We start from the raw sequence: 115,343 nt of genomic DNA, 5'->3' as shown, positions 1-115,343 counted from the left end.
CACTCATGCTTGTGCGCATGGAAAGGTTGACCTGTGTTTGATACAGGGCTACAATATCAAGGTATTTTTCATAAGTAGTCAGCGAACTGTCGTGTGCTATCTCTCTTGCGTTAAGGATTATTGCCAGTTCAGTAAATTCTTTCACCAAGTTTTTATTGGCAATACCGAAGCTTTTGGCAATGCTTTCAATAGTGGTTTTAGAGTGCTTACGTTCCGCCTTTAAATCCTTACGTATCCTTGATATGTAGCCCTTTTTATTAATCATCCCTACCAATTCTTAATGTTGAGCCATCCGGGTCAATATCAAAACGGGTTACACCTTCTTCTCCTAATTTCTGAATGAACTTTACAAGTAACTCTGGGATATTCTGCAAGTTGATATCCCAGTCAGCACCGACAGTTGCGTTTTCTTCAATGCCTGAAAGCTTGTCTTCATCAACTTGAGGAAAGCTTCTTTTTTGAGTATTTTCTTCAATAGCTGCTGCTTGTTCAGGGGAAATCGTAACAGGTTTATTCTGTACATTCATTTCCCAATCCGCTCCAACAGTAGCATTTTCTTCAATCCCTGCTAACTTATCAGCATCTACTTGTGGATAGCTTACCTTTTGGGTATTGGCTTCAATGGCTGCTGCTTGTTCAGGAGAAATTGTTACAGGTTTATTCTGTACATTCATTTCCCAGTCAGCCCCAACAGTCGCATTTTCTTCAATTCCTGCAAGCTTATCAGCATCTACTTGCGGGTAGCTATTCTTTTGGCTATTGGTTTCAATAGCTGCTGCCTGTTCAGGAGATATGGTAACAGGTTTATTTTCAATATTCGATTCCCAGTCTGCTCCAGCGGTAGCATTCTCTTCAATCCCTGCCAACTTATCTGCATCAGCTTGTGGATAGCTTACCTTTTGAGTATTGGCTTCAATAGCTTCTGCTTGTTCGGGAGAAATGGTTACAGGTTTATTCTGCACATTTTGTTCCCAATCTGCTCCAACGGTGGCGTTTTCTTCAATACCTGATAGCTTGTCTTCATCTTCTTGTGGGTAGCTTCGCTTTTCGATATTTGCTTCAATGGCTGCTGCCTGTTCTGCTGAAATGGTAACAGGTTTGTTCTGCACATTTGATTCCCAATCCGCCCCAACAGTTGCATTTTCCTCAATGCCCGATAGTTTATCTTCATCGACTTGCGGATAGCTACGTTTTTCAGTATTGGCCTCTATTGCTTCTGCCTGTTCTGGCGAGATTGTTATGGGTTTGTTCTGTACATTTTGCTCCCAGTCTGCTCCAACAGTAGCGTTTTCTTCAATCCCGGCAAGTTTATCTTCATCAGCCTGTGGATAGCTACGTTTATTGTTATTGGATTCAATATCGGCTGCTTGTTGTGGAGAAATCGTTACAGGTTTATTCTGCACATTTTGCTCCCAGTCAGCACCAACTGTTGCATTCGCCTCAATTCCAGAAAGCTTTTCTTCATCGGTTTGAGGATAGCTTCGTTTTTGGATATTCGCCTCAATTGCTGCTGCCTGTTCCTGGCTAATCGTTACAGGTTTGTTTTGTAAGTTGCTATTCCAATCAGCCCCAGCAGTTGCATTTTCTTCAATCCCTGCCAACTTCTCTGCATCAGCTTGCGGATAGCTACTTTTTTTGTTATTGTTTTCAATGGCTGTAGCCTGTTCCGGAGAAATGGTATTGGGTTTGTTTTCCAATTCCTCAAAATTTGAGGTCAGGTTCATATCATTCTCCAATTGTGATAGCTTTGTTGGAATGGCGATATTAAGATTGCCATCAGGGTCGGTAACAAAACCACCATGTACCTCTATACCTCCATTGGGCATGTACACCGGGCTTTTCTCTGAAATTAACAAGTCTTCAACGTTCCCTGCAATTATCAGACCTCCTGAAATCTGCTGAACAATGGTTTTGGGTCTAAAGTCCGGAGCTGATTTTGAACGAGCGATATTAATAAATGAGCCAACCGAAGCCCTATCCAGGATTGTGTCCTGAACATCACGGTTCATCTTGAAGTAAGTATCAGAAAATACAATCTTATTATAACCTCGGTCGAACACACATGATTGATTGACTTTAGCCTCAAAACAGCAATCGTCAATGTTGGTGGTACTGTTCAGGAATGCCAATGCGCCACTTCCTTCATCACTGTACTCGAAACGAATATCCCTAAAGTTGATGGCACTATTGTAAATTTCAATGGCTTTGTCGCTTTGAAAAACAACAGGCTTCACGTAAGTACCGACCATACTATCTACCTTGTTACTTAATGAGCAGATGTTGATTTGATAGGAAAAATCACGAAGTACCAGGAATGTTCCCAAATCGTTAATAAAAGTACCATCCTCGAACATGATGCTGATATTCGCATTTTCGTTGGTATGGTATTTTAATGCCTTGGGTAATGAGTCAAATAAAAGCTGGAGCTTTGAAAACGGTGTTCCCGTTGGAATGATAATTGCTTTTTGGTCAAGGTCGTATTCAAATCCTGCAATCTGCTGGTCTTTACTCATATCAAACACGCCCTGAAATACCTTGTATTGTTCGTGTTCCATTCCCAAATAAGCGTACTGGCCATCGGAAGCCCATTCGCCCTTTTTCAGTAACGGTGGGGTTGTTCCCCTAAACATCTTGATTGTTCCCATATATTATTTTTTTAGTATCAAGTATTGAGTATCAAGATTCAAGATGATTTACATGATGCTTAGTCTTGTGTCTTATATCTTGATACTTGTGTCTTTAAATCAAATCATTGAATAAGCCCTGTCGAACAGTTCATTACTGACGTAACTGCCACCATTCTCAACCCTGGCTATTGAAAGCACCAAAAGGCGAAGTGTATTCTTGGTAGGTAGAAGCTTAGCTGTTTTGCTAACTTTTAAATCCTTACACACGGTTTTGATATAAGCTGCCGTATTGTTCTCAAACTTGGGCGCATATTCCTCGATAAGAGCCGGAACTGTATTCTTGCCCTTTTCAATGTCATGCTTGAGGTCTTTAATCATGGCACGAACTCCGTACACAGGAGCTTTAAACATTTCAAAACGTCTGTCTTTGTTTTGCTCTTTAGGAAGTTTGCCGTTCCATTTAATGTTAGTAAAAATCAGGTTTCCCGGATTGTTGTTGCGGATACCCTTGGGTGCATTGGATAGATAAGTATTGCCACCATTCCAATTTTGAAAATCCGAAGGCAACTCATTGCTGTTCGTAGTTAAAATGTTTGAACCACGATGGGGCAATAGCCCTTGCCGTCTTTTCTTATTACGTCTGCGAATAAGTAATACGGTGGTAACTATCGCCCCTGTGGTTACTAACCCTCCCGAAATAAACAATATCTTCTTTTGTTTCTTGTCCATAGCTGTAATCGTGTTTTAGAGAGGGATTCCCCAACTGTCGAACTTGGGTTTTATTTTAGCAATCTCTTTGTTACTTAGCTCAAAGCGTAGCCAACCAATCAAATTGTAGTCCTGACCAAGAAATGCTGCACGAGTTCCCCATAGGTACATCTTCATACCGAAAGCTTTTATCACCAGAAGCATATCATCTTTGGTCTGTAGCTTATCTATAGTGCTGTAAATCGTTTTTTCGTCTGTTCCGAAATCAAGCATTGCACCGTACAGAGTATTAGCATACAAGGCTGCATCGGATGGAGAAATGGTCAAATTTTCCTTTTGCAGAACCATATCGCTCAATGCAGGAGCAACCCTTGATGAAGTGCCATCAGGATTACGCTTGAACAATAGTTTTTTAACGGCATAAATACCTATGCCTACGCCTAATATGGGTAAGCCGTATTTAATTCCATTAGCGACTAATGTTGCCTTATTTACTGGTGGTAACTTTTGCACGGTACTTGATTTTTAGATGTATCTCAATGCGGTCTTTACAATCTTTGGGTTCTTAACCACTTTGGTGAGTAGCTTGATGATGTCTTCCTGGTCAACCTTGTTCACCGCATTTTGTATCAGGTTTCCCATTTGCTGAACCGTCTCCGGTGCTTCAGCTTCAATCGTGATTCCTACTTTAAATTTTCGCATAATCGTTTGTTTTAAATGTTTATTCTTCGCTATCCGTTTGCTCTATTCCTTGTAAAGTTTGGTTCAAGAATGCGAGAGTTTTATTGATGAGTTCCGCTTTGTCAAGGCATAGTCCAACAATGTTGGCAATCTTGGCTACATCTTGCAGTTTCCATGTCATTAGGGCATCAGAAAGGTTCTTGATAATCTCTGCTTTCTTCTTGTCTTCTGGAGAACTTGCCGAACCCATGTCGGTAATCTCAACATTGGCATCTGGAATTGGAGCTGATTCTTCAGAGCTATCATCTACCATCCCCAAAGCACCTTTCAATTCTTCTGCTGTAAGCCCTAATAATTCTGCTGTTTTAGGACTATTTGTAAGTATGCGTGAGCCTAAACCTACTAAAGCACCTGTGGCAACCCTTTTCATCACTTCATTGGGAGCATATCCGGCAAGACGGTTTTCAAGGTCGGTTTTGTCTGTTTTGAGTTCCTTGTTCTCGCTTTGATAGCGGTCTTTTTCGGCACGCAGCTCGGCATTCTCGTTGCGTAAACGTTCGTACCTTTCTTCCAGGTTGGTGTAGCGAGTCTCAAACTTAAAATCATCCAGTTGCTTTTGGTAGTTAATTCGCTCTACTTCCTTGTTATTGCCCGATAGTGCATTGAACAGCCCAAACAAGCCCTCGACCTTGCTTTTAGCTTGTTCGTTTTCTCCTGTTATCAAACCCAATAATCCGTTGATTTCCCCCAATCCATCAGTACTGTTCTGAATTTGGTGTTGCTTCATTTCCTCCTTGATGATAGTATGGATTTCAGCCCTTTCGATGGGTTCTTTGGGAGGGTTCAACAAACCACTAACATTTACTGTGTAATCGTTGATGTGTTTTGCGTTATGGCTTTTACCTCCATATACTACAACACGCAAAGTGCCGTGTGCCTGTTTAGCTTTTTCAATAGCCTTTTCTATATCGCTGTTGAACATCTCTGTTCCGGCGGTTCTTGATGTGAGTGCCGTTTCATCAACTCCTGTCAATAGATATATCTCATAAGCGTAAGGGTATTTTTGCTCAACCTCTGAACGCTTGATAAACTCATATATGCTTTGTATTTGCTCTCTGTAATCTAGCATGGCTGTATTAATTTCGGTGGGGAATAATCTTTACAAACTCCAATCGGTAAGGCTTGAAACTTTCCGCTTGGGTTTTGATGTCTATGTAATCGGTGAATACCTGGTAGCGGTACTCATCCATAAAGTCGTATTCTTCGGGTGTAGCACTAAACACGTTATCGCTGCTTATCATTTCCAATTCATCAATGGAACCGGGAAGACCTTTAGTGTTCAGAATCCACATGTCGTTTTTCAGGTCAAGGGACATATCGGGACTTGTAACTCGAATCACGGTTGGTTTCAACTGGTAACTGTCAATGGTTCGCAGTCCTGCAATGCGGTCTTTGGCAATGGTATGTAATAACTCACTCGTGTTCATTGGTTACTTCCTCCGGATTAATGTTCGACAATTGCAGTTCTTTCTTCGATGGGGCTTCGTACTCGATGTAAATCCTGATGGTAAGGATATTTTCCTCGCTATTCTTGTTGCTCTTGAATACCGTGTAGATGTTGCTGTTCACCTCCAAAGGCTCATGGAAAGGGATAATCTCTTTGCTGAGATACTTGATTTTTCTGTTTGCCGTAACCATGTAGTCACGAAGCAAGAAGCTGTTACCGTTTACCAATAAACTGATGTTGCCACACTCGTATGGTTCCGGCTGCTTGTAAGCCTTGATGGTTCTTTTGAACAACTCATCTTTGTGCTGGTAGGTAAACACCAATGTTTGTTGGGCGATAAAATCAGAAAACTCAAGGTTGGTCATTCCCTGACCTCTAACAAACAGATTGGATTCGTTGTAAATGTAATCGGTAAATTGTTCATTGAATACATGGGCAATATGGTGACTTAGTTCCTGTTGCTCATCTTTATCCAGACACGAATAAACAATACCATTGGTCAGTACCCTAATAATTTCAGGTAAGATGTCGCTTTCAAAGAATGCACGACTATCATATTCATCTGCTCGTGTGCGTAAATAGGAGTAGAACAAGTCCGTAATCTGCTCATCGTTTAAAAGGTCTGTAATCAATGCTTGTGGGAAAGCAAGGCTCTCCACTACATCAATCAACTCTGTTTGCTTTTTAACGGTGGCGATAACAGCCAAACCAGTTATCAACTTGCAGGAAGCCGGGAGCAAATCCTGTGCGTTGATGTGGTTATTGTCCTCGGACTTATGCGTAATTACAAAATATCGTTTCATATCGGGAGTATTGGGAAATTATGAATTATCCACTTCGGCAAGCAGATACACACGCACATGGTAACTGTCATTAACAGCCAGGTTCTCGCTATCATCTTTGTATATGATTCTGATAGGGCTGTTCTTGGCTTTTTCATTCACAGGAAACGTCACGTCTTTGATACTCATATCATCATTGTGATGAAGAAGAGCTACCTCGGTATCATCGGGGATTATTTCAGTATCATCTATCCACGCTCGAAGTGTTGAACCCGGTAGGGCTTGTTGATTGGACAAGCGGAGGAACATACCCTTGATGCGGTCATGCTCTGTTTTGGTATTGCCGTTGAACTCAAAGGTTTCTCCTTTTTTAACCTCGAATTTTACAACCTGTAGTTTCTTTATTTTATTGTCGTGTACTTCCATTAGTATAAGTGATTAAGAGAAAAGGGACGGAAGCAAGTATTGCGACCGCCCCCTCTAACGATTATGGCATACCCAAAAAACTATGCTTTCTCAGTGATTGTACCCAATAAGGTTATTTTAACAGCCGGGTTAAAAACCTTGTCGCTGTTGTTGATAGCTTTTGGCATGTTCAGCTTTGGCGTGATGTCCATTGATGGCTTTAACCACTTTGGATTAGCCAATTTGTACTGGAATTTACGCTTGGTTGTATCGGTATCATCGAATACCGCACATGAGATTTCAGGAAGAATCACCTTAGTTCCCAAAGTCATCTCGAATGTTCCGTTAAGGATTTGTGCAGGAAGCGCAAACTGACCGAATGCGAAATCTGCCGGGTCGTTATCTTCTTCCGATGCACCGTGAGCATACTCAAGAACAATGTCAGTCAGCAAGAAATACTTTCCTGAATCCAACTGCGCACGGTTCAGGTTGGTGCGACCAGCCTTCTTATCATCCGATGCTTCCATCAAATCAATATCGGACTTGTCCTTAACCGACTTAATGGTATAGATTGCCGTATCAACGGTCTGCATACGTGCATCTTTCAACGCTTTTTGAATCTCTGCCGGAAGCTGCTGTCTGCGCAATTCAAACTGACCTTTTGAAGTCAATTGAGTTGTTAAACCTGTTTTTACAGCGGTACTTCTGCGACCTGCATTGTACGACCTGCGAACAGCACGTTTGCGGTAACTGCGTCTGCGACCTCTACGGCTTCTGCGTCTTCTTCTACGTCTCGAACGTCCGAGTTCTCCGATGCCTTCCGTAGCATCATCCTGGTCGTCTTCTTTGTCCAGGGAATCCTCTTCCTTATCGAGAATCGCTTCTTCTAAACCTTCTATATCTTCCATTGAAGGGTACAAATCATTTTGCTCATTAATCTCTGCCATGATAATTTGTTTTTGTGGCTCAATAGCCTGTTATAAATTGAATTGATTAGTTGTGAATGAATCAGGATGCCATCATATCGCCCGAAAAGATGTCATAGTCCATACTGTCTGGGTCGATGTCTTTAATCTTACCGATTTGAGGTTCTTCATCCTCCGGATAGTCTGTTTTGCCGATAGGTTCATCGCTCATTGCATAGTCGGCTGCTGCACTTCCCATAGGCTCGTCACTCATAGAGTAATCTTCTGCTGCGCCTGAAACAGAGGCTTCTATTTCACGTTCAATGTCGATATCCGCTGCCGGAAGAGCTTGTGTGATTGGATTCAGGGCTTGTAACCCGGTTACATCTTCGTATTCCACATCTTCAATGTCATCTCCCATCAATCCGGATAAGCCTTGAAGAATAGTTTTTCCTGTTGCCTTCTTGATAATAGCTTCAACACCTGCTCCAGCTGCACCATATAAGCCCATTTTGACATACTCATTTTTAGTGAACTGTTGTCCGACAAGTGCCCCTAACGCCAATGCAGCGGGGGCAGCATAGCCTTTCATGTCGTTGCCCAAAAGACCGCTTACAGTCGAGCTTTTTATTACTTTATTTAAAATGTACTTTCCACCACCAAAGCCCATGACGGCAGCAATGGGCTTGCCTATGTCGTTGGTAGCTTTCATAAAGTCAATCTTGGTAGCTGTAGACCTACCACCTGACGTTGTTTTCTTAACTGCCATGTTTACTAATTTTTAGTTATTGATTATGAGGTAAGGCGCACCTTGCCTTACTGTAATTCTATGCTTCCTAATGCCTTTTTGGAAGAAGGTTTCTTTGATTGGGATTGACGCTTTGGCTCTTCATCGTCCTTTTTGCGGAAAGCAAAGTATGCACCAGTACCAATCAATGCCAATGCTCCTATACCGATACCTATTTTTGTTCCTTTACTCATGCCTTTTTTAGTTTGAGTAGCTCTTTGTGGAACTGATGGTGAAACAAATGGTGTAACAGATGTTGTGTGGGGTAGAGCCTGTGGCAAATAACTACTTGAATTGACCATTAGTTGTGGGGTATAACTGCTGGTCTGCGGAGCTACGTAATGACTTGCTTCCTGAACCTGTGTGTCTGAATTTGATGGCACATACTGTGATACCGTATTTTTGACTTTTTTAGCCTTGGAAAACTTGCTCTTGATTTTTGTGAAGATGTTTTTTACAGGTTTTAGCCAACTTTTGATTTTTGCCAATACACCTGTTGCTGCACCAACCGATGCTGCGGTAGCCACTGCACCCATCTGTCCTAATTCACCAAATTCTCCGATTGCTTCCAATCCTTGCAAATCAGCCAATAAACCATCAACGCCCTTCAATGAGAAGTCTCGGCTTTTTTGTTTAGCTCCTTTCAGGATTGCTTTTCTCAGGTTCTTTTCCCTGCCTTGCAATCCTTTAAATAGCTTGCGTACACGTCTGTGGCGTTTCTTTAAGTCCTTTAATTTTTTTGCATCAATGTTATATTTTGATGCCATCTGGTCTGGTAAGTATGCGTATTGAAGTTTCTTGGCAATGCCGAACATGTTCAATCGTAATGCTGCTAACAGTCCGTTACGTATAGCAATTGATAACGGATTAAATCGGACGATGGCTTTAGCTACTTTCTTGGCGACTTTACCAACTTTTTTAGCAGCCTTCCTTATGCCTTTACCAATCTTTCTACCGATTCGCTTTAGTGACTTAAAGAATCCACCTAAACCTCTGTCTCCGTTTAAGCCATCAATGGATTCATCTAAATCATCCAATTCTGCTAACCCTTCAACGGCATCTATATCGTACTTTATCAGTCCTTTTTGTGCAAGTCTGGCTTCGATGCTTTCCAATTTGGCCAGTACTTTATCTCGCTGTGGTGTATTCCAAAACTTAATAGCCTGGTCCAACATGGAAATAAATTGGTCAGGGTTTTGGATATGCGCCATTTTATCCTTGTTCTCCTTATTCTTTAAAAGGAAATTCCGAGTGCGGACTAAATAGCGATAAGTAGCATCGTCTGCATCACCCAATCCGTTAATGGCATCGTCAAAGTCAACGCCTGATACTATAGCGATAAGTTCTTCATGGTCGGCTTGTGCCTGATGACCTCCTGCTAAATCAATACCTGATAGAATAGAAATTGGTAAGCCTAAAGAACTTGAACCTGTCAAACCATCAATTCCTTTTAGTCCAGCTATCTGAACAGGGGACATATCAAAGTTGGATTGCTCAAAGCTGTATGGCTTCTGATAATCGAATTTTGATAGTACCGGGTCAATCACAATTTCATCCTCTGAATCACCCAAGGCAGGAACAATAACATAGATATGCTGAAAGTTCTTTTTACCGTCATACTTAGTAATACGAAGCTTGAACGGAATACCCAGGTTCTTTAAAAGCGAACCCACAAAAATGCTGTAATCGTCACAGTCAATCCCTGCTGATTTTATGCCTTTTTGTTTGAACCTCATTTGTCCGTCCAACCATGAACGTGCAGGGGTACGAAGTTGCTCTGTGCCGTCTTTGTCTTTATGATATTGGAGATACTTGTATGAAAAATCAAAGATGTTTTTACAGGATGCTTTCATGTTATCACCTTGCAACATGGAGGCTAGTTCCTCTACTTCACGGAAGTGTTCGGCTATAATTTCAATACAACTTTCAACGGTTTCCAGGACATTGCCGTTTTTTACAAATACATCTGTGCCGGATGCCTTTTTTATCAGGTGGTTGAACTTACGACCGTCCTGTGTATTACGTGGGCCAGACACAATGCCTAATTCGCCCAATGCTAATCCGTTCATATTATCGTCTGTTAAATTTTGCGTGGTGGTGATGGTTTCGCCATTAATGCTTAGCGAAAGAGTAAAGCTCATGTCTGCTTTTAGCTGTGCGGTGTTTTGAAGCAATGCTGTGGATAAACCTTTTCCTACAAGGTTGAGATATGGCACTTGAAACAGGATTTCAGGCTCTTGTGTAGAGCCAGCTCCAACGGTAAGACCTTTAATGTCGGGAGTGGAATAAGCAATTGCCGAACCTTTATAGTTTGCAACTACCTGGTTAACGGCTAATGTGATGGGAGCATTAGTGGGGTTATAACAGCGAAGTTTTACAGCAAATTGGACTTCCTGCAAGTTCATTTTGTGTATGCGGAATCCTAATAGGGCAAAGTTCATCTTTGCACCGGAGAGAATCTTTTTACCTTTCTTTATCAGGTAAAAGCCACCGCCAACGGCTGCAACAACTGCTAATGTGCCTAGAATTTTCTTCGTGCTTGCTTCCATAATGGAAACAAACATATAGTGGGCTTTAGGTGGAGAGCTGGCTGTATTTGGTTAGAATAAAGTAGATGTGCTTAGAATTGGTTATTTTTGTTCACAATTATATCTAAATCTTCAAGTTTTCATTCAGTGTCTCAGGTAGCTTCGATAGTATACTTAAATGATTCCAAAGAGGACCAGCTAAATCATATAACTTGTTACTATATCCAGTTTGCTTGTAAAGATTTAAACCACTATGAAATGTATTGGTCTGCAATTCTTCGATTAAAGTTTTTACCTCAATAGGAACATCTTCCCAATAGTTATAAAGCATCCTTTTATTACTGTCTTCAATAGCGATATAATATTCAAAGTACTCAAACCAGTTTTTAGGTTGGTAAGATGGATTTGCATGAATAATCGGTGGTTTTGAAGTCAAAAGAATACCATCACATACTGTTCTGAAATCCTCCCAATTTTCCGGTAACATTTTCGGTACTTCTAATCCTTTGTAATTATAAATATCCTGTACAATCAAAATATTATCAAGCTTAAACCTACTAATTCGTTTCTCTATATACGGTTTTACTTTGTGAAATCTATCATTAGCTGGTCTATAAACAACGATGTAGTAAAAAATAGAAGAAGCAACTATTGATGCTGTCAAACCATACATAATTTCTCCAACTTCATAGGCTTTTGGGAAGAATTCTTCAATATCTATCAGAATCATTTTATAAATAACTATCCAAATCAAACTTAGTAAAGACACAATAAGTACTTGTCTGGAAAGTGGTAGTTTTGTATTTATCTTCATCTATATTTAATCTTTATTTACTTGTAATCCTAAGTTATATAGTGGAAAGATGCTTTTTTGTCATTCCAAAAATCTGCCGATACTTCTGCATGGCTTAATACTTTTCTATTGCCATTTTTTGTAAATCTTGTGGTTAGCTATATTGATGAAGAGTTTGTTTGAAAAATTCATTCGATTTTCAATTTACAAACAGATATTTTCTCTAAATAGATTGAATATTTTATACATTAACTCCAAACTTTTTAATTTTATCCAAAGATTCATTAACAATACCGAGGCGCTTTAAATCAATATTTTCTTGTTTTTTGACTTTTGTAATTACAGTTTTAATAACGCTAACTTCATTAAAAGATAGCTTACCCGTTTGTTCGCCAATATCAATCACCTTCTTCCATGTATCTTTATCAATCAATTTCAATCTATTGTAGACTAAAGATGGGTCCAGTGTCTCTTTTTCAGATAATTTACTAATCGAACTTATTTCATTAAAGTCAATATGAAGTTCTTTCAATTTGGAAATAATTTCACCCCCTTTTTTTATTTCTGCGTCAGTAAAATTCCCATTCCGTTTAAGTTTGCTTCTTATTCCAGAAACGTAATTTTGCTCAACTTGGCTTAGGTAGTCAGTTCGTAACATATAAAGACACATGCCATCCCAGAACTTCAAACCAAGTGAAGTAATCTCTTCAAGAGTATTATATTTTTCAGTTTCTGCAACTTCATCTGATTTAGATTCATAACGTTGCTTGAATTCCGTATCTGACACCAAATATTTATTAACAACGTCTAAATCAATTTTTTCAAATGATTTTAGTTTTAGTTGTTCCCAAACTTTTTCACTCTTAACAGCTTCACTAATTAATGCGACATCAAGATTCGTAAAGAAGTTATATACAAATACAAGTAGCTTCTTCACTTCCCTTTGCAAATCTTCCTCAATAATTTGGTCATTCCATATCTTACCCAGATTAAGCTTATTTTTAGTTATATAGTGAAAATAGGATAATGTATATGCTACCGTATGTGCTTTGATGTTTGTGTCACCAATCGGGTTCTGATTCTTTCTTCCAAAAAGCTTATCTGCTGTCTGAAATAGTATTGCATTAGCCACAAGGTCTTCCCAATAAACCCTTCCTGGCTTCTTCTTTGAAAACTCCTTATCTACATCTCGCATGAAAGCGTTATAGTTCTTTTGAGAACCTTTAGCAACGTGAAAAGGTTTCAAATGCCAAATATTCATATGCTTTGAAACATCAGATTTTATTATCATCTGATTTCTAGGATATTTTAACTTAAAAGCATTCTGTTTACTTTTCGTTGGTTCCTTGTTAAGAGCTTCTTTATATTGTCCTTTAACACGTTCAAAAAACCATATAGTTTGTTTATTTTTGTCTTCTGAATCTATTGCATACGTTGTTCTTGATAACTCCTCTAGGCGTTGCAAGAATGGGCTATTGGATGTTAAATCCAGTTCAGATACTTTATTCTGACTATTTGCATATCGAGAGATATAGGGTACTGTTTCATTTTTCTTTTCTTCGTCCTTGATTACAGTCAATTTCATTTGAACGAATACATCTGAAATATCAGCTTCCTTATATTTTTTTGCAGTATGAAATAATGAAGCTGTAGTTTGACCTCCATTAACAATTTGAAAGTCCTTAATTGAAGTAATTACTTTATGCCCATCATTATTAAGCTTTGTCTTTACTTCCTGAGCTGTGGTAGCAAGCCCATTATTATAAGGTAAAAACATATGTGGCTCAAACCTAATAGTATCACGAATTCCTCTGTTAACTTTTCCTGTCTGTTGCAGGAAAGCCCGGACGTTACTTTCAAGAAGTCTTGTTCCGTAATTTCTGTAAAGGTTCGCAAGTATACTTCCAGGTACAATTGCTAAATAACATTCATATAATTCATTTTGAGATGGCATTTCCAGACAGGGAATAACTTCTCCCATTAATTCCTCAAAATCTATCTCGATAGGTTCTCTATTCCCACTGGACTGAGCTAGACGATGCAGTCTTTCAATATCCCAAATTTTAAAAGATACCAGAATATCTTCAAGGCTTTTTAATTTAAAATTATTGGGCGGGTCGTGAGGTATATCCCCATTGGAAAGTATGAAAACATTAACCCTAATTATTTCCTTCCGGTTTTTATGTAATATGGATGCCAAACCATAAGCTTCCGAAGATGGTTCAATATCTTCCAAATACCCTTTCAGAGCAGCATTAACGAATCCTGTTGACCACTTCATTAATTTTTCAAAGTCAGCTTTCCCCAGACGGTATATCTCATTAGTATCTTTGTACGAAGAAATAAAGATGTCAATGTTTTCGTAACCTTCTTCAAGTGCATATCCATTGATTTTAAATTGGATATTTTCGTTTTTATTCTCTTTAATATAGTTGCAAAGTCTAATACCTTCTGTCTCTCCTGCATCAGCAAGAGTTTCCATTACAAATTCAGTAAATTTATTTTCTTTAGAATCTCCATTTTCATCTGCATACACTAAAGATTGAATCTCATAATAGAGATTTTGAATAAACGTATCTAATTCAAAATCAATGTTGTTATTCTTCATTTAGAATTCCTTTTAATACTGTTTCGGATGAAACTTCAAACTCATCACATTCGTTTGGCGATACCTCATAAGAAATATGAGTTACAGCTTTATCAACCATTGATGAGATTATCTTAGGAAATTCATCTGTCACCTTATAAAAAGTGGTTTTTCGTATCTTGTAGGATGTTTTGTTGTATTCACTTTCTACATCAGAATTTATTCCCAAGAATGATAGCTTCAGGTTAAAATCATCAACTAAAATAGGAGATAATCTTAATATATTTCTGATTTCGTTAATTTTATTTAGTAGGGTATTTTCTCCTTCTGGCAATTCTGACAGCTTTATGAATGCCACATAAAGATGTTCAAAAGAAGTGCAATCAAGTTGAAATTCATTCGCAATCTTAATACTTGGATGGTTCGACTTTGAAGTTTTAACTTCTATTGCAGATGTATTGAAATAAAAATCCTGATTTGTTGCTGTAGGTGCTTGCCAAGAATCCATAACCATTGTATGATTCTTACATTCATTCAGCAAATGTTCTAGAATAAGTAATTCTCCATATAACCCTCTTTGTTGTTGTGGAGTTAAAAGGCCTCCTGTGAACTTCCCGAATAATCTTTTCCAGTAGGATACTCTTTGAGATATACGTATCAAAGCTTCTTCATGCACATGAGTAATAGAAATTGACTTTATAATGTCCTCTACAAACATTACAAATACATCAAAGAGTTCGTTTTCCTGGAGAATAATAATTAGCTCTTTGGTTGGTAAAAACTGAATTTCAACTCCTGTAAATCTTTTTAGATAATTTTGGTTAACTTTTATATTTTCAGGTAATTCAATAGAAAACAATTTTGCTTTAGATGCTAAAATAGTCCCAATATAGCAATTGAATTGAGGAATGCTCTTTACCTTTTCTTTTACTACGCCAACTTCAGAGCCTGATACCTGTTTAGACCATAGTTCCTTGAGGTTACTTATCTCCATTTTCTAAATCGTTATCATCATCGGTTTGACCTTCTTCTGAATCTGAGACCATTGGGCGGGCAGCAAATTCAACTTTCTCTTCATTCTCAATTTCCGGGAATACAATACCCCATCCAACCAGTGGGATATCATCAACCAGACCGTCATCTGCTGTCCAGTCTAGTGGGTAAATAACAAGTAGTGATTTCCCAGATATGGCTCTTGCTTGTTTTACTTCCTTTTCTTTTGGATTAGGATTCTCAATATCAAGGTCAAGTCGTCTGTCTTTTCTGTCTAGGATGTTATTCTTTGGTAAAGTAAAATATTCCTTGCAATTAGGCGGAACACTATTCCTCAAAGGCAAGCCTCCTTCTATTATTTGTCCGTTACAATCGAATTTTATTTTGTTATCTGATTCAGAATTTAAAATTACAGCAACAGTCCAATCCTTTAGAGTACCTTTTGAGTTTTGCTTATTAATGTAATTTATTAAAACTTCAGGCCTGATATCCGGTAAATCAGTATTAAAACCTGATATAAAATCAGTAATCAGTTCTGGAGCTACATTCTTCCAGATAATACCATTAACTTTTTGTGCTTTTGTCGTATGTCTTAATGTTGGATTATCCATCCTATTAAGAAGTGACTCAAACGTTTTAAAGTTACCTTTAATTGCATCCTCATTCTTAATTAATTGATATGTCTGTTTAATTTTACCTGAAAACCCTATTTGTATCCGTTCATGCTCCCGCATTTTACCCGCTCCAGTAATATTTAACAATCCTGAATGAGTTCTGACTTTAAGTCTATAGTCAACAGGTCTTTTATTTTGAGCGGACATTACATCAAAATCAGCACGCATTTCTTCAGTAGCTAATGTAACGTGCCTGTACCAGTTAACTAACTGCTCTGTTGTGTACAGACGACACAAATCCGCATAACCGGGTCTGTAACCAAACCATCTGCCCATTTGCATTAAAGAATCATACAAACGAGTAGTTCTAAGGTAATAGCTGACTGATAAACCTTCTAAGGTAATTCCCCTTGCAAGCCTATTACCTCCAACTGCAATAACAGATAACCCATTTTCGTAATCATCATAGTTGATATCTTCTATCTTATGGTATTCAAGATGTCTTGTGTTTTTAGTGCCGTGAACCGCTCTAACTTCTATTTTTGTAACCGCTTCGACCAAAACTGAGCGAACTTCATCCCATGAATGTTCTTTAATTTTGGGGTCTTTATATGGTATATTTATACTTACTTCATTTGTAGTAGGCACAAAATCAGTCTCAAAGAGTTCTTTTAATTCATCAAGAAGATAACCTTGACCAGACCTGATTTGGAGTGCATAATCTCTTAATATTTCATTAACCAACAAAGAAACTCTATCAATCCAAGCTACATATAGGGCAACATGAATTAGCATGGAATTATGCTTGTTTTTTTGACCTCGTAATCTTCTAATCGCACATGTCAAAATGAAAGCTTTAATAGCCTCTTTGAGGCTAGCAGGAACATCCTCAGGTAGCTCGTCTTTATTTGTTTTATTTAACTTTTTGGGAAAGTATGGTTCCTGGTCTTCTGTTGGTCTGATAATATCCAAACCCTCATAATCTTCACCTGTATCTGCATTCTCAAATCCAAAAACTTGAGTCGCACCTATGTAATTTGATGGCGGTGGAATATTAATTATGAAATCACGAGGAAATAAGTCTTCTCCAACTTTTAGCTTTACATCCTTAACCATCGTTTCCAAATCTTCACTCCAAGAAGAAGGTATAAAGATATTGGCATAAGGTGTTGCAGTATATCCAATAAAGGTATTCTGATTAAACAGATTTAATAAAGTTCTTATTAATCGGTTAATTGTCTTAACATCAAGCTCTGTTCCCGAGTTAACAGAAGCGTTATCTGCTTCATCATCAATTAATAGTAATGGAACATTAAATATTTTACTTTCTCCACTTTCATCCTTATCTGCAAACCCTAATAGCCAAAGAATAAGGTTCTCAAGAATGCTTTTATTTTTCTTAATGACAAGTACAGTTGGGCTTTTTCCGCCAATTGGAACATTTATTCGTGTAGCTATACTTTTTTTGAAATCACCATCAGGGTCAGAATTAGTGAATGAATAAATCTCTGTATCTGCATTTATATAGCCTACACCTGTTTTATTATTTTTCTGTCTTTTAATAAAGTCAGAACTATCTCTACCAATAAAACCATTGTCAATTCTTCCTTGAGTTTGCCCTCTAAGTGTATTATGAATACCTGCTATAACAATAATAAGTTTGTATCCCGCATCTGTGGCTTTGTTTATAAGCCCGGTATAGTTTGCTGTTTTTCCAGATTGGACATTACCTACCACCATACCACGTCTGTCCCAACGGCCAACAACTTTAGGATTGACACACTTATCCAGAATTTTATCTGTGATATCATCCAACGTATCGATTGGGAAGGATGCATCCTTTTGATTCATGTAAATTTTATACCTATTCCATAAGTCAAAATTAATATTTGACTTCTCGTCATATAGCCAAGGCTTTACATCTTCTGCAACTAATAATGTTGCCTCTTTTGAATACACTTCAAAATCAGCTTCTAATTGCGAAATAAGTTCATCTTTATCAATGCCATTAAAATCAGGCATCAAAGATAGATTATTAACTTCTTTTACAATCAATTCATTAGTTACTTCCTTTCGGCTGTATTTTTGTAATAAAACGTGTGCTATATTTCTTGCGCTTGAAAATTCAGTCATATTAATTTAAGTATTCTATAATTTGAGGAAATTCGTTAAAAGGTTCGATATTTAAAATTTGTTTTACAGCTATATCATTTGAAACTCCTGATTTCTTTAATGATTCAAACATTAACCTGGCAAGTTGAATTGTACCTTGTTCCAATTCTTTTTCTTCCTTTCTTCTCTCAACACTTTCCGGGTTTTCACTGTAATTTTGAATTATTGCCTCAACAGGGGTTGTTTCTCCGATTAATTTTAAAATCGTTCTGATATCTTTTCTTTCTACAACATCCTTTGTCATTATTCTTTCTAACACAGGATGGTCTTCGTTAATGTAATAGTCAAAAGCGCCATCTCTCTTTTTGGTAGCTTTCCAAATTGGTTGAAAACTAAAACTCTTTATGGAATCATCAAGCATTATCTGGTTTCCTCTGAATCGGTAAACTTTCCCTGCTGCCAATCTTGTCATTTTTCCAAGTCGAATTAAATCTTTTCTAACCTTTACAGATGGAGATGCCGTAGCCTTTTTTATATCAATTTTCCATTCATGGTCAAGCTTATTCGAAATATCAATTAGGATTCTTGCATTTTTGTAATGCTCATTTTTATTAAATAATCCTAGCCAATCCCCAAATAGTAAAAGTCTCTCGTTCCGATAGATATAAAATCCTTGTAACCCATACCACTTTTCAGTTTTAGCATCACCAAGTTTATCTTTCGATATTTTCGATATATGGGGGAGTACATAGCATTTTACATTGACACTATCATTATCTAAATACTCATTACATATTAATTGACCTCCTTCGGAATCTTTCATGAAAGGATCCCATGGTTTTATTTGCAAGCCATTTATCCAGATTTTAACTTTTTTCTTTTCAAGGTACCTATGAAAGACAAGACTTAGGTGTTCCTCTACCGCAAAAAATTCCTCAAGAAACACTTTTCTGGCAGCTTCATTTTCAATGTGAGAATTTCCAACCAACCTGTCAAGATTTTCCCATAAAACCACAGTGCCATTATCCAATACGTTTAGTTTCTCTAGGTAAGTTTCATTTGAAATATAATCTAGAAGTGACCATCTCCCAGTATCATTTACAAAATCTAAATCCCAACAACGCTTTAATACTGAATAATCCTTTCTTTTGGTAGCTACTGTTAATGTTTTACATTGAGAGAAAGATGAAGTTTTTAATCCTAAACCAAATCTTCCAAGGTCACTTAGTTCCCTATCTTCATTCGGGTCTTTACTCCCAGGAGTCATAGCCGAAACTAATGTACCTTTATCCATACCAGTTCCGTCATCAGTAATTGACACCCATGATTCAGAACCTCTCCACTCATAGTCAACCCAAATATTCGATGATTTTGCAGAAATACTATTGTCAATAATATCTGCAATTGCTGTTTGAAGATTGTATCCAAATGCTCTGAAAGTATTAATCATTGCACTTGCCTTCGGAGGGGTTTCTTCTGAAATAAAATCACTTAGCTTGTTCATACATGTCCTTTAACTTAATGGCAATTTTTTCAGCCATAAGCGGAGGTACAGCATTGCCTATTTGTTTATAAGCCGCAGTTCTACTTTGTTTTTCTGATACTCCTTCAAAAAAGAAATCATCTGGAAAAGTTTGAAGTCTTGCAGCTTCTCTTGGTGTTAATGAGCGATTTTGAGTTTTATCAGGATGTATATAATAGTGTCCATCCTTACAGATATGAGCAACAACCGTCTGAGAATATGGTAAATCCTGAGCTACTACTTTAAACCTGTCAACAAATGATTTTTTATTATTATGAGTTTGCCATTCTTTTGGTATATCATTATAATTCAATCTTTGTTGACCATCTTCCCATTTATCAACTGCAAGTCTGTAAATACCTTTATCTTGTTCTGTATGAGGCCTTGCAATATGTTGAGTTGTAAATTCCAAACCGTTTTTGATGTGACTATCGTACAAATACTTGCCATCATATGGGGCATATTTTGTTTCATAATACTCTCCAGTTCCGGCTTGTAGTGGAGGTAAATCCTTAAATATTTCCGAAACAGTTACTTTGGTTTCTGTTTTCTCAAATTCAGGATAAAAACCTTCTTCGCCGTTTTTCTTACCAATTAAGATAATTCTTCGTCGGTTTTGAAGAACACCAAAATCTTTGGCTTCCAACACTTTGTATTCTGCATGATACCCCTTTTCTTTAAACAAATCCAACATCATTTGAAGATAGGATTTTCCATCTTCTGTTTTGGCTGATTTTAAACCAATTACATTTTCAAAAACAAAAAACTTTGGCTGATAATATTCAAGAAATTTGGCATATTCTTTAAATAAATAATTTCTGGAATCTCCTTTCATTCGATTTTCATCTCTGGATCTTCCAACAATAGAATACGCTTGACAAGGAGGCCCTCCAATAATAAAATCAATAGTTTTATCTCCTTTTAAAGAATCAATCTTATCGAAGATGATTTTATTATTTTCATCTCCAATTGGCAAATTTATGACTGATTCCCTTTCTTCTTTAGGAAGTAAAGAATAAAGTTCTGTTCGAGTTATCTTATTTTGTAGATAATCTATATAAGTCTGGAAATTATTGTTTTTTTTCAAATAATGGTAAGCAGCTCTAGTAATCATAGTATTACAGGCCGCCTTATCTATTTCCACATGAGCTATTGGACTAAAACCTGCCCGAATAAAACCTTCCGACAATCCACCTGCTCCAGAAAATAAATCAATAAAGTTCATATACTATTTTTTCATCAAAAATACAATTAAATCTTTAAAAACCTGGCTTCTGTTTGCTGTTTTTAGTTCACATTCCCAAATCACTTTCACTTTCCACCCAAGTAACTGAAGCTCATTAGTTTTATCTAAATCTCGACTCCTGGTTGCATTAATTTTATCCGACCACCACTTTGTTCTGGTTTTAGGCAGAACGAAGTACTTACAATTCTCATGACCATGCCAAAAACAACCGTTAATGAAAATCACCGTTTTATATTTTGACAAAACAATATCAGGTTTACCAGGTAATTCCGAATAATTTACTCTATATCGAAAACCCTTACTATACAAGAATTTTCTAACAAGAATCTCAGGCTTTGTATTTTTACCCTTAATTTTTGACATATTATAACTCCTAGTTTCTTTATCATGAACGTCACTCATAATTAACTAACTAATTCTTTTTAAGTTTTTGCAAGTAAAGATCTACATAACCATTCTTTATAAGAAATTTCAATTGAATTAATTCACTTAAATAACCTTACAATTTATAATTTGTCAAACTCGTCAAGAGTAATGCAAAAATGTTCAAGAATTAACATTAGCTGTTGCTTGTTGTAGTAATGCCGTTTTGTATGGCCTGCCTGTTCAATCTGTTGTTTTAACTCAGGACAAACTTCAATTTCATTCCTGAGTTGCTGCATGGCTGACTTTACTGAAATGCTATCGGGGTATAATTTCTTAACCAACTCTTGTTTTAATATGGTTCTACGAATGGTCATAACGCTGGATTTTGGTTAAGAATTAAGCCTGATAGGTCGCAAAACATAAGATAAAGCAAGTCCAATGACCATATTTTTATAGCCTGAGACTGCTTTGTTAAGCTTTTTTGAATATTTAGATAGCCTGAGTATATATTCAGACCATGTTTAGACAGCTTTACTGAATATTGACTCAGAAAGAGGCTTGCTTGTAGAATACATTGAGATATTTTGGGCATAACTTGTTCAATTATACCCTTGACGGCTAATGTTGTAAAGATAACTTTTTCAATCCTGCCAAAAAGAATTAAACTAACGCAAAGAACCTACATTTCCCTTACTTAAGTTACTTAGGTTACTTAGGTGAATTAACCATCACAATTACAAGTGTTTATATTTTTCGATACAATAATATTTCCTAAGTAACTAAGTAACCAATGGTGAAAATATCAAAATCCTAAGTAACTCTAAGTAACCCCAAGCAACCTGATTGAATAAAGTAAATAGATATAACACTCTTGTTTTCTATTATTTACATCTTTCTAAGTAATCTAAGTAACCTAAGTAACCAGTTTTGTAAGAATAATTCATGTTTTGAATAAAAATTGCTGTTTGTTTCTGTTTTTTCCACTCTCACATAAAAAATGGCAACAAAAAACCCGATACCTATATTGATACCGGGCAGTTATTACAAAAACATGATGTACTTTAAATTCTTTCTCTTATTTCTTCAATCGTGGAATGACGACCAGCCTTAATCCATTCTTGTATTTCTGATAGCTTAAACATTAGTGTCTTTCCACCAGGCTTATAGTAGGGAATTTGTCTGTTATACACCCTGCCATAAACAGTCTTTATGCTAATGCCTAGCATCTCAGCTAATTCTTTAGTATTAATGTAATCATAACCAGTAATAGCTTTTCGTTGTAACTGAATTAGTTCCGACATCTGCCTGTTTAATTCTTCAAGGTTCTTAAGTACCTTTTCATTACTTTTTTTTATTCATAATCATATTTTTAAATTAATAATAATGAACATGAAAGGTATAAAACAGACTTCCTTTCCCTGCTATAACTCAACAAAAAACCCGATACCAAAACTGATACCGGGCTGTTCATTATCTTATCTGAAACCTTCATTCGCTATCCCTGTTTTCAATATGCTTTTTAGCCGTAATTGTAAACTGATGTAGTTTCTTAGCCAAAAGCTCTTTAGGCAAATACTGCGTTATGTATTCGCCTACTTTTATGTTTGTTTTATCCAACTGCAAAAGTTCAACCTGTTCCTGATTCCCTTCGGCACAAAGTATCAAACCTATTGGTTGTTCCTCATGAGGTTCGGTGTCGTATTTTTCCAGATAACGCAGATACAATTCCATTTGCCCTTTATATGCTGCTTTAAACCGTCCAATCTTTAATTCAATGGCAATTAAACGCTTCAGCTTTCGATGATAAAACAACAAGTCGAGGTTATGGTCGATATTATCAATAATCATTCGTTTTTGACGAGCTACAAACGTAAAACCTGCTCCAAGCTCAATCAAGAAGTTCTCTATCTCCTTAAGTATAGCAGCTTCAAGGTCTTTCTCTGCATAAGTATCTTTCAGATTTAAGAAATCAAGCACATAATGGTCTTTAAAAACCAAGTCAGGAGAAATTTTGTCACTTTCTTTTAACTCTTGAAGTTCAAGCTTTGCAAGCTCTTCTGGCTTTTTACTGATAGCCGTACGCTCAAACAACATTGAGTCAATTTTATCCTTTAATGTTCGGGTACTCCAACTTTCAATACGGCACATCTGAGCATAAAACTCACGTTCCAAATCAGCTTTTAGTGATATTATATGAATAAAATGTGACCAACTCAATTGTCTCCACAATGCGGAGACATTTTCTGCATCAGGAAAAGCCCCATAAAAGTCAATCATTCTTTTCAAATTCCTTGCAGAATAGCCTTTACCGTATTCATTTACCAATTTTGCCGACAGTGTTGGCAAAATTTGTTTTCCGTAATCAGCTCGCTTATTTTCAAGTATATCTTCTTTTATCCGTTTGCCTACATTCCAGTACGTAGCAGTAATACCAACATTCACGGCTTGTGAAACTTGCTGTCTTCCTTGCTCAATTATCTGCTTTACATCTGTTAACAGGCGATTGTTAATATCTAACTTATCCATAGTAGTCAAAAGTAAAAATTATAAATCTATTTCTTCGGTAATATTCATTCCTCCTTAATTATTGAAGCTTTGCATCGGCTCTGATTTTGTATCAAGGTTAAGGTTCAGCTTATCGAGATAGAACACAAAAGCCGTTGTACTGGTGTATTTTTTATTGCCCCTTTCATCTATCTCCTGGTATCCCGATTTTGCATCCATCTTTTTAAAACTGACTTTCTTGGTATCACAGATAAATGCAGGGCTGTTCTTCAAATAATACTCCACTGTTGCTTCAGGCAGAGGCTTGTCGCCTTCTCGCAAAGCCTGAGACTTATACAAAGCAAACACACGGCTTACGGATAGATAAAATAGCTTAAGCGGTTCCTGGAATACTATATCAGATTTTTGCCACTTACCATCTTCTTTAAAAGTGCGCTCAATTTTTTCTGCATAAACCACACGGTAATCACCTTCTTCAAACAAAACATTGGAGCTGATAAGATATTGAACAGTCTTCCAAAAGATACCCAAATCATCATTTCTGGCTGTTTCTTTGTTTTGTTCAATCATCATTTTCACGAACAACTCCATGATTTCTTCATATAAAAATGGCATTTCCACTATATTGGAAATGGTTACATAAGCAGATGCAACAGTTAACCAATTGTTGTAAATTCTCGTTTCAACAGCTATTGTTCCTAATAATTCCCTAAACTTATCACTAACTGCATCAACCGTCTTGTTATAGTTTCGGGCAAAAGTTTCCCTGTGCTTTAATAACTGATGGGTTATTTGTGTCAATCCTTGTTTGTTAATTTGCTCCAGCTCTTCAAACAAACGCTTTTCCTCATATGAGAATACTGTTTTTGAGAATCCAAGTGCAATGAATCGGCTAAATAAGGCAATATCAGCCGTAGCTATTTGCTGCCCACAGACAATGATTCCCTGGTTCACTTTTGAGGTTTCCTTTTTCTTGTCCTTATCCATGTTCATGCGTGTTCGCCCGGTCTTATCCCAAAACCCTTTGAGCAGCTCACGCTTTTCCATTTCCAAATCATTACGGTATTCATCAAGAACACAAACGGCATTGGAACTTGTAGCCACATGGTCGGCAATGGATGGCTTACTGGAGTTATGAAGATTGGGAACTTTGCCTTTTCTGCCAAACATGTACAAGATGCTTTCTGCACATGTATTCTTTCCTGAACCCTTCTGACCATACATGTTCAGGATTGGGAATTTATCAAACCGCTTTGATATGATGTCCATGAACAAACAGGCAAAGTAAAAGGATAAGGTTATAATACCATTTAACCCAAATACACCATAATACTTTGTTGCATATTCATACAAGGTAATATTGCCCTCATTATGGATAAAGTGGCGTTCAAACTCAAACAAAGTATCGTCACCTGAATAAATTTCAGAACAGGCAGGAATATAGAAATACTTATCCTGGTGTTTGACTATTCCATACTTGTCAGCTTTTATAAATTCATCGCCATTGAAAATACCGTTACCCCAACAAAAAAAGCCTTCTCGTTGCCATCCCATCTGGACTATCTCTTTGCAGCTTTTCGTTTTTTCATAAAGCCAGGCTTTGAGTTTATTCAATTCGCTTTCCCCTCCGGTCCATAAAAAATTTCCTAATGATTCTATCTGGAGCTTGAAAGCTGTAATGCTAACCATATCACGTTGGGGAAGTTCGATTATTTTAACCAGATTGTGACGGTTCTTGATTTCGTACAAGCGTTTGGCATTAATTGGACTTTCAATATGAAAGAGTGGGGTCATCACAAAATTAGAATGATGAACAAAGTCATCGCCTTTCTTATTGCGGAACACGTAGCAATTATTCTCCACATAGAAACCCCAACGGTCAAATTTATTCAGACTAACATGTTCAGGGATATTATAACGGTGGCTTCGCTTTGGCTCATCTTTGATAAACTCTTTAATGGCATCCTGCCATGCTTTCTTAGGCTTGATATGTTCTGCCACAAAGTCAATATAAACCTCTTGCTTTGTCTTATCGTAGTTCGCAATTAGCATAGAGATTCGTTTTATAGCCTCCGATTTTTTAACCGGGTCGGAAGCAAATCTTTCTGCATACTGTGAAGTTTTATAAACGATGTAATCGGCTTGCTGGTTATTATACTGAAGAAATTGTTCTTTGGTGGTAAAAAGCGAATCAGGGTCTTGCTTATCGGGCAAGGCTATGACCGAAACATGGAACTGGTTTTTAATCAATATCTCAGCATTTCTATCTGTGGCGTTTTGTCCTGCTTTATCTCCATCAAAGATTAAAGTTACCTTATTGGTATAGTGTCTCAGTAGTTTAACCTGTGCTATGGTCAGGGCAGTTCCACCTGTAGCAACCGAATTTACAATCTCTATCGAATGTAATCTTAAAACATCGGTATAACCTTCTGTGATATATGCCCTATCTTCCTTTTTAATGGCAAACCTCCCTTCATTTAAGGCATACAGCTCATTACCTTTTGTATAGATGCAGCTTTCCGGTGTATTTAGGTATTTTATCTTGGGGTCTTTACTTAAGTCTCGCCCTGCAAAAGCGATTGTTTGCCCTCGTGAATTAGAGATAGGAAATATCAATCTGTTTCTGAAGAAATCATAGATACCTTTATCATTGCTTTTTAGCACTCCTATTTCCTCAAGTATTTCAGTTTTAAGGCCACTTTTTCTTGCATGGGCCAGGAGTGCATTCCCATTTGGAGCATAACCGATGTTAAAGCTACTTTCTTTGGGAATAGCAAGTTTGCGTTCTTCAATGTACAGTTGCGCTTCCTTTTGGCTGACCTGTTCCAGAAAGAACTTCTCAATCACGGTACACGCTATTTTCAAACTCTCTTCATGCTTATACTTTATTTCATCAAAATTAGAACTATGCTTCCATTGAAAGTCCATTCTCAGCTTCTTCGCACCAATCTCGACTGCCTCTTTAAAATCAACGCCTTCATGCTCTTTAATAAATTCAATGGCATTACCACCTTTGCCACAGCCAAAACATTTAAAAATACCCTTTGCCGGGTTTACACTCAACGATGGTGTTTTTTCGTTATGAAAAGGGCAGCAACCCATAAAGTTACTGCCCCTTTGTTTTAACTCTATAAAATTTTCGACAACACTTAGAATATGGTCGTTTATTTGCTCAATAACCTTGTTTGCATCCATGTATGCTGCCAGTTTAATTTTTAAAATCTAAAGTCAATTGTCGTTTGTTTAATTGCCATTCCTCAAAGGTCATTTCCTTAACTTCATTGAGCGCTTTTCTGGCTTCATTAAACTGGTTCTTTGTTTTAGTGTAATCATTTCGAATGCGTTCAACTTCTTCCATTTGTTTTTCCAGTACTTTTTGCTTTTGCTCCAGAAATTCCGATTGGTCGGAAAAGTGATTAAATAAAGCTGTATAACATTCCATTTTGTATTTAAGAATGGTTTCCTTGGCTTCTGCTTTGACGTTCTTTGGGTTAATGGTAAAAAGCCAGCCCAAAGCATACATATAGGGCAAACAAAACATCTCGTACTTTTTTCCATCACTTCCAGTTGTAGTGCTGAGCACTCCAACTGAACCCAATATTTCATCCTTTTGGACTTTTACTATCTGGTTACTGTGATTAATACCCAACGCTTCGCAAATCGGTTTTATTGGTACAAGTTTATCTGCACCATCAATCAGCATAATGCTTACATTATTAATCTTTGCTACTATCTTTTGCTTTTTTGTCATAATTGTTTCTTCGATATGTTTCTAAAAAATGGCAGGGCTGCCCTTGTTCAACCCTGCCCAAACCATATTAGCCGTCAAGGGTGGTTAATAATCCTCTAATATCTTCTGGTGAAAAACAAAGAGGCATCTTATCATCCATCGCTGCTGTCAACTCAATTCGTGCCATCAAGCTCTCTTTCCAGTCGGGTAGCATATAAATCGTGCTACTACTTTGAATAAAGCTTAACCTTAGTCTGATATTCTCTGACCAATTAAGTTTATCAAGCTCTTTATCTTCCGGGCTGATAACAGTACAACCCAAATTCAACAAATAGATTTTTAACCCATGAATTTCCTTAATGTCGGTTTCCTTATTTATTCCGGAGAGGTAAACTATCATTACTTTGTCGTATTTCCTGGTATACAATACATTTATAAATCATACTTTGTCTTACCCTGTAGGCTATCGATGCGTTCTTTATAAACATCACAAAGCTCATCTACCGACTCCACAGCACTGCGTACTTTTCGGCTTTCAAGCAGCTTCTTTAATTCCGCAATAGAATAATAGGTTTTACCGCCCAATGTCGAATAAGTGATTTTACCACTTTTGCGCAACCTCTGTAAAGTCCGTATGCTAATACGTAGGTACGTACACACGTCTTCACCGTCAACCCACGCTTCATCTGGATTAAACACTTGTTGATTCAAATTAATAAATTGAAAAAGGGAATCTAATTTGTCTATAAGAGCTTTATAAGCTTCGGATTCAATTGTTATTACGTTCATGTCCTTACTTTATAATTCGGAACAAAGTTGATAACATGGAAAGACTTTTGAACCCTACTTGTGTATCAAGTGGTGTATGATTTATTACTTTTTAAGCATTTTATCATTGAACTTACCTGCCAATTCATTTAAAAAATAAGCTCTTTGAACATTGTTTTTCAAAGGTTTACGAACTGCCATTTTTGAAAGCTCTGAATTAAAACTTTTTAGTTCAATGTCAAAAATAGACTCAAAAAGCTCAACTAACTTCTGTAAACTAACATTTCCACTATTTATACAATTGGCTTCCTTTAAAGAACACGCAAGCTCAATTAAGTCACGTTTTTTACCTGTCCAACTAAATTCATCACCAATTGTCTCTTTTGTGTCTACTGTCATTTTGTTATCATCTGTATAAATTGAAAGACTCTCTAACTCAACACTTACGAATTGAATCATGATTTGAAAAAAGTCAGATAAGTTCTTGTTTTGTTGAGTATTGAACTGTCTCTGATACCATTGTACCGTCAATTTTAGATGATTTAATCTGCGGTGAACCTGTTTTGCATCATCATCCTGGTAGCATTGAAAATAAATTAACTGCTTCCATTCATTTGTTAGGTTTTCAAATTGGCTAATACGAACCGTTCCTGATGCAAATGCATTTTCAACCTTCTTAATAAATCGCTCTGTCTTTTGTTCCATTTTTTTGATAATTATTAATTAATACAAAAGCCATCGTTATGGCTAAACACAGCGACTTATTACGATTGAATTTCAAGGCATTTTTCACAATACACTATGGAACAAAAAACAGCGTATTGCACTTTCAATTAAAAGGTGTAAATTAGAACCTGAAATATTGTAGGTTTTGACTGGTTTATGGCGTAGTTGGTTTTTGTGACTAAAACGTAGCCAGTTAAAATTTTAAAGTACTTATGATATTGATATATAACAAAATACGAAGAGAGGTTCTCTTACCTCTCTCTCCGCTGAGCAAAACAGCAAATTAAAGCAAAACCCTGTAAGTCAAAACTTACAGGGTTTTTTTATGCGCAAACGGGGATCAGGTGCAAATTCTGGGTCTAAGCATAAATTTTGCAGAGACGGTAGAGGAAAAAGTTGACATCCTTAACACCTCTGAATTGTCTTCTGAAGTCTTTGATTTTAGCATTAAATGATTCAGCCGCCGCATTGGTGCTTCTTCCATTGAAGTAGTTTTCATCTAAATATGTATGCTCTAAACTTATTTCTAACAAAAAAAGCCCGCCAGGAAATTAACCAAGCAGGCGTTTAAATACAGAAGTTGTTTAAAGGATGAAGTTGTCTGCTCGCACCAGCAACTAATTAATTGAATCCCCATAGACAAGTATTCCAGGCAGATATTCATTATTGCCATCCTGAGCATATTTCACCTCTCTATTTTACATAGGCATTCACTTCGCGTCGCCAGTCATGTATCAGTTTGAGCAATTGATCGCGCACTTCGGGAAGTTCCGCGGCCAGATTCTTTGTTTCGCCCAAATCGCTGCTCAAATCATACAGCTCAACGGTATTGGTATCGTAAAACTCAATGAGCTTGTAACGCCCTTTACGAACAGCTGTACAATTGGAATCACCGGTGGCATGCGGACGATCGACAGGCGAATGCCAGAAAATTGGCCGCTCGCTAGTGGGTGCATTCTGTTGCCTCAGTGCAGCCATAAAACTCACACCATCCTGATGCGCCCGCGGCTTTAACTGCTGACCGGCCATATCGAGTATAGATGGGAAGAAATCTGTTCCAGTCACCACCTCTTTGGATACAGAACCGGCCGCTACCGTACCCGGCCACTTAACAATCATGGGCTCGCGAACCCCTCCCTCGTAGAGATGCCCTTTGCCTGCCCTCAGCGGATAGTTGGATGTGGCCACTCGTCGGGGATTAAACCCACGGTTGGACAAGCCGCCGTTATCAGAAAAGAAGATGACCACCGTATTGTCGGCCTCGCCTATCTCTTCAACGGTTTTCAAGATGCGCCCCAGACTCTCATCCATGCTATAGATCAGAGCTGCGTATTCCGGGTCATCCTGATGCATTTTCGTCGTGCCCGCACCTTCTTCCACAAAGGCCTCGCCTTCGTAGGTCATGGTCGAGAGCTTTTTCCTGAACTTTTCAACGTGTTCGGGCTTACCATGCAAAGGCTCATGTACGGCGTAATGCGATACAAAGGCAAAAAATGGTTGATCGGGCTCCTCGTTATGTTGCTGCTTAAGCCAATCGATGGTCTTATCCGTTAAATGATCCGTCAGGTATTGGCCTTCCACACCATCTTCTAAGCCTTCGATGGGTGCCTTTTTTCCCTTTTGAGGACCCTCGTTATAGGGATAAAAGTAGGATATTGGAGAACCAGCATGGCCACCGGCAATATTCACATCAAAGCCCACATCCTGAGGCATTGTACCTGAGGTAGCCAGGTGCCATTTACCGGCAAAGAAGGTGGCATAACCGGCCTCTTTCAAGGCTGAAGCGATGGTTTGCTCATCCGTCTTTAGTTTCCCTTCATCACCCGGGCGCACATTCAGCTTACCTTCGCCCGGACCGGGCATTTGTGCCCTGGCGGGATATTTACCCGTGATGATGGAATAACGCGAAGGTACGCAGCGGGGATGCGTGGCATAGGCGTTACTGAATACCATTCCCTCGCCGGCTAACTGATCAATATGAGGTGTTTCATAAAATTGGGAACCATTGTAACCCACATCGGCCCAACCCATATCATCCACGAGAAAGAAAAGAATGTTTGGCTGCTTTTTCTCGATTGGTTTGTGGCAGGCGAATAATAATCCGCTCGCCAGCACAAGTCCTGTTAATAATTTGTTTAGTTGCATTGCAAAAGAAAAAAAAGAGGATGCCCCAAAACATAAAGATCACTCGAGAAGTCAGACAAACACAAAGGTCGCAAAGTATTGAAAACAAAATTCTATAACTTGCGACCTCTGTGTAATAGTTGGCTATATTAGCGTGAAACTTAAATTTCGTACATCCCCTGTCAATTAATACTGTTTTGGATGACGATAATCGCCATAAGGATTTTTAACGGTGCGCTTTAACGGAATATTCATTCCATGCGTTTGCTCCAACCAGTCGTAAAGGTCGGAAGCCAGTTGCTTGGCCACATCGGCATGTTCCGGGTCGCCCATCAGGTTGTATTTTTCATCCGGATCGTTAATGATGTCGTATAATTCATTCTGGTCCCAGATACCCTGATAACGCATGTATTTGTAACGATCGGTACGCACACCAAATACGGTTGGCGTCATCGGGAAATCGTATTCCCAGAAATACTCGTAATACACGCGTGTGCGCCAACCTTCTTCGTTGCCTTTTAAAAGTTGAACCATTGATTTACCAGGCATGTAATCCGGCTTCTTCACCCCGGCACATTCCAGAATCGTTGGTGCCACATCCACGTTCTGTACCATGCGTTCGATATTCTTACCGCCTTTAAATATCTCGGGACAACGGATCAGCATGGGTACTTTAACCGATTCTTCGTAAAAATGACGCTTGTCAATCAGGCCATGCTCGCCCCAGCTAAAGCCGTTATCACCCATGTAAATCACCATGGTGGACTCATCCAGGCCATTTTCCTTCAACCAGGCCATCACAGAGCCGATGCTTTCATCCACACCAAGCAGTGTTTCGCAATACTTCTGCAGGTTCTGATCGAAAGTCCCGTTCTGATCGTGGTACATGTAATCCACACCATGCCAGCTATGACGCTGTTGTTTCACCCACTCGGGCCATTTCAAATCCTTATACTCATCACCAATCGTTTGGGTGTAAGTAGACGGTCGTTCAATTTTTTTACCATCGTACACGCCATCGTGACGTTTGGCCGGCTTAAACAAGGCATGGACGGCTTTATGCGATAAGTACATAAAAAATGGCTTTTCTTCATCCCGCTTATCCAACCAGTCAATAGCATGCTCGGTTAATAAATCGGTAATATAAGTCGTTGAATCGTACTGTACACGCTCTCCATTAATATTCAGGTTAGGAGCATAATACTCGCCCTGACCTTTAAAGCTTTCCCAATGGTCGAAGCCGGGACGCGGGTCATCGTGCTCATCGCCCATGTGCCATTTACCAAAGAAACTGGTTTGGTAGCCTGCCTTTTGCAGATACTGTGGGAAATAAACCAGGTTACCTGGATCGGGCGCCACGTTATCCACGATGGTATGCACGTGCGAATACTGACCCGTTAAAATACTGGCGCGGCTGGGTGAGCACAAAGAGGTTGTCACAAAGGCGTTTTTCATATAGGCTCCTTCACTGGCCAGCTGATCCATCTGCGGTGTTTCGAGCCAGGGTACCTTACCGGTGAAGCCCATGTAATCGTAACGGTGATCGTCCGTAAGGATAAAGATGACGTTGCGTTGCTTGGCTCCTGCCACCCGTTCGATGGATATTTCGTCCGTATCGCTATTTTGAGTTGTTGAACACGCGCTCAATAGCGCAAGTAAAACTAAACTAAATAATATAGAATATTTCATGTGTCAGAATTTATCGAAGGCTAACTGTTATCTCTCCTATTTCGTAATGGCCTGTTTCCAAGAATAGCATTTTCATGGGCCAGGCACCGTTGGCTGTTATCTCCATTTCAGCAGTCCGCAGCTTTAACTTTTGGGATGCCTTAACTACCCTGGCCACTCTTTTTTCGTTCACGGGGCCCATTCCTATTTTTAGCTCCGGCCCGGCATAATCAAAAGTGAACACGATGGTCTGACCTTCCTTTAACTCCAGCTGACCATTGTATACCAATGCCAGATCCCATGGTTTTGCACCCGGTTTTTTCACATCTACCAACAGCTTCTTTCCCTCAAGCTGAAAATTGGCCTCGGCCCCTTTACGCACAACTGCTTTCCAGTTTTTCGTCAACTCCGGCTTGAAGGACAAATCTGATGCTTTCGTTACAGCATCAGAAATATTTCCTTCTCGAAGACTACTAATTTCTTGATTTTGCTTGTTTGCAAAAGCTTCAAAGAGCTGCATCAGTTCAGCTTTGATCTTTTTATAATCCGCATGCTGATAATAATTTTCTGTTTCAAGCGGATCATTTTGATAATCGTACAGTTCTCCGGCCACAATCAAGCGCTTATTAAGAGGCTGGTCGGTATGCCAGTCGTCTTTCATCCAAAGGGTCAAACGGTAACGCCCGGTACGCAAAGAGTAACCCTGTGTTTTGCCTCGTCCGAACTGCGAAATAGCATACTCTTTTACTTTCGCTTTTGCCTTGGTAAAAACCGGCATCAGGCTATTACCCTGTAATTGCGAAGGGATTGGCAAACCTGTTGCCTCGCAAAGTGTTGGAAACACATCCAATGCTTCCACCGGATGCGCATTAGCGCCACTGGCTCCATCGGGCTTTTTGATGATCAAAGGCACGCGTGTTGCCTGCTCGAAATTAGTGTGCTTACACCACAGCGAATGATCGCCTAAGTGCCAGCCATGATCGCCCCACAGCACAATAACTGTATTCTTATCCAGTCCTTTGGCCTTCAGGTTAGCCATCAGCTTACCCACCTGTGCATCCACGAAAGAGATGCTGGCATAATAGGCATGTATCAGCTCTTTCTGCTTTTCATCGGGCAGGTTATCGGTGAAAATATCAGAGAACGAAGTCAGCGGCGGTATATCGGTGTAGGAGTATAACTCGCCCGATTTATGATAGGCGATGTCGACCCCATTTTTAACCGCCTCGCGATAAGTTGCCACCTGTATATCTTCCCTGTTGTACAGATCCCAGTATTTTTTAGGGGCTGCAAACGGCAGGTGAGGCCGTTTAAAACCCACAGCCAGAAAAAATGGCTCATCGGCTTTGGCCAATTCATTCATGTAGCGAATACCGTTGTTGGCAATCTGACCATCCATATAGGCTTCGTCGGGCACATCGGCACATTCGGTCGATGGCTTAAAGCGATCGGATACATACTTATGTACATTTTTGATGCCTTTTTCGGCCGCCTCCTGTTCCAGTTCTCTAACTCTCAACTGGTTTTCCTTCAACGCATAATACGACAGGCCCGGCTCGCCATAAGCTTCGGGGTAAGTATATTTTGCGCTTTCGCTATACGGGATGCTCCACGAGGGGCCATCATATTGCTTATCCACACAACGCGGATCGTAAATCTTACCCACTGCCACCGTGGCATATCCGTTTTGACGGAAATACTGGGGCATGGACAGGATATCCGGATTCACATCGCGCATGCGTGTCTTCAAATCCCTTACACCCGTATAATCCGGGCGCATACCCGTAAAAATACTTGCACGCGATGGCCCGCAAACGGCCTGCTGACAATGGGCATTAGTAAACACCACCCCTTCTTTGGCCAGGGCATCGATATGAGGAGTTTGAAGTTGATCATGACCATAAGCCCCTAAGAGGGGCTTAAGATCATCTACGGCTATGAATAATACATTGGTCTTTTCCTGTGCCTTTACAGACAAACTGCAAACAGCCATTAAAGCCAATACTAAATTTTTGAATTTAAAGCTCATAACTTATTCTTTTAGAAACTTAAAATAATTCTACCACTACCCGCTTGGTTTCGCCGGGCGTTCCAACAGGAATGATATTACCCGCAACCACTTCGCCATCGATGGTCATGGTCTTCACCCCTTTGCCTTTAGGACCTGATTTAACCGTGATTTCGTAGTTAACACCACGGAACACACGCTTAACCGTGTATTCACCTAATGACTGAGGGAGACATGGATCGATACACAAGCCGTTGTAATCGGGTTTAATGCCTAAGATATACTGCGAAATAGCATAAAAATTCCAGGCAGCCGTTCCGGTTAACCACGAATTTTTGGCCTCACCGGGCTTGTAGGCATCCTTACCGGCAATCATTTGCGAATACACATACGGTTCGGTCTTATGCAGTTCGCTAATCTCTTCCAGGTACGACGGACAAATCTTCTGGTAATATTCCCAAGCACGCTCACCACGACCTATTTCCGTTTCACCAATCATAATCCACGGGTTGTTATGACAGAAGATACCGGCATTTTCCTTGTATCCTTTCGGATAAGTAGATATCTCGCCGTACTCAATCACATACTTAGTGAAGGCCGGGTTGTTAAGCACTATGCCATATTCACAATCCAGGCGCTCCTTCACGGCATCCAAAGCCTTCTCACATAGGCCCTCTTCTTTGCCAATTCCTGCCATGGTACACCAGCCCTGCGACTCGATAAAAATCTTACCTTCTTCATTGATTTCGCTTCCTACTTTATTACCGTAATAATCGTAGGCACGCAAGAACCATTCTCCATCCCAGCCATGTGTTTTGATGGCTTCCACCATGGCATCCACTTGTTTTTGGGCCTCAGCGGCTTCTTCACTCTTTCCGATCTGCTGGCACAACTGAATAAAATCGCGACCATATACCACAAACAATCCGGCAATCATAAGCGATTCGGCCTGACCACCTTCTTTATTTCCGGTGGTTTGGAATGATTCATTGGGATTGGTTGAGAAACAATTGAGGTTCAGACAGTCATTCCAATCGGCACGGCCAATCAATGGCAAGCCATGAGGACCCTTATTATTAACGGTAAAATAGAGCGAACGCTTCAGGTGTTCAAACAAGCTTTGGGCCTTTTGCTCATCATTATCGAAAGGTACCTGCTCCTCCAAGATGGAAAAATCACCTGTTTCCTTGATGTAAGCCGTGGTTGATAAGATCAACCAAAGCGGGTCGTCGTTAAAATTACCACCGATGGCATCGTTCCCACGCTTGGTTAATGGCTGATATTGATGATAAGCTCCGCCATTCTCAAACTGCGTGGAGGCAATATCGATGATGCGCTCTTTGGCGCGTTCCGGTATTTGATGCACAAAACCAATCAAATCCTGATTAGAATCGCGGAAGCCCATTCCACGGCCAATACCTACTTCGAAGAAAGACGCCGAGCGCGACATGTTGAAGGTAACCATACACTGGTATTGGTTCCATATGTTTACCATGCGGTTGAGCTTATCATCGCCACTTTCGAGCTGATAAACATTCAGCAGCTTATTCCAGTAGTCGGCTAAATCATTTAGTGCGCTCTCCACATTTTCTACCGTATCAAACTTCTCGATAACGGCCTTGGCAGGCACTTTGTTAATCACGCCTTTACTCTCCCACTTCTGGTCTTCAGGATTTTCGATGTAACCCAGTACAAACACGAATTCTTTACTCTCACCCGGTTGCAACTCCACCTCCAGGTAATGCGATGCGATGGGCGACCAACCGTGTGCCTCTGAATTACCGGGCTGTCCTTCCAACACGGCTTTAGGGCCTGAAAATTCGTTGTACAATCCTACAAAAGTCTCCCGATCGGTATCGAAACCCTGAATAGGGGCATTGACATGGTAAAAGGCATAATGATTGCGGCGCTCTTTGTATTCTGTTTTGTGATAAATGGTTGAACCGTCAATCTCTACCTCACCGGTGGACAGGTTACGCTGCAAGTTGTTCTGATCGTCCTCGGCATTCCAAAGGCACCACTCCATGAATGAGAATAATTTCAGTTTCTTAACCTCACTACTCTCGTTCGTCAGCTTCACCTTTTGCACTTCGGCCCAGGTTTTCAAAGGCACAAAAAAAAGATTCTCCGCTTTCACGCCATTTTTTGAACCGATGATTTTCGTGTAGCTCATACCATGGCGGCACTCATAGCTATCCAAAGGCGTTTTAACCGGTTTCCAACCCGGCGACCATACTGTATCGCCATCCTTAATGTAAAAATAACGACCGCCATTGTCCATCGGCACGTTGTTATAGCGGTAACGGGTCAGGCGACGGAATTTGGCATCTTTATAAAAGCTATACCCGCCTGCCGTATTTGAAATCAACGAAAAGAAATCCTCGTTACCTAAATAATTAATCCATGGCCATGGTGTTTCAGGGTTCGTTATTACATACTCCCTGTTTATATCGTCAAAATATCCGTACTTCATGTGTCTATAATTTGTTTTTTAATTGCCACATGGAACTCGCCAATACACTCATTCCCCTATTTAAGAAAGACGCTCGAATGGCTCGTTTCATTGTCCTTTTTATAAATCGTATTACTAATCAACTACACAGTTAGGGCACTCACTTCGCCTGTGCCTTCGGTCACCTTAATGGGTGCCTCACCCTCCTGCTCTCTATTCACTGAAAGATCCTTTTCAATGTCTTTCATCTTGGCCGAAGAAAGCGGGTAAGCAATCATCGCCACAACAGACAGCACCATGAAAATGGAAGGAATCCAACTCATTAATAGTTTTATACCCGGAAGAGCTGCCGGAATGGTTTGCTCGTTCATACCATCATAACCATATCCACCCAATACAAAACCGATGATGGCACCGGCCACACCGCCACCAAATTTCATGGCAAAGGTACCAGCCGAATAGATCAATCCTGTGGCCCGACGGTTATGTTTCCATTCCGAGTAATCGGCTGAATCGCCCAGCATTGCAAAGAACAACACCGGCATGATACCCGCTCCGAATTCGGCCAGCGAACCCAACACAAATACCAGGACTGTATCCTGCGGCCCGGCCAGGTGAATAAGCCCGGTGGTGATACCCGAAAACAGCATCACATAGATAAATAAACGTTTCTTCCCGAAATAATTTGCCAGAGGCGTTGTTACCAAAGCCGCAACCATGGAAACAACCAGCAACACCACCATGTAAGAGGCCGCCAGTAGTTCATTCCCAACAAAGCGCTTGAAATAGATAACAGTAATTCCCTGCTTGATGGAATTAAAAGTTACGAATAGAAAACCTACGACCAGCAGAATAAGCCAGGGCTTATTTTTAATTAAATCGGATAGGTCGTGCCATACTGATGATTGCTGATTCTTTGGTGCCGGCACACGCTCGCGCGTGGTGAAAAACGTTACCAACAGGAAGACCACTAACAAACCGGCCAACACGTACATGGAGTACTGATAACCTTTACTTTCATCGCCACCACCCAAAAACAAAACCAGGTAAATCAATAAACCCTGCGCAATGATGCCACCGAAGTAAGCACCCGCGAAACGAAAAGAAGAAAGCGACGTGCGTTCTTTCTGATCGGCTGTCATCACACCCATTAAGGCCGAATAAGGCACGTTATTGGCGGTATATACCAGGGTTAATAATATGTAAGTTACGTAGGCATAAATAAGTTTACCCGTAGGACCAAAGCCGGGCGTTGAAAAGGTCAGCACTAACAAAATACCAAAAGGCACAGCCGACCAGAGTATCCAGGGTCGAAACTTACCATGCTTGGTGTTGGTACGGTCGGCAATCATACCCATGATTACATCGGTAACCCCGTCGGACAAACGCGTAATCAGGAGCAATACACCGGCGGCCACTGCCGAAATACCGAATACATCGGTATAAAAAACCAGTAGAAAAGAGGTGATGGCGCGCCAGGCAATATTAGCTGAGGTATCGCCCAGAGCATAGCCAATTTTTTCTTTTAATTTAATTTTATCTGAAGCCATAATTTTGAAATACTGAGATCCTTATTTTGTTTTAAACTCACCAAAACTGCCTGGAATAGACTGGATGTGCTTTTTAAGTTCTGCACGCATCTCTTTCACGATGTCCTGGTAATCGGGATGATGATAGAGATTCACCTTCTCGTTAGGATCCTTCTCCAGATCGTACAACTGATCGGCATCGGCATAATGCGGATATCGCTGTGTGGATGGGAACTCGGCATCGCCACCTCCGGGTATGATCTGCACATGCCCGAATGGCTTTGACGGATCGGTATTATTAGGTGCTTTCCCCCGTGTTTTGAGCTTTTTGTTATAATCATCCAAAATTTGTTGACGCTCCTCTGCTGTCAGGTTTTTAACCCACTGCGGATAACGCAAGGCCAGGTATTTATACTTTCCCTTACGGACGCCTCGCGAATAACCGATCTCGAAATACAAAGAACCACGTTCACGGGCTTCTTTACCTTCCAACACACTGGCAAAACTACGACCGTCAAACTCCTTTTCATTGTATTTTTGTCCAACCAAATCCAGAATCGTAGGGGTGAAATCCACGTTCGACACCAAAGCATCCGTACTCGATCCGGCTTCGAACCCGCCTTTCTTCCATACGATACTCGGATTACCGGTAGCGCCCTGGTAAACCGTTCCCTTGGCATACTGACCATGATCGTTGAAGAAGAAAATAATGGTATTGTCGTAAACACCTTTATCTTTTAGACTCTGAACAAGAGCGCCCAAGGCATCATCCATCCATAATAAATTGGCTTTACGATCATTCACTTCCTGGCCGGCAGCCTTCAATCGTTTTGGGATGGTTGATTGATGCGGCAACACATCCGGTGCTTTATCCAACTTACCGATGGGTGTAATGGTCCGGTCGGCATTCCAGGCTCTTTCAGCCTCCAGTGGTCCGTGCGGTAAGGTAGTGGCAAAATATAAAAAGAAAGGTTCGTCACCGGAGTCTTTAATAAATCCCAGGGCTGCCTCGGTAGACCAATCCAGGTTGTGAACGGCCAAATCCCAGGGCCCGTTAAAATCCGGGTTCTCGTAATAGATTCCCTCGGCAAAATCAAAACCACAAGCTTGATAAGCTGCCTGTGTAGCCTTGTAGTTAGCACGTTGCTGCTTCATCACTTTTTTATCAGAGGCATCGGCGGTAATCGGAATCTTCACATAATCTTCCACTTCGTACACATGGTTTTTACCAACGGCCCCCGTTTTATAACCGGCTGCTTTCATTAAACTTGCCAGGTTGGCATCTCCGGGCATGATGTGTGTATTCCACTCCACCACACGTTGACCATCATTTTTCTTCAGCTGCTGTAATACCTGGGGGTTGTTGGCACGGCTGGCGTAGGTGCCGGTCAGCACGTTAAAACGACTGGGTGTACAAACCGTGGCGGCCACGTGCTGCCCCATCATTACGGTCCCTTCCTCCACCAGCTTATCCAGGTTAGGCGTTAGGTTCCGCCCCTTACTCTCCGGCAGGAAGTTAAACATATCGCGCGTCATGTCATCCGCTATGAAAAACACGATATTAGGGCGCTTATCGCTTTTTGCCTGCGAAAATACCGGCAGGGAACAAGCGACCAAAAGCAGGCCTATGATAATTTTATTTATCTGCATACGGATAATTTTAATTTTCTGAAACATAAATGGCATCCAGGCCTAAAACCAGTAAACTGGCAGCTGCATTCCAGTTAATGGCAATTTCGTTGGTTGAAAAGCTGCACTCCAAATCAACATAGCTCATTGCAGGAAAAGTTGAGGGATAAGCCTCAACACCGCAATCGTGCGGTGCCTGACGCGATGGCCCACCTGCCAACAATCCCGGAATAGGATCAGCAATGGCATCGGCAGAGCAACGACGATCATGCACATTCATGGGCGGATTATGGCCAAAGCCGGTAACAAAACTCCTTCCCAAAGCATTGGCGCCAAGCAAATAGCTCACACAGGCATCCGATGCGGCTAAATACTTTGCATCCTTGGTAAGCAAATAGGCATGCATCAACAAAATACCCTGATTACTTAACTCGCTGTTACTCCCCCATGGGAACTTTGTGATAGAAATACGATAAGCCGAATTATCGTAGGCTTTATACAAGCGATCCGCCATTTTAAGTAGGGCTTTCTCACCGGCTTTTGGTAACTGATCCGCTTGTTGCAAGCTGTATAAACCTAGCACATTGACATTACCCCACTGTGGCACAATAAAATCCTGCTCCTTACTATTCATGTGGCCCTTGTACTTGTTTAATCCGGTTGCCAGATACATTTCGGCAGCGGCCCAAAACCACTCATCACTGATATCCTTGTCTTTATACTCTCCTGTACTGATATCGTCCGGCTGCTGATAGAGGATGGCCGGATTTTTTTCGCACCACAACCAGGCTTCATTGGCCGCTTTCAAACACTGATCAGCCAAACCCGGATATTGCTTTTCAAACGGTTTGATGACGCGGTAGGCTTTGGCCATGGTAGCTGCAAAATCGAGCGTGGCGGCCGTTGTTTTCATCACCACGTAACGTTCAAGCGGATCGTTATGAGGCATAACCATGCCACAGAATCGTTTGCTCGTTAATTTATGATACACACCCCCATCGTTTGGATCTTGCATGGTCAACATCCATTTCAGGTTGATAATGGCTTCGTTGAGTACATCCGAAGCGCCATTGCCACTTTCGGGAATATTCAAGGCGATGGCGGCACTGTATTGGGGAAACAACTCACATAAATGAAGTAAAGAATAAGTGGTGATACCCGAGTTAACAATGTACTTGCCGTAATCACCTGCATCGTACCAGCCACCCGGCGATGAAATAATGGTTCCTTCAGGACGCGCTGCAGAAGCGGCTGAGGCATGTATTTTCACTTTTGTGTCGGCATGACCAAGCGGACGGGCATAAACACCAGCATACTCCTCTTTGATTGGCTCAGATACGCGTGCCATGTAATACGACTTCACCAGCGCCTGTCCCAGGGTTTTATAACTATCACCCTTAATGGTGACAGGCACATGGGCCTTATGGCCATCCACCACTAATTCGTATTGACCGGCCGAAGTAAACCCGCTTAAATCGGCATAACATACTTCAGTACCGGACTGTGGCCATTTTTGCGATTGGCTGAGCTGTCCGCTGTAAACAATCTTGCCATCGGCAGACATTAATTGAAACGATTGACCGGCATAGGCCTTGGCCATAAAAATCCGTTTAACCGACTGTGGCTGATAAGCGTACTGATTAGCGCCTTGCGCCTTAAGCATGGGAGCACCTCTCAGTGCACCCATGGACAGTATAATTAATAAAGCTATAAATTTCATTGACAACTACTTAACATTAAAAGGTATTGTTAACAATTGCGTATTGGCCGATGAGCCTCCAACCATGACACTGAACTCGCCTGCATCAATGGTGGGTTGAAAGTTGGCATCCAGATACTGTAGCATCTGCGGTGTAATGGTAAAGCTCACCCGCTTTGTTTCACCGGCCTTAAGGTGTATCCGCTTATACCCTTTCAGTTCTTTAACCGGACGTGTAATCCGGCAATATTTATCGTTCACGTAAAGCTGTACGATTTCCTCGCCATCGATAGCCGATGTATTGCTCACTTCAACCTGTGCAAGCAAATTTTCATCCGGACGGATGGTCTCTTTGGAAATACTCAGGTTTTGATACACGAATGTGGAATAACTTAACCCGTGTCCAAAGGGATATAATGGTGTTGACTTGGTATCGACATACTTATGAAAATAATGCGATGGCTTGTGGTTATAAACCGATAACTGATGTCCCACGCTACGCGGAATGGTAATCGGCAGTTTACCCGATGGATTGACATCGCCATAAATCACCTCAGCCACGGCCTGTCCACCAAAACTTCCTGGTTCCCAAGCTTCGACGATGGCCGGTATATGATTATCGATCCATTCGGTAGCCAGCGGACGGCCATTCACCAAAATCACAATGGTTGGTGTGCCTGAGGCATAAATAGACTCCACCAGCTCCTGCTGCAATCCGCCCAGGCTAATGTCAGCACGGGCCGAGTTTTCGCCACAAGTTTTTTTATCCCACTCCCAGCGGTAAGAGTTTTCACCCACCACCACGATGGCCAGATCGGCCATTTTAGCACGTGCTTGTGCTTCACGCACATGTGCTTTAGTGACATCTTTGGGGTTATCGCCCACGGGCAGATAATCGAAACGGGCCGCTTGATCGGCCTGCTTTAAGCCTTCAAGCACAGTAATGGTATTATCTACAGGTTGCTTCCAGGCCCAATCACCTAAAATAGTTTCGTTGTGCGCGTTGGGTCCGGTAACGAATATCTTTTTATACTGTCCCTTTTTAAGCGGCAGTAAGTCATCATTCTTCAACAGAACAATTGATTTTTGAGCGGCTTCAAGGGCTGTTTTCTGATGCTCCGTATTAAATAAGATATCAGCCACTTTTTCTTCATCGGCAAATGGATTTTCGAATAAGCCCAAACGAAATTTAGCTTCCAGCAAACGGCGTACACTTTCGTTGATCCGCTCTTCGGTAAGACGACCCTGCTCTACCAGTTGCATCACCGGCTTTAAAAAATCGGGTCCGTGCATATGCATATCCATTCCGGCCTCGATGGTTTGAAAACAGGCCTCCGTTTGGTTTTCGGCCACAAAATGACGGGTGGCCAGACGTTCAATATCCATCCAGTCGCTCACGATAAAACCATCAAAGCCTAATTCGTCCCGCAGCACGTCCGTCATCATCCACTTATCGGCATGACAGGCAATACCGTTTAACTCATTATGAGCCGTCATCACCGAAAACACACCGGCATCAACGGCGGCTTTGTAGGGCGGCAGAAAAATTTCGCGGATGATGCGTTCTGATAAATCGGTAGGTGCACCATTAAGCCCGTTCACCGACTCACTGCCGGCAATCAGATGCTTGGCGCAAGCAATCACGTTAAAACTATCGGGATGGTTGGTGTGTTGTAAGCCTTCGATCATGGCCACACTCATTTCAGACACCAGCACAGGGTCTTCGCCGAAGGTTTCGCCCACGCGCCCCCAACGGGCTTCGCGTGCCACATCCACGTTAGGCGTAAAAGTCCAGGCCGCACCGGTGGCCCGCATCTCTTTGGCCGTTTCAACCGACATCTTTTTTACCAGTGCCGTATCCCAGGTACTGGCCAGTCCGATGGGCGTAGGATAAACGGTGGCCCCATTAACCAATGCCGTGCCGTGGATGGCATCAATACCAATCAACAGAGGAATTTGCAAACGGCTCTTTTGCGCCAGGCGTTGCAGGTAATTCGCCTCCTTTACGTCCACAACATGCAGAAATGAACCTATCAAACCTTGTTCAACCAGTCTTTCCACATCACTGGAATGCAGGTCGGGGTAAAAGCCTTGTGCATCGCTTTTCTCCATTTGTTCCTTGGTCAGGTTTTGCTCTGCCTGACGCATGTGATCCAGGCCTACATACTGACACATCTGCGCCACTTTCTCTTCCAGTGTCATGCGGCTTAAAAGGTCGTCAACCCTTTGCTGAACCGGCACTGAGGCATCCTGATAAACCCGTGTATCTTCAGTTGAAGGCTGACAGCCCCAACCAAACATAAAAATCACAAGCAAGTAGATTCCTATATATTTCAATTTAATCATCTTTCTTATTTTGACAGGTGAATGTTACAATTGAGGGTGTCCAAATACAAACCTTCACGCAAGGATCGCTAAGCATTTCGCGATCACTTTGCTTTCTTCACTATATTCCTTCTTTGCGCACTTTTGCGAGAAATACTAATGCTTTTGGACATCCTTAATGTATAAATCAGTATACTTAGTAACCAGGATTTTGATCGGCCGCACTAATATTAGGGTTGGCCGTAATTTCTGATTGTGGTATTGGCATCAACATATTACGCTCATCGTCGGGCAACAACACATCCCTTGCGTTATCAAACTCATAAAGCCCATGGTTATTATGCACATCAATCACATTGGCTTTGAAGTATTCATAACCTCTCCGGCGATCGTTAAACCACTCATGCCCTTCGCCCAAGAGCTCATACCGGTATTCGAACATGATAGCCGCTCTGAACTCTTCCTGGGTCAGACCTAACCAATCGGCCGGTTCACTCTGGGCCTCTTCGCCCGACCGACGGGCTCTTGCCAATACCTGATTAACGTATTGATACGCATTGGCCGGACCATTCAGTTCATTCTCTATTTCAGCCAGCATCAGCAGCAAATCGGCATAACGCATAACAACGAAGTTCATATTCGTATCGTAACTTGCACGCTCATGTTCCTTGATATAATACTTGTTTAACCATGGGTAACTTTTGTCTTTGTTGCCGCGTCTGGTAAAAAACGGATATGACTTAATATTAGTGGCTTGACCGGCGTTATTGTATTTGGGCCATTCTGACAAAAAGGTGGCGGCAAGGCGCGGATCCTGGCTAAGCACATTACCACCTTCATCGGTTAAGGTATAACGCTCATTGTGCATATCGTAGCACTCCAGATTCGGCTTGATGCGACCCCATACCGAGCGGCCAATATTTCCATTTGAAGGCGTAAACAACTGATACAAGCGCAAGGAGTTTTCGACATTACCCTGTATTTCAAAAACCGATTCGACCGTATTATTAGCGGTAGCCTCAATCCACAAGCTATGGTAATCATCAACCAGGCTATACTTTTCGTATGCTTTAATAGCATGGTTATAGGCTTTTTGCCAATAGTCGGTTTGATCGGCACTTTTATTACCGGCTAAAGTCATATACACTTTAGCCAACAACATGTTAGCTGCTCCTTTTGCAGGACGCCCCGGTGTTTGCTCGCCCACCTCTTTCATTTTAACAGATGCGCTGTCCAAATCTGCAATTATCTGCTCATAAACGCTTTCTGCTGTCGCTCTGGGCTGGTTCATCGTTTCAATGGTCGGATTCTTAGTGATTAAAGGCACTCCACCATATATGCGTACTAAATTAAAATATACAAGGCCCCTGATGAAATAAGCCTGCCCCAGAATATTATCCTGCTCAGCGGGGTTATTTAGATTCACGTCCTCCAAGTGGGTAATCAAATCGTTGGTGCGCCCAATGGCCTGATAAGATGCCTGCCACACATTTTCGACAAAATTTAAGGACGGTGATGCCTTTAAGGCTGCTATGTCGAGCAAGGTTGCATCCCGATTACTATTATACAGACCGGATGAAAAATAAGTTAGGTGTAGTAAATCGGCACCATAATAATTAAAACTCGCCAGGGAGGCATAACAACCATTGAGCACTGTATTGCTGCCATCAATGGTTTGATATAAATTTTGGCCTGATGGAAACTTAGGATCTTCATCCAAAGTACAGCTAACCATCATGGTAGCCAAAAAACAACTCAGTATAATTTTATATAATCTCTTCATTATTCTAGTATTTTGGATTAAAACGTAAGGTTTACACCCAACAAAAATGTAAGCGCATTAGGCGTTCCTACCCAGTCGACACCCATGATAGATCCATCATTCATAAAACTGGTAATCTGCGGGTTATATCCACTATAGTCGGTAATGGTAAACAGGTTACGACCCGATGCATACACACGTGCATTGCTTATCAGGTTATTGGTCCACTTGGTGGGCACATCATATCCTACAGTCAGGTTATTTAAACGCAGGTAGCTACCATCCTCCACGATACGATCGGTCAGGTACTGATTCAGATTATAGCCAATACGTGGATAGGCATTAGATGGGGCATCTTCGCGCCAGGCTTGTTTATAGGCATCAACCAGTATATTGGTTCCACGTCCTTCGGCGTAAGCCAGCTCCATATTGTAGGCGTTAACAACATCGGCACCGTACACCCCCTCAAATAAGGCACTTAAGGTAAAACGCTTGTATCGAACATCAATATTAAAGCCATAAACAAAATCAGGATTTGGATTACCTATAATAGTCTTATCCAGGTCATCGATATTACCATCATTGTTTTGATCAACAAAAATCACGTCACCGGCCTGGTTTGGATTACCATCAAAAGTAGCTCCTTCACCGGCTTGGGTAGCATCCTGATAAATACCATTGGTTTGCCAGCCCCAGAACAAGCCCATGGCCTCGTCAACCATAAATATATTGGCGGGTTGCTTAAAGTAAGTACCGGTTGAAACTTTGCCACCATAGAACAATTCGCGCTGCTGTTCCTGGCCATCGATCCATACCGTGCTGGTTGGCAGCCCCAGGGGCCTCACTTTATTGCGGTTAAAGGAGATATTTGCTCCAAGATCGAGCGTAAAATCTTTTTTCTCGATCAGTGCACCATTCAACATAAACTCCAATCCCCGGTTCACAATAGATCCCCTATTAATGGTGATACTTGTAAATCCGTTTGATGGACCAATTTCAATATCCTGCAATAAATCCTTGGTCGTTTTATAATACATATCTACCGAACCACTTAGGCGGCCTTCGAAAAAACCAAAGTCTAATCCGGCATTATATTGCTCGGTGGATTCCCATTTCAAATCAGGATTGGGTATGCGCGCAGGCACGTTACCCACGATGCTGGCATTCCCGTCATTTACATAATTCACACTCGAATACGTTGACAGTGTTTGATAGGGCGAAATACCTTGATTACCGGTTAATCCCCAACCTGCGCGAAGCTTGAGGTTATAGAAAACATTCAATTGCTTTACAAATGGCTCTTCCATCAGACGCCATGCCGCAGCCATCGCCGGGAAATAACCCCATTTATTACTTCCCTGGAACTTAGATGACTTATCGCCCCTAAAGCTGGCTGTTAACACATAACGATCTTTAAATGTATAATTCACGCGTCCCAGAACGGAGAACATTTCTTCCTCACTGTTTAAAATGGTCATCGGACGCAGAATAATTTGTCCCCCCTGAGGAAAGTCCGACCCCAGGTTTTTTACCGGAAAGTCTTTTACTTCATATAATTTATTTTGAGTATTCACACCATCGTAGGTTACCCCTGCAACCGCATTAATTTTATGCTTACGTCTGAAATTACGGTTATACATCAATAGGTTATCAATCACAAACGACTTTCGATCCTGATACGAGTAGTTGGCCAATCCATTTTCCTTTCGGCCTACAAATACACCTAAGTCATAAAACTTGGTTCGATCCTTTTTTCGATAATCGATACCGCCGTTCAGCTTGTATTTTAATCCTTTGGCAATTTCATAAGTAAACGCAACAGACTGATTAATTCTGATTTCCTTGGTATTATCATCATAATCAGTTAGCCAGGCATAAGGATTAGAAACCTCCAAATCTAATTCATCATCATCACCTTCAGTGTCATCGCTACTAATCAGTGGGCGGTACGACAATATCTGCTTGGTAAAACTACGGTTTCCACCCGATTTACTGCCTGCCTGTGCGAAGGTACCATCCTGATACATCATGCTGGTGCGGGTTTGCATTTTCAGACGCGAACTAATATCACGATCATAATTAAAGCGTAAATCGCCCTTTTTAATGCGTGTGGTTTCTACGATACCTCGCTGATCGTTCATACCCATTGAAAAATAATAACTCGACTTTTCTGAACCCCCACTAATTGATAAACCCGCATTGTAACTCATCGTGGTTTGATAAATCTCGTCCTGCCAGTTTACTTCATCATAAGGCACATCGCCAATAACCGGGTTATTGTCCGCATCAGTACTTAACCTATAAACCTGATTGCCATCAATATGGTACTTAGGATCAAAACCTTTCAGCTGATCTGCTTCATTCTGGTACATAGCCCATCCGGGCCCATCGAGCAACTCCAACTTGCGCTCAATGGTGTTCCACTCCAGCGAACCATAGGCTGATACCTTGGCATTTCCACCAGTGTTTTTCTGTCCGCTTTTGGTAGTGATTAACACTACACCGTTAGCACCTCTCGACCCATAGATCGCCGTTGCTGAGGCATCCTTCAGCACCTCAATCGACTCAATATCCTGCGGATTTAATCCGGTTAAGCCATTCTGTGGCGATTGCAATTCATTGGCATCAGTAGATGGATCCGACACATCGGTGCCGGCGGTGGAAATTAATACCCCATCCACCACATACAAAGGCTCATTATTACTGCGTAAGCTGTTTGTACCGCGAATACGGACACTCACCGCACTTCCGGGACTACCGGCATTACCCGTTACCTGCAATCCGGAAGCACGACCTTGCAACAACATATCGACAGAAGGATACTGCCTGGCTACTTCATCCGACTCTTTTACGGAGCTAACGGCGCCGGTCACATCGCTCTTTCGCATCTCGCCGTATCCTACTACCACCACCTCATCCAAATCGGTAATTTCATCCTCCATCACCAGGTCGATGATTCTGTTTGAGCCAACTTGTCTTTCGTACTTTTTAAACCCAATGAACGAGAAAACTAGCACCTCCCGATCCGCTGATACTTTCAGGCTGTATTGTCCCTGTACATCGGTAATAGTACCCTTGGTTGTGCCTTTAATTACCACTGAAACACCAGGCAAGGGTTCTCCGAATGTATCCGTTACTTTACCTGCTACAGTAATGCCACTCTGTGCAAAACTGAGAGCAGATATTAATAGGACAACTAAGCCTAACATCAATTTCTTCATAACTTAGATTTTACTTTTTGACTTAAACTATACGCAGCAATATTAAGGACAGTGCCATGATGACAAGATATAAAAATCGTTCGCTTAAGGTAGGTCGATGATTCACTAAATAACGAGCCCTGTATAAATGACTCTTATTCAGGAGTAATAAAGCAACGACTTTAGCTCCATGCCCGGCATGAAATTCCTATTATCACCCTGCTGCAGCAACAAAAAAGGCAATGCACAACTAGTGATACCTATTAGCATAAGACCAGGAATACTGCCGGCATGAACGATACTTACCACCTTTTTGAATCATCTGCACTACCTGAGCAGGCGGATATTTAAATACTTATGCCTTGACAAACCCGACTCACAAATATTCAGTACTTTTGATAAATTTTAAGTTAAAAAAATCCACATGAGTTTGCTCAAGCCGGTTTTAATTAAGTGTACCTTCCTGATTCTTTGCCTATTTTGCACCTGCAATGGTGCTGCTGCTCAATACAACTATCGATTCGACCAGATATCAGTCGATGAAGGCCTAAAAAACAGCCGCGTGGTTTCAGTCATTCAGGACAAAGAAGGCTTTATGTGGCTGGCTACGCACAATGGACTGGACAAGTTCAACGGAGCCGACATTATGCACTATTCATTATCTTCACCAGATGGCCTTTATCCAAACGATGACATCATTAACTGCCTGGTTACTTCTGATAAATACGATATTCTGTGTGGTACTAAAAACGGCAACCTATATGCCTATAACCGTAAAGCAGACGCTTTTTATAAGGTACTGCCTTTCGAACACAACGATGCTTTGTTTAATATCTACGCCATCCTATCGGAAGATGATGAAAGCATTTGGATTGGCACAACGGGTGGTCTTTATCATTTCAACATCGAAACTTCTGAACTATCAGCCATTAAACAAGTATCGCAGGCTGTCAATGACATTAGCCTCTGCGACGACAAGCATATCTGGGTGGGCACTGTCAATGGTCTGCATTTAATCAATAAGTCATCGAAAGAAATGGTTGGTTTATCATCCGACAGGCAGCTGAACCAACTACTTTCTAAGATTGACATCATGTGCTTACATCAGGAGGAGGACACGCTGTTTATGGGCTCACGCAATTCGGAGATCTTCAAATTTGAGATTCACCAAAATCAACTCCAGCTTACTGCCCGTAAAAACCTTAGTAACAATGAAAAGAACTATCCCGTAACGGATATTATTAGCACACCTGACAAAAACCATCTGGCCATAGCCCTTGATGGCATTGGGCTTTACATTACAGATAAACAACTGGCGGTTAAAGAATCCTATTTCGCCGATGACAACAATATTAACTCACTGTCTTCCAATGGTGTTTACAAACTTTACTACAGTCCGGATGATATTTTGTGGGTAGCCACTTATGGAGGCGGTATTAATATTGCCAACCCAAACAAAAAGCAATTTAGCGTACTCAAGCATATACCCCACATACATAACAGCCTGCGTAACAATGTTGTTAATGCTGTTTTAGAACACGATAAACAACTTTGGTTCGGTACCAAAACAGGAATTAGCATTTACACGCCTGAAAAAAATAAGTGGAAGCACATCCCGGCCTTAAAAAAAACGCTTCAGAAACCCTTTCATGTCATGTCGATGTGCAAAAGTAAGAATGATGCTATTTGGGTAGCCACTTATGGACGCGGTCTGATTAAAATAGAACCATCCAACGGGCGAAAACGTGTCATTACGAAAAGCTCCACCGGCCCTTTCACAACACAAACCAATCATCTTTACCAGGTTATATGCGACAGCCAGAGCCGGATATGGACCGGTGGTATATGGGGAAATATCAGTATTATAGATGAAAAAGCTCAAACTACTCAAACGGTTAATATCAGTAACGTGCGATCGATTTGTGAGTACAAAAACAAAGTACTGGTTGGCACGCTGTTTGGCCTTTTTATGGTGGACAAAGCCACGCTGGAAGTTTCCCGTCCTTCCCAAAGCCTATTGCTCAAAAGCCGCATTATCTGCATCCGTAAGCATCCCTCAAAGGATAAAGTATTTCTGGGTACCGATGTAAACGGACTTCTCGAATGGGATATGGCAAACGACGAGCTGAAAACCTATGAGAATAACAACCTGCCTTCCGGTTATATCCGTAGCATCTTATGGGATCAGCAAGAGCGACTTTGGGTAAGTTCAACCGGTGGTTTATCGGTGCTAAACGACTCAACACATCTTTTTGATAACTACAATAGCAGTGATGGCCTTGCCAATACAGAATTTTCTGAAAACGCAGCTTGCCTGCATTCTTCGGGTCGGCTTATTTACGGTGGGTCCAAAGGCATCTCTTGGTTTCACCCGGATAATATCACTAAATCGGAACAAGTAAGCACGCCTTTATTAATGAGCATGAGCCTGTTTGGTCAAAAAGTAGAGATTGATCCGGATGGCGTGTTAACCGAAAACATCAATTCGCAGCAGGTGTTAAAGCTTCAACACGATCAAAACTCACTGAGCTTTGAGTTCGGCACCATCTGCTACACCAATCCCCAAAATGTAAGGTATAAATGGAAACTGGAGGGCTTCGAGGAGCAATGGAATGGTCCTACCGCAGTGCGCGAAGCTATCTACTCCAAGCTACCCCACGGCGACTACACCTTAAAAGTAATGGTAACCAACGATGATGGTGTGTGGCAAAACCAGGTTAAGACGATACAAATCAGTATTGCTCCGCCATTCTGGAAAACACCTGTGGCCTATGTGCTGTATGCCCTTGTTCTGCTGGGATTAATACTGTTAAATATGCACTATTACCACATCATTATTCAGGAACGCCATGCCTCGGAGAAACAACAGTTTTTTATATCCATTGCCCACGACTTAAGAACGCCCCTTTCGCTGATAAAGCTGCCCATTGAAAAAATGGTGGAGGCCGGTGGTAAAGACGAAGCTGAGGATCGTAACCTGAACCTGGTGAAACGAAACGTGGACCGCCTGACCAACCTCGTGAATCAGTTGCTGGATTTTCAAAAGGCTGACCTACAAAAGATGCAGCTACAGGTGGAGAAAACACACCTTAATCAATTCATTACCGAACGTTTAGAGTCCTTTACACCACTGGCCAGTGAGAAGCAAATTAAGGTTAAGACAGCACTGGCTGAACATGGCGAAGACATCTGGATCGATCGGAGTAAGATGGAAAAGGTAATGTTTAATCTGTTTTCTAACGCTTTTAAGTATACGCCAGCCGGTGGAACGATCAAAATTAGTACTGAGTACACAGCCAAATATGCCACTATTCATGTACAGGATTCGGGAGAAGGCATACCGGCCAACCAACAAAAAAATATTTTTCAACGCTATTACCGGGCTACCAATGCCATTAACTCCAAAGAGGTAGGCAGTGGTGTAGGCTTAATGCTGAGCAAGCAACTGGTTGAACTGCACAAAGGCAAAATATCCTTCAAGAGCGAATATGGTATGGGCTCAACCTTCACGGTGAAACTGCCCCTGGGCAAAAAATTATTCACCCCGGATGAAACCCGGCATTTTGATGCCGAAGAAAGTGCCCTCACCCCTATTTACAGCAGAACTGCGGATACATTAAATTCAAATTCCTCAGGACCAAAACTACTATTGGTGGAAGATAACCCAGAACTGCTGGATAGTCTGGCCATTGAGTTCGATACACAATACCGGGTGTTGAAAGCAGCCGATGGCGAAGAAGGGATGAAACTAGCAACTGAACACATGCCCGATATCATTGTGTCAGATGTAATGATGCCTAAAATGAATGGCCATCAACTCTGTATGAAACTTAAAAATGATCTGTCCACCTGCCATATCCCCATCGTACTACTGACAGCACTTGATTCGCCCGACTACAAACGCGAAGGTCTGGAACACGGGGCTGATGCCTACCTGGAAAAGCCATTCGATATTAAGCTCTTGAGGGCGCAAATCAGTAACCTGCTAAAAAACAGGCAACGCCTTAAGCAAACCTTTAGAGAACCCTCCTCGCAAATAGAAGAGGCTTCTACCAATCAAACCGATCAGGCATTTCTGGAGAAAATTAAACAGCATATTATTACGCATATCGACAGTGAAAAGCTTAGTGTTGAACAAACAGCGCAGGCCCTGGGTATGAGTCGCCCGGTTTTATACCGCAAAATAAAGTCATTAACAGATTTATCGCCACAACAGTTTCTGATGACCATCAAATTAAAAGAAGCTGCCCGTATCATGAAAGAGGACGGCCATAACATCAGCGAAACAGCCTATATGATTGGTTTTACCGATCCGAAATATTTTAGCCAGACATTTAAAAAATACTTTGGTGTTACCCCTAGTCAATATTTGAAAAAGTAAGTGAAGTAAATAACTTTTCAAAGTTTTAAACTTTGAAAAAGTTGGCGCTTGAATAAATCTAATAGGAAATAATTTTACTCAAGGTATCAGCAAATAAAGCCGCACCATCAATACTAAAATGCACTTTATCGGTCAACAAATCAGGTCGCAGGTTAGCTTCCGAGGTGATTTTATCGCCTTCAATGAGGTGCAGTTTCGTGTCGCCTTCCGATTGCAGCTGGTAAACCAAATGCTTTAAAGCGATGCGGAAATCCTCAGGTGTCAGGCCGGTTCGCTCATTGGCTCTAGCACGAGTATGGGTTAAGGTAATGCAATAAATATTTGCCTTCGGCTGATTGTGTCGGATTTCCTTCAGGTAAGCTAAATACGATTGTGAAAACTCTTCTACTGATTTATCTTTAAACATCAAGTCGTTGTAACCTATTAAAATGGTAATCACATCAGCCAGCGGCATTTCACGCATCATGCGGGCAATGGCCGGTGATATTTTTGCACCACCAACCGCCAGGTTGTAGTAATCAAAGTTTAAGGCCTTGGCCAATAAATAAGGATAAGTTAGAAAGGTAGCCGACCCCTGTCCTACACCATGGGTGATACTGTTACCAAGAGCCAGGTACACGGGCTGATTTTGCGCTGCAACAGGCAATAAAGTGGCCTCTTCGTCCAACTCCATTCCAACGAGAGCTACATTGGCAAAACTGGGCAGGGTCACTTCAAAAAGAGTTTCATCGCCCGATGAGTTTTCGAATTTAAAACTCATGAACTCCTTTGCCTTATCTCCTTTGAAGTTAAAAACATGCGTCTGTACGCTATCTTGATAAATGGCAAATTCGCTACCCCGGTTTTGTCCTTGCATCGGTTTAAATGTAAGGCACACCTGAGCACTCCTTGTCTTAAAGAATATGCGGATGCCACTATTAGTGCGAGCCTTATCAGCATTAAACATGGCATCGCTCACGGGCGCATTTAATGTTTCTTCCGAAAAACGGGAGAAGGTCAGCTGACCTTCATCCCGATTCACATAATTAGCTCCCTTAACAACTATCCACTTGCTGGTAAGATCCACTGCTTTCATAGCCCCCTGGGCTCCCGGACTTTTACAAGCCACAGCCGTCATCACCACCATGATAGTTGTTAAAATAATGCTTTTCATCGTTTCTGACTATTTAATATTTCCAGCAACTGTGTTTGCATGGATACCCGAATCGCCTCATGCTGCGTATCATCTGCCAGTGATGTTTTTTCAAGCGGATCGTTGATATAATCATACAACTCGGTCGCCACAATTTTAGGTTGGGTATAGATCTGTTGCTTACGGAATGGCCCCTGCAACCATATCGTATAGCGGTACTGCTGATTACGAATGGTATAACCCATTATTTTATCCCCGCGCGGAAACTGACTGATGGCATAGTTTTTTACTTCCTTTTTGGGGTTCTTAAGTGCGGGCACCAGACTCAATCCGTCTAAATGCTCACCAACGGGCAAATCGGTTAGCTCGCACAAAGTCGGATACATATCTACAAACTCGGCCATGGTGGCGGCCACTTTGCCTTGCTTCATGCCGGGGGCAGAAATGATCAACGGGGCTTTAACCGCCTGCTCAAAATTGGAGTGCTTACACCAAAGGCCATGATCGCCCAGGTGCCAGCCATGATCGCCCCATAAAACAACCACCGTATTTTCACGCAATCCCAATTCATCAAGCTTCGTCAAGACTTTACCTATTTGGGCATCCACGTAAGTTACGCAGGCCTTGTACCCGTGAATCAATTCCTTTTGCTTATCTGCCGGCACCTGGCCCGTTGGCAGTATATCGGAGTAGTTACGCAACTCTCCCCAGCTATGATAAGCATGCACAGGTGCCCCTTCGGATTTTTCCATGAAAGGGGCCTGGCTGATGTCTGATCGCTGGTACATGTCCCAGTATTTTTTAGGCGCGGCAAAAGGCAGATGCGGCTTATGAAAACCCAGGGCCAGGAAAAAAGGCTGCTCCGCTTGACTCATCTCATTTAACAGCTCCATTCCCTTTACAGCCACCGCACCATCTTCATAAGCATCGTCAGGCACATCCAAACACTCCACCGAAGGCGACAATCCACATTCCTTCAGATACTGATTGGTTGCTTTCCAGCCCAATTTCTCCTTTTTACTTTCGCGATAGGCTTTATGAATGACTTTATTTTGGTATTTTCCATTGGCCGGGTACTTAAAACCCTTGGCGTAGGTGTAATGCCTGTCTTCCTGATAAGGAATGCTCCACGACCGTGGGTCATTATTTTTTGCCCCATGAATGATTTTACCGGCAGCGGCTGTTTGGTAGCCATGTTTTTGAAAATACTGCGGTAAGGTCACCACACCAGGATTTACATCCCGCATATTGGTTTTTAAATCCCATACCCTGGTCTGATCGGGTCGGAGCCCGCTAAAGACACTGACGCGTGAAGCAGCGCACACCGCCTGCTGACAATATGCATTTTCAAATAGCACACCCTGTCCGGCCAAAGCATCCATGTTAGGACTAATGATCTGTTGATCGCTATAGCAACCTAACATGGGTTTTAAATCATCCACCACGATAAACAGGACATTGGTTTTCTGCTTCTTCTCCGCCCGGCAATGCCCTACATTCATAAATAAAATGAGACCCAACACTGCAAACACAAAAATCTTCTTCATAAAAACGTATTTTGTTTTTAAATTACATGTATAGCCCCTTTATTACCAGAGCAGTCTTTTACTGGCACAATAATGGCTAAACATATTACTGCTTTCCCTTTTTGCTCCATTTATGATTTTTAGGGTCAATCTTCACAGCATTGACAGATTGCCGCCACTCTATAACGAGCTGATGCAAGGCCTCTGCCTTCTTCGGCATTTTTTTGGAAAGATCGTGTTGTTCGCCAATGTCCTCTTTCAGGTTGTATAGCTCAATGATTCCTTCATCGTACCAGTCAATCAGCTTATAATCGCCCAGACGCACAGCCGTGCTGTTGCGATCGCCGGTGCTTGTTGGTCGTCCCATTGGAGAATGCCAAAAGATGGGTGTCTCACGCTCAAATTTCTCACCTCTAAAAGCGGCCGTCACATCCACCCCATCCAAATGATCGTGGGGACGCAGCGGCAAGCCGGCCATGGCCAATACCGTTGGATAAATATCGGTACCCGTCACCAGAGCCTCTGACACCTGCCCTTTAGGCGTTACGCCCGGCCATTTTACAATAAAAGCTTCGCGAATACCGCCTTCGTAAAGCCAGCCTTTCCCGTAACGAAGCGGGTAATTCGATGTGGCCAATTTACGGGTATTGCCCCGTGTTGACAGCCCACCGTTATCGGCCGTAAAAATGACAATGGTATTATCGGCAAGCCCCAATTCCTCAAGGATTTTGCTTACCTTAGCCATGCTTTGATCAATGCTCTCGATCATTGCCGCGTAAACCGGAAAGTCCTGACGCATTTTAGTATCACCGGTCAGCGTTTTTTCGTACTCCGGCAAATCATACTGCATGGTTTTCAATTTCTTTTGATACTTCTTTACCAACTCAGGTTTGGCCTCGAAAGGTGTGTGTACACCATAATGCGAAAGAAAAGCAAAGAAAGGTTGATCGGGCTGTTGCTTCACATGCTGCTGCATGAATTCAATAGTCTCGTCGGTGATACGGTCGGTGATGTACTCACCTTCATGGCCATCTTCCAATCCATGTATTTCGTCTTTTTTAAAACCCTTTCGACCGGCGGCTGTTGACTCGCCCTTTCGGTACGGATACCAATAGGTAGGCGGTGATCCGGCCGCTCCACCTGCCACGTTCACATCAAACCCCTGCTTTTCGGGCATATTGCCTTCCTTATCCTTAAAGAGCAAATGCCATTTACCGGTGAAAAAAGTTGAATAACCGCCTGCCTGCAATGCCTCTGCAATGGTTAGGTCTTCAGGAACCAGCCCACCTTTGCCCGGCACATGCCCTCGGGCCGGGTACTTCCCGGTCATCACCCCATAACGGGCCGGCACACAACGGGGGTGAGCGGTATATGCCTGGGTAAAACGAACACCCTCAGCGGCCAGCTTATCAATAGCAGGTGTTTCATAAAACTTTGATCCCTGACAGGCTAAATCCATCCAGCCCAAATCATCCACATAAAAAATAAGGATATTTGGCTGTTTTGCTAACTGCTTGTTGCTTGCATTTACCACTAATGGTAAAGTAAACAACATGGCTCCCCAAATAATATTTAGTACTATTCTCATACAAAATTAATTAATCTACTCTTTCCCTAAATCAAAAGTCCCCTTGCTCAGTTTCAAAGGCAAGGGGACGGAAGTTAAATATTATTTTTTAATGAATTTCTTTTGCAATGTTTGACCATCTACCGTAATGGAAGCAATATAAATACCTTGTGGTAATTCATTGGTATTAATAGCTCCTGAAACCTCGTTCACCACTTTTAAGCATTGCCCGGATAAACTATATAACTCAACCTGATCGATACGTCCCGCCGTGTTAATGAACAACTCATTGCCCACGGGATTGGGGTAAAGCGATACCTGTTCGGCCTTTTTATCTTCGATAGCCGTAGCTGTACCCTCTTCTATTTTTATACCATCAATCCACATATTATACGACTGTGTTACGGTCAAAGTAGGATCGGACGTATAGAACACGATTAAACGTCCGGTATTATTGCTCGGGTTAATGGTTACATTACCCACACCGCTGTACTCCTTATACTCGGTGGTTAAGGTTTCCCAGCTATCCGCCTCACTGGTAAAACCAATTTTAGCGATGCCCTCACCGGCCGCATCCGTCTTGGCATAAAGGGTAATTTTATAATCGCCCTCCGGAAGATTTACCGTACGCAAACGGAAATCATAAGCCGTACCTGCTGTGGCATCCAGCTTTGTTTCAATAGCCAGCTTCATGGCTTTGCTGCCATCATAAGCATCGCCATCTACGGTAGCCAGATACTCCGTAGTGTTGTTTCCTCTCCAAAAACGATCGAAAACCTGTGGCGTGGTAACAGGCCAGCTATCCAATTCTCCATCTGTAGCGTTTTGCTTGGCTATCTCATTGCCAATCACATAAACGTTTGACTCAAAATCTTCAGTGCACGGAAAATTTTCAAGATCAGGCATGTAAGGAGGTCCACTGGGCGCCCATTCCAAGCTTACATCATCAAGCCACACCTTGTAATTATCAACTTCAGAGGTTCCGGCATCCGGAAACCAAAGCTCAATGCGTCCACTGCCTCCAATCTGACCATAGGATACAAATTCCTGATACTCGGTAGTCAATTCCTGCGAGTAATTCTCAAATAAACCAATTAACTTACCCCCTTTAGCCACACCGGCCGCATCGGTCTTTGCCCAAAAAGTAGCTTTCACCCAGTCTCCTGCAGTATAATCTTTAACAGTAGAACGTAGTCTGTTACCTTTATCGACATGACTGATTTCAAATAAAATTGCCTGACTACCACTATGAGCATCTGAAACAATAGTCATCTTATTATTGTATTCTGTATTCTTATCTACCCACAAATTATTCCAATAAGAATCGGTAGCCATTTTACCTTCCCAGGCTACTCTGCTCACCACAGAAGTACCTACTGCTAAAAAAGCATCTTGCTGACCTGCTGGCGGGGTTTGCTCAAAACTCCCTTCCCAAATTAGCTGTGCTGACATACTTAATGTACACAGACCTAAACCAAGCATTGTAAAAATTTTTCTCATAATCATTGAATTTTAAATTTGCTTCCACTAAAGTATTAATGTCAAGGCATGCACAGGGTTGAAAAATCGTTCCTGCTGGGTGTAATTTTGATTCAAAAACGCATTGAACGATTTTTCATCCTACGCAGAACGAAAAGCACAACCCCCTCAATTGCAGTATCTTTTATTTTTATTGCTTGATTAATCCGTTTAAATTCACACTATGCAAAAATCATTACCAGCCATATTAACGTGGGTGCTATTTTGCTCCTTGATGCTGTCGTTAAAGGCCCAAAACCAACGTCCGTTTTTTAACGACACCTGGCAGGCAAAAACCTTTAATACGCCGTCATCTTTTAGTCCCATTGACTTACCCCAATCATCCACTGCCGATGCAACCATCACCATTGATGTCAACACCACCCTTAACAAGGTACTGCCTACTCACTTTGGTGTTAACACCCCCTTTCGGAATAGTAATGATCAGCTAAACCGCACGCACCTTTATGCCAACGCCGGCATTGGCTCCATGCGTTTTCCAGCGGGAAGTGGCTCTAACCTCTATTTTTACGACGGCCAAACACCCGCTGAAACACGAATACCCATCAAATCAATTGACGGCACCCAAAACAGCAGTATGAGCCCCGAACTGTTTGTTCAGTTTAAAAACAATGCCAACAGCGAAGCCACTGTTGTGGTTAACTATTTTTATGCCCGTTACGGTGTCACTCCCCAAGGAACACGCCAGGCACGTGTACAGCAGGCTGCCGATTACGCGGCTGGTTTTGTCCACCAATTAAATATCGAACTCAAGGCCAATATTAAATACTGGGAGATAGGCAACGAATGCTATGGCAAATGGGAAGAAGGCTTTGAGATTGATGGCGTCATCACCACGGGTAAGGAATATGGCGAAGATTTTTGCGTGTTTGCAGAAGCCATGAAAGCGATTGACCCTTCCATAAAAGTGGGAGCGGTGGTTACCCGCGAAGACGATGACTGGAACAGCACCCTGCTACCCGAAGTACAAAACCATGCCGACTTTTTGGTGGTGCATAACTATTTTACTACCGTAAAGGAGGCAACTGCCGAAAACATACTAGCCAGCGTGCCGCAGGTAGGAGACGTGCATACCACCTTGCTCAATTGCGTTGAGAAATACACCGATAAAGCCCGCGATTATTTCCCGGTGGCCATGACGGAGTTTAACTCACGCGGCCCCATCAACTGCACCATGGTCAATGGCATTTTCATAACGCAGGTATTGGCCGAAGCCATTAAGCACGGCTATGGCATGATTGATTTATGGGTATCGGAATGGAACTGGAGCGAGAGTGCACAGGAAAGCAAAGGCTTTCTGGCCAAAAATGATCCCGACCAAGACGATTACACCCCACGCCAGAGCTACATCCCTTATCAGTATTTTGAACGCAGCTTTGGCGACCAGATGGTGGCAAGCAACTCCGATAATGCATCTGTTCAGGTTTACGCATCTACCTTTAGCTCTGGCGAAATCGGTCTGATCATTATCAACAGCAACGACACACCTAAAACAGTGAAACTGGATTTGGAAGCACTCAATGCACAAGCGGCCGACCTGTACTGGCACGAGTTTTATGCCAACAGCATTGAGGCCGGCGACAAGAAATTCTACATCAATGACCGGTCAGGCAATACGCCGGGTGGCGGCCCTGATAATTTTGCCACCATCGAACCCTACAAGGCCAACTATACCGGCGACCATGTGTTCGAGGCGAAAAAATACAGCGTTAACTACCTGGTTGTTAAACCTAAAATTATCCAACCCAAACACAACGTTTTGATGATTGCCGTTGATGACCTTAAACCCTTGCTAAACTGTTACGTCGAATCGCAGATACACACACCTAACATCGACCGTCTGGCCGAACAGGGTGTGGTATTCACCAAAGCCTACTGTCAATGGGCCGTGTGTGGGCCTTCGCGCGCCAGTATTATGAGTGGTTTAACACCCGACGGTACCGGCATTCGCAACCTCTCATCGCTAATGAGAACAGAGAATCCTAAAGTGGTAACATTGCCCGAGTATTTTATCAATAAAGGCTATTCAACAGCAGCCTGTGGCAAGGTATACGACCCCCGCAACGTGGACGATCAGCATGATATTTTCAGCTGGTCCGTTCCTTACACGCAGCCGAACGATTACACCTATCCTGACCACTACCCGCCATTTGTACAGGGCAGCAACTACCGGGTAAGCCCCAACACGGCCACCGAACAAGGCCCCGAAGGAGTTGATGACGATGGGTATACGGATGGGCAAATAGCCATAGATGCCCTCAATAAACTGGATGCCCTGAGTTCCAACAAGCAGCCCTTTTTTATGGCAGTTGGTTTTAAAAAGCCTCACATACCTTTTATAGCCCCCAAAAAATACTGGGATCTGTATGACCGCCACACCATTGATTTGGCAGCCTTTCAAAAAGTGGCCGCCGGCAGTCCCGATTATGCTTATCACACACCTGAACCTATAGGCTACACGGATATACCAGACACATGGACATATAACGACCCAACACTGGGCGATGGCTTGCTCAGCCCCGATGATCAACGGCAGCTCCTGCATGGTTACTATGCCTGTGTTTCCTATATTGATGCACAAGTGGGTAAACTATTGGATAAGCTGGAAGAAAAGAACCTGATGGACAATACGGTGATCCTGCTCTTTGGTGACCATGGCTATCACCTGGGCGACCATAACCAATGGGGCAAACACACGCAGTTTGAAAATGCTGCCCGCGCCCCGCTGATTATTAGCGCTCCCAACGGAACCAGTGGGCAACACCATGCTCCCGTTGAATTTATCGACATCTACCCCACCCTGTGCGACCTGGCCGGATTGGAGATTCCATCGTCAAAGCTACAGGGGCAAAGCCTGGCGCCGGTGCTAAGAGGTGAATCGCTGAACAAAGACCTGGCCGTGACAGAATACCGATCAGGCGGTGGTGCCAGCTACTCCTTCCGTTCCGATCGTTACCGACTTACCTTATGGATGCAAAGCAGCAGCGACCGCACCGACATGATTGACTGGGATGACTCGCGTATCAAAGCCATGGAATTATACGACTACGAAACCGATCCGTTGGAAACAATCAACCTGGCCAATGACCCCGACTATGCATCGGTAGTAGAAGAGCTAAAGACCAAAGCTGCCAGCTGGTGGACCCGGCAAAACAGCTTCTTTAACCAGCCAACCACGGACCCTATAAGTTTTCCCTTTATCGAACATTTCGAAAACTACAATCTCAATGAATCGTTTAACGGTGACTTGTGGCTCAACAGCCAATCCATCTGGGAGCGTTTATGGAAAGGCGACTTTTTAAATAACTTTAGCGCCCTCGTTGTGGATGACAGCAGTAACGAAGGCAGCCAGGCTCTGGAAATCAGCTTTAACCCCAAAGCCAGTAGTGGTAATGGTGCCCAGGCTAAACTACGAACCATCGATCTGCTCAATTTCAGCAGCGAGCACTACATAGTTTCCTATCGCGCCCGCACCAATACTGAAGGATTGAATCAGGTGAAGATAGGAGCAAGTAATCAAGTCGGCAAATGGCACACGCTAAGCACTGATTATCAATACTTTTTTGACACAGTTTCACTCACTAACAATCGTTTATTTCTCTATTTCAATAATATGGATCTTACACCGGGGCAAGACTATAAAGTTTGGATTGATGATTTGAAGATATCCTACACCTCTGCTACTAATGCAAATGGCATTGAGGAACAAGAGCATTTGTCGGCTGTAATCTACCCTAATCCTGCCACCAATAAACTTTATTTTAAAACAAGCCAATTGGTTCATGAGGTCAGGGTCTATAACACACGGGGCAGCCTGCTTATTCATCAAACCCGGCCGCAAGATGGCCTGGATGTCTCCCGTTTAGCCATAGGCCTGTATTTCCTTGAACTAAACAAAGGGATAAAACGCAGCGTACATAAATTTATTAAAGAATAAATGCGATTACCCGTTTTACTGTCTCACCACCGCCTGGGATGAAGTGGGCAACCAGGCTCATTATAAAAAAACGGGCTGTCGGCAACTCCGGTTTACAGGTACCTTTAATTGTGCGTTTCCCAGACCAACTGCAGGCCGGCACGGTGGTAGACGATTTGCTTTCACTCATGGATCTGGGCCCCACCGTCCTATCGCTGGCCGGCATACAGCCACCCGAATACATGCATGGCAAGGCATTCCTAGGATCTTTTAAGAGCAAGGAGTGCCATCGCTATGCCTTCGGCACCTACAGCTTAGGTAAGATTCGGGATGCTTATTTTAAAGGTACTCCCATTATTAATGCGGCTCTCCACCCATATTTTTCCACCATGCTTTTCAATCAACTCTTTGCAAAGCAGCAATCCGGTACCAGTACCCTGCTCGTTGCCTGTACCAAAAGTGGTGGTTAATTGATTGTCATCCCAGATATTTTGCTGTCTTTCCACACTAATTCCCACACCCCAATCGCTGATACCCACAATCACTGACCCATCAGCCACTTCCGCCGTAACCAGAACATCGGAATCATGATTAGAAAATTTTATAGCATTGCTGATAAGGTTTCGAAGTACCGTTTTTAGCACATTACTATCAGCCCATATTCGAAAAAGCTCAGGTACCTTATTTACTATTGTCAGCCCTTTTTGTTCGGCATTAAACCTCAGCACTTCAATAATACTATCGCACAGCTCTTTTAACAGAACGGATCCGTGTTCAAGAATAAGTTTGCCCGACTGGGCTTTGCTCCAAAGCAGCAGATCCTCAAACAGATTATAGGTATTCTGCGAAGTCTGGTTAATTATCAGGAGCCCATCCCTAATTTCTTCGGACGAACAATCATTCAGACTATTAACCAAAATCTCAGAAAAACCCATAAGACTCTGAAAGGGACTCCTCAAGTCATGAGAAATAATTTGCATATATCGATCCTTGTCTGCAATAAGACACTTAAGTTTCGATTCACTTTCCTGAAGCGCTAATTCGGTAATATTTCTTTTCAATGTTAAAGACGCGACATACGAATAAGACTTGAGGGTAGCAATAGAAGGTAAATCGTATTTTTGCCTTAGCCCGATTAATGTTGTTGCGTAAAGTTGGTTAGAAACTTCGTGAACAATACCTATAAATGTATTTAAGCCGGTTTGACATTTAATAGCTGTATTGTCTGTGGAGGAAACTGCTCCAAACGTAATGTCTGCAAATGACTGACTAATACCTATTTTTTCATTCAGCATCATTTGACGAGTAGCATCATCTACCGGTATCCTTACCTTAAGCATATCCTCTTCAACTACCTTTTCAATGGTCTTAATAATGCTATCCTCCGCATCAATATGTTTCACTAGCATACACTTTTGCAAAGGATCATAAACTGAAAATATTGCAAAGCCAGCATCCGTATAAGATTTTATCTTATTGAGTAGAAGGGGTGCAATATCATCGGCAGCCTGGCTGGCCATTAACTCCATGGCCAAGGAGTTGACAAACAAATTATCCCTATTTTGCTGCTCTAATCGGCCAAAAAGAACCTTTCGGTTTACTGCACCCTTTTCTATTAGGCTAATCAGATAATACATGCCGTAAGTATAACCAATTAGGAGGATTATAATAAGCAGACACCTATCATGAGCAACACAGTAATCACGACTATTAGCGAAAGCCGAAAAAACAAAAAGCAGCAAGAAGCTCCCCAAAAAAATAGTGTGCTTCTTTCCAAGCACAAAGCCTGTAATGGGTATTAAAGCGCCAATAACAGCAGCTGAAAAATACATTTCGTCATCTACTATATGATTAGCCTTCAAAAAACTAGTGGCAACCACACAAAGTAGCAATGTATATACTACTATCTGAAATACCCGGTCTAGAACACTCTCCTTTAGACTAAATATCAAACTCACTGCTGTTATTAGCAATGCGATAATATTCAAATTCTTTAGCACTACATTATCAAGTGAAAAAATATCTATAATATATCCGATTCCAATCACTAAGGACAATAAGTAAAGTGTGCCCTTTTTATCGGCAGAATTAAACCCTTTCCATTTATCCACAACTAAAAATCCCCCCTAATTGTTACTAGTCCCCCAATCTTAAATCATACTCCATACTTGCTAATCGCGCAGCAAATAATAGATGTATACGACTTCTTACATATTCATTTTCCCCAAAAAATGATTGAATATGTCAGGTCAATAGTACTTCGATAAACCTGAAAGGTTAGTTAATTAATATGGAATTAATTTAATGTAAGCTAAGCCAAAATCATCATAAGCATATATGTGTTTATCAACAAAATAGACCTATATGCAAATAATAAATATGGAATAAAATAAGAGTGGACAAACTGCTTTAATTTACATACATTTAGTTGTCAACAAACTTAATACTCAAACAATATGATTAAAAACCTTGCTGTAGTTGGTCTGGGCAAAGTAGGTGCTTTGGTTGCGCTTCTCCTGAATAAATCGTTTCATGTGCACGGTTTTGACGCACAGGTTCCAACCACGCCCTTCTCATTCCCTTGCTCGCTTATTGACCTTAATGATGAAGCAGCAAACCTCAAGCAGTTTAAAAACTACGATGCCGTGGTGTCCTGCCTGCCTTTTAAATACAACATCGTTATTGCGCGTCTGGCACACCAACTGGGTATCCATTACTTCGATTTAACCGAGGATATAAAAACATCCAAGGCCATCAGCAGCATGGCAAAAACATCAAAAGGGATCATGGCGCCTCAGTGTGGTTTGGCACCGGGTTATATTGCCATCGTGGGCTTTGACCTCATTAAAAAGTTTACCCGGCTGCGCGATGTAGAGCTACGGGTGGGCGCCCTGCCCCGCTATCCCAACGGATTGCTGGGCTACTCCTTTAATTGGTCGCCGGCCGGCGTAATTAATGAATACATTGAGGATGCTGAAGTAATCGCCAGTGGCCAACGAAAATATGTAAGCTCCCTTATGGGTGTGGAAACCATTAACATCGAGGGGCGCGAATACGAAGCTTTCTATACCAGCGGCGGTCTGGGCACCCTATGCAAAACACTGGAAGGAAAGGTGGATACACTTAACTACAAAACGATTCGCTATCCGGGTCATGCACGCCTGATGCGCTTCCTCATTACCGAACTCATCCTTAAAGATAAGCGGGAAACTCTGGAGGAGATACTCACCCTGGCCAAGCCCCCTGTAAACGAAGACCTGGTGCACGTATATGCCGCTGTTGAAGGCTGGCAGGAAGATAAATTATTCCGGGAAGAGTTTTTTCATACTTACCTGCCACAAACCATTGATGGCGTGCGCTACCGTGCCATTTCATGGACTACGGCTGCCAGTGTGTGCAGTGTTATTGAACTGGTTCATCAGGGCAAAGTGCCTGCTAAGGGCTATTTAAAGCAAGAAGATATTAACCTGAACCATTTTCTTGCCACAAGCTACGGGCAATACTATCAAAATCAAATAATATGACAACACTGAACAAAATACTGGACGGATTAATGGTTCGCTACCAGCTGAGGGTTAAGGATGTAAATAAAATCATCGAAGTACTTAAAGAAAAAGGACTTATTGAGAACCCGAGCGATATTGAGAACGACCACATTGCCTTTCGTACCATCGGGGAGCCGCAATTAGGCATTCAATCACTGGAAAAGATATTTCTACACCATGGCTACACGGCGCGCGATGATTATTACTTCGAGCACAAGAAACTGAATGCCCGCTGGTATGCCCCACCTGATGATCGACTTCCGCGCATCTTTATCAGCGAGTTGCGAGTTAATGATTTTCCGGCTTCCATACAACAACTCATTCGCTCCTTTACCAATGAGGTGAGGACTGATCCGGTGGATCAGCTGGATTTGGATGACGCCAACGGGGTAGATAACTTCCTGCATTCACCCCTTTGGCACACCCCAAGCTGGCAAGAGTATGAAACACTTGCAGCTGCCAGTGAATATGCTGCCTGGACCATTTATAACAAATACTACTTAAATCATTTTACCATTAGCGTGCATAACCTGCCGGCACCTTACAACCGGCTTGAGCTATTTAATCAGTTACTGACTGATATTGGCATCCAACTAAACACCTCCGGTGGAGTGATAAAGATCAGTCAGGACGGGCTGCTAAAACAAAGCTCGTCGGTTTCGCATTTAATAGATGCCACCTTTGCCAATGACGAAACGCACCCTATAGCCGGCAGTTATGTAGAGTTTGCCGAGCGGAAGATACTACCTGAATTCCTGCACTTACCGCCGGATAAAATTGGCCGAAAGCATCGACGCGACGGCTTTGAAACAGCCAATGCCGATAAGATATTTGAAAGCACCTACTCCAGTCAAACCCGTAAACGTGACGATTGAGCCCATCATCTGCAAAATAAATTAAGGTAAGCCTTTTTTTAGACAGAAGGCAGTAGTCATTTAATGAGATATGAGTAGTGAGATATGAGTAGTGAGATATGAGTAATGAAACAGATTAACATGGTTTACGAACATAACAAATAAGACACACTTCAACGCTCATAGGTACAAGCAATTATTCATTTATTACAAATTACAACAAATTATGAAGATCACACACCAGGATATTCTCCAACATTTTCAACTAAACGACACCAATGAAGGCACCTGGATGGGGCACATTCCCATTTCTTCCAATGGCGCTGTTCTTGAAGTATATTCGCCCCATAACAATCAACTCATTGCCGGGGTGAAAACAACTGATCAGACCGCTTACTCCACCTTAATAGACAAAGCCCAAAGCGCCTTTTTAACATGGCGCAATGTGCCGGCTCCCAAACGGGGTGAGATTGTCCGACAGTTTGGTCAAAAGCTACGAACTGAGAAAGAATACCTGGCTCGCCTGGTTGCCTGTGAGATGGGCAAAACCCTGCAAGAAAGCTACGGCGAGGTACAGGAAATGATCGATATCTGTGATTTTACCGTCGGTCTGTCACGACAGCTTCATGGCCTTACGATGCACAGCGAGCGCCCCATGCACCGCATGTACGAGCAATGGCATCCCCTGGGCATTGTGGGCATCATCTCGGCCTTTAACTTTCCGGTGGCTGTGTGGAGCTGGAACAGCACCATTGCCTGGGTATGTGGCAACGTATGCCTCTGGAAAGCCTCGGAGAAAACACCCTTATCGGCCCTTGCCTGCCAGCAAATGATGGCTGACATACTGAAGGATAATGATCTTCCGTCCGCCATATCCTGCCTGGTAACGGGTGGCCGCGACCTGGGCGAGCAAATGAGTGTGGACAAAAACATCCCCCTTATATCGGCCACCGGTTCAGTGAGAATGGGACGTGCAGTGGGGCAAAAGGTAGCCGCCCGCTTTGGTAAATCATTGCTGGAGTTGGGAGGTAACAATGCCATGATTATAACGCCGGAGGCGGACTTGAACCTTGCCATACCCGCTGCTTTTTTCGGAGCCATTGGCACCAGTGGTCAGCGCTGCACCTCCACACGTCGCCTCATTGTGCACCACAGTATCCTTAATACGGTGGCCGACAAATTATCGCAAGCCTACCAACAGGTTCGTATAGGTAATCCACTGGATGCCAAAACACAGATGGGACCGCTAATTGATCAACAAGCCGTGGATAAGTATCTGAACGGCATTAGGGACTGCAAAGAATTGGGCGGGGAACTCATCGTGGAAGGGTGCCCCCTTGAAACTAATGATCTGAAACAAGGCTGTTACGTTAAACCGTCCATCGCCCTCGTGGATAGGAACCTACCCCTGCTTCAGCATGAACTATTTGCGCCCCTGCTCTACATCATGCCTTACAACACCCTGGAGGAAGCCATTACCATACAAAACGATGTGCCACAAGGCTTGTCATCGTGCATCATGACTACAAATATGCGGGAAGCAGAGCTTTTCCTCTCTCAGCGGGGCAGCGATTGTGGTATTGCCAACGTCAACATTGGCACCTCGGGAGCTGAGATAGGCGGTGCCTTTGGGGGTGAGAAAGAGACCGGCGGTGGGCGCGAAAGTGGCAGCGATGCCTGGAAAAACTACATGCGACGTCAAACGGTAACCATCAACTATTCCAGCGAGCTTCCCCTTTCACAAGGCATCAAATTTGATATGTAATGAGTTATATTTCATCCATTTAGGCGTTAAAATAATAAATCTACGACCCCAGCTGGGGTCGTAGATTTATAGCCTAAAAATCAAGCTATAAACAGATGACTCCTAAGGAGTCAAATATAATGCAGTTGTCTTCCACCGTTTAAAGTTCTTTTAAAGAGTAAAAGGTGTGCATTCGCTTCTTGCTGTTACAAACCCACCGGAGAAGCATCCACCTCCCCGATGGGTAGTTTTGATTTATGCGCTACGCTAAATAGAGCTTATAAAGCTTCCATTTCTTCCAGCAGGGCTTTTCCTTTTTTAATCATCTTGCGGGCTGTTTCCTGCGGTATCCGTTCGATGGTGAAGGATTCCAACAAGTCATCCAGACGTTGCAGCAAAACAGCGGCTTCCTCATTGGAGCAATCGCTAAGCTCCCGGCGCAGTATCCCTATCTTCTCATAGTCCTGTATGCCTTCACGCAGGCGTTCGAAACGTATGGAACTGGCTCCACCCGGGTAAGTCAGGTAGGTGTCGCCGGCCGGCCAGCGACGGAAACGTGAATCGCGGTAAGGATTTTCGGTCCAGCTGTTATAAGCCCATCGCAGGTAGCCATCCAGGCCACGGGCTGCCGTGTACCAACCCAGCCATGCCGACTCGGCAGGAGGTGAAAAAGTAAAAGTGTTGGGATAAGCTTCCACGCAGCAAGTGTAATAAGTAGTCTTCTGTCCTTGGGCTCTACGCCGTTCGAGCAAATCGGTCGGAAAGGTGAATCTGGAAGATGCACAAAAGTCGAACAGGTTATCCGAAAGCTCAGGAAACCAGTGGTCGGCAGCGAGGGCTATTTTTAAGTCGGGTGACACCTCCTGTATTAACTGATACACGGCCATCATGTCCTTCTTCGATCGCTCATCCATGGCAATGGTAGTCTGGTGATACCAACCCTTACTCTTTAGGTGAGCCACAAAACGGGTAAGGAAGGGTTTCCAGAAAGCCGTGTATTCGTCAGTGCCGGGATTCATGGTTACGGATACTTCTTTTTGCAGCGCTTCGTCGAAATAATAAAAGGTATTGCCCCAGGGCACCATGGTATAGCAGTTAATCTGCGGCCCAATACCACAATCCAACGCAAAGGACACCCACCTATCGAAGATGCTGAAATCGTAGTGCCAGCTGCCGTCTTGTTTCTTATGCCAGGCAATCATACTGCCAAAAGCATCGTAGGTTTGACCTCCCCAGGGGCGGTTATTCAGCGTTACCGTAACGCATTTTTGGCCGGCTGAGGCCAGCAGTTCCAGCTCGGGTCTGAGCCGCTTGAAATGTTCTTTACTCCAAGGCTCCACCTCAAACCAGCGGGCAACGGCATAAGGGTTTTGCCATAGATCCAGATGAAAGGCCCATTGACCGGGCTCCGGCAATTCGCGTTCTGCCACGCTAAGGGTGAGTGGCAGCGTGATAGGTTGCAGCTGCTTTGCCTTCAGGGTGACGATCCCCGTGTATTCGCCGGCAGCAACATTGCGGGGTATGTGTACGCGAAGCCACAGCGGGCGTACCGAGCGGGCCGCCATATCCACTGAAGAAGCTTCCACTAGGGCATCGGCCACCAATGAAGAATCAATCTCGGCGGTTATATTGGGTTTACAGCCTGCAATATAGGTATCGGTGAGGGTATAACTCACAAAGCGGCTGCCGATATTTTTGGCGGATATCTTTTCCTTGCCCCGTTTGGCTTTTAAGTCCGATAGCTGGCAACTGACCGCCTCCACATCGGAGCCGGCCCACAGTACAAGCTGGGAGGCCACTGTTTCGCCCCGCCAACCCTTCAGGTGAATGGACTCCTTCAGGTTTTGCGGAACCATATATTTGGCATAACGCTCATCGATGCTGCCCACCCCAGCGTACAGGCCTTTGCTAACTTGTGTCCAGTCGGTTTCCGGTACCACGTTTGGATCCGGTGCCTCATTGATTAAGGGTCTGTATTGCGCCAGCAGCACGGTGCCGCTCAACAGGCAGCATATCACTATACTAATGGTTTTGTGTAGATGTGTCATAAAAAATGAATGGATATAAAATTATTATTCAATCACAGCTTAGGTAACTAAGTACGAAATAAGCATTTTTTCAGTAAAGCGCGCTAAAAGTATCTGTTTTATTGCCTCGCTATGGGTTTTGATTACAGAATAATGCACAAATACAAAACTCCCCGTCCTCCGGTTAGGTAAACTGGTGGACGGGGAGTGCAAATTCAGCTACAACTATACTTATTGCTACTCTTTTATCACTTTAAACTGCTTTTTCTGATTATCCGGTGTGATTACTTCAACAATGTAAATGCCGGGTTTAAGGGGGAGCTCTACTTCCGACATAGCACTCTGTGCCACGCCTGAATAAACAAGCTTGCCGCTTAAGTCGAGTATGCGAATCTTACTTCCCAGCAATTCGTCACTTATATCAATGTATATCATGCCCGAAGTTGGGTTAGGATATACCTTCATACCATGACCATCAGCGCTTTGCGGTACTCCGGTAATAACCACCGAGACGCACTCTGAACTCACCGTGCAACCCTCTTTGGTGATGCTTACAGCATACTCACCACTCCTATCCGCCACATAAGTCTGCGAGGTAGCGCCCGCAATCGGTGACTGCTTCATCTCACAATCCAACCATTGATAGCTGGCATCTGTCTGCACAGCGCTCAGTGTATTTCCATTCAAAACAACTGTGTTATCAAGCGATACGACGGTGAGGATTTCGGTGACGATGCTGTCGCAACCGTTGTAAGCCGCCCCTGTCAGCGTTGAAACGTGGCTCTGATCGGCTTGAATATCATTGACCTCGGTGCCATCGGCATAGGTAAAGGACGAACCGGCGCATAGGCTGTACTCCACGCTATGATAAGCCAATGGCAATACCACCAATGTTTCCGTGACAATGCTGTCGCAGCCTGTATGTGCCTGTGCAATTAAAACAGAGGTGTGGCTTTGGTTATGGCTTATAATTTCTATTTGTGTGCCATCAGCAAAAGTGTAACCTTCTCCTAAACAAAGCTCAACATCAACAATGGTTTCCGGAGCATGGTGTAAAGTTAAATTGACCGTAATTATACTATCCATACTACAGGTATTAGGTATTGTATCCATCACCGTATAGGTACCTTCTTCGGTATAAGTTTCATCGCCACTTGGCACCGTATAGGTATTACAGGCAATAACATCAATTGTTTCGTAACTTGGTAAACAGCCCACCTCAATTAAACTTACATAACGCGGTTGAAAACCGGTAACATTATCAAAATCGTATAATTTATAAATTATATTAATCTGTGGATTATATTCAAAAATAGTTCCTGAATTTCCATTTGCTCCTCCGTATGAACAAACGCCATATAGATTGCCATTGGAGGCTAACACTAAGCTTTGAGGCGACGCACCAGCTATGCCATTAAAATTAAGCTTATGAGCAAAACTTTGGGTATTGATGTCATAAGTGAATAACACGCCTGCATTATTGCTTGGGCTGTCACCTCCATTTTCTGTTAAACCATACAGAATGCCTTCTCCTACTTCAATTAGGTAACCTTTGGGATAGCCTCCATTTACATTTAATTCAAAGTTATGTATAGTGGCATAGGAGGACGTTGGAATATCAAAAACAAACAATGTTCCATGATTATTACCTCCACCACGATCGGTAGTCCCATATAATTTTCCGTCACTGGCTTGAAGTAATTTTCCGTAGGGTTGAGAACCTTGGTCTCCTCCGCTGAACTCATGCAGTACGGTTATTTCATCTGTTTCAATGTTATAGGAGAATAGAGCACCTCCTGAATTTGTGGCGTAACTCGTTGTTGTACCATATATTAATCCATTAGTGGCCTGGATTAAACTATTGGACTGAGGGCTGCCTCCATGCATATTGCTTACCAAGCTTTTGAGCACCCTATAGCTATCACTTTTAATATCATACTCATACAAAACACCTCTACCGTTTGCATCGGGACCTTTACCTGTATATGTCACTCCATAAAGCTTACCATTATCAGCTTGCAACAAGGTACCAACCGGTTGCATACCTGTATCGTCATCAACAAAATGAAACAAGGTGTCGATAGTGTTTAAAGCCGGATTATAGGCATAAATGCAGCCTTCACTGTACATACCGCCATCTTGCACAACTCCGTACAGTAAACCATTATTTGCCTGCACAAAGCCACCTTGTGGAGCCTTACCATAGGGTTTACCATAAAAATTAGCTAACACTGAATAATTATCATTTGCTGGATTTAAACTGTAGATTACACCTCTATCCTCAGAACCCGTACCAGATCTAAAACCATAAATTAAACCATCGGATGCCTTTAATAATTCACTTGTCATATTATTACTTCCATGGCCTACGAAATCGTAGTGAACTTTGTATGTGTAAGATGTAGGATCATAGGAATAGAGCACTCCATTATCTTCTCCTCCATTAGTAGTTAAGCCCCACAAAACCCCATCTTCATCTTCCAGTAAATAACCTTGAGGAAAAATACCTGTCTGAATACTAAAATCATATATACGTGAATAATTACCATTTACAGGGTTATACATGAATATTACACCCTGGTTATTATAACCTCCAGACTGTGTAGTGCCATAAATAAAACCATTCGAGTGTAAGGTTAGTCCCCCATAAGGAGTTCGACCATTTTCATTATCAAATGAATATACTATTGAGAAAGTACCATCTGAAATGGTATATTCAAACATAGTTCCACTATTATTACTTCCGCCACTACTTGTAACTCCATATATTTTATCATGTACATTAACTAAACCTTGTACCGGTCGATTTCCGGTTGTTGCAGCCTCAAATGCATGAATTAAAGTGAATTCATTATTAGAAGGATCAAATGAGTAAAATGTGCCATTGTTATTCAGCCCCCCATAATCGAAAGTGCCATAAAACTTAGCATCCGAACAATACGTTAACTTAGTTAGCGGATTAGAGCCCACTTGGGAACGAGAGCCCAAATGGTGCAAATCAGTTTTAACCTTGGTAGTTGGATTGAATGTATAGATCGTACCTGCATTTGATGTGCCGCCATTTGTAGTTAATCCGTAGATCAATCCATTGCTGTGTAAAGTTAGTGAACCGGCCGGATTATATCCTTCAGACGTAACAAACTCATAAACTACAGATAGCACACCTGATTCCTTATCAAATTGATAAATAACACCATACTTGGCATCGCTATAGGAACTACCCCCACCCACACAATATAGTTTACCATCCTGTGTTTCCACAAAATTAGTTTGTCGTGGAATATTATCTTTACTTTCTTGTGGAAAGTCTAACATTACAGAATAATTATCGCCATTGCCATCGGTTTTAAAGATAACGCCATTACCACTAGTACCACCCCTAGGGGTAACCCCCCACAGCCCCGGTGTTTGCCCTACCGCGAAGGTAGTTACTAAACAAAAAATGCTTAAAAAAGATAGTTGTCTTTTCATGATTATTGCGTTTAAATGGTTAATGATTAGCCACTATGCACCCCCCTTACAACTGGTTGAGAAGGTATTAGTAGCAGAACCTAAGGTTATTCGGCCAGGCACAAAAAGGATAATAAGGAGCGTGTAATAAGTTGAAGTACTATGGGATTAGGCAACAAGGGTTGTAAGAGAAATAATCAATAGCAGGATCTTTACTATTAATTACCAACACGGCCGTGGATCAGATAGTCATCATGAAAATATTTTTTAAGAAAATTGTTGGCATTATACCAGAATACTTTGTCGATCCAATATTCCGGTGTTTCACCATAAAGGAATTTAACAAATTCATTATCATGGCTACTACTTACATCAACATCGTCCTCTTGTGTTTCCTCCAGAATGTCGTTCCACCTTTCGATCAAATCAAAGCGAAAATCATCAAGACGTCCGTAAGAAGAATAATAATCCATAGGATTGATAACACCATCAAAATCACTGCCAATGGTTACAATCTTCCAGGCATTGCGTCCAATCTTTGGGTCTTCCAGGCTCAGTACATTTAGAATATGAAAGACCTGACGGAAAAAGATATCACAATATTCGTCAGCCAATTCCTGTTTTAAAAAATTTACCTGTCGCTCTAATTCATTTGCTCTGGCAAGCCTACGCAGGGCCCTTGCATTTTTCCGCTCACTAAACTTTTTGCGAATTTTATTAATTCGTTTTTTCTTACGTTCTATCTTACCATCCAGCTTACGAACTACTGCCTGATAGTACTTTGAGCAAGTACGACCATCGTCAAGCATAAGACCCATTAAGCCATCGTGCTTATAGATTTGCTTAATATCCTCATCAAAAGAATTTAAATCCGCGATGTTAAAATACCTACTACTATCCTTTTTCCCGGTTCTGCGCAGCCCAGGCACACCATTAACAGCCGTATGACTGCAAACAAAGGGTATCAATTCATTCCGGTAGGCATCTGTATTAAGCAAGGCGTAAAAATCCTTTCTGGCCTGCGGACTCATGTGCTTAATATCTATTATTACCCGCCGCATCCCTTCTTCCGGATCTCTTCTTAAAGCCTCTTTGATTATTTCATAGCCAAAGGAATCAACAATACCTAAATTAAAATAATGTGTATTCTTTATTTCGCCCTCCTGCAGATAATGATAGGTATCACTCTGGTCAACCAAAAAATCGGGAAAATTAAGCGATGAGCAATGACCACAGACATAGTTAAAGAAATGATGGGCAATCGTCAGAAACAAAAGAGGTGCACGATCCTTGCCGTTGGTGTCTTTAGCTTTCTTTACTGTTTTTAAATTCTCCAATAAACCTTTCTGCCACTCTTTAAACTCAGAACTGTTGCGCTGTGCCTCTTCTTTAAGCTGCCGGTAACTATTTTTGGCTCCGATGGAATTGGCTAAGCCCTGAACACCCTCCATAGACAGGATAATGGCTAGCTCTTTATCTTTTTTTACCACTGCTTGTAATTCCGAGTAGTTGGAGACGATTCTGTAACGCCATTGAGGATTCTTCTTTCCACCGGTATGCTGATTTGCCTCAAGCAGGCTTCTGTCGGCCTCGTACTCTTGGTAATAAGAGTTGACACCTGCCTGTATTTGATCAATTTTTTCTACTGACTGCCCCGATGCCATAGAGAGAACTTTGTCAAAAAGATGCCTATCTCTTACTCTTCCTCGTTTAAAAAACTCTTGCTCGATGGGGTAAAAAGACAAAACGATACATCCCACATTACCCTCTACCGCCTCATCCAAATTTGATTGGGTGTACAAAGCTACCTTATCCTCAAGGGCATTAGCTATTATTTTACCGGCCAATGTATGCGACACCGGCCTGAAAAAACCATCCTCATCAACCTCCCTAAGTATTTTCTTGCCATCAAACTCGTTATCTCCTCTTTTCCAAATATCATATTTAGTATTTTCAGCCACGTAGTTGCCGAATGCACGCAATGATGGGTGTGCATGTAAATCAAATAATTTCATAATATTATTATTAATTAAACAAACCTCTGTCACACATTTAAAGATGGATCACTTTTTCAGTGTTAAATTTCCATTTTGCAATACACGCGTAGGAATACTATTTCGGTCAATATCGCCATTGAGCGTGTACACAAGGTCATCAGCAAAGGTAGGATCATCAAAGTGCCAGGAATGTGACCACGAACCATCGGAATTGTTATCACTACGTTTAAGCTCACGCCAATGATCTCCAACATTGACATTAACAACAGTTTCGGGTTTATTATCAGGCACACCAACACGACCTATTCGAGGAGATACCCCAAAGCGTTTCACATTGGAAAGCTTCAGCGCTCTATCGAATGGATTCTGATAATTGGTTATTCGCACAGAATGCTGAAAAAGAGCCTGAGACTTCGGATTACGTGCAGATAATGATCGTCGCGCAATATCTCCTCCTATAAATACTATCTGACTAACCTGCCAATTAATTCTGGATAACCGTCTATTTTGATTGGCTTCGTAAAAGGCCTCCCGGATAACATACGCACCTGTAGAGTGACCAAGGAGATGAACATCAATATCACACTTGTTCCTATCCTCAGCCACCTGATTAGCTGCGAGCAAGGCTATGCCATCCTTAACCAGCTTACTTGCTGTTGCTTTGGCATCTGAACGGTCTTCTAAATAATTTAAAGTGCGCGCATCACTGGGCCAGTCAAAGCTTATTATCGCTCCTTTAAACCCTTTTTCGGAAAGTCGCTTTTGAAGCAAATCGTGTCGTTTCATAACCACCTCCATTGAATTGTTATAGCCATGTACAAAAATTAGAAGATCGCCGTAACTATAACCATCCATGCTTTGGCCACCCTCTCCATCTTTATACTTTCCTACTTCGGCTCGCGATAACACTTCAGCAATCCAGGATTTTAAATTAACACGATGATTTTCAGGATGAGGCTTTTCTCCATTCGGTATGTCTAAATATGTGGTTGTACCGGGTTCGTTTCCAAAATAAGGGGTACCATCCTTTGGCTTAATAACATTGCGCACACTAATAAATAAATTGGATTTTGTCATAATGCAAAAATTAAATTATAATAATATGTTTATGAATGATTTCAAAATCATCTACTATGAGACTACCACCGAAAAAGTTGACTAATAGTGTAATGCCAAAATTAAACCGGTGCTAAACCATAGTAAATCCCCCGAAAGGGGTATATTGGCTTTTACCCGGTATTCAATTGATAACTTTTATCAATCACACTTCCCATATAGGGCATACTTTTCTCTGTCCTTTTTGCTTTCTCATAAACAAACTGATTATCAGGCTGAGATGATCGATCCAAACCACATTCCTTAACCAAGGCCACCAACTCACCTATTTTATGAATATCAAGCTTTTTAAAAATTGCACGCCGGTGGTTGTTCACCGTTTCACGGCTTCTGCAAAGAGCATCGGCTGCCTCTTTTGTTGATAAGCCAGTGCCCAGTAATCGAAACACTTGTAATTCACTGGGCGTTAACACCTCCAGCTTAGATTTGTTTTTATGGCATGCTTTTTCTTTTAAATAAGTATCGAACTGTAAATGATTCACCCCATGGGCATTTCCCAGGGGAAAAAATAAACTCAAGGCATGCCTTTTTCCGGATACAACGGATATACGCCGAAGCTTCACATAAACCCATTGTGATTGATTATGAATACAAAATCGACAAAAGAGGGAGGCCTCGGCCCCGGGATTCGCATATAAATATTCCGTCAATGCTAATATGGGCTCCACATCATCGGGGTGATAAATATCCCGGGGATGCAAGAAGCCCATGGCCTTCCGCTGATCAACCGTCACTCCGGTATATTTCTCGTAGTTACCGCTGCTCCAATAAAGTTTGGTTTCTAAACGTTCGTTTATTTCTATTACATGCACCGATGCCGGCAGATATGAAATAATATTATCTAAAAATGTGCCCTTCCCCTGCTCTTTCTTCACCATTAGCTCTTCCATAGCTCTTTCAAATTATCTATCTGTTTGTATTTCGTTTTGTCTAACATCTTGAAGCCATCGGCCTGAATACTTCAACTCAATGTTGTTGTATTTCTCTTAACTAAAACAAAATTAAGCTTGCCATAATTGAAGGTAAATCCCCCAAAAGGGGTAAATTGCCTGAAGAGAGACAAACGGAGGCGATTAAATCCAATTATAAGTTTTGAAGATTCCCAACTAATTAAGTGTTTACGGAACGGTTTTTTGTAAGCGCCTTGTGATGACGAACGTTCTGTAAAACACCTGAATACTCTACTATACCTCGAGGGGAAGTTTGGCCACGATGTGTGTGCCTTTTCCGGGGCTGGTGCTTAACTCAAAGCTGCCACCCAGCGCCTTGGCGCGCGACTGCATGTTATGAATTCCATGGGACGCCACGGCGTTGATAGCAGCCGCATCAAAGCCTTTGCCATCATCATCAATGGTGAGGATGAGTTCGGCCTCGTGCACCACAAGCTGTAGCTCTACCAGCGATGCCTCGGCATATTTCAGAATATTTTGCAGCGCCTCCTGCACGATACGAAACACCTGACGGGATAAGTCAGGACTGATGCCTGCGGGAAGTTCATCAAAGTAGGCATTAACGTGTATGTCTGTACTTTTCCGATAATCACTCAAATAACGCTGCAAGAACTCACGCAGCCCCATGAGCTCCAGAGCATGAGGTGCCAGAGCATGAGGTGCCAGAGCATGCGACATGGAACGCACATTACGATAGAGCTTATCCAAATCGGTATTCAGCTCTTCGCTATCCGTAGGTTGATTCACCTTATGCTTGAGCAGAGCCAAGCGACTGCCCACGTTATCGTGCAACTCGGCCGATAGGCGGGCACGCTCCTTTTCTGTCCCTTCCACGTAGGCCGCCAACAGTTCCTTTTGATGGCGGGCATTGGCCAGCAGAAGGTCGTTTTTAGCTTTGTTGATTTGGTGTACCTCATAAACAAGCGCCAGCGAAAAGATGCCGAACTCAAGCACCGAGCCCATTAAAAGCGGATTGGTGGGAAACCACTCGTAGGGCAGGCGACCGGCATACGAGAGGGCAAAAAGAACCGCACCGATGAGCAACACCCCCACAGCAGTCATAAAAAATAAGGCCTTGGTGCGCTGGTGTTTGATGCCCTGCACCACAATGGCAATTTGCACCACAAAGGTAAGCAGCACAAAGCAGTAGTTCATTAAAATATAGTAGTGAATGGGCCACGATGCGCGGGTGATGGCCCAAAGCAGCAGGTAAAGCAGCTGCGCCCCATAGAAAATTTGCACATAGCGATATAAAATAGGATGGCGGCTTTTTACATTGAAATAGACGACTCCAAAGTTAACAAAAGAAAAAAGCAGGGGTGTGATCATAAGAGTATCCAAAAAGCGCTTCAAAGAAGGTGCATCGGGATATAAGAATTCGTAGGCAAAACCCAGATTATCAAACATAAAGTAGGCCATAAGCACGGCATAGAGGCTATAGGCAAAAAATACCCGCATCTTAAGTATGGTGCCCATCACCAAGCTAAAAAGTGCGATAAACACCAGGCCTCCGAAATAAAGGTTGTAAAACAGTAGGTCGCTTGCTTCGCTTTTATTGAAGGCAGCACGGTTCCAGATCCTTAGCGAGAGGCTGGTCTCGCGCTCGCGGTCGTCTATTTTTAAAATATAAGAGCACGTTTGGCCGGGAGCTATTTGCAAGGCTTCTATAAAACGCCGGTTTTCTATACTGCGCTCATGGAAAGGATAGGCAATGCCTCCTTTGCCTATCGAACGTATGGTATCGTCAGTGATTTGATAAAGCTCATAGTGGTGCAGGTAGTTATTGTTGATTTCCAAGGCATAATTGCTATGCCGGCTTTGATTATCGAGGGTGAAGTACAGCCATATAAAATCGTTATACCGGAGCTTAGCGCATTCAGCCTGGCCGTCCTGTAACCTTAAAACAATACTATCGATGGCTATATCCTGCAGCGATGTATAAAGGCAACAGTGTTTTTTCAAGGTAACAGAACGAAAATTATCCTGGAGGATCATGGCCGATTCCAAGGCATCGGGCGGTGAGTGATTACAGGCCACCAGGTGAAACAGCAATAAGGCCGGCATCAACACCTTCCCAGGCTTGAAGATCTTACAAAAGCTGGTGCTCATAGGCGTATTTGATTAGCTCGGTTACCTTATTCAGCTGTAGCTTGCGAAAGATGTTTTTACGGTGCGTCTTTACCGTCTCGTAACTAATGATGAGGGCTTCTGATATCTCTTCGGTGCTTTTCCCATCCACAATCAGGCGGATGATCTCCTTTTCGCGCTGAGTAATCTGCGCTTTCACCGTAAAGTCATCATCGGCCAACTCAAAGGCATCCGCATCATCAACCTGTATGCTTTCACTAATAAAAAATGAATCGCTGGGCACGGAGAAAATAACGTGTTGCAGCTCCTCAATGCTCGCTTTTTTTGTAAGGTAAGCATTGGCCTTACCCTCCCTAATCTTCTTCACCAGGTAGGCATCTTCGTACATGGTTAAAATGGCAATGATCAAATCGGGGAAACAACACCGAATGTCTGCCAGCAGCTCTAAACCATTTTTACCCGGTAGGTTAAGGTCGAGAAATAGTACATCGGGTCGCAACACATCCAGCTTTTCAATTAGCTTATTACCATTCTCCAGTGTCGCCGTCACCTTCACTTGCTGTATGCCATTAATAATCGTTGTGATACCTTCGGCAAAGAGATTTTGGTCGTCCACAATCACCACTTCTTTCACGCTGCCATCCCCCTCAGCGGTACCCCTCTCCTGCTCTTCTTCCATCATCATTTAAACAACTTAAAATGTGAACCTAACACTGAAACATGCTTAAGGTATGAAATATCAGATACATCTTCTAGTCAGCTCATCAATTAAAATTATTAAAACTGTCATGAATACCATTTAAAAGTATTCATATGCTATTAAACACTTTAGGCCACCACATCAATTGAAGTAAAAATCATGATTAAACTTTTGTTTCTCATTAAATATCATGAAATTACATACATAATAGACTATTATTAACGAAATCTATGTAAGCATGCAAAAGACGATCTTCTCAATGCTGTTATTATGTGTATGGACGCTAGCCCATGCCCAAATTGATGCACGGATGTTTCGATACCCCGACATCAGTAAAACCCAAATCACATTCACCTATGCCGGCGATATCTGGATAGTCGATAAAGACGGCGGCACGGCTACAAAACTAAGCTCTCCAACAGGGGAAGAGTCCTTTCCTAAGTTTTCGCCCGACGGCCAGACCATTGCTTTTAGCGGCAACTATTCTGGCAATACCGATGTTTACACCATTCCGGTTACCGGTGGCATGCCCACGCGCCATACCTGGCATGGCTATAACGACAGGGTGGTGGACTGGCACCCCAATGGCACACAGGTTTTGTTTGCATCGGCTCGTAAAAGTGGTAAGATGCGGTGGAACCAGTTTTACCTGACCCAGCCCGAAACAGGACTGCCTCAAAGATTATCCATTGAACATGCCGAGTTTGGATCTTTTTCGGAAGACGGACAAACCATTGCCTTCACCGATAAGAGCCGCTTAACACGCACCTGGAAAAGGTATCGCGGAGGGACTGCCCCCGATATTTGGCTGATGAATCTGGAAACTAAATCGGCCGAGAAAATTGCCAAACATGCCGCCAATAATGAGCTGCCAATGATGAAGGGCAACGAGGTGTATTTCTTATCAGACCGTGGTGATGCAAAACGTTTTAATCTTTGGAAATACAACATAAGCACCAAAGCAGTTAAGCAGCTGACGCAATTTACCGATACTGATGTGCATTACCCATCCATGGGCCCCGATGACATTGTTTTTGAAGCAGCCGGCAAGCTATATGTCTATAATATCGATGCAAGTAAAAGCAAGGAGGTAAAAGTGAATGTAGTGACAGACCAACAAAGCTTAATGCCTCAAAACATCGATTTAAAAGGCCGCTTCTCCAATACTTTTATTGCTCACGATGCCAAGCGCGTGGCGCTGGAAGTACGTGGAGAAATATTTACCTTACCTGCCGAGCACGGATATACCATTAACCTCACGCAGACATCGGGCGTGGCAGAACGCTCACCAGCATGGTCGCCCAATGGTAAATACGTGGCCTACTGGAGCGATGCCTCGGGAGAATACCAGCTGGTACTGCGCAACATGGAAGATGGCTCTACCCAAACCATCACCTCGTTTACCAATGGCTTCCGTTACAGTTTACATTGGTCTCCCGATAGTAAAAAACTGGCTTTTATAGAGCAGAACATGGAAATTAAGGTGGTGTTTATCGACACGAAAGAGGTGCTCACCATCGATAAACAGCTGTATTATTTTCATGGAGCGTTAAGTAATTTCAGCGTTTCATGGGACGCCAATAGTCAGTGGCTGGCCTATGCCAAAGATACCGATAAAAGAACGTCGGCCATCGCTTTATTCGATATTGTCAATCGCCGTTTATACCAGGTAAGCAGTGGTTATTACAACGATGCCAATCCGGTTTTTGATGTGGAGGGTAAATACCTGTATTTTACCACTAATCGTCATTTTAACCCGGAATACAGCGACTTTGACAACAGCTTTATTTATCCAAAGTCAACTTTACTGGCCGCTGTACCTTTAACAAAGGATATGACATCGCCTTTATCCTTCCGCAACGATAGCGTTGAAATAAAGAAGGACGATAAAAAAGAAACGGATAAGAAGAAAAAAGATAAGGACGAAAAAAAGGACGCTAAAGAAGAAACTCAAGACACCAAAATTGATATAGCCGGGTTCGAGAGTCGCATAGTACTGCTGCCTGTTAAAAATGGTGACTATAGCAACCTGGCTTCGGTAAAGGGCAAGATTATGTTTATGGCCGGAGCTGATGATAAACATACGCTCAAATACTACGACTTGGAAGAGCGTGAAGAAAAAACCATTGTGAAAGGTATCGATGGCTATCAGGTAGCTGCCAATGGAGAAAAGCTGTTGGTACGAAAAAATCAGACCCTGGCCATTATCTCGCCTTCGGAAGATCAGAAATTAGATAAACCTTTAAACACAAAAGATTTCAGGGTTACTATAAACCCAAAAGAAGAGTGGTTACAGATTTATCGGGATGCCTGGCGCATGGAGCGTGATTTCTTTTACGACAAGAATATGCATGGCCTTGATTGGCAAGCTATTTATCAACAGTATCTGCCTTTACTGGAAGCCTGTGTAACCCGTTGGGATGTTAATTTTGTATTGGGCGAGATGATTGGCGAATTAAATGCCTCGCATGCCTACAAGGGCGGCGGAGACACTGAACAAGCCTCTAAGCTGCCCGTAGGCTACCTTGGTGTTGACTTTGCCGTTAAAGACAATCATTACATCATTGACCACATTGTAAAAGGCAGCATTTGGGATGCCGAAGTTGTTTCACCATTGGCAGCACCGGGCGTTACGGTTAACGAGGGTGATTATTTACTAGCTGTGAACGGCACCCCGGTAGATGTGAATGCATCACCTTATGCCGCCTTGCAAGGCTATGCTGATAAAACCATTGAGTTGACAGTAAACAGCACGCCTCAATTTAATGGCGCCCGAAAAGTAGTCGTTAAAGCTATGAAAGATGAGTACCGCTTGCGTAACCTTGAATGGATTGAAAGTAAGCGGACTCGTGTTGCAGAAGCGACCAATGGGAAGGTAGGCTATATTTATGTGCCCAGCACGGGTATCGATGGCCAAAATGAGTTGGTGCGTCAATTCATGGGGCAATGGACCAAAAGCGCCTTAATCATCGACGAACGCTTTAATAACGGCGGACAAATACCGGATCGCTTTATAGAGCTCTTGAATCGCAAACCCCTGGCTTTTTGGGCCGTGCGCGACGGCCAGGACTGGCAATGGCCTCCAATAGCGCATTTCGGGCCTAAAGTGATGTTGATTAATGGTTGGAGTGGTTCAGGAGGTGATGCTTTCCCCGACTATTTCCGTAAAGCCGGCTTAGGCCAACTGGTGGGTACCCGCACCTGGGGCGGACTGATTGGCATTTCGGGTATGCCCCAACTGATTGATGGTGGTAGGGTAACCGCGCCAACTTTCCGCATGTACGACCCTTATACCGGCGAATGGTTTAAGGAAGGACATGGTGTAGACCCGGATGTGGAAGTGGATGAAGATGCCGGTCAGCTAGCCAAAAATATTGATCCACAGCTGGAAAAAGCCATAGAGGTCATCCTTAAAGAATTAGAAACAAAAAAATATGTAAAGCCCGAGCATCAGGAATATGAGGTGCGCTAATGAGAAACAATAAATATGTTACTTTAAAAAGGGAAGCCTCTTCGTGATTCAGAGGCTTCCCTTTTTATAGATTTAATAATGAAGTTATATATCGGTATTAATTCGACTCCAATTCGTAAATAATGGTTAAAATAGCCGCATCATCACCAACTCCGGCTTCAGCTTCACGTCCTCCCTTACTGCTTGTTTCATTAACACTGGAACCGCTTGGTTCTAAAATGAAAGACATACTATTACCCGAACTCCAGTCCTGACGATCCACTATTTCTTGCACTACACCGGCTAACTCAGTGGTTCTTTGAGCCATACCTGCATCTCCGGCAGCTTCCCATTCAGGAATTTCCCAAACCGAATTTTCCGTTGTTTTTGACCTCCGGGTTACATTATAAGCCTCTTCGGTAAACGGTTGTGAATTGCCTGTGTTTTCACCATAAATAGTCATTTGTGCTTCATCGGCTCCAGGAGCATCACAAGTAAACTGAATTGAAGCAGATAGAATGCTGGCTCCTGTGGGAATTGCAATCTCATTAAAACGAAGACCTATGGTCTGCACTCCTTGATCGGTGCCGGATATGGCATCCCAGGTATCGTATTCTGCTAATTCCAAATCGCTACTGGTCAGTGCCATAGCGCCATTCAAGGCACCTTCTTCCACATCATCTTCATCTGCGGATATCTGCATCGTAAAGTTATATGATATTTTCACCGTAAACATAACACCATTCGATTCACGATCTCTAGTAACGGTCACATTACCAGTAGTTGCACCTGGTGGAACTTTTGCAGTAATTGTAGTTTCTGTAGATTCGATTACAGTAGCTTCCGTACCATTAAATTTCACAATGTTTTCGGATGGTGTTGTACTGAAGTCTGTACCGGTAATAATAACCTCTTCACCTATCTTACCCTTTTCGGGACTAATTGACGCTACTGTCGGAATAACCAATGGCACAATTGTACAAGGCAAACTATTTGAAGCCATGCCATTCTTGTTAACAACAATATCGCCGGAAGTGGCACCCTCAGGCACAATGGCTTTAATCGTAGTAAGGTTGGCCGCAGTAACCTCTGCCTCAAGTCCGTTAAGTGTCACTTTATTATCGGCCGTTGATGAGAAATATTTACCCTCAATGGTTATTTCATTCCCCTCTTTTGCACTGGCAGGGGAAATACTGATTAAAGTGGGTGCCTGCTTATCATTCCAGAAAACTTCAGTCTTATCTTCTTCACAAGCGCTAAACAGTCCAAAGACTATCAGCATACTCATACACAAGATGAGTAATTTATTTGAATACATATTTTTCATGTGATTATATTTTCTTTCATTTGCCATATGGAACTCGCCAGGAAATAATCATCCTTCTGTATAGGCAACGCTTGCCCATGGCTCGTTTCATAACTCTATTTTTTATTTCAGTGGATCACTAGTAAACAGGATTCTGTGTTAAAGGATTAATTAATATCTCCTCTAAAGGAATGGCAAACACAACCTGATAATCATCATACGGAATATGCATGCGCGCTGTCATATGGGCCGTTCTAGCACACTCGGTTCTAACAATGTCACGCTTATTACGAATCAGATCAAAAAAGCGGTGTCCTTCAGCCATTAACTCTTTTCTTCGTTCTGTTAATACCCTGTCAAGTGTAACATCTGCCTCTGCAACTGATGCAGCCGGATTGGCCCGCTCAACGATGGCATTTAAATAGGTGGCAGCATCCTCACCGCCGCCTTTAACAGCTGCTTCGGCAGCAATTAAGTAAAGTTCTGACAAACGGAAAATGGGTACATTACTGGTTGTAGCTGCAGATACTAAGTCTGGTTTTGGATCCCCTTCACTTTCAAAATGCGCTACAACAACCGCTTTTGTATTGCCAATACCGGGATACTTAAGTACTCGTCCATAAGTTGTTGGATCGCCCATCACACTTAGCTGATCGATGTATAACATTTCGTTTCGAATATCATCAGGATCAGAATTCACTAAATCAATTAAATCCTGTGATGCAATAAACTGCCCATACCCCTCAGGGTCAGATAGGTTGGCAACTGAATTGCCACCACCATTATCGGCCGCACTGTTGACACATGAAAAAATCGATTCCGAATTAAATTCTTCAGCCCAGGCATCCACGTATTCACTTCTTTTCAATAAGGTATAAGGACCTTCCTTAATCACGTCAACGGCTGTTTCATAAGCCTTAGCATTATCTTCCTTATACAAGAACACACGCGCCAACAAAGTTTTGGCCGCCCAGGAATTTATTTTTCCGCCCTTCTTTGCCTCGGATAACAATGGTATGGCAGTTGTCAGATCCTTGATAATTTGTTCATATACCTGTGCTACAGTACTTCTTTTTACTTGAGCATCCTTTGGCAATACTGTGGTAACAATGGGAACACCCAATGACTCTCCTGCGTTATGCGAATAGGGTAAGCCATACGAATTGCAAAGTGAGAAGTGCGCCAAGGCTCTTATGGCTAAGCATTGCCCTATCATATCATCTTTTTTAGCCTGGTCGCCAGCTGATTCAGTTTCCATACCTTCGAGCATAGCAATAATATTATTGACCTGTCTGATGATCGTATAAGGGGTTGACCAAATACTCAATACACTGTTTTGCTCATCATAATCATAACGATACTCATCCTCAAGTCTGCCAAAGTCAGGCACCTGCATATCATCAGACCGCATATCGTTGCGGGTAATAAAATTACTATTTAAAAAACCGACGCTCTGCATCAGGTTATACGCCCCATTCATCACCACCTCCACATCGGCCAATTTCTTTATATCTCCGGGAGCTTGCTTCTCGGTTGGATACTCAACCAGAAAATCCTCAGAACATGATTGCACTACTGTCAGCAAAGCAAGCATGAATAAGCTTATTATAAACTTTATATTTTTCATTTATCTTGATTTTAATTTATATAGCACTATCTAGAATCCAATTTCAATACCAAACGATATTGTTTTCACCGGTGGCATCTCAAAATAAGCATATCCACTGGCCCCTCCATGTTCCGGATCCATAATGTCTTGCGACGCAAACGTCAATAGATTTCGTCCCTGCACATAGGTCCTTATATTGTCGATTCCGTATCTGTTAAGCAATGAGCTGGGAAGGTTATACGACAGTGTTATATCTTTTAAACGCAGGTAGTTATTATCGAATAAAAATCGGGTAGATCGGATATCGGAACCATTGTTCCCATTCCAAATGCGTTTCGGATGCTTGGCAATATCACCTGGCTTTTGCCAGCGGTCTACCTGACTTTCCTGAATAACATATTTAGGACTGCGTCCATCGTTCCACGACTTATAACCCGAGTTATACCATATCTTTCCTCCTACCGAGTAATTGAACATGAATGACAGGTTAAATCCTTTATAGGATAGTTCATTTCCTATACTTCCATAAAAATCTGGCTCACCCGAACCTGCATAGGCTTTATTTTTACTTGCCACGGTGGAGTCATGTGTCACTTCATCGGTGACGTTTCCATCTTCATCAACTAAATACCACATTGGCGAACCATCTGCCGGATCAACACCGGCCCAAATTGGTAGAAAATAAGAATAATACGGCAGGCCTTCGCGGCGAATGGAATATGATCCGATAATATCCTTGCCACCTGCCAGCTTAACAATTTCGTTTCTCACGCTGGAAAAAATAAAGGTAGATGACCATCTGAAATTACCCTTCACTATATTGTCCGTATGCAATTCAACCTCAATCCCTTTATTTTTCATTTCACCAATGTTAACCATGGTACTTCCAGCACCAATGGTAGGGGCTAAATCTAAATCCATTATTAAATCAGACGTATGTCTCTCGAAATATTCAACACCCCCTCTAATCCTGTTAAATAATCCAAATTCCAAACCAATATTGAAGGTTTTGTTTTTCTCCCAGGTCAAGTCGGGGCTGTCAATTTGATCTTCTGTAGCAGCATTTTTTCCATCATAACTTTCTTCATAGCTGTAAAGAGCCAGGTGATCGTAATACCCGGGAGGTAGAGTACCATTGGTTCCGTAGGATGCCCTGATCTTTAAATCATCCAGAAACTCGAGATCCTTCAGAAAGTTCTCCTCTGTCAGTCGCCATGAACCGGAAACTGACCAAAAGTCGGCCCATCTTTCATTCACACCAAGTCGTGAGCTACCATCTCTACGGAGACTGGCCGACAGATAATACTTATTATTAAAATCATAATTCACCCTGGACAGGTATGAGACCATTGTATAGGCACTTGAATAGCCATAAGCACCCACAGGCATGGCCGTAACGGATAACTCCTTTAAGCTCTCGTTAGGCAGCCCTTCGCCTTCGGCCGCATAATTACTTGCCTGATATCTTTCAGCTTCAAAGGCACCAATCACATTTATGTTATGCTCACCTGCCAATGTTTTATCAAAAGTGATTAGATTCGATGTTGTTAAGCGTTTTCTTTTACTATTGCTATTGTACACATATCCCTTAACATCTTCGAATGAGCGAGATGAAGGGGATCCATAACGAACATAGTCGTTATTTATCCAATCGTAGCTATTGGTTGATTTGAATGTTAACGAAGTAATGGGTTTGTACTCAAAATAAGCAGAACTCATGCTTCTGAATACTTGCGCCGTTTTTTCGTTTAATTCATATTCGCGCAGAAGGTTATAATAACCGGCATTGACCAATTCGTATTTTAACTCGCCATTTTCGTCATACGGCGTTTCCGTAGGCCAGGTATTTCGGCTCACATTATAAAATGGATTAAAGTAACTGGTCCCGTTATTGGCCACATCCTGATCGGTATGAGAAGTTAAAATATTAACACCTATATTAAATTTGTCATTCACCTTATGTGTCAATCTAATCCTGCCCGAATATCTCTTAAAATCAGAATTTAATGCTAAACCTTCCTGATCCAGCATGCTTCCTGAGATATAAAACTGTGTTTTGTCGGTACCCCCGGTGGCTGAAAGCTCAATGTTTTTTGAAGCACCTTTCCTAAACAAGAGATCATACCAATCGGTAAAGCCACCTTCGGGCTCATACCACTCATATAAATTCATATAATGATCAACGTCCTCATGCCCCGCACCAAAAAAGTTTTCCAACGATTCTTTGTGAAGCATGATATGATCTTCGCCACTAACCCCTTTGTAGTTATCTACTGCAAAGTCAGATATTCCGTAACTTGCCTTAAGGTTGTATTTAGTAACACCTTTTTTACCTTGTTTGGTAGTAATTACAATGACACCATTAGCTGCCCGCGAACCATACAGCGAAGCTGCCGCTGCATCTTTTAACACGGTAATACTTTCAATATCACCTGTAGGAATGGAAGACATCAAGTTTCCACCCTCTGACATTGCGCCGGTGGTGATCGGCACTCCGTCAACTACATAAAGCGGAGAATTAGAAGCGGCAAAAGAACCCAGCCCTCGGATTCGAATTTCAGAATAAGAACCGGGCTGACCACTTGTTTCTGATACCGTTACACCCGCAATTGTTCCAGACAAGGCTTTCTCAACGGAAGTAACCGGCACTTTATCGATATCTTCCGACTTCACAACTGCGGCTGATCCGGTAAAGGAGGCCTTCTTTGTAGTACCATAGGCTACCACCATAACCTCATCAATCTCCTCAATATCGCTTACAAGAACTACATCAACAATTGTTTTACCCTCAATGGGCTGCTCCAGTTTCGTAAATCCAATAAAAGAGAAAACCAAAGTCTCTTGTCCTGAAGGTGTATTGATTTGGTATTTTCCATCGTAATCGGTTATTGTACCATCTGTGGTACCCTTGATTACAACAGTAACACCCGGTAGTGCCATCCCATCACTATCGGTAACTTTACCAGACACAGAATGGCCTTGAGCGAATATTTGTGATACAAGCAAACTCATACACACAAATAATGATAATCGCAGTTTCTTCATAGTTCAAATTTTAAAGTAAGAATTAACATTAATCAATTTATTATATTGTTAATGTCATTATTGTTAACATGTGCCCTCGTTAGAACACACTGATTTTGGTAAGAAAATGATCAATAGCTCAGCGAAGTATTCATTAGAGCCAGTAATTCTGCTATTTACTTTTGTTAATCGGTAAATATTCATTACAATCTTCATTGAAATGTGCAGATTATAAGATGGATTATTCTTATTGAGAATTTTGGCCAGCAGAGGTTGAGTCAAAACAACTTTGATTGAAAGTTGATATATGATCCTCCTTAATAGGTAATAGAAGAATTATAAAAGATAATTTCCTATCAAAAAGTATTTATAACTTAAGGTTGTAAGACAAAAACAATTCAAACAAAAAATTTGCTTTTGTACATCAAAATGTTCCTTTAGTGATAAAGGAATCTTAAGCGGATGGAATTTGTTAACTTTTATTTTCATTGGGCTTTGGTTGTTCTGTGCCCTGCGAAAATGTATACTAAAATCTAACTGTCTAAAAAATCATGGCATACAATGACAATACGCGAGTGATACATTTAGCATACAATTAGATTCATATTATTGAATATCAATCAATAAGAAATCAGGAATTCATTCAAAGAAACATCAGTATTAACCAGATTAAGTTTTTTACGTAAACGAGTTCTTGCCACGTTAACAGTATGGGGTGTTTGCCCGGTAATGGCAGAAATTTCCTTGGTTGACATATCTAACCTTAAGAATGCACAAAGGCGTTTTTCATTCTTCGATAAGGAAGGAAATTGACTCATTAAATTATCATAAAAACTTTGATGAACTTGTAAAAAGCGTAACTCAAACTCCTCCCATGAACTATGATTCAGATCGGATCTTATTTCATTAATAATATTTTGAATAATTGGCTTATTATCCTTTTTTAAAGTTTCAATGGCTGTTTCAAGCTTATTTATCACCGATAAATTTAATTCATGAAACTGAGCAATGTTCATAGAAAAAGCCACCAACTCTTTATCTTTTCTCTCAAGTGCGCACTTAATCTCTTTCTGCTTCTCAACTAATTTGGCTGCCCGTAACTTTTGCCGAATCGAATTACCCCGTTGCTTTTGGTGAAGAATGATAAAAACCATTAATAAAATCAGAAATAAACCAATGACTACACAATAGATAAAGTGTTCCCGTTGGTCGTTAAGCTCCTGCTCTGCGTGGCTTTCTTTCATTTCATTTTGCATCTCCAGCTGTGCATACTCCATTAATCGATTAGTGTTATACAAGCTATCGCTTAACTGTTTAAAACGCTTATGAGCCCAAAAAGCTTCCTTATAGTTATTGCTTTTCCTATACACATCTGTAAGCGATTGATAGGCAACCCCCTGAAGCCTGACCAAATTAAGCTTTTGAGCAAGATCGATGCACATAATATAATATTCTTCCGCCTTCTTTAGGTTACCGGTCTTTTGATAATAATCGCCAAAATTATCATATACGTTTGCCATTCCTTTCTCATCGTCAACTTCCTCTCGAAGAGCCTGGGCACTTTTAAAATAAACAAACGCACTATCCAGCATCCCTTTTTCCATATAGATAATGCCAACGTTATTGTAGTAAATACCCATTCCACGCTTGTCGCCCAATTTCTTTTCAATGGCTCCACTTCTTTTATAGCACTCCAATGCCATCTTACTATTTCCCTGCAACTTATGCACCAGCCCCCAATTGTTTAATGCAGCTGCTATTCCCGGTTGATATCCTTGCAGTTCACTAATTTCCAGGCTTTTTGAATAATAATAAATCGACTTATCATAATTACCCAAATAGCGATACAAACTACCCAGTAAATTGCTTACTCGACGCAAACCATCCTGATCATTTAGCTTTATGTAAATATCATTAGCCTTAAAGGCTCTTTCTAAACCTGTTGCGTAATCACCTATATTTTTATATGAGGCTGCCAGTTGCAGGTAGTCATAGCCTACCTCCTCCGAGCAAAAGTCTTCATCGTACAAAGCAATGGCTTTTTCTAACTTCCTGATGGCGGGTATATACTGTTGATGATTATTATATAACGAGCCTACGCAAGAGTAACTCTGAGCTAGCGCAAAGGTATTCTTCTCCTCCTTAGCTAAAGCTGTTGCCCGTTGTGCATACAACTTACTTTTATCATAATCGAGAGTCCAATGTGCCCTTGATAACTTCAAGTATAATTGTATTTTTTTTGCACTCTCGGTTGCAATTTTAAGTTGCTGCATCAAACTAGCAACATTGTCCTGACTTACTATCCACTGACTAACTAAAACTAACAAAGAACAAATTAATAATAACTTCTTCATAGATGTAATACTGATAAGAGCTAAGGTAATGTGCCGAAATTATATAATTCTAATAAAAATTAACAATAATATATTTAAAAATTGAATGGTATAATTTGTATTGAGTTCAGACTCCTGTTAAAAATTAAAATTCAAACATCCCATAAGTACATGTAAATCACAACTTAAATTTGAATATCATAAACTTATTCATTTTACGATTTAAGGATTTTTATATCTCAATTAAAATTCGTTTTAATTCATAATTTTTTCCCTTTTATGTAAGATCTGATTACCAAACTGGATATTTCCTGTAAATTAATGGTTCAAAATCCAAATTTATAGAAGATGCAATCTAAGGCTGTAACGATTTGCGCATGTACATCGCGCACATTTATGGATAAAAAAAAATTACTCAGGGTGGCAGCCACTTTAAGGAGCAATGGCTATCGGGTTGATATAAAAGATGACCTGTGCCGTCTGGTTGTCGATGATCCGAATCAAATCATAAAGGCCAAAGAAGGTACAATTATCGCCTGCCATACCAGGGCGGTTAATAATCATTTGAACTGGCTGGGCATCACCCCAGGCTCCATTATCGAAGCCCGAGAGAGTAGTGCTGACGAAATATTATCAAAATTCGGATTGGAGGGAGATGCCCCATCGCCAACGACGGATGACCTAATTAAAGAACTAGAAGCCCTCCCCGTCTGTAAAGATCAGGACGCCTGGTACCCGGTGATTGACAAAACAAAATGCACCGAATGCGGCAAATGCCATGACTTCTGCCTATTTGGAGTTTACACGGTCGAAAACAAACAAGTTAAAGTCACAAACCCACACAACTGCAAAAATAATTGTCCGGCATGTGCACGCATGTGCCCCAGTCAGGCTATTATTTTTCCAAAATACGATAAATCGCCCATCAACGGCGGCACTGAAATAGAAGAGATATTCACAGAAGAAGTAAAAGCTGAAATGTACCAAAAGCGTTTACAATATCGCTTACAACAAAACCGCAATCGTTTTTCGATGCTTAAAAAAGACAAATCGTAATGACAATAAGAGAATATACAGCCAATTTCAAGACTATGCTACGGGTGCCGATGGAGGTATCGCCCCGGCTTGTCTGGAAAATACTGTACAATTTTGCCTGGCGTAACCTCAATAACATGCGGCATTTTGAAAAGCGACAGGCAAAAGGGGAGCCTTTCTTCCCCGCTTTCGTAATGATTTCGGTAACCGAAAGCTGTAACCTTACCTGCAGTGGTTGCTGGGTATCGGCAGGAGGCAAAAAATCGCTTAGCAAAGTACAGTTGGATGGCATCATTACAGAAAGCAAAAAACGTGGCTCCTACTTCTTTGGTATTTTAGGGGGTGAACCTCTCTTATACAAAGGTTTGTTCGAAATCATAGAGAAACATTCCGACTGTTACTTCCAGCTGTTCACCAACGGCATGCTCATCAACGATGAAACAGCGTACCGCATGAAGAAGCTGGGTAACATCACTCCGCTTATCAGTATTGAAGGCCTGAAAGAAGAAAGTGAAAAACGCCGGGGAAGTAATGATGTGTACGATAAATCACTTGCGGGTGTGAGAGCCTGCAAGAGAGCCAGGTTAATGTTTGGCGCTGCTGCCAGCATTTGCAAGGACAATTATAATGATCTGGTAAACCGAAAATACATCGACTTACTCGCGAAGGAAGGCGTGCACTACCTTTGGTATTATATTTACCGTCCGGTAGGTGCAAAGCCCAACCCCGGCAATGCCCTCAGCGAGGATCAAATTCTTGATTTACGCAAATTTATCGTGAAACAACGCCGGGATGCCCCTCTTTTCCTTATCGATACTTATTGGGATGCACAGGGTAATGCACTCTGCCCGGCTGCCACCGGCATGAGTCACCACATTTCACCCGGCGGCGCAGTGGAATTTTGCCCTCCCATCCAAATGGCTCGCGATTTCATTAATGCAGATGGAAGTAACCTCCGGGCATTATTCGAAGAATCAGCATTTCTAAAAGAATTAAGAGCCTTGACAGTGGAGGATTCAAGGGGCTGCATCCTTTTGGAAGATCCTCACAAACTGGCAGATTTTGCAGAACAATATAAAGCACAGGACTCATCATCGCGACAAACTGTGTTGCAGGAGTACAGAAACATGAGACCGGTTGCCGGCCACGATCAGAAAGGCCGTGAGATACCCGAAGAAAATGTATTATACAAAATCATGAAGAAAAAATACTTCTTCGGATTTGGCGCTTATGGCTAAAAGAGCTTGGCAAAATGGAAAAGACGCAATTTAAATACGAAGTTCCGACGACAAGGGAAGCACGCCAACTATTGCGAAATACCATCCGGACATTCGTGGATAAGCAAAACCTGACGCCCCCCCTTTCGATGGATACGCTTGCAAACATGGCACGGCAGCTGATCGACGAAAGACAACTGGATAAGACCCTAAAAGGCTGGATAATGGTAGAACTGCATAACGCCGTATGGTTCGATACGGTTGCTTCAATTCCACATAAAAAACGCCTTTTGCTGCTTCCTAAGTGCCTGCGTAATTCATCATCGTGTAAGGCAGACATTGATGAGCTGGGTTTACTGTGCAACTTGTGCACCCAGTGTAATATTCCAGATTTACAAACACGCGCTGAAGAGTTGGGCATGATGAGTCTGGTGGCCGAAGGCTTTACATCAGTAGTTGGCCTGGTTGAAAGTGGTGTGGTGGATGCGGTGATTGGTGTCAGTTGTCTGGACTCGCTGGAGAAAGCCTTTCCGCTGTTGATCAACAATGCCGTGCCCGGGTTGGCCATTCCCCTGAATGAGGAAGGATGCAAGGACACCACGGTTGATGAAAGCTATGTGTACCGTATCATGGAAATGAAATCAGAACAAAAAGTCAATCTGCTCAATTATGACCGGTTGAAGGCGACCATCCAAAACTGGTTTCAGCCCGAAAGCCTGAGTAAGGTTCTTTCACCCCTTGATGACCGAACATCCCTTATTGCCAGGCAATGGATGGCGGGAGATGGGAAACGCTGGCGTCCTTACCTACTGGCAGCCACTTACATGGCGCTTAGCGGAGAAAGCGAATTACCGGAGAAGGTAAAGCGTGCAGCCATCGCCATTGAGTGCTTCCACAAGGCATCATTGGTGCATGATGATATCGAAGATGAAGATTTAATACGTTACGGCAAAGAAACCGTAAATGCCACACATGGTGTGCCAATGGCCATTAATGTGGGCGATATGTACCTTGGCGAAGGCTATCGTCTGCTTGCACAATGCGAGCAGATGGGTTTAATAAAGGTGGCCGCCGAAGCACACATTGCCTTGTGCAAAGGACAAGGCATGGAGCTTGAATGGAGTAAAAATCCGCAGCCTTTAAACATGGATTATATACTCGACATCTTTAAACATAAGACGGTGCCTGCCTTTGAAGTGTCCTTATTAACAGCTTCGCTTTGTGCCGATGATCATGAAGAAACGCGCGCGATACTCAGCCACTACTCCCATGCCCTGGGCATTGCTTACCAGCTAAAAGATGACGTTGAGGATTTTGATACAGACGAGCCACTCATCATCCGTCCTTCGGCGGTAATAGCAGCTATTTGCGAGGATACCAATGATGAGCTATTTGTGCATTCGATGCTTCATACCAAAGATCTGAAAGGATTTTTAAAATCGGCTGATCATGCACAGATGCTTGAAAGAGCCATTGCACGTGTTCAGACAATGGTTGACTGCTTTCGCAAAGAAGCACTGGCAGCCCTGAACCCAATCACTAACACAGAACTAAAACGCCTGCTTTTCAGGGTTACAGGAAGGATTTTAAAATAATATGCAGAGTATTTCAGCTAACATATTGACTACACTAAAATCAGGAAAGGATCAGCTTGGAGGTGAAGCCATTGATCACTTATCGGCATTTGTGCAATCTCAATTGCTGCAAGATCATTCATTCATGAATAAAAGCCGTGAATCGGATTTGTACTATACTTCCTTTGGATGGATGTTATGCCTGGTACTCGGAATACATCTTGATGCAGATAAAATGGCTGCTTATCTGTCGCGCCAGCACGAAGACGATCTGGATTTGATACACTATGCAGCCTTTAAACGATGTGAACTAATTTTTTACCTACACAAAAATGGTAGGGTGTTAACCTGGCTGAAAAACCGAACTAAACAGCAGATAAAAGAATTGAATGATTTTAAACATGTGCCCCATCAGGACAAATGTGCTCCCTATACTCAATTTATCTGGGTTTCGTTGTTGGAGGATACCGGGAATAAGCTTCCGGAGAAAAGAAAAGTAGAAGACGACCTGGGGCAATACCGCCATGATGCAGGTGGCTTCATGAATAATTCAGATGGACTGAGCGCAACCACCAATGCCACAACAGCGGCCTTATCTGTACTAGGGCAAATAAGTAACCAAAAGTACGAGAAGGCTATCACTTACCTCAAATCGATGCAGGATCCATCGGGCGGGTTTAAGGCTGCTGCTTCGGCACCTGTGCCGGATCTGTTATCAACTGCCACTGCCCTGTATGTATTAAAGTGCTACAACGAAAAGCCCGGCTACCCGGCACTGGAATTTATTGAGGCGCATTGGGCTGAATCGGGTGGGTTTATCGCCACACTACTGGATGATAAAAGCGATGTGGAATACTGCTTTTACGGACTGTTGGCCATAGGGTCAGCACTAACAATTAATTAAGAAAGACAAAATGCAGGAAGAAAAAGTACATAAGATGATCGATTACTTAAGCGCAGAGCTGATTAACAAACGCCCGAAAGATGGCAGTTTGTGGAACGGCTACCTGTCATCAAGTGCCATTTCGACTTCTGTAGCTGTATTTGCGCTTTTCATGACTGGCAAGGATAAATATCAGACAAACATTGTAAAAGGAGTGGCCTGGTTAAAAACAACAATGCTTGAAAACGGTTCATGGGGCGATAGTCCGGAGAGCCCTTCCAACATGACTGCCACCCTGCTAAGCTTTGCCACCTTAAGTGCCATGGGTGAAACGCCGGAGCCAACAAAAGCATTTTTGAAGGATAATTTCGGTGGCGTCAGCGATGCTCACATTATCGAAGGGGTATTAAAGTATTACGGAAAGGATCTCACCTTCTCCGCCCCCATCCTTGTGATGTGTGCACTGTCCGGAGTCATTTCGTCCTGGAAAAACATTCCGCAATTACCCTTTGAACTGTCTGTTCTGCCGCAAAAACTATTTCGCTTCCTGCGCCTGCCGGTAGTGAGTTATGCCATACCGGCCTTAATCGCCGTAGGCATCCTTCGCTATAAAAAAGGAAGCAAGAACCTACTGCGGGAAAGCTTCATACCGCGTTCCCTAAAGGTACTTATCAAGCTTCAGCCGGAACATGGCGGTTTTTTGGAGGCAGCACCACTCACCAGCTTTGTGGCCATGTGTATGTGTGGAGCCGGATACGCCAATCATGAAGCAGTGCGAAAAGGCATTGGCTTCCTGACCGACACGGTGCGCGAAGACGGCTCATGGCCGATTGATACCAATCTGGCGTCATGGGTCACTTCACTTAGCGTAAGGGCATTGAGGGCAAATATCCCTGACCCGCAAAACCTTGCCAATCAAATTAAGCAGAATGCCTTCAAACATCAGCACCCCTTTACAGGTGCTAAAGAAGGTGGATGGGGCTGGACCAACCTGCCGGGCGCGGCTCCCGATGCCGATGACACCTCCGGCGCACTGGTAGCTCTTTACGATTTGTGTAATGGACAGCTGAGTACGGAAATTGAAAAAGGCCTGGAGTGGCTCCTCTCCCTTCAAAATGCAGATGGCGGCATCCCTACTTTCTGCAAAGGCTGGGGTAAATTGCCCTTCGACCGAAGCAGCCCGGACATTACAGCCCATGCCCTGCTGGCCTTTAGCCTGTGGCGCAACCATCTGCCGGACGCCCTTAAAAAGAAATGCGATAATGGTGCCAGCCGGATGTTGCGCTGGATGAAAAAGGCACAAAGTCCTGAAGGCTGCTGGTATCCGCTTTGGTTTGGCGATCAGGAGGCACAGGATGAACGCTCGCCCGTTTATGGCACCGCATTATCGGTGGAATATCTTTCAGGATTTGACCATCCGATTGCTAAAGAAATGGTTGCCAAAGGGGCATCTTTCCTTGTAAGCGCACAAAATGCAGATGGCGGCTGGGGCGGTGCCTTGGGGGTGGGCTCAAAGGTAACCCTTAGCGCCAGAGCATTAAGTGCCTTAAGTGCAATAGACAATGTAGAAATGCGCATACTGAATAATGCTTTCGCCTTTCTATTTTCAAAATATGAATCAGGGGAAATACTGAAACCGGAACCAATCGGGCTTTATTTTGCGAGACTATGGTATTCGGAAGATATGTATAGCATCACTTTTGTTTTGAATGCATTAAACGCTTACAAACAGAAATTATCAAAGACAAAAACAGGATTTAACTAACAAAAACTCACTCAGATGAAATATGGACTAATCGCATGTATATTACTGATGGCATTGGGGTTAAACGCACAGAACAACATCCAGTGGCGCGGTAGCGATCGAACAGGTATCTACCATGAAAAAGGTTTTTTAAAGAAGTGGCCTGCCAATGGCCCTGAATTGAAATGGCACTTCGATGGACTTGGAGAAGGACACTCTTCAGTGGCCATCGATGACAATAAAATTTACCTGACCGGAATGATTGAAGAAACCGGCTATTTATACGTCCTTGATCTGTCAGGAAAACTGTTAAATAAAGTAGCGTATGGCAAAGAATGGTCTAAAAACTATGTAGGCCCCCGCGGAACAGTTACAATTAATGAGGGCAGGCTATACATAATGAGTGGCCTTGGCGAATTGTTCTGCTACAAACAAAAAGACCTGAGCCTGATCTGGAAAAAGAATATCCTGGATGAATATGAAGCATCCAACATCACCTGGGGTATTAATGAAGCCCCGCTGATTGTAGAGGACATGGTGATTGCCACGCCCGGCGGTAAGGATAATAACCTGATTGCTTTAAACAAGAAAAATGGAAAAACAATCTGGACAACACCCGGCGAAGGCGACCTGTCGGCTTATTGTTCACCCATGTACATTGAGGAGCATGGAATTATAGTAACCATGACCGCTAACCACATCATTGGCGTTGATGCTAAATCAGGTGTGAAATTATGGTCCTACGAGCAGACCAACCGCTGGTCGGTTCATGCTAACACCCCAATTTACAGCGATAACATGTTATTATGCACCAGTGGCTATGGTAAAGGTTCTGTTATGCTGAAACTGACTGGAGGAGGCAAGGCTATAGAAAAAGTCTGGTTCGCTGAAAAATTAGATAACCGCATTGGTGCCGTGGTTAAAGTAGGTGATTATGCCTACGGATCAGGCGATAAAAACCGTTACTGGTTTTGTGTGGACTGGCATACAGGAGAAATCAAGTACGAAGCCAAAGGAATGGCCATGGGTAACATCATCTATAACGATGGCATGCTTTATATGTACACCGATCGGGGTGAAATGGTGCTGGCCAAAGAAAATCCGGAAAAGCTGGATGTGGTGAGTCGTTTCAATATCACCATGGGTACGGCTCAGCACTGGGCGCACCCTGTGATTTACAATGGAGTATTATACGTTCGTCATGGCGATACTTTAATGGCCTATAACCTTAAGTAAACGTGAAGCAAAACAAGATCATCCCAATCATTACGCTGTCAACCGTATTACTATATGCAGGTCTGATTCTTGGATGGCACCTGATGCCTCCCAAAACAGACTTCAGCATACAGGCTCCGGGCGCGGATAACCGTCCGGAAGGACTTACCCGCTCAACCAACGATGTGAAGATCGGTGAATTTTTCATGCGTTATGAGGAGGCAGTTTCCTCCCTCACAGGAAAATGGACAAGCTTTAGAGGCGCAGCCAATACGAATATCATCGAAACAGCTGAAGGCATTATTGAAACAGAGGGTAACTATCCTGAAATATGGCGGGTAGAGACGGGCGAAGGCCATGCCTCACCGGTTATCTACAATGGGAAATTGTATTTTCTGGATTACGATGAGCAGTTAAACTCAGATGCCTTGCGCTGCTTTGATTTGAATACCGGTAAAGAGCTATGGCGCAGATGGTACCGCGTACCAATCAAACGAAACCACGGCTTTTCCAGGTCGATACCGGTCATTGCAGACGACTACATTATTAGCATTGGCCCTGAAGGGCATGTGATGTGCTGCCATCCGGAAAGCGGCGACTTGCTATGGTCGCTGGATATGCAGAAAGAATACGAAACCGAAGTGCCATTCTGGTATACCGGGCAATGTCCGCTGGTAGATGAGGAGGTATTGATACTGGCACCGGCCGGCAAGAAAGCCTTGCTGACCGGACTGGACTGCCGAACCGGGGAAACACTGTGGACAACGGAGAATACCCCTGCATTCAAAATGTCGCACTCCTCCATTATGCCAATGACTTTAAATGGCGTAAAGACCTACGTGTATGTGGGCATAGGTGGTATCTGCGGTGTATCTGCTGAGGCTGAAAACCAGGGCAGCCTGCTATGGCACACCAATCAATGGCAACCATCGGTAGTGGCGCCCTCGCCCGTACAAGTGGCGAAGAACCGCATTTTCATGACGGCCGGGTATGGTTCAGGTGGTTTACTCCTCGAAGTGAATAAGTCCGGTAGTAAGTGGAGTACCGTGATACTTGATCAATACAAGCCCAATAAGGGTTTGTCAAGCGAGCAGCAATCGCCGATATTCTATAACAACATGCTTATCAGCGTAATGCCCAAAGATGGTGGACGACTCAGAGGTAAGTTGGTTTGCTATTCGCCTGATGATTTGCACACGCCATTGTGGACTTCTGCCGCGGATGAAAAGTTTGGATTGGGTCCCTATCTCCTTATCAACAAACACCTTTTTGCCTTTAAGGATGACGGTGAACTGTATGTATATAAAATTGAGCGCAAAGGAATGACCCTTTTGAAGAAACAACGCATCATGGATGGACGGGATGCCTGGGGACCCATGGCTTATGCCGATGGAATGCTGATTATCCGTGATGCACACACCATTGTATGCCTTAAAATCACTTAGTTATGGACAAATCGATAAAGGTGGCTGTTAATATTATGATATTCCTGATTGTGATCGGGTTTATCATCTATGTGCTGCAAGCGGATGGTGATGAGCAGCAAGTACTGATAAAGAACCCGGCGACGCAAACATTTAACAGTGACTACCAACTGCGTGCAAGCATTGATGTAAAGGACAGCGTGGTGGCTTTCGAATTGCACGGAACGCGTCTGTATGTGGCCGGCAAAGAATCTGTCAGCATCTATAATTTACGGGGCGAACGGGTGTCATCTTTTAAAATTAAAGCCAATGCAAGGGATATGGCAATCAGTCATAAGCGCCTGTTTGTTCTTTACCCTTCCTTCATCGAAAAATATTCGCTGAATGGCGATTCACTGGATGCCTGGGATGCTTGCAGTGAGTTATCTGATTACGCATCATTTACAATTACCGATGATTTCGTATTTGTAAGCGATGTAGTCCATAAAAATATCTGCAAATACACGCGTGAGGGTAACTTTGTGCAATTCATTGAGAGCCCGGATAAATTTATCACTCCGAGTCATTTCTTTGATATCACGCATAAAAACGACACTATTTATTGTGCCAACCCGGGCAGGCATCGTGTGGAATCCTACACCCTGAACGGGGAGTTTATTGCCGCCTTTGGGCGTGCCGGAAGCCATGCCGGTGCTTTTGCCGGATGCTGCAATCCGTCATATATCCATTTCGATGATCAGGGGCGCTTGCTCACCTCTGAAAAAGGAAATCCACGGATCAGTTACTATGATCAGTCAGGCACTTTTAACCGGGTTCTGCTTAACCAAAGCATGCTGGGCGGAGGTCATCTTCCCTACCAAATTAAAACCCTGAATAACAAACTACTTACGGCAGTAAATTATCAGATTAAGGTCTTTGAGCTAAAGAATCAATAAACCATGCACACAAAAAAAATAAGCAGACAAAAGTTTTTTCAACTCAGCGGCACTCTCCTGGCAGGTGCGGGCATCATCAGCACGAGTGCTTACCTTTTGCTCAACAGAGGCCGGGAAGGAGTTCTGTGCACGAGCCCACCGGCCAATGCCAAATGCAGTAAATGCAAAATTAAAGACTGTCCTTTACGCAAGGGAGTGACCATTGAAAGGAAATAAAAAAGAGCCATGAAAAAAGAGACCCTACATAAAAGCCCGATTGAGCGCCGGAAATTCGTAAAGATGCTCGGATCGGCCATAGCCGGCGGAACCATACTGGCAACCACGGGTGTCCTGTTCTCAAAATTCAGAACCGGCGAAGAAACGCATTACTGGCAGATTGACCCTCAGAAATGTACACAATGCGGAAAATGCGAAACCGATTGCGTACTGACAGTGTCAGCTGTTAAGTGCTTTCACGCTAATAAAATATGCGGCTATTGCGATTTATGCGGGGGCTATTACCGTTCCAATGTCAAGGAACTGAATACGGCGGCTGAAAACCTGATGTGTCCCACCGGTGCCATTCAGCGCAAATTTGTGGAAGACCCCTACTTCGAATATAAAATTGATGAGGACCTGTGTAACGCTTGTGCAAAATGTGTAAAAGGCTGTACCTCCTTTGGTAACGGCTCTCTTTACCTGCAAATAAAACGCGACCTGTGCGTCGATTGCAACGAATGTCAGATCGCAAAGGTCTGTCCTTCCAATGCCATCACAAGAGTTCCACTGGCACAAGCCTATAAACTGAAAGGATAAATGAAGCGAATAAACACCCTATTAGCTACCCTGTTCCTGGCCGCCACATCAGGTGCGCAAAATCTGAACCGTTTCCCAAAACCGGATTTTGAGTCGGGATATCAATACCCGGATACCCATTATGCGCTGCCCAATGAACAGTTATGGCTGTACATCGACATCTTCTTGTTGGTGGCACTTATGAGTTATGTGGCCTGGGCCATCCTCAAGAAACAAAGACGTAAACCAATTATCTGGGTATCCTTTCTATCGATTGCCTATTTTGGCTTTTTTCGCAGCGGATGCGTATGCAGCATTGGTTCCATCCAAAATGTGGCACTGGCCTTTGCCGATTCCGCTTACATAATACCCGTTTCGGTGTTCTTGTTTTTTATGCTCCCCATTGCCTTCGCCTTCTTATTTGGGCGTGTATTTTGTGCAGGGGTATGCCCTTTTGGAGCCTTGCAGGAATTGGTGAACATACGCAATTACAGACTATCCAGAGCAGTCACGGCCGTACTTGGCGTCATCCCCTGGTTATACCTGATTTTCGCCCTTTTATACGCGGTCACACGTACCAGTTTCATCATCTGCCTTTACGATCCCTTTATCGGAATATTCAGGTTAGGTGGTGACTTTGGCCTGATCGTGTTCGGATCGCTTCTATTACTTGCCGCTATATTCACAGGCCGCCCCTTCTGTCGCTTCCTGTGCCCTTATGGGGCTTTGCTGAGCTTATTCTCAAAAGTATCCATCTGGAAAATTCAGATTACAAAGAAAGATTGTATCAATTGCGATTTGTGCCATAATGCCTGTCCGGTTGATGCCATAAAAAGCCCTTATGAAAACAAGGTGAAAGAAGAGCGCATGCAGGGCGTGAAACGTCTGCTGATGTATTTTCTCTTTCTGCCACTGATTGTGATTACTTCTGCTTTTGTATTGCGCCAATTCAGCCCGCAGCTTAGCAAAGCGCATAAAGACGTAAAGCTATATGACATGGTTATGGAGCAGGAGCGTAATCCGCAGGATTTAATATCTGTTGAGTTGGAGGCCTTTTATATTGATGGTGGAAATATTGAAGCTCTTCAGGAAAAGGTAAGAGTGGTTAAGCAGGAATTTGAATTTTTCGGCACCATTGCAGGGGCCCTAATCGGTCTGGTGCTCGGATTAAGCCTAATCAATTTATCCCTTAAGCGTTCCAGAAAAACATACGAAATAGAACATGGCGATTGCGTAGCATGTGGAAGATGCTTCAGCTATTGCCCGCAAAATGACTTCCTGAATCTCAAATACACCGGTAAATGAAACAGAAAATCTACAGAAATATAGCCATTGTATCGGCCATTTTCATCACTACCCTGGCAATCATGCTGATCACCAATTATTTCCAGGTCAAAGAAGTATCGCCACTGCAAACTCAGGTGGTGGAGACTTTAAAACAATTAAATGATCAGAATGCGGGGAATACCGAGTTACAGGAGCAAATCCGACAACTTGATCTAATGGCACGTAAAGCCTATTTTATCAGCATGGATCACCTGATGAACGGGGTGTACCTGTTGTTGGGCATGCTGGTAGTATTCGTTGTATGCACACGACTGTATTATGCACATTTCAAGGACGTTCCGGATAAAGAACTGGATCCCATTGATGAATGGGCGGTAAAAAGTAAGGCTCGCAAATATGTCAATTACGGCGCAGTGAGCATAGTAGTAGTGGCTGCAGTGTTTATCATCTTCAGCATACCATTTATGGAAAATGCATCTCCGGATACAAAAGAGAAATCTGTGGCTCAGCTTATTGAAACGGAAACCCCCGAACCACAAGAAACGACTCAAGCTGCAAAAGAAGTTGGTGCTGCCGCAGATGAGCTAAGTACTGCCCCCGAGAACTCAGGCGATGAAGCTGACGAAGAGAGTGAAGTAGTGACGGCCAAAGTTGAAGTAGGCAATGAAACAAAAGATGTGGGTATTATTGCAGATGAAACGAAGGCTGTCGCTGACGTGCCGGGCTCAGTAGCAGCTGAGAAAAGCCCTGCTTCTGCCCCAAAAGCATCTGAAACATCCGGGGAAACCAAAGAAACTAAAGCAACAGAAATAACAGAATCTACTGAGCCCAAGAAATCGATGCCGCTCAATAAAATCAACAGTCCTGCCTTCAGGGGAAACAAGTCAAACGGCATCTCACCGGCCCAAAACCTACCTATAAAATGGGATCTGGCCAAGGGCACTAACATTGCCTGGCAGACAAAGATTAATGGGAAAGGTCAGAGTTCACCGGTCATTCACAGCAATAAAATATTCATCACCTGTGGTGACGAAAAAGCACGTGAGCTGTTCTGCTACGACCTGATTACGGGGCAAAAGCTATGGACCTATACGGCCACAGGCATACCCGGATCACCTGCCCGGGTGCCGGAAACAACCGATGATACCGGATTGGCATCGGCCAGTGTGGCCACCAATGGCAAGCAGGTTTGTGCTGTATTTGGCACAGGCGACCTGGTATGTACAGACATGGACGGTAATAAACTATGGGCTAAAAACCTGGGAGTGCCGGATAACCACTACGGCTATGCCTCTTCCCTGCTGATTTTTGATAATAAACTGTTCATCCAGTACGACAATAACAACGTACAGAAAGTAATGGCCCTCAACCCGGCCACCGGGGAAGTAATCTGGAGCAAAAACCGTAAAGAAAGAATTACCTGGAGTTCACCGATGATTGCCGATGTAAACGGAAGCCCTCAGCTGGTGCTCATGGGAAATCCGGGCATTACAGGCTATAATCCTGCCACCGGCGATGAGTTATGGCGCGTAGAATGCCTGATGGGAGAAGTGGGCGCCAGTGCGTGCAGTATGGACGGTATCGTATTCGGTGCCAGCGAATATGCTAAAATGGTGGCCATCAACGCCAGCGATGGCTCCGTACTGTGGGAATCGATGGACTACCTGCCGGAAGTAGCAAGTCCGGTGGCCACCCAAACCGATATATACATCGCCACAAGTTATGGGGTAGTTGCCTCCTTCGACACCAAAACCGGTGAACTTAAAAAGGAACACGAAACCAATGAGGAGTTCTACTCCTCACCAATCCTGGCCGAAGGAAAAATATACCTTATCAGCAACAACGGCACCATGCATATTTTCAAGGCTGACGATGATTTTGCCCTGCTGGAGACTTTCGCAACGGGTGAAAACACTTATGCTACACCGGCATTCACCGATGGACGTATTGTGGTGAGAACGAACAATAGTATTTACTGTGTAAAGGCCAACTAGCATGAGTCAATGTAACTGTGAAAATAACGACAAGCTGAGTCACCATGAAGTGATGGCCAAAATGGATACCATCATTGATCGTATTGGCTCCTCACGCCGGGTGATCATCCCATTATTGCAGGCCATACAGGATGAATTCAATTACCTACCCGCAGATGCCATTGAGCGCATTTATGAAAGAACAGAGATTGAGCGGGCACAGCTGATCAGCGTCTCTACTTTTTATTCGCAGTTCCGCCATATTCCTTATGGTAAGCACCTGATTAAGGTATGCGCCGGAACAGCTTGCCATGTAAAAGGCGCCAATAATGTGTACGATTCATTTGTAAGGGAATTAAAAATAAAGACTGACAGCGTTACCACGGATGACAAGCTGTTCTCCATAGAAAAGGTGGCCTGTCTTGGCTGTTGCACACTGGCGCCTGTAGTTCAGATCGATGATAAAATATACGGGCATGTGGCACCGGGGAAAGTAGGCGAGCTTATTTCTGAGTTTATCGAAAGTAACAAAGCCGAAGAAGAAAAAACCGGAAAGGCAAATGAATACAAGCTATCCGGTGAAGTGCGTCTGGGCATGGGCTCCTGCTGTCAGGCCAGTGGCTCTGCAGATATTTACAATGAGCTGCTTACAAAAGCAAATGAGCTGGGCATCAAAGTGGATATCAAATCCGTGGGCTGTGTGGGCGTTTGTAATCAGGTGCCCTTGATTGATGTAGTGCTCGAGGATGGCGCTGTGAAACGCTACCCCAATGTGAAAGCTTCGGAGATTAAAGAAATCCTGCACCACCATTTTAAATCGGGCAGTCTGCTCAGGCGTTTCAAAAACAGCATTATCAACCATGTGGACAATTACCATACCGACACAACCTGGAACAATGTGGTGTGGAAGTCTGAAGCCGAACGCACCGGCTTGATTAACAGTTTCCTATCGGAACAAAAGCATATCTCCACCGAAGGCTATGGTTTTCTTGCTCCGCTGGATCTGGATGAATACATTCATCACCAGGGCTTTGCGTCACTTAAAAAAGTAATTGCTGAAAACAAGCCAAACCAAGTGGTTAGGGATGTGCTCACAAGTGGCCTTCGGGGTCGCGGTGGAGGTGGTTTTCCTACGGGTGAGAAAATGAAGATTGTGGCCTCCTCCACCCAAAAAGATAAATACCTGATTTGCAATGGCGACGAAGGCGATCCGGGTGCCTTTATGGATCGGATGATTTTGGAATCCTATCCTTATCGCGTAATTGAAGGCATGGTGATTGAAGCCTTTGCCACAGGCGCTAACAAGGGCATCTTTTATATCCGCGCGGAGTACCCGCTGGCTGTTCAACGCATCAAACGCGCATTGGAGCTTTGCCGAGAGCGAAAGCTGATTGGCAGGAACATTCTTGGTAGTAACTTTTCCTTTGAGGTTACGGTCTTTGAAGGAGCAGGTGCCTTTGTATGTGGTGAAGAAACCGCATTAATCGCTTCCATAGAAGGCGACAGAGGGTTTCCAAAACAAAAACCCCCTTTCCCGGCCGTAGAGGGTTTGGATGGTAGGCCAACCCTGGTTAATAATGTAGAAACGCTCAGCCAGATCCCATACATCATCCGAAATGGAGCAAACCATTATGCTGAAACAGGAACCGAGAACAGCAAAGGCACCAAAGTATTTGCCCTGGCAGGTAAAATTAAAAACGGAGGGTTGATAGAAGTGCCGATGGGCATCAGCCTGAACCGTATCATTGACGAAATTGGCGGAGGTGTGGAAGGGGGTGAGCAACTGAAAGCCGTTCAAATTGGTGGCCCTTCCGGCGGTTGTATCCCGGCTCACCGCTGTGATGTACCCGTTGACTTTGACTCTTTCAGGCAAATGGGTGCCATGATGGGTTCCGGTGGCTTGGTGGTTTTGAGTGAAAGCGACTGCATGGTAGATGTGGCACGCTACTTTTTAAGTTTTACCTGCGAGGAGTCATGCGGCAAATGTACCTTCTGCCGCGTGGGCATCCGCCGTATGCTCGACCTACTGAACCGTATCTGCAGTGGCTCGGCCAAAATGGAAGACATCGACAAGCTGGAAGAACTGGCACTGAATGTAAAGAAATCATCACTCTGTGGCCTCGGAAAAACAGCACCGAACCCGGTGCTAACCACTTTAAAGTATTTCCGCAAAGAATACGAGGAGCACATCAATGGCCTTTGTAAAACCGGTAAGTGCAAGGATATGATGCAGTTTATAATTACAGATGATTGCACCGGCTGTACAAAATGTGCAAAGGCTTGTCCGGTCGATGCCATTGCCTATGAACCCTATAAGGTACATAATATCGATCAGGATGCCTGTGTAAAATGCGGCTTATGCGTCGACGAATGTGAGTTCAACACCATTATTAAAGTGCCGGTAAAACAAGAAGTGTATGCAAATAACGATTAATGATAAAATTATAGACGTACAGGGGCAGGATACCTTGCTGAAGATTGCACGGCGCGAAGGATTTGAAATACCGTCACTCTGCTGGTCAAAAGACGCCCGGCATAAATCGTCGTGCATGGTATGTGCGGTAAAAGATTTGTCCAGCGGCCAGATCATTCCCTCATGTACGAGCAAGCCGGTGGAAGGCATGCGAATTGATACACAAAGTGAGGAGGTGATGCAGGTGCGAACCCTGTCTCTGGAGCTTTTACTAAGCGACCACCGGGCCGATTGTGAAGCACCCTGTTCCTTGGTGTGTCCGTCTAAACTGGACATCGAGCGGATGCTTAACTACTATGATAAGGGCCAAAAAGAGAAAGCATTTGGCCTAATCAAGCATGCCTTTGATTTGCCAAAACTGGCTTGTGAAAACTGTAAAGCCCCCTGTGAGAAAGCATGCAGAAGAGGAAGCATCGATACTCCGGTGACAATTCGTAAGATAATCAAGGAATTAACTAAGGTAGTAGATGCCACTAAGGTGGACGAGATTGAAAATGTAGCGATCGATAAAACAAAGTTTCAATCACGATTAGGCCGTTTTTGCGAAAGTGAAAAAGCACGATTAAAGGAAACAGTTTCCACCCCTTCTAATTGTCTGCACTGTGCCTGCGCCGGCAAATCCGCTTGTCAATTAAGAACACATGCAACGACTCATAAAATTAAACGACCCGGTTATGATATGAGCAGCGCGTTGCAAGTGATGTCAAGAATAAAAATAAACGACACCATGTATTTCGAACCCTCCAAATGCATCCGCTGCGGCCTTTGTGTTTACAATAGTGACAATGGCTTTACCTTCAAAAACCGTGGCTTTCAGATGGAGGTAAATCTGCCGGAAGAAAATAAAAAGAACATCCGCGTTGAGCTGGCTTCGCTATGCCCAACCGGTGCATTGTATATTGTTGAGAATTAAAACTGAGTAATATGAACCGTTTAATCTGTATTGGATTAATCCTGATGACTTTCGTCGCCTGCAAGCACCAATCCGATGGTGAGGCATCGGTGGATGACCTGAACTGGAAACTCTTCAGAGCTAATCCTCGATTGAATGGGTATGTGGAGAAATACTTACCGGAAAAACCTGTTTTACTGTGGACATACAAGGGGGGCAAACGAACCGTTTCATCTCCGGTAATTGATAATGGCACTACCTACTGGTGCGACCGTAAAGGACAAATCAACGGAGTGGATATTAACGGCAAACTGAGCTTCTCCTATAACCTGAATACTGCGGTGGAGGCCACCCCAATGATTCACGATTCCATCTTGTACATCGGTCGTATTGACGGCTACTTAACAGCGCTGTCATTGGCTGATAAAGACACGGTATGGAACTTTGAAACACTGGGCCAGATCTCTGCCTCGCCCAACATGGCACGATTTAAAAATAAGGCAAGTATTTGCTTTGGCAGCTACGACAATTATTTTTACTGTCTGGATCACGAGAATGGCCAACTCATCAGTAAAATTGAATCGGGCTATTACATTAACGGCGCGGCTGCAATCAAAGGCAAGCATGTGCTGTTTGGGGGCTGTGATGCCTGGTTGCGCATTATCAATTGCCAAACGGGAGTCCCCAGCGATTCCCTGCTGCTGGATGCCTACCTTCCCTCCTCGCCGGCCATCATGGGTAAATACGCTTATGTGGGCGACTATACTGGCAATGTTTATGAGATTATACTATCGGAGGGCATGATCCAAGGATCCAAAAAAATCAGAGAACCCGAGACCGATAACGAATCCTTTGTGTCCATTCCTGCGGTGAGTTACAAAAGTGTTTATGTGTACGCCGGCGATCGTCACCTCTTATCCATCGATCGGGAAACAGGTAAAACCAATTTCAGGTATATGCTGAAAGGCAATGTGGGCGACAGTGCCCCGGTGGTTTGCCGCAACAAACTAATTGTGTGCACCAAAGATGGACTTGTATCAATCCTGGACAATAAAACAGGTGAACTCCTTTGGGAATATGACACAGGCGAGCAGATTGTGGCTTCTCCCGCCGTAATATCCGATCATTTTATGATATTAACCACCAAAGGCACGCTTTTCTGCTTTGGTACACAACAAAAAATACCGTAACACAATGAGCATATTAAAGTTAAATAAGATATACAAAAGCTATCCGGACGGTGACAATAATCTTAATGAGGTTCTGAAAGGCGTGAACCTGGAAGTAAACAAAGGTGATTTCATAGCAGTAAAAGGTGCTTCCGGCTCCGGCAAAACGACGCTGCTTTCTATTTTGGGCACCCTGCTGATGGCCGAAAAAGGCTCATACCTACTGGATGGTGCGGAGATCAACACCCACACCAACCTGCATAAACTGCGCAACGAAAAGATCGGCTTTATGTTTCAGGATCATCGCCTACTGCCCCAATATTCGGCACTTGAGAATATACTGTTGCCCGTGTTGGCCTATCATTCCCAAGCACCGCAATCCTATATGGATTATGCCCATACACTGATGAAAATCACACGAATTGAACAGGTGGCCAATCAATACCCGGCTCAGCTTTCGGGCGGCGAATCCAGCCGCGTGGCACTTTGCCGTGCCTTAGTTATGAAACCGGCTATTCTGCTGGCCGACGAGCCCACCGGACAGCTGGATATGGAAAATGCCCTTAACATAGTAGCCTTACTTTCTGAGATTAACCAAAGGTTGAATACCACCATCCTTATGGTAACACATTCCGAAGAAGTGGCCAAGGCGGCGAAAAAAACTGTAACACTTAAAAATGGGATACTAAATTGAAAACCAGCGACCTCATAAAAAAGAACATCCGTTTCTTTGCCCCTTATTTTAAACTGGTGGGTTTGGCCGTGCTCATATCTGTGGCCGTGATTGCCGGAAGCCTGGTGATTGGCGATTCGGTGCGCAGCAGTCTGCTAAATCAGGTTTCTGAACGACTGGGTGATACGGAAACAGTCATCTTTGCCCATAATAGTTACCTGGAAGAATCCTTTATTAAAGACCCAGTATTTAAGTCTTCCGCCAGGGGTATCCTTTTAAGCAATGGCTTTATCGCGCGAAACGGAAGCCTCATTCCAGTCATGGTATGGGGAGTGGATGACCTGAATCTGAGTAAAGGTCAGGCAATGATTAACCCGGCCTTAGCAGATGAGCTGAAGCTGACGCAAAACGAATCCATCGTGCTACGCTTGCCGGCAACAGGTCTTGTGCCTTCGGGCGCTTTGTTTGTAACTGAAACATATACTACAAGTCTGAGACTGGAGCATCAGGGCATTCTGGAAGCTAAATCGGGTGGAAATGTCAGCTTGCTCAATGAGCAGCAGCTCCCCCTGAATATCTTTGTAAACCGCCATGAATTAGCAAAAACAATGGAAGTGCCCGGAAAGGTCAACCTGATTATGACGGACAGAATAATCGAAGCGGAGGAAATCAATAGTGCCTGGCACTATGCGCTATCAGGACTTTCTGTACACACCAAAAACGGATATTCCGAATTAATTTCAGACCGGGTGTTTTTACAATACGAGGTACTAAAAGTACTTGGCCAGACCAATCCCGAAATAAACCGGATTTATTCCTACCTGAGTAACTCCATCAGCCTGGAATCGCAATCCATCCCCTACTCTTTTGTCACAGCCATGGATAAATATCAGGGACAAAAGTTACTGTCTGATGAAGTGATTTTATCGGATTATTCGGCAAAACGATTAAACGCAGAGGTGGGCGATAAGGTATCTATTAGCTTTTTTACTTCCACGGATTTTAAAACACTGGTGAATGATTCCTTACTTTTAAAGGTCAAGCAAATAGTACCCCTTGAAAGCCTGTTACAGGATAGCACATTAAGCGCTAACTTTCCCGGCATTTCAGATGTGGAATCCTGCACATCATGGGACAGCGACCTGCCCATTAACATGGATCTGATCACCGAAGAGGATGAAAAATATTGGGAGCTGTACCATTCTACATCCAAAGCCATTTTACCTTATGAGGCTGTAGAACATTTATGGGGCAACAACTACGGCTATGCCACGGGCGTTCGCATTACCGGAGAAAAGCCAGTTCTATCAGCATTGAATGCCTCCTTGTTTGGCGTGCAGGTAGTTCATCCGAGAGCCTCCGGGATGTATGCGGCAAATAACGGGGTTGATTTTGCCGGCTTATTCTTAGCCCTGGGCTTTTTCATTATTCTGGGGGCTATTCTGCTTATGATTGTGCCACTGTCTGAAATGATTTACAAGCGAAAAGCGGAACTTGAATTATTAAAAGCACTTGGCTACACCACTAAACGCATCAGCCACCTGTTATGGATGGAATCAGCTCCGGTGACCGTTTTTGCGTCAATCACCGGCGTTGTCACAGGCTTATTATATACCACGCTCATCATCTGGCTTTTAAATACATTTTGGTCGGGTGCAACACATACGAGTGGCCTTTCGGTATATTCAAATGTGTTTACCCTCGTAATGGCCTTTGTGGTGGGCATTGTCGCTTCCCTGCTTGTGCTACATCGTGTTATTTCCAGACACCTGAAGAAGAAAGTGCCTTCAGTCAAATCCAGGCCTTCATCCCTCCTGATGAAAAAAACACTGTTGATCGCAAACACTACACTAACTATAATCATTGCCGTTTACAACCTGTTCTTCATTAGTTCTATAGCACTCTTCACCCTCACCGGTGTCATGCTGATGCTTACTTTTGCATTGTGGGGCGAATATCAAGTATGTAAAAGAGGTGGCGTAACAAGGAAGGGAATTAAACTGAAGAACCTGACCTGGCGTTCGCTGTTGGCCAATAAAAAGCAGGCTGTGCTATCGTACCTTTCGCTGGCCACCGGTATATTCATTGTATTCTCTGTAGGCTTAAACCGGCAGGATTTTAACAATTCGTCGAAGCTTACGCAGGCTACCGGAGGCTATGATTTATGGTGCGAGAGCACTATCCCGGTGTACCATAACATGAATACGGTAGAGGGCAAAGAAAAACTGAATTTATTAGGATTATCCGGTAACCCGCAAGTTCTTCAATGCCTTCGATACAAGGCGGATGAAGCCAGCTGCCTGAACCTTAATAAGGTGAGTACCCCCACGGTATTGGGTGTAGATATGCATCAGCTGTTTGAAAGTGAGCTTGGCCTTACTGATAACATCTATGAAGTGGATAAGGACGGACTGCTAAAATACTTACAACAAGCAAAAAATAATGTATACCCCCTATTGGTGGATGCCACTGTACTGCAATGGAGCCTGGTGAAAAACCTGGGCGATACCTTATACTACACGAGTAATAAGG

76 protein-coding genes and 1 pseudogene (2 of these 77 cut by a window edge) are annotated in these 115,343 nt (G+C 42.7%); 23 read left to right on the top strand and 54 right to left on the bottom strand.

Going from position 1 to position 115,343, the window contains the following annotated elements; translation table 11 throughout:
• The 38 genes from ACRD7A_RS01560 to ACRD7A_RS01375 all read right to left on the bottom strand — a co-directional run.
• Positions 1 to 265 carry the beginning of a hypothetical protein gene (locus ACRD7A_RS01560; RefSeq protein ID WP_430809581.1) on the bottom strand. 1,529 nt of this gene lie to the left of the window's left edge, so 265 of the gene's 1,794 nt are visible here — the first part of the coding sequence; its start codon is at positions 263 to 265; its stop codon lies off the left edge, out of view.
• The gene (locus ACRD7A_RS01555; protein WP_430809580.1) at positions 258 to 2,645 is read right to left on the bottom strand and encodes a hypothetical protein; all 2,388 of its coding nucleotides are present in this window, start codon (positions 2,643 to 2,645) and stop codon (positions 258 to 260) included. The genes ACRD7A_RS01560 and ACRD7A_RS01555 overlap by 8 nt, the downstream gene beginning before the upstream one ends.
• A 99-nt stretch (positions 2,646 to 2,744) precedes the next feature.
• A complete protein-coding gene (locus tag ACRD7A_RS01550; RefSeq protein WP_430809579.1) occupies positions 2,745 to 3,356 on the bottom strand; it encodes a hypothetical protein in 612 nt (203 codons plus the stop codon).
• Positions 3,357 to 3,371: 15 nt separating this feature from the next.
• Positions 3,372 to 3,848 (bottom strand): hypothetical protein, encoded by a 477-nt coding sequence (locus tag ACRD7A_RS01545; protein ID WP_430809578.1) that lies wholly within the window; start codon positions 3,846 to 3,848, stop codon positions 3,372 to 3,374.
• A gap of 12 nt (positions 3,849 to 3,860) precedes the next feature.
• Positions 3,861 to 4,037, bottom strand: coding sequence for a hypothetical protein (locus tag ACRD7A_RS01540; RefSeq protein WP_301201588.1), 177 nt, complete (start codon positions 4,035 to 4,037; stop codon positions 3,861 to 3,863).
• Positions 4,038 to 4,056: 19 nt separating this feature from the next.
• Positions 4,057 to 5,145, bottom strand: a complete 1,089-nt coding sequence (locus ACRD7A_RS01535; RefSeq protein ID WP_430809577.1) for a hypothetical protein — start codon at positions 5,143 to 5,145, stop codon at positions 4,057 to 4,059.
• A gap of 7 nt (positions 5,146 to 5,152) precedes the next feature.
• The gene (locus ACRD7A_RS01530) at positions 5,153 to 5,503 is read right to left on the bottom strand and encodes a hypothetical protein (RefSeq protein ID WP_430809576.1); all 351 of its coding nucleotides are present in this window, start codon (positions 5,501 to 5,503) and stop codon (positions 5,153 to 5,155) included.
• Positions 5,490 to 6,326 carry a hypothetical protein gene (locus ACRD7A_RS01525; RefSeq protein ID WP_430809575.1) on the bottom strand — a complete coding sequence of 279 codons (837 nt, stop codon included), beginning with the start codon at positions 6,324 to 6,326 and terminating at the stop codon, positions 5,490 to 5,492. The genes ACRD7A_RS01530 and ACRD7A_RS01525 overlap by 14 nt, the downstream gene beginning before the upstream one ends.
• An 18-nt stretch (positions 6,327 to 6,344) precedes the next feature.
• Positions 6,345 to 6,731 carry a hypothetical protein gene (locus tag ACRD7A_RS01520; protein ID WP_430809574.1) on the bottom strand — a complete coding sequence of 129 codons (387 nt, stop codon included), beginning with the start codon at positions 6,729 to 6,731 and terminating at the stop codon, positions 6,345 to 6,347.
• Between the two features lie 80 nt (positions 6,732 to 6,811).
• The gene (locus ACRD7A_RS01515) at positions 6,812 to 7,657 is read right to left on the bottom strand and encodes a hypothetical protein (protein WP_212191737.1); all 846 of its coding nucleotides are present in this window, start codon (positions 7,655 to 7,657) and stop codon (positions 6,812 to 6,814) included.
• A 61-nt stretch (positions 7,658 to 7,718) separates the two neighbouring features.
• Entirely contained in the window at positions 7,719 to 8,384 is a 666-nt protein-coding gene (locus ACRD7A_RS01510) for a hypothetical protein (protein ID WP_430809573.1), read from the bottom strand.
• A 47-nt stretch (positions 8,385 to 8,431) separates the two neighbouring features.
• Positions 8,432 to 10,966, bottom strand: coding sequence for a hypothetical protein (locus tag ACRD7A_RS01505; RefSeq protein ID WP_430809572.1), 2,535 nt, complete (start codon positions 10,964 to 10,966; stop codon positions 8,432 to 8,434).
• A gap of 88 nt (positions 10,967 to 11,054) precedes the next feature.
• On the bottom strand, positions 11,055 to 11,744 hold the full coding sequence (locus ACRD7A_RS01500; protein WP_430809571.1) for a hypothetical protein: 690 nt from the start codon (positions 11,742 to 11,744) through the stop codon (positions 11,055 to 11,057).
• Positions 11,745 to 11,964: 220 nt separating this feature from the next.
• Positions 11,965 to 14,331, bottom strand: a complete 2,367-nt coding sequence (locus tag ACRD7A_RS01495; protein ID WP_430809570.1) for an AIPR family protein — start codon at positions 14,329 to 14,331, stop codon at positions 11,965 to 11,967.
• A complete protein-coding gene (locus ACRD7A_RS01490) occupies positions 14,321 to 15,304 on the bottom strand; it encodes a PD-(D/E)XK motif protein (protein ID WP_430809569.1) in 984 nt (327 codons plus the stop codon). The genes ACRD7A_RS01495 and ACRD7A_RS01490 overlap by 11 nt, the downstream gene beginning before the upstream one ends.
• A complete protein-coding gene (locus tag ACRD7A_RS01485) occupies positions 15,291 to 18,050 on the bottom strand; it encodes a Z1 domain-containing protein (RefSeq protein WP_430809568.1) in 2,760 nt (919 codons plus the stop codon). Before ACRD7A_RS01485 ends, ACRD7A_RS01490 begins: the two co-directional genes overlap by 14 nt.
• 1 nt (position 18,051) lies before the next feature.
• Positions 18,052 to 19,533 carry an ATP-binding protein gene (locus ACRD7A_RS01480; RefSeq protein WP_430809567.1) on the bottom strand — a complete coding sequence of 494 codons (1,482 nt, stop codon included), beginning with the start codon at positions 19,531 to 19,533 and terminating at the stop codon, positions 18,052 to 18,054.
• Positions 19,517 to 20,776: a DNA cytosine methyltransferase gene (locus ACRD7A_RS01475; protein ID WP_430809566.1), complete on the bottom strand. Its 1,260-nt coding sequence runs from the start codon at positions 20,774 to 20,776 to the stop codon at positions 19,517 to 19,519. Before ACRD7A_RS01475 ends, ACRD7A_RS01480 begins: the two co-directional genes overlap by 17 nt.
• A 3-nt stretch (positions 20,777 to 20,779) precedes the next feature.
• Entirely contained in the window at positions 20,780 to 21,199 is a 420-nt protein-coding gene (locus ACRD7A_RS01470; RefSeq protein ID WP_430809565.1) for a very short patch repair endonuclease, read from the bottom strand.
• A gap of 104 nt (positions 21,200 to 21,303) precedes the next feature.
• Positions 21,304 to 21,537: a DUF4248 domain-containing protein gene (locus tag ACRD7A_RS01465; RefSeq protein WP_430809564.1), complete on the bottom strand. Its 234-nt coding sequence runs from the start codon at positions 21,535 to 21,537 to the stop codon at positions 21,304 to 21,306.
• A gap of 687 nt (positions 21,538 to 22,224) precedes the next feature.
• Positions 22,225 to 22,464, bottom strand: coding sequence for a helix-turn-helix transcriptional regulator (locus tag ACRD7A_RS01460; protein ID WP_430809563.1), 240 nt, complete (start codon positions 22,462 to 22,464; stop codon positions 22,225 to 22,227).
• Between the two features lie 187 nt (positions 22,465 to 22,651).
• Positions 22,652 to 23,689 carry a PDDEXK nuclease domain-containing protein gene (locus ACRD7A_RS01455; protein WP_430809562.1) on the bottom strand — a complete coding sequence of 346 codons (1,038 nt, stop codon included), beginning with the start codon at positions 23,687 to 23,689 and terminating at the stop codon, positions 22,652 to 22,654.
• Between the two features lie 54 nt (positions 23,690 to 23,743).
• The gene (gene dnaG, locus ACRD7A_RS01450; RefSeq protein WP_430809561.1) at positions 23,744 to 26,863 is read right to left on the bottom strand and encodes a DNA primase; all 3,120 of its coding nucleotides are present in this window, start codon (positions 26,861 to 26,863) and stop codon (positions 23,744 to 23,746) included.
• A 13-nt stretch (positions 26,864 to 26,876) separates the two neighbouring features.
• Complete coding sequence (locus tag ACRD7A_RS01445; RefSeq protein ID WP_430809560.1) at positions 26,877 to 27,419, bottom strand: phage antirepressor N-terminal domain-containing protein; 543 nt, start codon at positions 27,417 to 27,419, stop codon at positions 26,877 to 26,879.
• A 67-nt stretch (positions 27,420 to 27,486) separates the two neighbouring features.
• Positions 27,487 to 27,798 (bottom strand): DUF4406 domain-containing protein, encoded by a 312-nt coding sequence (locus ACRD7A_RS01440; RefSeq protein WP_430809559.1) that lies wholly within the window; start codon positions 27,796 to 27,798, stop codon positions 27,487 to 27,489.
• Between the two features lie 32 nt (positions 27,799 to 27,830).
• Entirely contained in the window at positions 27,831 to 28,187 is a 357-nt protein-coding gene (locus ACRD7A_RS01435; RefSeq protein WP_430809558.1) for a helix-turn-helix domain-containing protein, read from the bottom strand.
• A gap of 84 nt (positions 28,188 to 28,271) precedes the next feature.
• A complete protein-coding gene (locus ACRD7A_RS01430; protein ID WP_430809557.1) occupies positions 28,272 to 28,871 on the bottom strand; it encodes an RteC domain-containing protein in 600 nt (199 codons plus the stop codon).
• Between the two features lie 380 nt (positions 28,872 to 29,251).
• Positions 29,252 to 29,425, bottom strand: a complete 174-nt coding sequence (locus tag ACRD7A_RS01425; protein WP_430809556.1) for a transposase — start codon at positions 29,423 to 29,425, stop codon at positions 29,252 to 29,254.
• A 160-nt stretch (positions 29,426 to 29,585) separates the two neighbouring features.
• A complete protein-coding gene (locus ACRD7A_RS01420) occupies positions 29,586 to 31,037 on the bottom strand; it encodes a sulfatase (protein ID WP_430809555.1) in 1,452 nt (483 codons plus the stop codon).
• 165 nt (positions 31,038 to 31,202) lie between these two features.
• Positions 31,203 to 32,705: a sulfatase family protein gene (locus ACRD7A_RS01415; RefSeq protein WP_430809554.1), complete on the bottom strand. Its 1,503-nt coding sequence runs from the start codon at positions 32,703 to 32,705 to the stop codon at positions 31,203 to 31,205.
• Between the two features lie 10 nt (positions 32,706 to 32,715).
• A complete protein-coding gene (locus ACRD7A_RS01410; RefSeq protein ID WP_430809553.1) occupies positions 32,716 to 34,713 on the bottom strand; it encodes a sulfatase in 1,998 nt (665 codons plus the stop codon).
• 19 nt (positions 34,714 to 34,732) lie between these two features.
• The gene (locus ACRD7A_RS01405; protein ID WP_430809552.1) at positions 34,733 to 37,165 is read right to left on the bottom strand and encodes a glycoside hydrolase family 94 protein; all 2,433 of its coding nucleotides are present in this window, start codon (positions 37,163 to 37,165) and stop codon (positions 34,733 to 34,735) included.
• Positions 37,166 to 37,287: 122 nt separating this feature from the next.
• Positions 37,288 to 38,694 carry an MFS transporter gene (locus ACRD7A_RS01400; RefSeq protein WP_430809551.1) on the bottom strand — a complete coding sequence of 469 codons (1,407 nt, stop codon included), beginning with the start codon at positions 38,692 to 38,694 and terminating at the stop codon, positions 37,288 to 37,290.
• Positions 38,695 to 38,715: 21 nt separating this feature from the next.
• Entirely contained in the window at positions 38,716 to 40,323 is a 1,608-nt protein-coding gene (locus tag ACRD7A_RS01395; protein WP_430809550.1) for a sulfatase family protein, read from the bottom strand.
• 10 nt (positions 40,324 to 40,333) lie between these two features.
• Complete coding sequence (locus ACRD7A_RS01390) at positions 40,334 to 42,022, bottom strand: glycoside hydrolase family 9 protein (RefSeq protein WP_430809549.1); 1,689 nt, start codon at positions 42,020 to 42,022, stop codon at positions 40,334 to 40,336.
• A 6-nt stretch (positions 42,023 to 42,028) separates the two neighbouring features.
• Complete coding sequence (locus ACRD7A_RS01385) at positions 42,029 to 44,347, bottom strand: glycoside hydrolase family 3 N-terminal domain-containing protein (protein WP_430809548.1); 2,319 nt, start codon at positions 44,345 to 44,347, stop codon at positions 42,029 to 42,031.
• 175 nt (positions 44,348 to 44,522) lie between these two features.
• The gene (locus ACRD7A_RS01380; protein WP_430809547.1) at positions 44,523 to 46,109 is read right to left on the bottom strand and encodes a RagB/SusD family nutrient uptake outer membrane protein; all 1,587 of its coding nucleotides are present in this window, start codon (positions 46,107 to 46,109) and stop codon (positions 44,523 to 44,525) included.
• 17 nt (positions 46,110 to 46,126) lie between these two features.
• A complete protein-coding gene (locus ACRD7A_RS01375) occupies positions 46,127 to 49,309 on the bottom strand; it encodes a SusC/RagA family TonB-linked outer membrane protein (RefSeq protein WP_430809546.1) in 3,183 nt (1,060 codons plus the stop codon).
• A gap of 403 nt (positions 49,310 to 49,712) precedes the next feature.
• Here ACRD7A_RS01375 and ACRD7A_RS01370 point away from each other — a divergent pair, with 403 nt between their 5' ends.
• The gene (locus ACRD7A_RS01370) at positions 49,713 to 53,669 is read left to right on the top strand and encodes a hybrid sensor histidine kinase/response regulator transcription factor (RefSeq protein ID WP_430809545.1); all 3,957 of its coding nucleotides are present in this window, start codon (positions 49,713 to 49,715) and stop codon (positions 53,667 to 53,669) included.
• A gap of 58 nt (positions 53,670 to 53,727) precedes the next feature.
• Here ACRD7A_RS01370 and ACRD7A_RS01365 read toward each other — a convergent pair whose 3' ends face one another.
• The 4 genes from ACRD7A_RS01365 to ACRD7A_RS01350 all read right to left on the bottom strand — a co-directional run bounded on the left by ACRD7A_RS01365 (position 53,728) and on the right by ACRD7A_RS01350 (position 59,394).
• Complete coding sequence (locus ACRD7A_RS01365; protein ID WP_430809544.1) at positions 53,728 to 54,822, bottom strand: SGNH/GDSL hydrolase family protein; 1,095 nt, start codon at positions 54,820 to 54,822, stop codon at positions 53,728 to 53,730.
• Positions 54,819 to 56,348, bottom strand: a complete 1,530-nt coding sequence (locus tag ACRD7A_RS01360; RefSeq protein WP_430809543.1) for a sulfatase — start codon at positions 56,346 to 56,348, stop codon at positions 54,819 to 54,821. The genes ACRD7A_RS01365 and ACRD7A_RS01360 overlap by 4 nt, the downstream gene beginning before the upstream one ends.
• An 85-nt stretch (positions 56,349 to 56,433) precedes the next feature.
• Positions 56,434 to 57,915, bottom strand: coding sequence for a sulfatase (locus ACRD7A_RS01355; protein WP_430809542.1), 1,482 nt, complete (start codon positions 57,913 to 57,915; stop codon positions 56,434 to 56,436).
• Between the two features lie 81 nt (positions 57,916 to 57,996).
• Positions 57,997 to 59,394, bottom strand: a complete 1,398-nt coding sequence (locus ACRD7A_RS01350) for a T9SS type A sorting domain-containing protein (RefSeq protein WP_430809541.1) — start codon at positions 59,392 to 59,394, stop codon at positions 57,997 to 57,999.
• A gap of 202 nt (positions 59,395 to 59,596) precedes the next feature.
• Here ACRD7A_RS01350 and ACRD7A_RS01345 point away from each other — a divergent pair, with 202 nt between their 5' ends.
• Both ACRD7A_RS01345 and ACRD7A_RS01340 read left to right on the top strand, forming a co-directional pair.
• Entirely contained in the window at positions 59,597 to 63,370 is a 3,774-nt protein-coding gene (locus tag ACRD7A_RS01345; protein ID WP_430809540.1) for a sulfatase-like hydrolase/transferase, read from the top strand.
• A gap of 38 nt (positions 63,371 to 63,408) precedes the next feature.
• Positions 63,409 to 63,630, top strand: a pseudogene (locus ACRD7A_RS01340) (sulfatase/phosphatase domain-containing protein); the annotation flags it as partial.
• 33 nt (positions 63,631 to 63,663) lie between these two features.
• Here ACRD7A_RS01340 and ACRD7A_RS01335 read toward each other — a convergent pair.
• The gene (locus ACRD7A_RS01335) at positions 63,664 to 64,986 is read right to left on the bottom strand and encodes a sensor histidine kinase (RefSeq protein WP_430809539.1); all 1,323 of its coding nucleotides are present in this window, start codon (positions 64,984 to 64,986) and stop codon (positions 63,664 to 63,666) included.
• Positions 64,987 to 65,805: 819 nt separating this feature from the next.
• Here ACRD7A_RS01335 and ACRD7A_RS01330 point away from each other — a divergent pair.
• From ACRD7A_RS01330 to amaB, 3 genes are all read left to right on the top strand, one after another.
• Positions 65,806 to 66,873, top strand: a complete 1,068-nt coding sequence (locus ACRD7A_RS01330) for a saccharopine dehydrogenase family protein (protein WP_430809538.1) — start codon at positions 65,806 to 65,808, stop codon at positions 66,871 to 66,873.
• On the top strand, positions 66,870 to 67,769 hold the full coding sequence (locus ACRD7A_RS01325) for a DUF1338 domain-containing protein (protein WP_430809537.1): 900 nt from the start codon (positions 66,870 to 66,872) through the stop codon (positions 67,767 to 67,769). The genes ACRD7A_RS01330 and ACRD7A_RS01325 overlap by 4 nt, the downstream gene beginning before the upstream one ends.
• A 205-nt stretch (positions 67,770 to 67,974) precedes the next feature.
• Positions 67,975 to 69,513 (top strand): L-piperidine-6-carboxylate dehydrogenase, encoded by a 1,539-nt coding sequence (gene amaB, locus ACRD7A_RS01320; RefSeq protein WP_430809536.1) that lies wholly within the window; start codon positions 67,975 to 67,977, stop codon positions 69,511 to 69,513.
• Between the two features lie 257 nt (positions 69,514 to 69,770).
• Here the strand turns inward: amaB and ACRD7A_RS01315 are convergent, their stop codons facing one another.
• The 7 genes from ACRD7A_RS01315 to ACRD7A_RS01285 form a co-directional block, all read right to left on the bottom strand.
• Entirely contained in the window at positions 69,771 to 71,540 is a 1,770-nt protein-coding gene (locus ACRD7A_RS01315) for a DUF4091 domain-containing protein (RefSeq protein WP_430809535.1), read from the bottom strand.
• Between the two features lie 216 nt (positions 71,541 to 71,756).
• Positions 71,757 to 74,990, bottom strand: a complete 3,234-nt coding sequence (locus ACRD7A_RS01310) for a choice-of-anchor tandem repeat GloVer-containing protein (RefSeq protein WP_430809534.1) — start codon at positions 74,988 to 74,990, stop codon at positions 71,757 to 71,759.
• 197 nt (positions 74,991 to 75,187) lie between these two features.
• On the bottom strand, positions 75,188 to 76,984 hold the full coding sequence (locus ACRD7A_RS01305) for a hypothetical protein (protein ID WP_430809533.1): 1,797 nt from the start codon (positions 76,982 to 76,984) through the stop codon (positions 75,188 to 75,190).
• A 48-nt stretch (positions 76,985 to 77,032) separates the two neighbouring features.
• Complete coding sequence (locus ACRD7A_RS01300) at positions 77,033 to 78,043, bottom strand: alpha/beta hydrolase (protein WP_430809532.1); 1,011 nt, start codon at positions 78,041 to 78,043, stop codon at positions 77,033 to 77,035.
• A 152-nt stretch (positions 78,044 to 78,195) separates the two neighbouring features.
• Positions 78,196 to 78,972: a helix-turn-helix transcriptional regulator gene (locus ACRD7A_RS01295; RefSeq protein WP_430809531.1), complete on the bottom strand. Its 777-nt coding sequence runs from the start codon at positions 78,970 to 78,972 to the stop codon at positions 78,196 to 78,198.
• A 294-nt stretch (positions 78,973 to 79,266) separates the two neighbouring features.
• Positions 79,267 to 81,141 carry a sensor histidine kinase gene (locus ACRD7A_RS01290; RefSeq protein WP_430809530.1) on the bottom strand — a complete coding sequence of 625 codons (1,875 nt, stop codon included), beginning with the start codon at positions 81,139 to 81,141 and terminating at the stop codon, positions 79,267 to 79,269.
• Positions 81,122 to 81,805, bottom strand: coding sequence for a response regulator (locus ACRD7A_RS01285; protein ID WP_430809529.1), 684 nt, complete (start codon positions 81,803 to 81,805; stop codon positions 81,122 to 81,124). The genes ACRD7A_RS01290 and ACRD7A_RS01285 overlap by 20 nt, the downstream gene beginning before the upstream one ends.
• 253 nt (positions 81,806 to 82,058) lie before the next feature.
• Between ACRD7A_RS01285 and ACRD7A_RS01280 the strand changes: the two genes are divergently transcribed.
• Positions 82,059 to 85,292 carry a S41 family peptidase gene (locus tag ACRD7A_RS01280; protein WP_430809528.1) on the top strand — a complete coding sequence of 1,078 codons (3,234 nt, stop codon included), beginning with the start codon at positions 82,059 to 82,061 and terminating at the stop codon, positions 85,290 to 85,292.
• 97 nt (positions 85,293 to 85,389) lie between these two features.
• On the opposite strand, the gene ACRD7A_RS01275 is transcribed toward ACRD7A_RS01280, so the two are convergent.
• The 4 genes from ACRD7A_RS01275 to ACRD7A_RS01260 form a co-directional block, all read right to left on the bottom strand.
• Positions 85,390 to 86,559, bottom strand: a complete 1,170-nt coding sequence (locus ACRD7A_RS01275; protein WP_430809527.1) for an IPT/TIG domain-containing protein — start codon at positions 86,557 to 86,559, stop codon at positions 85,390 to 85,392.
• A 157-nt stretch (positions 86,560 to 86,716) separates the two neighbouring features.
• The gene (locus tag ACRD7A_RS01270) at positions 86,717 to 88,204 is read right to left on the bottom strand and encodes a RagB/SusD family nutrient uptake outer membrane protein (protein ID WP_430809526.1); all 1,488 of its coding nucleotides are present in this window, start codon (positions 88,202 to 88,204) and stop codon (positions 86,717 to 86,719) included.
• A gap of 30 nt (positions 88,205 to 88,234) precedes the next feature.
• Positions 88,235 to 91,231, bottom strand: a complete 2,997-nt coding sequence (locus ACRD7A_RS01265) for a SusC/RagA family TonB-linked outer membrane protein (protein ID WP_430809525.1) — start codon at positions 91,229 to 91,231, stop codon at positions 88,235 to 88,237.
• Positions 91,232 to 91,830: 599 nt separating this feature from the next.
• Positions 91,831 to 93,564, bottom strand: coding sequence for a tetratricopeptide repeat protein (locus tag ACRD7A_RS01260; protein WP_430809524.1), 1,734 nt, complete (start codon positions 93,562 to 93,564; stop codon positions 91,831 to 91,833).
• A 375-nt stretch (positions 93,565 to 93,939) separates the two neighbouring features.
• Between ACRD7A_RS01260 and ACRD7A_RS01255 the strand changes: the two genes are divergently transcribed.
• The 16 genes from ACRD7A_RS01255 to ACRD7A_RS01180 all read left to right on the top strand — a co-directional run.
• Positions 93,940 to 94,599 (top strand): ATP-binding protein, encoded by a 660-nt coding sequence (locus tag ACRD7A_RS01255; RefSeq protein ID WP_430809523.1) that lies wholly within the window; start codon positions 93,940 to 93,942, stop codon positions 94,597 to 94,599.
• Positions 94,599 to 95,816, top strand: coding sequence for a radical SAM protein (locus tag ACRD7A_RS01250; RefSeq protein WP_430809522.1), 1,218 nt, complete (start codon positions 94,599 to 94,601; stop codon positions 95,814 to 95,816). Before ACRD7A_RS01255 ends, ACRD7A_RS01250 begins: the two co-directional genes overlap by 1 nt.
• A 14-nt stretch (positions 95,817 to 95,830) precedes the next feature.
• Positions 95,831 to 97,390 carry a polyprenyl synthetase family protein gene (locus tag ACRD7A_RS01245; RefSeq protein WP_430809521.1) on the top strand — a complete coding sequence of 520 codons (1,560 nt, stop codon included), beginning with the start codon at positions 95,831 to 95,833 and terminating at the stop codon, positions 97,388 to 97,390.
• A gap of 1 nt (position 97,391) precedes the next feature.
• On the top strand, positions 97,392 to 98,273 hold the full coding sequence (locus tag ACRD7A_RS01240; protein WP_430809520.1) for a prenyltransferase/squalene oxidase repeat-containing protein: 882 nt from the start codon (positions 97,392 to 97,394) through the stop codon (positions 98,271 to 98,273).
• Positions 98,274 to 98,283: 10 nt separating this feature from the next.
• The gene (locus ACRD7A_RS01235) at positions 98,284 to 100,017 is read left to right on the top strand and encodes a prenyltransferase/squalene oxidase repeat-containing protein (RefSeq protein ID WP_430809519.1); all 1,734 of its coding nucleotides are present in this window, start codon (positions 98,284 to 98,286) and stop codon (positions 100,015 to 100,017) included.
• Positions 100,018 to 100,032: 15 nt separating this feature from the next.
• Entirely contained in the window at positions 100,033 to 101,232 is a 1,200-nt protein-coding gene (locus ACRD7A_RS01230) for an outer membrane protein assembly factor BamB family protein (protein ID WP_430809518.1), read from the top strand.
• Positions 101,233 to 101,234: 2 nt separating this feature from the next.
• Positions 101,235 to 102,656 (top strand): outer membrane protein assembly factor BamB family protein, encoded by a 1,422-nt coding sequence (locus tag ACRD7A_RS01225; protein WP_430809517.1) that lies wholly within the window; start codon positions 101,235 to 101,237, stop codon positions 102,654 to 102,656.
• A 2-nt stretch (positions 102,657 to 102,658) separates the two neighbouring features.
• Positions 102,659 to 103,570: an NHL repeat-containing protein gene (locus ACRD7A_RS01220; protein WP_430809516.1), complete on the top strand. Its 912-nt coding sequence runs from the start codon at positions 102,659 to 102,661 to the stop codon at positions 103,568 to 103,570.
• Between the two features lie 225 nt (positions 103,571 to 103,795).
• On the top strand, positions 103,796 to 104,365 hold the full coding sequence (locus ACRD7A_RS01215; RefSeq protein WP_430809515.1) for a 4Fe-4S dicluster domain-containing protein: 570 nt from the start codon (positions 103,796 to 103,798) through the stop codon (positions 104,363 to 104,365).
• Positions 104,366 to 105,649 (top strand): 4Fe-4S binding protein, encoded by a 1,284-nt coding sequence (locus tag ACRD7A_RS01210; RefSeq protein WP_430809514.1) that lies wholly within the window; start codon positions 104,366 to 104,368, stop codon positions 105,647 to 105,649.
• Entirely contained in the window at positions 105,646 to 107,625 is a 1,980-nt protein-coding gene (locus tag ACRD7A_RS01205; protein WP_430809513.1) for an outer membrane protein assembly factor BamB family protein, read from the top strand. Before ACRD7A_RS01210 ends, ACRD7A_RS01205 begins: the two co-directional genes overlap by 4 nt.
• Before the next feature lies 1 nt (position 107,626).
• Positions 107,627 to 110,038: an NAD(P)H-dependent oxidoreductase subunit E gene (locus tag ACRD7A_RS01200; RefSeq protein ID WP_430809512.1), complete on the top strand. Its 2,412-nt coding sequence runs from the start codon at positions 107,627 to 107,629 to the stop codon at positions 110,036 to 110,038.
• Positions 110,022 to 110,990 carry a 2Fe-2S iron-sulfur cluster-binding protein gene (locus tag ACRD7A_RS01195; protein ID WP_430809511.1) on the top strand — a complete coding sequence of 323 codons (969 nt, stop codon included), beginning with the start codon at positions 110,022 to 110,024 and terminating at the stop codon, positions 110,988 to 110,990. The genes ACRD7A_RS01200 and ACRD7A_RS01195 overlap by 17 nt, the downstream gene beginning before the upstream one ends.
• A gap of 11 nt (positions 110,991 to 111,001) precedes the next feature.
• Positions 111,002 to 112,159 carry an outer membrane protein assembly factor BamB family protein gene (locus ACRD7A_RS01190; protein WP_430809510.1) on the top strand — a complete coding sequence of 386 codons (1,158 nt, stop codon included), beginning with the start codon at positions 111,002 to 111,004 and terminating at the stop codon, positions 112,157 to 112,159.
• Between the two features lie 4 nt (positions 112,160 to 112,163).
• On the top strand, positions 112,164 to 112,832 hold the full coding sequence (locus tag ACRD7A_RS01185; RefSeq protein WP_430809509.1) for an ABC transporter ATP-binding protein: 669 nt from the start codon (positions 112,164 to 112,166) through the stop codon (positions 112,830 to 112,832).
• Positions 112,829 to 115,343 carry the 5' portion of an ABC transporter permease gene (locus tag ACRD7A_RS01180; protein WP_430809508.1) on the top strand. It continues 608 nt past the right edge of the window, so the window shows 2,515 of its 3,123 coding nt (coding positions 1-2,515); its start codon is at positions 112,829 to 112,831; its stop codon lies off the right edge, out of view. Before ACRD7A_RS01185 ends, ACRD7A_RS01180 begins: the two co-directional genes overlap by 4 nt.

Origin of the sequence: Carboxylicivirga longa (genome assembly GCF_050589825.1) — a bacterium.
Taxonomy (GTDB): Bacteria; Bacteroidota; Bacteroidia; order Bacteroidales; family Marinilabiliaceae; genus Carboxylicivirga; species Carboxylicivirga longa.
This window is presented reverse-complemented; position numbering and strand designations above follow the sequence as displayed.

What these genes read in the sequence shown, in the direction of transcription:
- ACRD7A_RS01195 (WP_430809511.1), top strand. Translation starts at nt 110,022, where the DNA reads ATGCAAATAACGATTAATGATAAAATTATAGACGTACAGGGGCAGGAT.
- dnaG (WP_430809561.1), bottom strand. Translation starts at nt 26,863, where the DNA reads ATGGATGCAAACAAGGTTATTGAGCAAATAAACGACCATATTCTAAGT.
- ACRD7A_RS01415 (WP_430809554.1), bottom strand. Translation starts at nt 32,705, where the DNA reads ATGAAATATTCTATATTATTTAGTTTAGTTTTACTTGCGCTATTGAGC.
- ACRD7A_RS01525 (WP_430809575.1), bottom strand. Translation starts at nt 6,326, where the DNA reads ATGAAACGATATTTTGTAATTACGCATAAGTCCGAGGACAATAACCAC.
- ACRD7A_RS01345 (WP_430809540.1), top strand. Translation starts at nt 59,597, where the DNA reads ATGCAAAAATCATTACCAGCCATATTAACGTGGGTGCTATTTTGCTCC.
- ACRD7A_RS01430 (WP_430809557.1), bottom strand. Translation starts at nt 28,871, where the DNA reads ATGGAACAAAAGACAGAGCGATTTATTAAGAAGGTTGAAAATGCATTT.
- ACRD7A_RS01380 (WP_430809547.1), bottom strand. Translation starts at nt 46,109, where the DNA reads ATGAAGAGATTATATAAAATTATACTGAGTTGTTTTTTGGCTACCATG.
- ACRD7A_RS01210 (WP_430809514.1), top strand. Translation starts at nt 104,366, where the DNA reads ATGAAGCGAATAAACACCCTATTAGCTACCCTGTTCCTGGCCGCCACA.
- ACRD7A_RS01500 (WP_430809571.1), bottom strand. Translation starts at nt 11,744, where the DNA reads ATGAAGATAAATACAAAACTACCACTTTCCAGACAAGTACTTATTGTG.
- ACRD7A_RS01530 (WP_430809576.1), bottom strand. Translation starts at nt 5,503, where the DNA reads ATGAACACGAGTGAGTTATTACATACCATTGCCAAAGACCGCATTGCA.
- ACRD7A_RS01310 (WP_430809534.1), bottom strand. Translation starts at nt 74,990, where the DNA reads ATGAAAAGACAACTATCTTTTTTAAGCATTTTTTGTTTAGTAACTACC.
- ACRD7A_RS01335 (WP_430809539.1), bottom strand. Translation starts at nt 64,986, where the DNA reads ATGTATTATCTGATTAGCCTAATAGAAAAGGGTGCAGTAAACCGAAAG.
- ACRD7A_RS01435 (WP_430809558.1), bottom strand. Translation starts at nt 28,187, where the DNA reads ATGAACGTAATAACAATTGAATCCGAAGCTTATAAAGCTCTTATAGAC.
- ACRD7A_RS01505 (WP_430809572.1), bottom strand. Translation starts at nt 10,966, where the DNA reads ATGTTTGTTTCCATTATGGAAGCAAGCACGAAGAAAATTCTAGGCACA.
- ACRD7A_RS01470 (WP_430809565.1), bottom strand. Translation starts at nt 21,199, where the DNA reads ATGAGTGACGTTCATGATAAAGAAACTAGGAGTTATAATATGTCAAAA.
- ACRD7A_RS01305 (WP_430809533.1), bottom strand. Translation starts at nt 76,984, where the DNA reads ATGAAATTATTTGATTTACATGCACACCCATCATTGCGTGCATTCGGC.
- ACRD7A_RS01490 (WP_430809569.1), bottom strand. Translation starts at nt 15,304, where the DNA reads ATGGAGATAAGTAACCTCAAGGAACTATGGTCTAAACAGGTATCAGGC.
- ACRD7A_RS01275 (WP_430809527.1), bottom strand. Translation starts at nt 86,559, where the DNA reads ATGAGTATGCTGATAGTCTTTGGACTGTTTAGCGCTTGTGAAGAAGAT.
- ACRD7A_RS01535 (WP_430809577.1), bottom strand. Translation starts at nt 5,145, where the DNA reads ATGCTAGATTACAGAGAGCAAATACAAAGCATATATGAGTTTATCAAG.
- ACRD7A_RS01205 (WP_430809513.1), top strand. Translation starts at nt 105,646, where the DNA reads ATGAAACAGAAAATCTACAGAAATATAGCCATTGTATCGGCCATTTTC.
- ACRD7A_RS01230 (WP_430809518.1), top strand. Translation starts at nt 100,033, where the DNA reads ATGAAATATGGACTAATCGCATGTATATTACTGATGGCATTGGGGTTA.
- ACRD7A_RS01245 (WP_430809521.1), top strand. Translation starts at nt 95,831, where the DNA reads ATGGAAAAGACGCAATTTAAATACGAAGTTCCGACGACAAGGGAAGCA.
- ACRD7A_RS01485 (WP_430809568.1), bottom strand. Translation starts at nt 18,050, where the DNA reads ATGACTGAATTTTCAAGCGCAAGAAATATAGCACACGTTTTATTACAA.
- ACRD7A_RS01540 (WP_301201588.1), bottom strand. Translation starts at nt 4,037, where the DNA reads ATGCGAAAATTTAAAGTAGGAATCACGATTGAAGCTGAAGCACCGGAG.
- ACRD7A_RS01325 (WP_430809537.1), top strand. Translation starts at nt 66,870, where the DNA reads ATGACAACACTGAACAAAATACTGGACGGATTAATGGTTCGCTACCAG.
- ACRD7A_RS01555 (WP_430809580.1), bottom strand. Translation starts at nt 2,645, where the DNA reads ATGGGAACAATCAAGATGTTTAGGGGAACAACCCCACCGTTACTGAAA.
- ACRD7A_RS01385 (WP_430809548.1), bottom strand. Translation starts at nt 44,347, where the DNA reads ATGATTAAATTGAAATATATAGGAATCTACTTGCTTGTGATTTTTATG.
- ACRD7A_RS01405 (WP_430809552.1), bottom strand. Translation starts at nt 37,165, where the DNA reads ATGAAGTACGGATATTTTGACGATATAAACAGGGAGTATGTAATAACG.
- ACRD7A_RS01420 (WP_430809555.1), bottom strand. Translation starts at nt 31,037, where the DNA reads ATGCAACTAAACAAATTATTAACAGGACTTGTGCTGGCGAGCGGATTA.
- ACRD7A_RS01235 (WP_430809519.1), top strand. Translation starts at nt 98,284, where the DNA reads ATGCAGGAAGAAAAAGTACATAAGATGATCGATTACTTAAGCGCAGAG.
- ACRD7A_RS01395 (WP_430809550.1), bottom strand. Translation starts at nt 40,323, where the DNA reads ATGCAGATAAATAAAATTATCATAGGCCTGCTTTTGGTCGCTTGTTCC.
- ACRD7A_RS01250 (WP_430809522.1), top strand. Translation starts at nt 94,599, where the DNA reads ATGACAATAAGAGAATATACAGCCAATTTCAAGACTATGCTACGGGTG.
- amaB (WP_430809536.1), top strand. Translation starts at nt 67,975, where the DNA reads ATGAAGATCACACACCAGGATATTCTCCAACATTTTCAACTAAACGAC.
- ACRD7A_RS01550 (WP_430809579.1), bottom strand. Translation starts at nt 3,356, where the DNA reads ATGGACAAGAAACAAAAGAAGATATTGTTTATTTCGGGAGGGTTAGTA.
- ACRD7A_RS01445 (WP_430809560.1), bottom strand. Translation starts at nt 27,419, where the DNA reads ATGACAAAAAAGCAAAAGATAGTAGCAAAGATTAATAATGTAAGCATT.
- ACRD7A_RS01455 (WP_430809562.1), bottom strand. Translation starts at nt 23,689, where the DNA reads ATGGATAAGTTAGATATTAACAATCGCCTGTTAACAGATGTAAAGCAG.
- ACRD7A_RS01360 (WP_430809543.1), bottom strand. Translation starts at nt 56,348, where the DNA reads ATGAAGAAGATTTTTGTGTTTGCAGTGTTGGGTCTCATTTTATTTATG.
- ACRD7A_RS01350 (WP_430809541.1), bottom strand. Translation starts at nt 59,394, where the DNA reads ATGAGAAAAATTTTTACAATGCTTGGTTTAGGTCTGTGTACATTAAGT.
- ACRD7A_RS01290 (WP_430809530.1), bottom strand. Translation starts at nt 81,141, where the DNA reads ATGAGCACCAGCTTTTGTAAGATCTTCAAGCCTGGGAAGGTGTTGATG.
- ACRD7A_RS01400 (WP_430809551.1), bottom strand. Translation starts at nt 38,694, where the DNA reads ATGGCTTCAGATAAAATTAAATTAAAAGAAAAAATTGGCTATGCTCTG.
- ACRD7A_RS01370 (WP_430809545.1), top strand. Translation starts at nt 49,713, where the DNA reads ATGAGTTTGCTCAAGCCGGTTTTAATTAAGTGTACCTTCCTGATTCTT.
- ACRD7A_RS01240 (WP_430809520.1), top strand. Translation starts at nt 97,392, where the DNA reads ATGCAGAGTATTTCAGCTAACATATTGACTACACTAAAATCAGGAAAG.
- ACRD7A_RS01255 (WP_430809523.1), top strand. Translation starts at nt 93,940, where the DNA reads ATGGATAAAAAAAAATTACTCAGGGTGGCAGCCACTTTAAGGAGCAAT.
- ACRD7A_RS01295 (WP_430809531.1), bottom strand. Translation starts at nt 78,972, where the DNA reads ATGGAAGAGCTAATGGTGAAGAAAGAGCAGGGGAAGGGCACATTTTTA.
- ACRD7A_RS01520 (WP_430809574.1), bottom strand. Translation starts at nt 6,731, where the DNA reads ATGGAAGTACACGACAATAAAATAAAGAAACTACAGGTTGTAAAATTC.
- ACRD7A_RS01185 (WP_430809509.1), top strand. Translation starts at nt 112,164, where the DNA reads ATGAGCATATTAAAGTTAAATAAGATATACAAAAGCTATCCGGACGGT.
- ACRD7A_RS01270 (WP_430809526.1), bottom strand. Translation starts at nt 88,204, where the DNA reads ATGAAAAATATAAAGTTTATAATAAGCTTATTCATGCTTGCTTTGCTG.
- ACRD7A_RS01285 (WP_430809529.1), bottom strand. Translation starts at nt 81,805, where the DNA reads ATGATGATGGAAGAAGAGCAGGAGAGGGGTACCGCTGAGGGGGATGGC.
- ACRD7A_RS01390 (WP_430809549.1), bottom strand. Translation starts at nt 42,022, where the DNA reads ATGAAATTTATAGCTTTATTAATTATACTGTCCATGGGTGCACTGAGA.
- ACRD7A_RS01315 (WP_430809535.1), bottom strand. Translation starts at nt 71,540, where the DNA reads ATGACACATCTACACAAAACCATTAGTATAGTGATATGCTGCCTGTTG.
- ACRD7A_RS01330 (WP_430809538.1), top strand. Translation starts at nt 65,806, where the DNA reads ATGATTAAAAACCTTGCTGTAGTTGGTCTGGGCAAAGTAGGTGCTTTG.
- ACRD7A_RS01495 (WP_430809570.1), bottom strand. Translation starts at nt 14,331, where the DNA reads ATGAAGAATAACAACATTGATTTTGAATTAGATACGTTTATTCAAAAT.
- ACRD7A_RS01510 (WP_430809573.1), bottom strand. Translation starts at nt 8,384, where the DNA reads ATGGCAGTTAAGAAAACAACGTCAGGTGGTAGGTCTACAGCTACCAAG.
- ACRD7A_RS01300 (WP_430809532.1), bottom strand. Translation starts at nt 78,043, where the DNA reads ATGACAAAATCCAATTTATTTATTAGTGTGCGCAATGTTATTAAGCCA.
- ACRD7A_RS01190 (WP_430809510.1), top strand. Translation starts at nt 111,002, where the DNA reads ATGAACCGTTTAATCTGTATTGGATTAATCCTGATGACTTTCGTCGCC.
- ACRD7A_RS01355 (WP_430809542.1), bottom strand. Translation starts at nt 57,915, where the DNA reads ATGAGAATAGTACTAAATATTATTTGGGGAGCCATGTTGTTTACTTTA.
- ACRD7A_RS01215 (WP_430809515.1), top strand. Translation starts at nt 103,796, where the DNA reads ATGAAAAAAGAGACCCTACATAAAAGCCCGATTGAGCGCCGGAAATTC.
- ACRD7A_RS01465 (WP_430809564.1), bottom strand. Translation starts at nt 21,537, where the DNA reads ATGACCATTCGTAGAACCATATTAAAACAAGAGTTGGTTAAGAAATTA.
- ACRD7A_RS01200 (WP_430809512.1), top strand. Translation starts at nt 107,627, where the DNA reads ATGAGTCAATGTAACTGTGAAAATAACGACAAGCTGAGTCACCATGAA.
- ACRD7A_RS01220 (WP_430809516.1), top strand. Translation starts at nt 102,659, where the DNA reads ATGGACAAATCGATAAAGGTGGCTGTTAATATTATGATATTCCTGATT.
- ACRD7A_RS01410 (WP_430809553.1), bottom strand. Translation starts at nt 34,713, where the DNA reads ATGAGCTTTAAATTCAAAAATTTAGTATTGGCTTTAATGGCTGTTTGC.
- ACRD7A_RS01280 (WP_430809528.1), top strand. Translation starts at nt 82,059, where the DNA reads ATGCAAAAGACGATCTTCTCAATGCTGTTATTATGTGTATGGACGCTA.
- ACRD7A_RS01365 (WP_430809544.1), bottom strand. Translation starts at nt 54,822, where the DNA reads ATGAAAAGCATTATTTTAACAACTATCATGGTGGTGATGACGGCTGTG.
- ACRD7A_RS01480 (WP_430809567.1), bottom strand. Translation starts at nt 19,533, where the DNA reads ATGAACAAGCTAAGTGATTTTATTTCAGAAGAAACCCCTCCGAAGGCA.
- ACRD7A_RS01375 (WP_430809546.1), bottom strand. Translation starts at nt 49,309, where the DNA reads ATGAAGAAATTGATGTTAGGCTTAGTTGTCCTATTAATATCTGCTCTC.
- ACRD7A_RS01460 (WP_430809563.1), bottom strand. Translation starts at nt 22,464, where the DNA reads ATGTCGGAACTAATTCAGTTACAACGAAAAGCTATTACTGGTTATGAT.
- ACRD7A_RS01515 (WP_212191737.1), bottom strand. Translation starts at nt 7,657, where the DNA reads ATGGCAGAGATTAATGAGCAAAATGATTTGTACCCTTCAATGGAAGAT.
- ACRD7A_RS01440 (WP_430809559.1), bottom strand. Translation starts at nt 27,798, where the DNA reads ATGATAGTTTACCTCTCCGGAATAAATAAGGAAACCGACATTAAGGAA.
- ACRD7A_RS01260 (WP_430809524.1), bottom strand. Translation starts at nt 93,564, where the DNA reads ATGAAGAAGTTATTATTAATTTGTTCTTTGTTAGTTTTAGTTAGTCAG.
- ACRD7A_RS01475 (WP_430809566.1), bottom strand. Translation starts at nt 20,776, where the DNA reads ATGAACTTTATTGATTTATTTTCTGGAGCAGGTGGATTGTCGGAAGGT.
- ACRD7A_RS01265 (WP_430809525.1), bottom strand. Translation starts at nt 91,231, where the DNA reads ATGAAGAAACTGCGATTATCATTATTTGTGTGTATGAGTTTGCTTGTA.